The sequence below is a fragment of the Enterobacter sp. Bisph1 genome (genome assembly GCF_000814905.1).
Taxonomy (GTDB): domain Bacteria; phylum Pseudomonadota; class Gammaproteobacteria; order Enterobacterales; family Enterobacteriaceae; genus Kosakonia.
Genome location: NZ_JXAG01000050.1, coordinates 1 through 115,343, shown reverse-complemented (window position 1 = coordinate 115,343; position 115,343 = coordinate 1). Strand labels below are relative to the sequence as shown.

117 protein-coding genes, 3 pseudogenes and 1 other annotated feature (1 of these 121 running past the window's edge) are annotated in these 115,343 nt (G+C 52.9%); of the genes and pseudogenes, 55 read left to right on the top strand and 65 right to left on the bottom strand.

The features are described 5' to 3' along the window. The 3 genes from RW65_RS18225 to ppsA form a co-directional block, all read right to left on the bottom strand. Positions 1-1,269, bottom strand: the 5' portion of a protein-coding gene (locus RW65_RS18225; protein ID WP_039058224.1) for a glycoside hydrolase family 3 N-terminal domain-containing protein. It extends 1,104 nt beyond the left edge of the window; the window shows 1,269 of its 2,373 coding nt (coding positions 1-1,269); it begins with the start codon at positions 1,267-1,269; the stop codon falls past the left edge of the window. Next, positions 1,266-2,675: an MFS transporter gene (locus tag RW65_RS18220; RefSeq protein ID WP_039058223.1), complete on the bottom strand. Its 1,410-nt coding sequence runs from the start codon at positions 2,673-2,675 to the stop codon at positions 1,266-1,268. Before RW65_RS18220 ends, RW65_RS18225 begins: the two co-directional genes overlap by 4 nt. A gap of 218 nt (positions 2,676-2,893) precedes the next feature. Continuing rightward, the gene (gene ppsA, locus RW65_RS18215; protein WP_039058222.1) at positions 2,894-5,272 is read right to left on the bottom strand and encodes a phosphoenolpyruvate synthase; all 2,379 of its coding nucleotides are present in this window, start codon (positions 5,270-5,272) and stop codon (positions 2,894-2,896) included. A 331-nt stretch (positions 5,273-5,603) separates the two neighbouring features. Between ppsA and ppsR the strand changes: the two genes are divergently transcribed. The 3 genes from ppsR (at position 5,604) to hemP (ending at position 7,962) form a co-directional block, all read left to right on the top strand. Beyond that, positions 5,604-6,437, top strand: a complete 834-nt coding sequence (gene ppsR / locus RW65_RS18205) for a posphoenolpyruvate synthetase regulatory kinase/phosphorylase PpsR (protein WP_039058220.1) — start codon at positions 5,604-5,606, stop codon at positions 6,435-6,437. Positions 6,438-6,591: 154 nt separating this feature from the next. Next, on the top strand, positions 6,592-7,638 hold the full coding sequence (gene aroH, locus RW65_RS18200; protein ID WP_039058219.1) for a 3-deoxy-7-phosphoheptulonate synthase AroH: 1,047 nt from the start codon (positions 6,592-6,594) through the stop codon (positions 7,636-7,638). A gap of 141 nt (positions 7,639-7,779) precedes the next feature. Further along, on the top strand, positions 7,780-7,962 hold the full coding sequence (gene hemP / locus RW65_RS18195; RefSeq protein ID WP_156124029.1) for a hemin uptake protein HemP: 183 nt from the start codon (positions 7,780-7,782) through the stop codon (positions 7,960-7,962). Between the two features lie 7 nt (positions 7,963-7,969). Here hemP and selO read toward each other — a convergent pair whose 3' ends face one another. The 15 genes from selO to fumD all read right to left on the bottom strand — a co-directional run bounded on the left by selO (position 7,970) and on the right by fumD (position 21,342). Beyond that, the gene (selO, locus tag RW65_RS18190) at positions 7,970-9,412 is read right to left on the bottom strand and encodes a protein adenylyltransferase SelO (RefSeq protein WP_039058217.1); all 1,443 of its coding nucleotides are present in this window, start codon (positions 9,410-9,412) and stop codon (positions 7,970-7,972) included. A gap of 62 nt (positions 9,413-9,474) precedes the next feature. Then, positions 9,475-10,188 carry an EAL domain-containing protein gene (locus RW65_RS18185; protein ID WP_039058216.1) on the bottom strand — a complete coding sequence of 238 codons (714 nt, stop codon included), beginning with the start codon at positions 10,186-10,188 and terminating at the stop codon, positions 9,475-9,477. A gap of 254 nt (positions 10,189-10,442) precedes the next feature. Then, positions 10,443-10,907 (bottom strand): C40 family peptidase, encoded by a 465-nt coding sequence (locus RW65_RS18180; protein WP_039058215.1) that lies wholly within the window; start codon positions 10,905-10,907, stop codon positions 10,443-10,445. 77 nt (positions 10,908-10,984) lie between these two features. Beyond that, positions 10,985-11,734, bottom strand: a complete 750-nt coding sequence (btuD, locus tag RW65_RS18175; protein WP_039058214.1) for a vitamin B12 ABC transporter ATP-binding protein BtuD — start codon at positions 11,732-11,734, stop codon at positions 10,985-10,987. Further along, entirely contained in the window at positions 11,734-12,285 is a 552-nt protein-coding gene (locus RW65_RS18170; protein ID WP_039058212.1) for a glutathione peroxidase, read from the bottom strand. The genes btuD and RW65_RS18170 overlap by 1 nt, the downstream gene beginning before the upstream one ends. A gap of 34 nt (positions 12,286-12,319) precedes the next feature. After that, positions 12,320-13,300: a vitamin B12 ABC transporter permease BtuC gene (btuC, locus tag RW65_RS18165; RefSeq protein WP_039058211.1), complete on the bottom strand. Its 981-nt coding sequence runs from the start codon at positions 13,298-13,300 to the stop codon at positions 12,320-12,322. A 100-nt stretch (positions 13,301-13,400) separates the two neighbouring features. Next, positions 13,401-13,700 carry an integration host factor subunit alpha gene (gene ihfA, locus RW65_RS18160; protein WP_006820203.1) on the bottom strand — a complete coding sequence of 100 codons (300 nt, stop codon included), beginning with the start codon at positions 13,698-13,700 and terminating at the stop codon, positions 13,401-13,403. A 4-nt stretch (positions 13,701-13,704) separates the two neighbouring features. Beyond that, complete coding sequence (gene pheT, locus RW65_RS18155; RefSeq protein WP_039058210.1) at positions 13,705-16,092, bottom strand: phenylalanine--tRNA ligase subunit beta; 2,388 nt, start codon at positions 16,090-16,092, stop codon at positions 13,705-13,707. 14 nt (positions 16,093-16,106) lie between these two features. Next, positions 16,107-17,090, bottom strand: a complete 984-nt coding sequence (gene pheS, locus RW65_RS18150) for a phenylalanine--tRNA ligase subunit alpha (RefSeq protein WP_039058209.1) — start codon at positions 17,088-17,090, stop codon at positions 16,107-16,109. Positions 17,091-17,130: 40 nt separating this feature from the next. Then, positions 17,131-17,255: a sequence feature (Phe leader region), on the bottom strand. Beyond that, positions 17,206-17,250, bottom strand: a complete 45-nt coding sequence (gene pheM / locus RW65_RS22770) for a pheST operon leader peptide PheM (RefSeq protein ID WP_001386830.1) — start codon at positions 17,248-17,250, stop codon at positions 17,206-17,208. (Overlaps the previous feature by 45 nt.) A 120-nt stretch (positions 17,256-17,375) precedes the next feature. Continuing rightward, entirely contained in the window at positions 17,376-17,732 is a 357-nt protein-coding gene (gene rplT, locus RW65_RS18145) for a 50S ribosomal protein L20 (RefSeq protein ID WP_039058208.1), read from the bottom strand. Positions 17,733-17,781: 49 nt separating this feature from the next. Continuing rightward, entirely contained in the window at positions 17,782-17,979 is a 198-nt protein-coding gene (gene rpmI, locus RW65_RS18140) for a 50S ribosomal protein L35 (protein ID WP_001124225.1), read from the bottom strand. A 92-nt stretch (positions 17,980-18,071) separates the two neighbouring features. Further along, positions 18,072-18,614 (bottom strand): translation initiation factor IF-3, encoded by a 543-nt coding sequence (infC, locus tag RW65_RS18135; RefSeq protein WP_039058207.1) that lies wholly within the window; start codon positions 18,612-18,614, stop codon positions 18,072-18,074. 3 nt (positions 18,615-18,617) lie between these two features. Next, on the bottom strand, positions 18,618-20,546 hold the full coding sequence (gene thrS / locus RW65_RS18130; RefSeq protein WP_039058206.1) for a threonine--tRNA ligase: 1,929 nt from the start codon (positions 20,544-20,546) through the stop codon (positions 18,618-18,620). A 583-nt stretch (positions 20,547-21,129) separates the two neighbouring features. Beyond that, positions 21,130-21,342 (bottom strand): fumarate hydratase FumD, encoded by a 213-nt coding sequence (fumD, locus tag RW65_RS18125; protein WP_039058205.1) that lies wholly within the window; start codon positions 21,340-21,342, stop codon positions 21,130-21,132. 289 nt (positions 21,343-21,631) lie between these two features. On the opposite strand from fumD, the gene RW65_RS18120 reads away from it, so the two are divergent. Beyond that, a complete protein-coding gene (locus tag RW65_RS18120) occupies positions 21,632-23,077 on the top strand; it encodes a flagellin N-terminal helical domain-containing protein (RefSeq protein ID WP_039058387.1) in 1,446 nt (481 codons plus the stop codon). A gap of 153 nt (positions 23,078-23,230) precedes the next feature. Here RW65_RS18120 and RW65_RS18115 read toward each other — a convergent pair whose 3' ends face one another. After that, entirely contained in the window at positions 23,231-23,449 is a 219-nt protein-coding gene (locus RW65_RS18115) for a hypothetical protein (RefSeq protein WP_502685565.1), read from the bottom strand. A 257-nt stretch (positions 23,450-23,706) separates the two neighbouring features. Next, a complete protein-coding gene (locus RW65_RS18110) occupies positions 23,707-24,462 on the bottom strand; it encodes a DUF481 domain-containing protein (protein WP_039058204.1) in 756 nt (251 codons plus the stop codon). A gap of 290 nt (positions 24,463-24,752) precedes the next feature. Here RW65_RS18110 and pfkB point away from each other — a divergent pair, with 290 nt between their 5' ends. From pfkB to RW65_RS18095, 3 genes are all read left to right on the top strand, one after another. Continuing rightward, positions 24,753-25,685: a 6-phosphofructokinase II gene (gene pfkB / locus RW65_RS18105; RefSeq protein WP_039058203.1), complete on the top strand. Its 933-nt coding sequence runs from the start codon at positions 24,753-24,755 to the stop codon at positions 25,683-25,685. 109 nt (positions 25,686-25,794) lie between these two features. Continuing rightward, on the top strand, positions 25,795-26,085 hold the full coding sequence (gene ghoS / locus RW65_RS18100; protein ID WP_039058202.1) for a type V toxin-antitoxin system endoribonuclease antitoxin GhoS: 291 nt from the start codon (positions 25,795-25,797) through the stop codon (positions 26,083-26,085). A 104-nt stretch (positions 26,086-26,189) separates the two neighbouring features. Then, complete coding sequence (locus tag RW65_RS18095; protein WP_039058201.1) at positions 26,190-27,050, top strand: fructosamine kinase family protein; 861 nt, start codon at positions 26,190-26,192, stop codon at positions 27,048-27,050. 43 nt (positions 27,051-27,093) lie between these two features. Here RW65_RS18095 and RW65_RS18090 read toward each other — a convergent pair whose 3' ends face one another. After that, a complete protein-coding gene (locus RW65_RS18090) occupies positions 27,094-27,630 on the bottom strand; it encodes a YniB family protein (RefSeq protein ID WP_039058200.1) in 537 nt (178 codons plus the stop codon). 144 nt (positions 27,631-27,774) lie between these two features. Between RW65_RS18090 and hxpB the strand changes: the two genes are divergently transcribed. From hxpB to RW65_RS18070, 4 genes are all read left to right on the top strand, one after another. Beyond that, a complete protein-coding gene (gene hxpB / locus RW65_RS18085; protein WP_039058199.1) occupies positions 27,775-28,443 on the top strand; it encodes a hexitol phosphatase HxpB in 669 nt (222 codons plus the stop codon). Positions 28,444-28,588: 145 nt separating this feature from the next. Further along, on the top strand, positions 28,589-29,350 hold the full coding sequence (gene kduD, locus RW65_RS18080) for a 2-dehydro-3-deoxy-D-gluconate 5-dehydrogenase KduD (protein WP_039058198.1): 762 nt from the start codon (positions 28,589-28,591) through the stop codon (positions 29,348-29,350). 96 nt (positions 29,351-29,446) lie between these two features. Next, positions 29,447-30,037 carry a metal-dependent hydrolase gene (locus RW65_RS18075; protein ID WP_039058197.1) on the top strand — a complete coding sequence of 197 codons (591 nt, stop codon included), beginning with the start codon at positions 29,447-29,449 and terminating at the stop codon, positions 30,035-30,037. A 129-nt stretch (positions 30,038-30,166) separates the two neighbouring features. Continuing rightward, a complete protein-coding gene (locus tag RW65_RS18070) occupies positions 30,167-31,558 on the top strand; it encodes an L-cystine transporter (RefSeq protein WP_039058196.1) in 1,392 nt (463 codons plus the stop codon). A gap of 67 nt (positions 31,559-31,625) precedes the next feature. Here RW65_RS18070 and cedA read toward each other — a convergent pair whose 3' ends face one another. After that, positions 31,626-31,865 carry a cell division activator CedA gene (gene cedA / locus RW65_RS18065; protein WP_039058194.1) on the bottom strand — a complete coding sequence of 80 codons (240 nt, stop codon included), beginning with the start codon at positions 31,863-31,865 and terminating at the stop codon, positions 31,626-31,628. Between the two features lie 215 nt (positions 31,866-32,080). Here cedA and katE point away from each other — a divergent pair, with 215 nt between their 5' ends. Then, the gene (katE, locus tag RW65_RS18060) at positions 32,081-34,333 is read left to right on the top strand and encodes a catalase HPII (protein ID WP_039058193.1); all 2,253 of its coding nucleotides are present in this window, start codon (positions 32,081-32,083) and stop codon (positions 34,331-34,333) included. Positions 34,334-34,401: 68 nt separating this feature from the next. Here the strand turns inward: katE and osmE are convergent, their stop codons facing one another. Next, a complete protein-coding gene (gene osmE / locus RW65_RS18055) occupies positions 34,402-34,740 on the bottom strand; it encodes an osmotically-inducible lipoprotein OsmE (RefSeq protein ID WP_039058192.1) in 339 nt (112 codons plus the stop codon). 253 nt (positions 34,741-34,993) lie between these two features. On the opposite strand from osmE, the gene nadE reads away from it, so the two are divergent. Then, positions 34,994-35,824, top strand: a complete 831-nt coding sequence (nadE, locus tag RW65_RS18050; RefSeq protein ID WP_039058191.1) for an NAD(+) synthase — start codon at positions 34,994-34,996, stop codon at positions 35,822-35,824. Between the two features lie 82 nt (positions 35,825-35,906). Beyond that, on the top strand, positions 35,907-36,770 hold the full coding sequence (cho, locus tag RW65_RS18045; RefSeq protein WP_197058901.1) for an excinuclease Cho: 864 nt from the start codon (positions 35,907-35,909) through the stop codon (positions 36,768-36,770). Here cho and ves read toward each other — a convergent pair. From ves to astC, 7 genes are all read right to left on the bottom strand, one after another. After that, a complete protein-coding gene (ves, locus tag RW65_RS18040) occupies positions 36,767-37,324 on the bottom strand; it encodes an environmental stress-induced protein Ves (RefSeq protein WP_039058189.1) in 558 nt (185 codons plus the stop codon). The genes cho and ves overlap by 4 nt on opposite strands. Positions 37,325-37,632: 308 nt before the next feature. Beyond that, complete coding sequence (spy, locus tag RW65_RS18035) at positions 37,633-38,112, bottom strand: ATP-independent periplasmic protein-refolding chaperone Spy (protein WP_039058188.1); 480 nt, start codon at positions 38,110-38,112, stop codon at positions 37,633-37,635. 312 nt (positions 38,113-38,424) lie between these two features. Then, positions 38,425-39,390 (bottom strand): succinylglutamate desuccinylase, encoded by a 966-nt coding sequence (gene astE / locus RW65_RS18030; protein ID WP_039058186.1) that lies wholly within the window; start codon positions 39,388-39,390, stop codon positions 38,425-38,427. 11 nt (positions 39,391-39,401) lie between these two features. After that, complete coding sequence (gene astB, locus RW65_RS18025; protein ID WP_039058185.1) at positions 39,402-40,727, bottom strand: N-succinylarginine dihydrolase; 1,326 nt, start codon at positions 40,725-40,727, stop codon at positions 39,402-39,404. Beyond that, positions 40,724-42,202 carry a succinylglutamate-semialdehyde dehydrogenase gene (astD, locus tag RW65_RS18020; RefSeq protein ID WP_039058184.1) on the bottom strand — a complete coding sequence of 493 codons (1,479 nt, stop codon included), beginning with the start codon at positions 42,200-42,202 and terminating at the stop codon, positions 40,724-40,726. Before astD ends, astB begins: the two co-directional genes overlap by 4 nt. Further along, positions 42,199-43,248 carry an arginine N-succinyltransferase gene (gene astA, locus RW65_RS18015; protein WP_039058183.1) on the bottom strand — a complete coding sequence of 350 codons (1,050 nt, stop codon included), beginning with the start codon at positions 43,246-43,248 and terminating at the stop codon, positions 42,199-42,201. The genes astD and astA overlap by 4 nt, the downstream gene beginning before the upstream one ends. Continuing rightward, entirely contained in the window at positions 43,245-44,465 is a 1,221-nt protein-coding gene (gene astC, locus RW65_RS18010) for a succinylornithine/acetylornithine transaminase (RefSeq protein WP_039058182.1), read from the bottom strand. The genes astA and astC overlap by 4 nt, the downstream gene beginning before the upstream one ends. 431 nt (positions 44,466-44,896) lie before the next feature. Between astC and xthA the strand changes: the two genes are divergently transcribed. The 3 genes from xthA to RW65_RS17995 are packed head-to-tail and all read left to right on the top strand — an operon-like array spanning position 44,897 to position 46,986. Then, on the top strand, positions 44,897-45,703 hold the full coding sequence (gene xthA / locus RW65_RS18005; RefSeq protein WP_039058181.1) for an exodeoxyribonuclease III: 807 nt from the start codon (positions 44,897-44,899) through the stop codon (positions 45,701-45,703). A 22-nt stretch (positions 45,704-45,725) separates the two neighbouring features. Then, entirely contained in the window at positions 45,726-46,583 is an 858-nt protein-coding gene (locus RW65_RS18000; protein ID WP_231564409.1) for a sulfurtransferase, read from the top strand. Continuing rightward, a complete protein-coding gene (locus RW65_RS17995; RefSeq protein WP_039058179.1) occupies positions 46,561-46,986 on the top strand; it encodes a pyrimidine (deoxy)nucleoside triphosphate diphosphatase in 426 nt (141 codons plus the stop codon). Before RW65_RS18000 ends, RW65_RS17995 begins: the two co-directional genes overlap by 23 nt. On the opposite strand, the gene RW65_RS17990 is transcribed toward RW65_RS17995, so the two are convergent. Further along, the gene (locus RW65_RS17990; RefSeq protein WP_039058178.1) at positions 46,943-47,230 is read right to left on the bottom strand and encodes a YnjH family protein; all 288 of its coding nucleotides are present in this window, start codon (positions 47,228-47,230) and stop codon (positions 46,943-46,945) included. The genes RW65_RS17995 and RW65_RS17990 overlap by 44 nt on opposite strands. A 236-nt stretch (positions 47,231-47,466) precedes the next feature. On the opposite strand from RW65_RS17990, the gene gdhA reads away from it, so the two are divergent. Then, positions 47,467-48,810 carry an NADP-specific glutamate dehydrogenase gene (gdhA, locus tag RW65_RS17985; RefSeq protein WP_039058177.1) on the top strand — a complete coding sequence of 448 codons (1,344 nt, stop codon included), beginning with the start codon at positions 47,467-47,469 and terminating at the stop codon, positions 48,808-48,810. 29 nt (positions 48,811-48,839) lie between these two features. On the opposite strand, the gene RW65_RS17980 is transcribed toward gdhA, so the two are convergent. Next, positions 48,840-50,795: a DNA topoisomerase III gene (locus RW65_RS17980; RefSeq protein ID WP_039058176.1), complete on the bottom strand. Its 1,956-nt coding sequence runs from the start codon at positions 50,793-50,795 to the stop codon at positions 48,840-48,842. Between the two features lie 4 nt (positions 50,796-50,799). Next, entirely contained in the window at positions 50,800-51,843 is a 1,044-nt protein-coding gene (gene selD / locus RW65_RS17975; protein ID WP_039058175.1) for a selenide, water dikinase SelD, read from the bottom strand. 264 nt (positions 51,844-52,107) lie between these two features. Between selD and phoC the strand changes: the two genes are divergently transcribed. Then, on the top strand, positions 52,108-52,854 hold the full coding sequence (phoC, locus tag RW65_RS17970) for an acid phosphatase PhoC (RefSeq protein WP_039058174.1): 747 nt from the start codon (positions 52,108-52,110) through the stop codon (positions 52,852-52,854). 136 nt (positions 52,855-52,990) lie between these two features. Here the strand turns inward: phoC and RW65_RS17965 are convergent, their stop codons facing one another. After that, on the bottom strand, positions 52,991-53,542 hold the full coding sequence (locus tag RW65_RS17965; protein ID WP_039058172.1) for an NAD(P)H nitroreductase: 552 nt from the start codon (positions 53,540-53,542) through the stop codon (positions 52,991-52,993). A gap of 162 nt (positions 53,543-53,704) precedes the next feature. Here RW65_RS17965 and sppA point away from each other — a divergent pair, with 162 nt between their 5' ends. From sppA to pncA, 3 genes are all read left to right on the top strand, one after another. Continuing rightward, positions 53,705-55,558 carry a signal peptide peptidase SppA gene (gene sppA, locus RW65_RS17960; protein ID WP_039058171.1) on the top strand — a complete coding sequence of 618 codons (1,854 nt, stop codon included), beginning with the start codon at positions 53,705-53,707 and terminating at the stop codon, positions 55,556-55,558. 61 nt (positions 55,559-55,619) lie between these two features. Further along, positions 55,620-56,636, top strand: coding sequence for an asparaginase (gene ansA, locus RW65_RS17955; RefSeq protein WP_039058170.1), 1,017 nt, complete (start codon positions 55,620-55,622; stop codon positions 56,634-56,636). A gap of 10 nt (positions 56,637-56,646) precedes the next feature. After that, entirely contained in the window at positions 56,647-57,288 is a 642-nt protein-coding gene (gene pncA / locus RW65_RS17950; protein ID WP_039058169.1) for a bifunctional nicotinamidase/pyrazinamidase, read from the top strand. 39 nt (positions 57,289-57,327) lie between these two features. Here the strand turns inward: pncA and RW65_RS17945 are convergent, their stop codons facing one another. Further along, complete coding sequence (locus RW65_RS17945) at positions 57,328-57,603, bottom strand: YeaC family protein (RefSeq protein ID WP_039058168.1); 276 nt, start codon at positions 57,601-57,603, stop codon at positions 57,328-57,330. 38 nt (positions 57,604-57,641) lie between these two features. Then, positions 57,642-58,055, bottom strand: coding sequence for a peptide-methionine (R)-S-oxide reductase MsrB (gene msrB / locus RW65_RS17940; protein WP_039058167.1), 414 nt, complete (start codon positions 58,053-58,055; stop codon positions 57,642-57,644). Between the two features lie 342 nt (positions 58,056-58,397). On the opposite strand from msrB, the gene gapA reads away from it, so the two are divergent. Then, positions 58,398-59,393, top strand: a complete 996-nt coding sequence (gene gapA / locus RW65_RS17935; RefSeq protein ID WP_039058166.1) for a glyceraldehyde-3-phosphate dehydrogenase — start codon at positions 58,398-58,400, stop codon at positions 59,391-59,393. A gap of 75 nt (positions 59,394-59,468) precedes the next feature. Then, entirely contained in the window at positions 59,469-60,353 is an 885-nt protein-coding gene (locus RW65_RS17930) for a D-hexose-6-phosphate mutarotase (RefSeq protein ID WP_039058165.1), read from the top strand. Positions 60,354-60,388: 35 nt separating this feature from the next. Here RW65_RS17930 and RW65_RS17925 read toward each other — a convergent pair whose 3' ends face one another. Then, complete coding sequence (locus tag RW65_RS17925; RefSeq protein WP_039058164.1) at positions 60,389-61,246, bottom strand: aldo/keto reductase; 858 nt, start codon at positions 61,244-61,246, stop codon at positions 60,389-60,391. Between the two features lie 89 nt (positions 61,247-61,335). Further along, complete coding sequence (locus RW65_RS17920) at positions 61,336-62,082, bottom strand: MipA/OmpV family protein (protein ID WP_039058163.1); 747 nt, start codon at positions 62,080-62,082, stop codon at positions 61,336-61,338. Between the two features lie 348 nt (positions 62,083-62,430). On the opposite strand from RW65_RS17920, the gene RW65_RS17915 reads away from it, so the two are divergent. From RW65_RS17915 to RW65_RS17880, 9 genes are all read left to right on the top strand, one after another. Next, positions 62,431-63,567: a D-alanyl-lipoteichoic acid biosynthesis protein DltD gene (locus tag RW65_RS17915; RefSeq protein ID WP_039058162.1), complete on the top strand. Its 1,137-nt coding sequence runs from the start codon at positions 62,431-62,433 to the stop codon at positions 63,565-63,567. Beyond that, positions 63,564-63,686, top strand: coding sequence for a hypothetical protein (locus RW65_RS23180; RefSeq protein ID WP_286133953.1), 123 nt, complete (start codon positions 63,564-63,566; stop codon positions 63,684-63,686). Before RW65_RS17915 ends, RW65_RS23180 begins: the two co-directional genes overlap by 4 nt. 10 nt (positions 63,687-63,696) lie before the next feature. Then, positions 63,697-64,815 (top strand): MBOAT family O-acyltransferase, encoded by a 1,119-nt coding sequence (locus RW65_RS17910; protein WP_039058161.1) that lies wholly within the window; start codon positions 63,697-63,699, stop codon positions 64,813-64,815. Next, entirely contained in the window at positions 64,812-66,245 is a 1,434-nt protein-coding gene (locus RW65_RS17905) for an AMP-binding protein (protein WP_039058160.1), read from the top strand. Before RW65_RS17910 ends, RW65_RS17905 begins: the two co-directional genes overlap by 4 nt. A 15-nt stretch (positions 66,246-66,260) precedes the next feature. Continuing rightward, positions 66,261-66,482, top strand: a complete 222-nt coding sequence (locus RW65_RS17900) for an acyl carrier protein (protein ID WP_039058159.1) — start codon at positions 66,261-66,263, stop codon at positions 66,480-66,482. Positions 66,483-66,977: 495 nt separating this feature from the next. After that, positions 66,978-68,912: a protein kinase YeaG gene (gene yeaG / locus RW65_RS17895; protein ID WP_039058158.1), complete on the top strand. Its 1,935-nt coding sequence runs from the start codon at positions 66,978-66,980 to the stop codon at positions 68,910-68,912. Between the two features lie 63 nt (positions 68,913-68,975). Next, positions 68,976-70,256, top strand: coding sequence for a YeaH/YhbH family protein (locus RW65_RS17890; RefSeq protein WP_039058157.1), 1,281 nt, complete (start codon positions 68,976-68,978; stop codon positions 70,254-70,256). 387 nt (positions 70,257-70,643) lie between these two features. Further along, complete coding sequence (locus RW65_RS17885) at positions 70,644-71,141, top strand: YbaK/prolyl-tRNA synthetase associated domain-containing protein (protein WP_039058156.1); 498 nt, start codon at positions 70,644-70,646, stop codon at positions 71,139-71,141. 62 nt (positions 71,142-71,203) lie between these two features. After that, entirely contained in the window at positions 71,204-71,650 is a 447-nt protein-coding gene (locus RW65_RS17880) for a DUF441 domain-containing protein (RefSeq protein ID WP_039058155.1), read from the top strand. On the opposite strand, the gene RW65_RS17875 is transcribed toward RW65_RS17880, so the two are convergent. From RW65_RS17875 to RW65_RS17855, 5 genes are all read right to left on the bottom strand, one after another. Further along, on the bottom strand, positions 71,633-72,325 hold the full coding sequence (locus tag RW65_RS17875; RefSeq protein WP_039058154.1) for an amino acid ABC transporter permease: 693 nt from the start codon (positions 72,323-72,325) through the stop codon (positions 71,633-71,635). The genes RW65_RS17880 and RW65_RS17875 overlap by 18 nt on opposite strands. After that, positions 72,315-73,073 carry an amino acid ABC transporter permease gene (locus tag RW65_RS17870; RefSeq protein ID WP_039058153.1) on the bottom strand — a complete coding sequence of 253 codons (759 nt, stop codon included), beginning with the start codon at positions 73,071-73,073 and terminating at the stop codon, positions 72,315-72,317. Before RW65_RS17870 ends, RW65_RS17875 begins: the two co-directional genes overlap by 11 nt. Continuing rightward, a complete protein-coding gene (locus tag RW65_RS17865) occupies positions 73,073-73,894 on the bottom strand; it encodes an amino acid ABC transporter ATP-binding protein (protein WP_039058152.1) in 822 nt (273 codons plus the stop codon). Before RW65_RS17865 ends, RW65_RS17870 begins: the two co-directional genes overlap by 1 nt. Positions 73,895-73,896: 2 nt before the next feature. Next, positions 73,897-74,721: an ABC transporter substrate-binding protein gene (locus tag RW65_RS17860; RefSeq protein WP_039058151.1), complete on the bottom strand. Its 825-nt coding sequence runs from the start codon at positions 74,719-74,721 to the stop codon at positions 73,897-73,899. Positions 74,722-74,924: 203 nt separating this feature from the next. Beyond that, a complete protein-coding gene (locus RW65_RS17855; RefSeq protein ID WP_039058150.1) occupies positions 74,925-75,710 on the bottom strand; it encodes an AraC family transcriptional regulator in 786 nt (261 codons plus the stop codon). Positions 75,711-75,809: 99 nt separating this feature from the next. On the opposite strand from RW65_RS17855, the gene RW65_RS17850 reads away from it, so the two are divergent. Further along, positions 75,810-76,991, top strand: a complete 1,182-nt coding sequence (locus tag RW65_RS17850) for a CynX/NimT family MFS transporter (RefSeq protein WP_039058149.1) — start codon at positions 75,810-75,812, stop codon at positions 76,989-76,991. A 43-nt stretch (positions 76,992-77,034) separates the two neighbouring features. Here RW65_RS17850 and RW65_RS17845 read toward each other — a convergent pair whose 3' ends face one another. Further along, positions 77,035-77,742, bottom strand: coding sequence for a CTP synthase C-terminal region-related (seleno)protein (locus RW65_RS17845; RefSeq protein ID WP_039058148.1), 708 nt, complete (start codon positions 77,740-77,742; stop codon positions 77,035-77,037). A 153-nt stretch (positions 77,743-77,895) separates the two neighbouring features. On the opposite strand from RW65_RS17845, the gene RW65_RS17840 reads away from it, so the two are divergent. Next, positions 77,896-78,408, top strand: a complete 513-nt coding sequence (locus tag RW65_RS17840) for a 2-thiouracil desulfurase family protein (protein WP_039058147.1) — start codon at positions 77,896-77,898, stop codon at positions 78,406-78,408. Continuing rightward, the gene (locus RW65_RS17835; RefSeq protein ID WP_039058146.1) at positions 78,395-78,742 is read left to right on the top strand and encodes a DUF488 domain-containing protein; all 348 of its coding nucleotides are present in this window, start codon (positions 78,395-78,397) and stop codon (positions 78,740-78,742) included. Before RW65_RS17840 ends, RW65_RS17835 begins: the two co-directional genes overlap by 14 nt. Here the strand turns inward: RW65_RS17835 and RW65_RS17830 are convergent. Then, entirely contained in the window at positions 78,739-79,044 is a 306-nt protein-coding gene (locus tag RW65_RS17830; RefSeq protein WP_039058145.1) for a hypothetical protein, read from the bottom strand. The genes RW65_RS17835 and RW65_RS17830 overlap by 4 nt on opposite strands. Before the next feature lie 90 nt (positions 79,045-79,134). Continuing rightward, on the bottom strand, positions 79,135-79,368 hold the full coding sequence (locus tag RW65_RS17825; RefSeq protein ID WP_039058144.1) for a putative hemolysin: 234 nt from the start codon (positions 79,366-79,368) through the stop codon (positions 79,135-79,137). Positions 79,369-79,696: 328 nt separating this feature from the next. Here RW65_RS17825 and RW65_RS17820 point away from each other — a divergent pair, with 328 nt between their 5' ends. After that, complete coding sequence (locus RW65_RS17820; RefSeq protein WP_039058143.1) at positions 79,697-80,725, top strand: sensor domain-containing diguanylate cyclase; 1,029 nt, start codon at positions 79,697-79,699, stop codon at positions 80,723-80,725. Between the two features lie 269 nt (positions 80,726-80,994). Then, positions 80,995-82,821: a sensor domain-containing phosphodiesterase gene (locus RW65_RS17815; RefSeq protein ID WP_039058142.1), complete on the top strand. Its 1,827-nt coding sequence runs from the start codon at positions 80,995-80,997 to the stop codon at positions 82,819-82,821. Between the two features lie 453 nt (positions 82,822-83,274). Here the strand turns inward: RW65_RS17815 and RW65_RS17810 are convergent, their stop codons facing one another. Next, positions 83,275-83,529 (bottom strand): hypothetical protein, encoded by a 255-nt coding sequence (locus RW65_RS17810; RefSeq protein ID WP_039058141.1) that lies wholly within the window; start codon positions 83,527-83,529, stop codon positions 83,275-83,277. Positions 83,530-83,702: 173 nt separating this feature from the next. Further along, the gene (gene leuE, locus RW65_RS17805; protein ID WP_039058140.1) at positions 83,703-84,341 is read right to left on the bottom strand and encodes a leucine efflux protein LeuE; all 639 of its coding nucleotides are present in this window, start codon (positions 84,339-84,341) and stop codon (positions 83,703-83,705) included. A 172-nt stretch (positions 84,342-84,513) separates the two neighbouring features. Here leuE and RW65_RS17800 point away from each other — a divergent pair, with 172 nt between their 5' ends. Further along, a complete protein-coding gene (locus RW65_RS17800; RefSeq protein ID WP_039058139.1) occupies positions 84,514-84,753 on the top strand; it encodes a DinI family protein in 240 nt (79 codons plus the stop codon). 101 nt (positions 84,754-84,854) lie between these two features. Here the strand turns inward: RW65_RS17800 and RW65_RS17795 are convergent, their stop codons facing one another. Beyond that, positions 84,855-85,334, bottom strand: a complete 480-nt coding sequence (locus RW65_RS17795; RefSeq protein WP_039058138.1) for an anti-virulence regulator CigR family protein — start codon at positions 85,332-85,334, stop codon at positions 84,855-84,857. A gap of 1,122 nt (positions 85,335-86,456) precedes the next feature. Here RW65_RS17795 and RW65_RS17790 point away from each other — a divergent pair. Together RW65_RS17790 and RW65_RS17785 are read left to right on the top strand one after the other, a co-directional pair. Further along, positions 86,457-86,693, top strand: a complete 237-nt coding sequence (locus tag RW65_RS17790) for a hypothetical protein (protein WP_039058137.1) — start codon at positions 86,457-86,459, stop codon at positions 86,691-86,693. A 1-nt stretch (position 86,694) separates the two neighbouring features. Continuing rightward, complete coding sequence (locus RW65_RS17785) at positions 86,695-87,432, top strand: ankyrin repeat domain-containing protein (RefSeq protein WP_072037791.1); 738 nt, start codon at positions 86,695-86,697, stop codon at positions 87,430-87,432. A gap of 215 nt (positions 87,433-87,647) precedes the next feature. Here the strand turns inward: RW65_RS17785 and RW65_RS22230 are convergent. Next, a pseudogene (locus tag RW65_RS22230) lies at positions 87,648-87,827 on the bottom strand (transposase); the annotation flags it as partial. A 1,059-nt stretch (positions 87,828-88,886) separates the two neighbouring features. Here RW65_RS22230 and RW65_RS17775 point away from each other — a divergent pair. Continuing rightward, positions 88,887-90,215, top strand: coding sequence for a glycoside hydrolase family 28 protein (locus RW65_RS17775; RefSeq protein WP_052250341.1), 1,329 nt, complete (start codon positions 88,887-88,889; stop codon positions 90,213-90,215). Positions 90,216-90,631: 416 nt separating this feature from the next. Then, complete coding sequence (locus RW65_RS17770; RefSeq protein ID WP_039058136.1) at positions 90,632-91,027, top strand: hypothetical protein; 396 nt, start codon at positions 90,632-90,634, stop codon at positions 91,025-91,027. A gap of 42 nt (positions 91,028-91,069) precedes the next feature. Here RW65_RS17770 and RW65_RS17765 read toward each other — a convergent pair whose 3' ends face one another. The 10 genes and pseudogenes from RW65_RS17765 to icd form a co-directional block, all read right to left on the bottom strand. Next, positions 91,070-91,294 carry a hypothetical protein gene (locus RW65_RS17765; protein WP_039058135.1) on the bottom strand — a complete coding sequence of 75 codons (225 nt, stop codon included), beginning with the start codon at positions 91,292-91,294 and terminating at the stop codon, positions 91,070-91,072. A 527-nt stretch (positions 91,295-91,821) separates the two neighbouring features. Continuing rightward, positions 91,822-92,283 (bottom strand): DUF3828 domain-containing protein, encoded by a 462-nt coding sequence (locus RW65_RS17760; protein WP_231564408.1) that lies wholly within the window; start codon positions 92,281-92,283, stop codon positions 91,822-91,824. Next, the gene (locus RW65_RS17755; protein ID WP_039058382.1) at positions 92,280-92,648 is read right to left on the bottom strand and encodes an NlpC/P60 family protein; all 369 of its coding nucleotides are present in this window, start codon (positions 92,646-92,648) and stop codon (positions 92,280-92,282) included. The genes RW65_RS17760 and RW65_RS17755 overlap by 4 nt, the downstream gene beginning before the upstream one ends. Positions 92,649-92,923: 275 nt before the next feature. Beyond that, positions 92,924-93,195 (bottom strand): annotated as a pseudogene (gene tnpA, locus RW65_RS22225) (IS200/IS605 family transposase); the annotation flags it as partial. Positions 93,196-93,333: 138 nt separating this feature from the next. Then, entirely contained in the window at positions 93,334-93,573 is a 240-nt protein-coding gene (locus RW65_RS23175; RefSeq protein WP_052250340.1) for a phage holin, read from the bottom strand. 196 nt (positions 93,574-93,769) lie between these two features. Then, positions 93,770-94,429, bottom strand: a complete 660-nt coding sequence (locus RW65_RS17745; protein WP_197058907.1) for a hypothetical protein — start codon at positions 94,427-94,429, stop codon at positions 93,770-93,772. After that, positions 94,395-95,359 (bottom strand): annotated as a pseudogene (gene ssp4 / locus RW65_RS23265) (Ssp4 family T6SS effector). Before ssp4 ends, RW65_RS17745 begins: the two are co-directional and overlap by 35 nt. A 279-nt stretch (positions 95,360-95,638) precedes the next feature. After that, positions 95,639-95,935, bottom strand: coding sequence for a phage holin, lambda family (locus RW65_RS17735; protein WP_039058132.1), 297 nt, complete (start codon positions 95,933-95,935; stop codon positions 95,639-95,641). Between the two features lie 1,386 nt (positions 95,936-97,321). Further along, a complete protein-coding gene (locus tag RW65_RS23400; protein ID WP_082022465.1) occupies positions 97,322-97,717 on the bottom strand; it encodes a DNA-methyltransferase in 396 nt (131 codons plus the stop codon). A gap of 220 nt (positions 97,718-97,937) precedes the next feature. After that, positions 97,938-99,188 (bottom strand): NADP-dependent isocitrate dehydrogenase, encoded by a 1,251-nt coding sequence (icd, locus tag RW65_RS17720; protein WP_039058129.1) that lies wholly within the window; start codon positions 99,186-99,188, stop codon positions 97,938-97,940. Positions 99,189-99,375: 187 nt separating this feature from the next. Here icd and rluE point away from each other — a divergent pair, with 187 nt between their 5' ends. The 8 genes from rluE (at position 99,376) to RW65_RS17680 (ending at position 107,231) form a co-directional block, all read left to right on the top strand. Then, on the top strand, positions 99,376-100,023 hold the full coding sequence (gene rluE, locus RW65_RS17715) for a 23S rRNA pseudouridine(2457) synthase RluE (protein WP_039058380.1): 648 nt from the start codon (positions 99,376-99,378) through the stop codon (positions 100,021-100,023). A gap of 14 nt (positions 100,024-100,037) precedes the next feature. Beyond that, entirely contained in the window at positions 100,038-100,496 is a 459-nt protein-coding gene (locus RW65_RS17710; RefSeq protein ID WP_039058128.1) for an NUDIX hydrolase, read from the top strand. Positions 100,497-100,551: 55 nt separating this feature from the next. Next, positions 100,552-101,658 (top strand): tRNA 2-thiouridine(34) synthase MnmA, encoded by a 1,107-nt coding sequence (gene mnmA, locus RW65_RS17705; RefSeq protein WP_039058127.1) that lies wholly within the window; start codon positions 100,552-100,554, stop codon positions 101,656-101,658. 74 nt (positions 101,659-101,732) lie between these two features. Next, entirely contained in the window at positions 101,733-102,362 is a 630-nt protein-coding gene (hflD, locus tag RW65_RS17700) for a high frequency lysogenization protein HflD (protein WP_039058126.1), read from the top strand. Between the two features lie 19 nt (positions 102,363-102,381). After that, on the top strand, positions 102,382-103,752 hold the full coding sequence (purB, locus tag RW65_RS17695; protein ID WP_039058125.1) for an adenylosuccinate lyase: 1,371 nt from the start codon (positions 102,382-102,384) through the stop codon (positions 103,750-103,752). A gap of 135 nt (positions 103,753-103,887) precedes the next feature. Then, positions 103,888-104,562 carry a two-component system response regulator PhoP gene (gene phoP / locus RW65_RS17690; protein ID WP_039058124.1) on the top strand — a complete coding sequence of 225 codons (675 nt, stop codon included), beginning with the start codon at positions 103,888-103,890 and terminating at the stop codon, positions 104,560-104,562. Further along, positions 104,559-105,956 (top strand): two-component system sensor histidine kinase PhoQ, encoded by a 1,398-nt coding sequence (phoQ, locus tag RW65_RS17685; RefSeq protein WP_039058123.1) that lies wholly within the window; start codon positions 104,559-104,561, stop codon positions 105,954-105,956. Before phoP ends, phoQ begins: the two co-directional genes overlap by 4 nt. 153 nt (positions 105,957-106,109) lie before the next feature. Beyond that, on the top strand, positions 106,110-107,231 hold the full coding sequence (locus tag RW65_RS17680) for a ribosomal protein uL16 3-hydroxylase (RefSeq protein ID WP_039058122.1): 1,122 nt from the start codon (positions 106,110-106,112) through the stop codon (positions 107,229-107,231). 48 nt (positions 107,232-107,279) lie between these two features. On the opposite strand, the gene pepT is transcribed toward RW65_RS17680, so the two are convergent. Continuing rightward, on the bottom strand, positions 107,280-108,506 hold the full coding sequence (gene pepT / locus RW65_RS17675) for a peptidase T (RefSeq protein ID WP_039058121.1): 1,227 nt from the start codon (positions 108,504-108,506) through the stop codon (positions 107,280-107,282). Positions 108,507-108,756: 250 nt separating this feature from the next. Here pepT and potA point away from each other — a divergent pair, with 250 nt between their 5' ends. Then, a complete protein-coding gene (gene potA / locus RW65_RS17670; RefSeq protein ID WP_197058903.1) occupies positions 108,757-109,917 on the top strand; it encodes a spermidine/putrescine ABC transporter ATP-binding protein PotA in 1,161 nt (386 codons plus the stop codon). Beyond that, positions 109,901-110,764, top strand: a complete 864-nt coding sequence (gene potB, locus RW65_RS17665) for a spermidine/putrescine ABC transporter permease PotB (protein ID WP_039058119.1) — start codon at positions 109,901-109,903, stop codon at positions 110,762-110,764. The genes potA and potB overlap by 17 nt, the downstream gene beginning before the upstream one ends. A 91-nt stretch (positions 110,765-110,855) precedes the next feature. Here the strand turns inward: potB and RW65_RS17660 are convergent, their stop codons facing one another. Together RW65_RS17660 and RW65_RS17655 are read right to left on the bottom strand one after the other, a co-directional pair. Next, positions 110,856-111,341 (bottom strand): DUF3828 domain-containing protein, encoded by a 486-nt coding sequence (locus RW65_RS17660; RefSeq protein ID WP_231564406.1) that lies wholly within the window; start codon positions 111,339-111,341, stop codon positions 110,856-110,858. After that, positions 111,317-111,604, bottom strand: coding sequence for a hypothetical protein (locus tag RW65_RS17655; protein ID WP_231564412.1), 288 nt, complete (start codon positions 111,602-111,604; stop codon positions 111,317-111,319). Before RW65_RS17655 ends, RW65_RS17660 begins: the two co-directional genes overlap by 25 nt. 272 nt (positions 111,605-111,876) lie before the next feature. Between RW65_RS17655 and potC the strand changes: the two genes are divergently transcribed. Both potC and potD read left to right on the top strand, forming a co-directional pair. Beyond that, positions 111,877-112,674, top strand: a complete 798-nt coding sequence (gene potC, locus RW65_RS17650; protein WP_039058117.1) for a spermidine/putrescine ABC transporter permease PotC — start codon at positions 111,877-111,879, stop codon at positions 112,672-112,674. Positions 112,675-112,703: 29 nt separating this feature from the next. After that, positions 112,704-113,750 carry a spermidine/putrescine ABC transporter substrate-binding protein PotD gene (gene potD, locus RW65_RS17645; RefSeq protein ID WP_039058116.1) on the top strand — a complete coding sequence of 349 codons (1,047 nt, stop codon included), beginning with the start codon at positions 112,704-112,706 and terminating at the stop codon, positions 113,748-113,750. Between the two features lie 43 nt (positions 113,751-113,793). Here potD and cobB read toward each other — a convergent pair whose 3' ends face one another. After that, entirely contained in the window at positions 113,794-114,615 is an 822-nt protein-coding gene (gene cobB, locus RW65_RS17640) for a Sir2 family NAD+-dependent deacetylase (RefSeq protein ID WP_039058115.1), read from the bottom strand. A 14-nt stretch (positions 114,616-114,629) separates the two neighbouring features. Beyond that, positions 114,630-115,343, bottom strand: a 714-nt coding sequence (gene nagK / locus RW65_RS17635) for an N-acetylglucosamine kinase (RefSeq protein WP_039058114.1), incomplete at its 5' end; no start/stop codon positions are given.

The window sequence follows — 115,343 nt, the reverse complement described above, 5'->3', positions numbered from 1 at the left end:
GGCCAGCGGATCGTCGGCAGTCGGGCCAATCACCGCTACTTTCGGCGTTCCGCTCAGGGGTAAAATGCCGTTATTTTCCAGCAGCGTCATTGAGCGTGTCGCCACATCGCGCGCCACCTGCCGTGTTTCGCTGGACTGCAACTGAATCCCCTGCTCATCGACATAGGGCTGTTCAAATAACCCGAGACGAAATTTCACCGCTAAGACGCGAGCGACAATCTCGTCCACTTTGGACATTGCAATCAGCCCGCGCTCAACGGCCTCGGCCAAATGCCGTGCGCAGTCATCTTTTGGCAATTCAACATCGAGACCGGCATTAAAGGCAAGGGCTGCCGATTCTGCAGCATCGTGGGTGACGCCATGATGCTGATGCAGCAGGCTGACACCGCCGTAGTCCGCGACGATTATCCCGTCGAAGCCCCACTGTTCGCGCAGTACGGTAGTAAGCAGGAAGCTATCGCTGTGCCCCGGCTGGTTATCAATATCGTGATAGGCAGGCATCACGGAACCGGCTTTCGCCAGCTTGACCGCCATTTCGAACGGCAGCAAGAAGGTGTCGTTGAGCTCGCAAAAGCCCAGATGCACCGGCGCATGGTTGCGCGCGCCTTCGCTAAAGGAGTGACCCACGTAGTGTTTGAGGGTCGCCAGCATATCGCCCTTTTCGCCCTGCAAGCCGTTAACGTAAGCGCAGGCCATCACGCCCACCAGCCAGGGATCTTCGCCAAAGGTCTCTTCCGTGCGCCCCCAGCGGACGTCGCGTGAGACATCCAGCACCGGTGCCAGCCCCTGTTTGCAGCCCGTCGAACGTGCTTCTTGCCCAATATGGTGCGCAGCGCGCTGCACTAATTGCGGATCCCAGGTCGAGCCGTAGTTCAGCGAAGAGGGAAACAGCGTCGCATCTTTGCACAATAAGCCCACCAGGCACTCTTCATGGAACAGTGCCGGAATGCCGAGCCTCGTCTCTTCCACCAGCGTTTTTTGCAGCCGGTTAGCGGCCCGCACGCCGCTCTGCGCCGCCACAATATGCGTGCCCAGCGGACGCGTGATCTGCCCGACGCCGAGCTTTAACCGCTCTGTTAACGCGGCTTGTGCACTGACGCCGGCAAACTCATCGCTTAAATCGGTGCGCTCGCGGTGCTCGCCGTTTTCCGACAGCACCAGCCATAAGGCGTGCATTTGCGCGAATTTCTCTTCCGGCGTCATGCGCGCCAGTAAATCCGCTACGCGCTCGGCAACGGGACGGTTGGCGTCTTGATAAATGGCGGTCATCGGGTCACTCCTGTGTTAGTTAAATCCGGGGCGGTCTGCGGCGTAGGGGTAGCGTCCCTGTTATCGCGTTTGCGCATTAACTCTTGCGCGATAGTGTCGGCAAGCTGGCTATTGAGTTTGTAGCGGGTAAGCAACAGCACCATGCAGATAAACAGCAGGCAGGGGATCAGCGTAAACAGCGCGTTGATGGTGGTCAGTACCGTCGCGCTCTGCGCCATTTGATTCGGGGCATAATCCACCGCGCCCAGCACCCAGCCTACGGTTGCGCCGCCAAGTGCCAGACCAAATTTGATAGCAAACAATGCCGTAGAGAAGACCAGCCCGTCGAGGCGGCGCCCGCTGCGATGCTCTTCATAATCCACCACGTCAGAGAACATGGTCCATTGCAATGGCGTGGTCAGGTTCTGAATAAAGCTAAACACGATATTCAGTGTGAAAATAAGCCATACCTGTGAAGGTGGAATAATAAAAATCAGCGCGGCGAAGACCACAAAGGTAATAATCGTCCACTGATAGGCGCGTACCCGGTCAAATTTCCCCAGTAATCGTGCCGATAATAGGGCACCGCTTAAGGCGGCAATCATCCCGGAAACAATAAAGGTAAACACCATATCCGGGCGCTGTAATACATATTTCACGTAATACATGGTCGCGGAACCGCGCGTTACTACCGCCGTTAACAGCAAAATATTAAACACGAAGACGATGCGCCACTGGCTATTTGCCGCCAGCAGTTTCAGATCGCTCATTAGTGAACCGGTGCTGTCATTACGCGGCGTATAGCGTTCGCGGGTCATAAAAAAGCAGCCGAAGAATAGCGCAATTCCCAGCACGCCCATCATGCTCATGGCATAGAAATACCCCTTTTGATCGTTCCCCGCCCCGAGATGCGCCACCAGCGGCAGGGCAATAACGGTCACGATCAAGCCACCGATAAACGATAAACCGAAGCGCCAGGATTGCAGCGAATGGCGTTCGTGAGGATCCATCGTTAGCGCGCCGGGCATTGCACAGTACGGCACGTTAATCGCGGAGTAGATAAAACTGAGGATCGCATAGGTCACGCAGGCATAAATAATTTTTGCCGTCGCACCGACGTCCGGCACATAGAAGGTAATAATGCAGCTTACGCCGAACGGTATAGCAAACCACAACAGCCAGGGACGAAAACGCCCGTGACGCGTCTGCGTGCGATCTACCAGTGCGCCAATACAGGGATCGATAAACGCGTCAATCACGCGCACGGCTAAAAACATAGTGCCCATTATTGCGGCAGGTAATCCAAACACGTCGGTATAGAAGTAAGCGAGGAACAACGTGGCGGTTTGCCAGACCAGCGCGCTGGCCATATCGCCGAGGCCATAGCCTATTTTGTCTTTTGTACGCAGGACAGAGGAGATTGTCATTGTTATCAGCCTTGTGAGGTGAAAAAGATATTTCAACCTGGCGCGTCAAATTAACCGCGCGCCACTCACTACCGGCTCAAGTATTGAAAGAAGCTAACGAAGGGACAATTGCAATAATTACCAGGCTTTTTACGTTTTTTGGTTATTGTGATCGCCGCCGAGTTCACGGCGTAAATAAAAAAATCCCCGACTTTATGCCGGGGATTTTAGTTTCAGCGTTATTTTTTCAGTTCTGCGAGACTCAACCAGGTCTGCACAACCGTATCCGGATTAAGCGACAGACTGTCGATGCCCTCATCCATCAACCATGCGGCAAAGTCTTCGTGATCCGAAGGCCCCTGCCCGCAAATTCCGACATATTTGCCGTGCTTCTTCGCCGCGCGAATCGCCATCGACAGCAGCGCTTTCACCGCCTCATTACGCTCATCGAACAGCTCAGAGACAACGCCCGAGTCGCGATCGAGCCCCAGCGTCAGCTGGGTCATATCGTTAGAGCCAATAGAGAAACCATCGAAGTGCTCAAGGAACTGATCCGCCAGCAGCGCGTTGGACGGGATTTCGCACATCATTATGATTTTCAGCCCGTTCTCGCCGCGTTTCAGCCCCTGGCGTGCCAGCTCGTCGACGACCGCTTTCGCCTGGTCAACGGTACGCACGAACGGAATCATGATTTCCACGTTGGTCAGCCCCATTTCGTTGCGCACGCGTTTTACCGCTTCGCATTCGAGGGCAAAACAGTCGCGGAAGCTATCCGCTACGTAACGACCCGCGCCGCGGAAACCGAGCATCGGGTTCTCCTCTTCCGGCTCGTAGCGCTCGCCACCGACCAGATTGGCGTATTCGTTTGATTTAAAATCCGACAGACGCACGATAACCCGTTTTGGCCAGAATGCCGCGCCGAGGGTCGAAATACCTTCCGTCAGGCGACCGACATAAAATTCGGTCGGCGAATCGAAGCCTTTCATCATCTCGCGGATTTCGCCCTGCAGCTTCGCATCCTGATCCTCGAACTCGAGCAGCGCGCGCGGATGTACGCCGATCATACGGTTAATAATGAATTCCAGACGCGCAAGACCGACACCCTCATTGGGCAGGCAGGCAAAATCGAACGCGCGATCCGGGTTACCGACGTTCATCATGATTTTCAACGGCAGATCCGGCATGGTATCAACGCTGGAGCTTTTGACGCTGAAATCCAGCAAATCGGCATACACATAACCGGTATCGCCTTCGGCGCAGGAGACGGTCACGTTCTCGCCGGTTTTAATTCTGTCCGTCGCATCGCCGCAGCCCACTACCGCCGGAATACCTAACTCGCGGGCGATAATCGCCGCGTGACAGGTACGTCCGCCGCGGTTAGTGACAATCGCCGCCGCCTTTTTCATGATCGGTTCCCAGTCCGGGTCGGTCATATCGGTGACCAGCACATCGCCCGGCTCGATCAGGTTCATTTGGCTAATATCCTGAATCACTTTTACCGTACCGGCACCAATGCGATGCCCGATAGCGCGGCCTTCAGCAATAATGCGCCCCTGGGAATGAAGGGTGTAACGCTCCATGACCTGGCCACGGGAGCGCACGGTTTCCGGGCGCGCCTGGACGATAAACAGCTTGCCGGTATGGCCGTCTTTTGCCCATTCAATATCCATTGGACGACCATAATGTTTTTCAATCTGCACCGCCTGTTTCGCCAGCGCCTGCACCTCTTCATCCGTTAGCGAGAAGCGATCGCGATCGGCCTGCGGCACGTCTTCGATTTGCACCTGCTTGCCATGCTCCTGGGTCGGCGCATAGATCATGCGGATTTTCTTGGAGCCCATCGTACGGCGCACAATCGCCGGACGGTTCGCTTCCAGGGTCGGTTTATGCACATAGAATTCGTCGGGGTTAACCGCGCCCTGCACCACCATTTCCCCCAGGCCCCAGGCCGAGGTGATAAATACCACCTGATCAAAACCAGATTCGGTATCGATGGAGAACATCACGCCGGAAGAGGCAATGTCTGAGCGCACCATGCGCTGCACGCCTGCGGAGAGCGCGACGCCGCGATGATCGTAGCCCTGATGGACGCGATAGGAGATAGCACGATCGTTAAACAGCGAAGCAAAGACGTGCTTCACCGCCACCAGCACAGCGTCATATCCCTGGACGTTAAGGAAGGTTTCCTGCTGGCCGGCAAACGAGGCGTCGGGCATATCTTCCGCCGTTGCGGAAGAACGGACGGCAAACGACGCCTCGGCGTCGTCTTCGGAAAGTTTGGCATACGCTTCATGGATGGCTTTTTCCAGTTCAGGCTGGAAAGGCGTGTCAATAATCCACTGGCGGATTTGCGTACCGGCTTTCGCCAGTTCAGAGACATCGTCGATATCGGTTTTATCCAGTAACTCGTAAATACGCTGATTTAATCCGCTTTGTTCGAGAAACAGGTTAAACGCATCGGCGGTGGTCGCAAACCCATTCGGCACGGAAACGCCCACGCCGGACAGATTAGTAATCATTTCACCAAGGGAGGCATTTTTGCCCCCAACTCTGTCTACATCATTCATGCCGAGTTGGTCATACCAAAGCACCAGCGGAGACGAGCCATTGTTGGACATCGAAACAATCCTTTTGTGATATATGAATGGGTAAAAACGTCTGACTACGTTTTTTATCCTGGCATAATTAATTCCGATGAAAAAACGGTGAATCGTGTAAGCAAATACAAAGTGGAGATTTTCAGACAGATACCTGGCAATAAATCACGGGACGAAATTTCCCGTTTCGCTATGTCCTTATTCTTGGTGCAACAATTTAAAAAAGATATCCTTGCGTTCAGTAAAAATAAAAACACCATTTCATTTTAAAAATGAGAAAAAGGAGATACGCAGCCCGCCGGTTTTAATTTATGCTTTCATAGAATTACGCAGGTCATTCAGGATCAGTTAAATGGACAGTTCAGTCGATCGCCACGTCTTTTATATTTCCGATGGAACCGCTATCACCGCTGAAGTATTGGGCCATGCGGTGATGTCGCAGTTCCCGGTTGCGGTTAACAGCATTACCCTGCCGTTTGTCGAAACCGAGAGCCGGGCGCGGGCGGTAAAAGATCAAATAGACGCTATCTTTCAACAAACCGGTAATCGTCCGCTGGTGTTCTACTCGATTGTGCTACCGGAAATTCGCGCCATTATTTTGCAAAGCGAAGGCTTCTGCCAGGATATCGTACAGGCGCTGGTCGCCCCGCTGCAGCAGGAATTAAATCTTGATCCGACACCCATTGCCCATCGCACCCATGGGCTAAATCCTGGTAATTTAATCAAATATGATGCGCGTATTGCGGCAATTGATTACACCCTTGCCCATGATGACGGTATTTCGTTGCGCAATCTCGATCAGGCGCAGGTGATTTTACTCGGCGTTTCCCGCTGTGGTAAAACCCCAACCAGCCTCTATCTGGCGATGCAGTTTGGTATTCGCGCCGCCAATTATCCTTTTATTGCCGATGATATGGATAACCTTACCCTGCCCGCCGCGCTAAAACCGCTGCAGCACAAGTTATTTGGTCTGACCATTAACCCAGAACGTCTGGCGGCGATCCGCGAAGAGCGCCGGGAAAACAGCCGTTACGCCTCGCTACGCCAGTGCCGGATGGAAGTCGCAGAAGTCGAAGCCCTGTACCGCAAGAACCAAATTCCCTGCCTTAACAGTACTAACTACTCTGTTGAAGAGATTGCCACCAAGATGCTTGATATTATGGGGTTAAATCGTCGCATGTACTAATAAGCTAGTACATTGATGCAAGCTGCGCTATGATAGCGCACGGAACTGTGATGCGCTTAGCAACTCCTATTGAAATAAGCCGGGATTGGTTTAAGGTGTTGCGCATCACTTCCGGCATTCCTGCTGCTGAAGCCCCTAATTTTTGAGATTGTTGATGAACAAAACCGATGAACTTCGCACGGCGCGGATCAACAGCCTGGTGACCCCGGCTGAGCTTGCAGAGCGCTACCCTGTTAGCGCAGAGGTTGCGGCGCATGTGACCGCATCCCGTCGGCGAATAGAAAAAATTCTCAATGGTGAAGATCGCCGCCTGCTGGTGATTATTGGCCCCTGCTCTATTCACGATCTTGACGCAGCCATTGATTACGCACGCCGTTTGCAATTCTTACGCGATAAACATCAGGCGCAGCTTGAGATTGTAATGCGCACCTACTTTGAAAAACCGCGCACCGTTGTGGGCTGGAAAGGACTGATTTCTGACCCCGATTTGAACGGCAGCTCTCGCGTCAATCACGGGCTGGAGCTGGCACGCAATCTATTGTTACAGGTCAACGAACTGGGCGTTCCGACCGCCACCGAATTTCTCGATATGGTGATCGGCCAGTTTATTGCTGATCTTATCAGCTGGGGAGCGATTGGCGCGCGCACCACGGAAAGCCAGATCCACCGGGAAATGGCCTCGGCGCTCTCCTGCCCGGTTGGCTTTAAAAACGGTACCGACGGCAATACGCGCATCGCCGTTGACGCGATCCGCGCCTCACGCGCCAGCCATATGTTCCTCTCACCGGATAAAAACGGCCAGATGACCATTTATCAAACCAGCGGTAATCCCTATGGTCATATCATTATGCGCGGCGGGAAAAAACCGAACTATCATGCGCAGGATATTGCCAGCGCCTGCGATTCGCTGCGCGAGTTTGGTTTGCCGGAACAGCTGGTCGTTGATTTTAGCCATGGTAACTGCCAGAAACAGCATCGCCGCCAGCTAGATGTCTGTGATGATATCTGTGGGCAGATCCGTAACGGCTCGACGGCGATTGCCGGCGTGATGGCGGAAAGTTTCCTGTTGGAAGGCACACAAAAAATTGTCAGCGGCCAGCCGCTGGCGTACGGGCAATCGATAACCGACCCGTGCCTGTGCTGGGACGATAGCGTGCTGATGGTGGAGAAACTGGCGGCTGCGGTCGCTGCCCGCGGGTAATCCCTTTCCCTCCGGGTGCCCCGTTTCCTCCCCTTTTCCTGGGGGAAACGGGGAGATGTTTCCTCACTCGCTTGCGTCCTGCCGGCAGATTATTGATAATGATTATCATTGTTGATTCATTATTGAGCGGATATGTCGCCTATGGATAGCACGACTACAACCCCCGTCGCACCTCAGGAAAAAACTACTCAGATTAAACCTGCCGATCGCCGCATTCCCAGCCGTACATTGCTGGGCGATGAAGGACGCGTCGTTATTGAGCACAACGGTCAGCACTATCTTTTGCGCCAGACCCACGCCGGAAAGCTTATCCTCACCAAGTGAAGCCAAATTAGCTCGAACAGCTGACTTCCAGCCGTTTGCCCCAGTCCGGCGGACGGCTGACGTAATCGTCGCTGCGATCGCTAAACGGCTGTCGTAGCGCCTGATGTAACCGTTCCAGTTCGCTCGCATCCCCCTTTTCTGCTGCATCGATGGCGCGCTGCGCCAGCCAGTTTCGCAGCACCATTGCCGGGTTGACCTGCTGCATATGCCTTTGCCGCTGTGCGTCATCAACATTTTCCTGCATCAGCCGTGCCCGATACTGCGCAAACCACGTGTCAAAAGCGCCTCGGTCGATAAACTCATCGCGTAACGGCGAGGCAGCGCTTTGCTGTTCGGTCACGCTCAGCATACGGAAGGTGCGCGTATAGTCGCTGCCTTCCCGAGCCATTAATGCAAACAGCCCGTTCAGCAGTTCGTTATCACCTTGCTCAGGGGTAAAGAGCCCCAGTTTTCTGCGCATTAGCTGACCGTATTCCGTCAGGAGCAGGTGTTGATACTCATCCAGCGCGGCGTTAAGGCTTTCGACTGCGATAAAGGGCGACAAGGTTTGGGCCAGACGCTGGAGGTTCCAGAGGGCGACGGCAGGCTGATTGTCAAAGCTGTAGCGTCCCTGGTAATCCGAGTGGTTGCAGATATAGCCGGGCTGGTAATCATCAAGAAAACCGAACGGACCGTAATCGAGGGTCAAACCGAGAATGGACATATTATCGGTATTCATTACCCCGTGGGCGAAGCCGACCGCCTGCCAGCGGGCAATCAGTTGCGCCGTGCGCCGAACAACTTCGCGGAACCAGGCGACATACTTGTCACCCTCATCGTGCAGTGCCGGCCAGTGATGACGAATAACAAAATCCGCCAGCGTCTGCGCTTTTTGCGGCTCGCGCCGGTAGTAAAAGTGTTCGAAATGGCCGAAGCGGACGTGACTTTCAGCAATGCGCATCAGCATCGCGCCTTGCTCCTGGGTTTCGCGCATTACCGGGGTATCGCTGGTGACAATGCTTAATGCACGCGAGGTGGGGATGCCCAAATAATGCATCGCTTCTGAGGCCAGGCTTTCACGGATGGTGGAGCGCAGCACCGCCCGACCATCGCCCATCCGCGAGTAAGGCGTTAGCCCTGCGCCTTTCAGGTGCCAGTCACGTGTTGTGCCATCAGGGAGTTGCTGTTCGCCGAGCAGGATGCCGCGCCCATCGCCGAGCTGTCCGGCCCAGACGCCAAACTGGTGGCCGCTGTAAACCTGCGCCAAAGGCGACATGCCGGGCAGCAGCGTTTCGCCGCCCCAGACGCCCGCGCCCGATGCCGGGTGAAAAAGTTCATCCGCTACGCCAAGGGTTTGCGCTAACGGTTCATTGCGCCACAGTAGACGCGCATTACGCAGCGGCGTTGGCGAAAGTGCGGTGTAAAAATCTGGCAATTCATCGCGCCAGTGCGTGGTAAAAGACAGGGTCATAGGTCCTCCTGCTTTTAGTGTAGTGCTATCGCTTGTGTTTAAACACCGGACAAAAGCAGGGGCTATGGCTGTACGAGGGAAGTTAATTGCTCTACGGTCACCGGCGGCCATAAGGTGCCTTGCATGGCGCTGAAAGGAAAAACCGACGCTCTTTTCAGCGCCTGATCATCGTCGATGCCGGCAATCATTAATGAATCGCAGTAGGGTTCAATTTGCGAAACAATGACGCGAATAAAGGGTTCAAATGATGGCGAGGCGAGCCGCTGCTGAACAAAGTTTTTATCTAAAATAATGCGTTTAAACAGACCATCAAAAATGGCTTTGGTCGAGGCGGTGCCAGCGCCAAAATTCGCCAGCACAATTGCATATTGTTTCGCCAATAGAAACAAAGAAGGATTGTCTTTTCCTTTATTTAAATCTGGAAAGTTCTCATTTATTGAAAACTCTAAAAAAGGAAATTTCCGAATTTTTGCCGCCAGCGCTTCGTTCGACAAAAGCGCCTCGGCAATTGCCGGAGAAATATTAATCCAGGCCGTTAATTGATGCTGGAGAAAAAAGAGCTGGCAAGTTTCAAGAAGCGCCAGTTGCTCGTCAAAAAGGGTAAAAATTTCTGAAAATGAAAGGCGCGGGACGACCAACTCAGTGGGAATGCGAACATTGCTGTCGTTTCCTACAAAGTTAACGGTAATTTCCAGACCCTGTAGCAATCCGTTACTTTTTCTCGCAGGCAGTAATAGAAGCTCAGAGCGGAATGTGTCATCCAGATTTATTAGCATTGCGCCCGCCCCGCAATAAGCGTGATAACCGGCATTGTTAAACACTGGCAAAGAGATTTCAAATAAATTGATTTAAATAAGAATAACTTTAGTTTTTCACGGTTTATTTTTTGTTTCTCCTTTACTGTTTGCGCCTTCTTTTACACATTCATTGCTCTTTGCATCCCAATGTACACAAATCTTAATTAATACAAACGCGTTAATTTAGTGGAAATATCCTGGTTTAGTAAAAAAGCCCTTGCGGGCTTTTTCATTCAGATACGGCGCGCCTGCCAGAAATTTTTGCGCCAGTAGACATTATCAAGAGAGGAGCGCATTACGCCGCGGCTGGTTGAGGCATGGATAAACTCGTTATCGGTATCATAAATCCCGACATGCAGACCGCTGTCACCGGAACCGGTTTTAAAGAAAACGAGGTCGCCGGGAAGTAAATCATCTTTATCAATACGCGTGCCGATTTCCGCCTGCTGCTTCGTGTCCCGCGGCAGCTGCAACGAAAACTTGTCGCGAAAGGTCATCATCACAAAACCGGAACAGTCCACGCCGTTACGGCTCATCCCGCCATAACGATAGGGTGTACCGCGCCACTGGCTAAGCTGGTCGTTAAGACCGGCTATAACGGTTATCGAATCTGACAGCCTTGGGTTAGGCGGCGGCGCGCGATGGGAGCTACATCCTGCAAGGAATAACGCCGCTGCCAGCAAAAACCAGATACGCATTCTGGATCAAGCCTCTTTCTTTTTTTTGTCGGAGTAATCTAACGTGGGAATTAGAGATGTGGCAAGTCACGTTTTCGTCACGTCGCGGGGATCAAAACGCGATGCCCCTCAATATCGAGCTGACGAAATGGCAAACCGTAAGCGGTCGCCAGCAGCGAAGGCGTGAGCACCTCGTCCTGGCGCCCACTCATTATCAATTTACCATGGCTTAACAGCCACACCTGCTGGGCATGACGCAACGTATGGTTAAGGTCATGGCTACTCATCACCACGCTGATACCGGCCGAAACCAGCTCGTTTAATAAGCGGTCCAGCGCCGCCTGCTGCGCGACATCGAGGCTGTTCATCGGCTCATCCAGCAGTAACATCTGCCCCGCAGGATTACCGCCGGGGTGAATCTGTAATATCACCGCCGCTAAACGGACCCGCTGCCACTCCCCGCCCGAAAGCTGATTGACCGCGCGCCCGAGCTTATCCCTCAGACCGAGCTTGCCCGCGATTTCAGCCATAAGCGCAGTCTGCGCAGGATGGTGCTGATGCAACGACAGGTAGTGCCAGACGGGCATAGCAAACGGCGGACTCTGCTGTTGGGCAAGATAAGCACGGTGCTGCGCCAGTTGCGCGGCGGGCCACTGCTCAAGCGCACGTGCGTTTAACAGTACCGTGCCGGTTCCGCCGGTTAACCCGGCCATACGCGCCAGCAGCGTGCTTTTACCCGCGCCATTCGGCCCGACCAGATGCAGCATTTGCGCAGGCCCAACGGAGGCCGTTATTGGCCCCAGCCTTGCCGATTCCGCCACCTCCTGAAGTTGCAGCAGCGTCGACACTATTTTGCCAGCGCCTGTTTTACTGCCTCGACCAGCAGCGGATCTTCCGGCGTCATATCCGGCGAGAAGCGCTGGATCACGCTGCCATCACGCCCGATGAGGAATTTTTCGAAATTCCACAGAATATCGCCCGGCTCTTTTGGCGCGCGGCCTTTGCTTGCCATGCGCTCATAGAAACCGCTGTCCTGCGGCGCAATCGCCTCGGGGGCGGCGGCAACCAGTTTTGCATACAGCGGATGGCGCGCTTCACCGTTGACGTCAACCTTGCTGAACATTGGGAACGTCACGCCGTAGGTCGTGCTGCAGAAGGTTTTAATCTCCTCTTCGGAGCCAGGCTCCTGGCCAAGAAACTGGTTGCAGGGAAAACCCAGTACGGTGAACCCTTCGCTTTCCAGCTGTTGTTGCATCTTTTCCAGCTGTTCGTACTGCGGCGTCAGTCCACATTTGGAGGCGACGTTCACCACCAGCAGCACCTTGCCAAGGTAGTTCGCAAGGGTGGTTTCTTCACCGTCGATGGTTTTAACGGCTGTATTCAAAATATCCTGTTGCATAGCGTCCCCTTAATGAATGTTATGGTTTTTAGGCTTAGCGCCCGGCTCTCAATAATAGCCAGATAAATACCGGCGCGCCCAGCGTAGAAGTAACAACGCCGATGGGCAGTTCAGCAGCGCTGAGGGCAAGACGCGCGATCACATCAGCGAACAGCAACGCAACCGCGCCCGCCAGCGCGCAGCCCGGCAGCAGCGCCCGGTGATCCGTCAGCCCACACAGGCGCAGAATATGCGGAATCACCAGGCCGATAAAACCAATGGCACCCGCCAGGGCAACGCTGACGCCCACCAGCCAGCCGGTCGTTACCACCAGGACATTTCGCCATAACCACATCGGTAACCCCAACTGACGCGCGGAAATCTCTCCCAGCGCCAACATATTCAGCGGCTGAGACTGGAAACACGTCCAGATAATCACCGGCACCAGCGCCGCCATTAGCCAGCTTTGCTGCCAGTCCACGCCGCCAAAGCCGCCCATCATCCAGTACATCAACTGGCGCAGATCGAAAGAAGAAGAGAAATAGACCGCCCACGTCATTAACGCGGTGCAGATGATGCCCAGCGCAACGCCGGCCAGCAGTAAACGACTGGTTGAGATATGGCGGCGTGCAAACCGCAGCAGGATAAGCGTCACCACCAGCGCCCCAGCAATGGCACAGACACCCAGCGACCAGCCAGGCAGCGCGCCGCCGCCCAACAAGACAGCCGCGATTAAACCCACGCCCGCGCCGCTGGAGACGCCAAGCAGCCCCGGCTCCGCTAACGGGTTTTCAAACAGTGCCTGCATTACTGCACCGCACAGCGCCAGCGAGGCCCCAACCAGCATGACCGCCAGCGTGCGCGGCAAACGTATTTGCCAGACAAACAGGTCACCCTCCGGGGTAAACCAGGCGGCAGGTGAAATCCAGCGCTCGCCCGCGCACAGGCTCAACAGCAGCGTGATGAATAACAGCAGCAGCAGACCGCCAAGCCAGCGGCGATGACGTTGCTGTTGAAGATGAACGAATGCCTGCATGTTTTCCGTTTTAGCTGTCAGCAAAAGTGCTGATTTTAAAAGTGATGCTGAAAACTGAAAAGAAAAAAGGCCGCTGCGCGGCCTTTTTAGTTAGTTCATATCATTCAGCTTTGGGCGAAGCGTTTTCAACGCGGCTTTTTAACTTCTGGCCGGGTCTGAAGGTCACCACGCGCCGTGCTGTAATGGGAATATCTTCGCCCGTTTTTGGGTTACGGCCCGGACGTTGATTTTTGTCACGCAAATCGAAATTGCCAAAGCCGGAGAGTTTAACCTGCTCACCGTTTTCCAAAGCACGACGGATCTCTTCGAAAAACAGCTCTACCAGCTCTTTTGCGTCCCGCTTGCTAAGCCCGAGCTTATCAAACAGATATTCTGACATTTCAGCTTTTGTAAGCGCCATAGGTTCAATCCCTCAATGATGCCTGGAATCGCTCTTTTAATGCCTCTACACATCTGGCAACGGTAGCGGCAATCTCCTCTTCTTCGAGTGTACGGCTGGTATCCTGAAGGATCAGGCTAATGGCAAGGCTCTTATACCCTTCCGCTACACCCTTACCGCGGTACACGTCAAATAAGTTTACGCCAACTACCTGATTTACGCCAACTTTCTTACATTCGCCCAAAACATCTGCTGCAGGCACATTTTCAGCAACCACCACAGCGATATCACGACGGTTCGCCGGGAAGCGCGAAATCTCCTGGGCTTGAGGAACCACGCGGTCTGCGAGGGCGTTCCACTCCAGTTCGAACACCACTGTGCGACCATTAAGATCAAGCTTACGTTCCAGCTCAGGATGAATCACCCCAACAAAACCAATCCGCTTATCTTTCAGATAAATCGCCGCAGATTGCCCTGGATGCAGCGCGGGATTGGTTTCTGCGCGGAACGTAATGGCGGACAGTTTGCCCGTCAGTTCCAGCACGCTCTCCAGATCGCCTTTCAGATCGAAGAAATCGACGCTGCCTTTTGCCTGGTCCCAGTGCTCTTCTGCGCGGTTGCCGCAAATCGCCCCTGCCAGCATCACATCCTGACGAATACCCAGGTTGGCTTGTGTATCAGGAACAAAGCGCAGCCCGGTTTCGAAGATACGCACGCGGCTCTGCTGACGGTTCTGGTTGTAGACAATGGTGCCGAGCAAACCGGTCCACAGAGAGAGGCGCATCGCCGACATTTCACTGGAGATCGGGCTTGGCAGAATCAGCGCTTCTTCGCCGGGATGAATCAACTGCTGCAGTTTCGGGTCGACAAAGCTGTAAGTAATAACTTCCTGGTAGCCTTTATCGTTAAGCAGGGTTTTCACCCGCTTCATCGACAGATTCGCTTCACGGTGCTCGCCCATAATCAGGCCAGCCTGCACCGGTTCATCAGGGATATTGTTGTAGCCGTAAATACGCGCCACTTCTTCGACCAGATCCTCTTCGATCTCCATGTCGAAACGCCAGCTCGGCGCAACGGCCAGCCACTCATCTTCACCAACGGTCACTTCACAACCCAGGCGCTGCAGGATATCAGTCACCTGCTCATCGGCAATGTGATGGCCAATCAGACGATCCAGCTTGCTGCGACGCAGACGGATAGAGGCGCGTTTCGGCAGCGTGGCGTCGTGAGTCACATCGATAACCGGACCGGCTTCACCGCCGCAGATATCGAGCAGCAGGCGCGTAGCGCGCTCCATCGCTTTGTACTGCAGCTCCGGATCGACGCCGCGTTCATAGCGGTGGGAAGCATCCGTGTGCAGACCGTGGCGACGCGCACGACCGGTAATGGAGAGCGGATTAAAGAAGGCACATTCCAGCAGCACGTTCTGCGTTTCGCCGTTGACGCCCGAGTGTTCGCCGCCAAAAATGCCGCCCATCGCCAGCGCTTTGTTATGATCGGCGATGACCAACGTATCGGCGTTGAGTTTGGCTTCGCTGCCATCGAGCAGGACCAGCGTTTCGCCCTCTTTCGCCATCCGTACCACAATGCCGCCATCGAGGCGATCGCGGTCAAAGGCATGCATCGGCTGACCCAGCTCCAACAGCACATAGTTGGTGACGTCTACCACGGCATCAATCGAACGGATGCCGCAACGGCGCAGCTTCTCTCTCATCCACAGCGGCGTCGGTGCTTTGACATTAATGCCTTTCACCACGCGCCCCAGATAGCGCGGGCACGCTTCTACGGCTTCGACGGTAATCGGTAACGTGTCGTTGATGGTTGCCGTAACCGGTGCGATTTCCGGCGCGGTAAGGGGCGATTTATTGAGCACCGCCACGTCGCGCGCTACGCCGATGATACCGAGGCAATCGGCGCGGTTAGGCGTTACGCTGATTTCGATGGTGTTATCATCAAGTTTCAGGTATTCGCGAATATCAGTACCGATTGGTGCATCCGCCGGCAGTTCGATAATACCGCTGTGATCCTCAGAAATGCCCAATTCGGAGAAGGAGCACAGCATGCCTTCGGACGGTTCACCGCGTAATTTTGCCGCTTTAATTTTGAAATCACCCGGCAGGACGGCGCCTACGGTGGCGACAGCAACTTTCAGCCCGAGGCGGCAGTTTGGCGCGCCGCAGACGATATCCAGCAGACGCTCGCCGCCAACATTGACTTTTGTTACCCGCAGCTTGTCGGCGTTCGGGTGCTGTGCGCACTCCATCACTTCGCCAACCACCACGCCATGAAACGCGCCGGCAACGGGTTCAACGCCGTCGACTTCCAGACCCGCCATGGTGATTTGCCCTGACAGCGCTTCGCTATCAATGGCCGGATTAACCCATTCGCGTAACCACAGTTCACTGAATTTCATTGTTTCGCCTGCCCTTATTTAAACTGTTTGAGGAAACGCAAATCGTTTTCGAAGAACGCGCGCAAATCCGTCACGCCGTAACGCAGCATTGTCAGGCGCTCCATACCCATACCAAACGCGAAGCCGGAGTAAACTTCCGGATCGATGCCCACATTACGCAACACGTTCGGGTGCACCATCCCGCAGCCCAGCACTTCCAGCCACTTGCCGTTTTTACCCATTACATCCACTTCTGCAGAGGGTTCGGTAAACGGGAAATAGGACGGGCGGAAACGGATCTGCAAATCTTCCTCAAAGAAATTACGCAGGAAATCGTGCAGCGTCCCTTTCAGGTTGGTAAAGCTAATATTTTTATCGACGATCAGCCCTTCCATTTGATGGAACATTGGCGTGTGCGTCTGATCGTAGTCGTTACGGTATACGCGGCCCGGCGCGATAATACGGATCGGCGGCTGCTGATTTTCCATGGTACGGATTTGCACGCCAGAGGTTTGGGTGCGCAGCAGACGGGTGGCGTCAAACCAGAAGGTGTCATGATCGGCGCGCGCCGGGTGGTGGCCCGGAATATTCAGCGCGTCGAAGTTATGATAATCGTCTTCGATTTCCGGCCCGGTGGCGACGGTAAAACCCAGCTCACCGAAGAAATTTTCGATCCGGTCGATGGTGCGGGTCACCGGGTGCAAACCGCCGTTTTCGATGCGACGGCCCGGTAGAGAGACGTCGATGGTTTCCGCGGCCAAACGCTCATTCAATGCGGCATTTTCAAGATCCGCTTTGCGCGTATTCAGTGCCTGTTGCACTTGTTCTTTGGCTTCGTTGATCACCGCGCCCGCAGCCGGGCGCTCTTCTGGCGGCAGCTCACGCAGGGTGGTCATCTGAAGGGTCAGGTGCCCTTTCTTGCCCAGATATTCGACGCGTACGTTGTCCAGCGCGGCGACATCTGATGCATCGTTAATGGCTGCCTTCGCACTGGCAACCAGCTCTGCGAGATGTGACATGGTTTTCCTCGTTATATGACGATATTTACAAACGGCAGATACAAAAAAAGCCTCCACAAGGGAGGCTTTCTGGCGCTGTTTTCCGTTTCTTCTTTCACGCGCTAGCCTCCTGGATTCAGGTGCTAAAGTAAAAAAAGAAGCGGAAAATAGCAGCATTCATGCTTGCGTTACCTTGAACTGGGTAAGTGGCGTTGATGTGTTATTGAAAACGCATCACGGCAAAATGTCAATGTATTGATGAAGTTAAAAGCAAAAGAGGGAGCAAAGCTCCCTCTCCTAACCGGCTTACGCCAGAGCTGCTTTCGCGGTTTCAACCAGGGCAGAGAATGCCACTTTGTCGAATACTGCGATGTCAGCCAGGATCTTACGGTCGATTTCAACAGAGGCTTTTTTCAGGCCGTTGATGAATTTGCTGTAAGAAATACCGTTCTGACGTGCTGCTGCGTTGATACGTGCAATCCACAGCTGACGGAACTGACGCTTTTTCTGACGACGGTCACGATAAGCGTACTGACCAGCTTTGATAACAGCCTGGAAGGCAACACGGTAAACGCGTGAACGCGCGCCGTAGTAACCTTTAGCTTGTTTCAAAATTTTCTTATGTCGTGCACGTGCAATCACACCACGTTTTACGCGAGCCATATGCTCTCTCCTGTATCTATATTCTTAAAAAAGTTTAAAGGTTAACGACTTATGCGTACGGCAGGCACGCGATTACCAGGCCCAGATCGCCTTTGGAAACCATGGCTTTCGGACGCAGGTGACGTTTACGCTTGGTAGCTTTTTTAGTCAGAATATGACGCAGGTTAGCGTGCTTGTGCTTAAAACCACCTTTACCGGTTTTTTTGAAGCGCTTAGCAGCACCGCGTACGGTCTTAATTTTTGGCATTTTTTAACTTCCACTTCGCATTGTTAATAAACGAAACAAAGGCGAACTAAACCTGCGAGCTTGTGGCCCACAGGTTTAATTACTTGATGGCCTTACTGTTTCTTCTTCGGAGCAAGCACCATAATCATCTGGCGGCCTTCGATCTTCGTTGGGAAGGATTCGACTACTGCCAGTTCATTCAGATCTTCTTTCACGCGGTTAAGCACTTCCATACCGATCTGTTGGTGAGCCATCTCACGACCGCGGAAACGCAGTGTGATCTTGGCCTTGTCGCCCTCTTCGAGAAAGCGAATCAGGCTGCGGAGTTTTACCTGATAGTCGCCTTCATCTGTACCAGGTCGGAATTTAATTTCCTTAACCTGAATAACTTTTTGCTTCTTCTTCTGTTCCTTAGAAGATTTGCTCTTTTCATAGAGGAACTTGCCGTAATCCATTATACGGCAAACGGGCGGCTCGGCGTTAGGGCTAATTTCGACTAAATCAACCCCGGCTTCTTCAGCTTTTTCCAGAGCTTCTCTGAGACTCACAATACCAAGCTGCTCGCCTTCCAAACCTGTTAAGCGAACTTCCGTGGCGCGAATCTCGCCATTGATACGATTGGGACGCGCCGTTTGAACTCGTTTTCCGCCTTTAATACCTTATTCCTCCAGTTGTTGAAGACTGCGGCTGCGAATTTCTTGTTGCAGCTTCTCGATAACTTTATTTACGTCAAGGCTACCCAGGTCTTTACCGCGACGGGTACGCACGGCCACTTTGCCGGCTTCAACCTCTTTGTCACCGCAAACCAGCATATAAGGGACACGACGTAAAGTGTGCTCGCGGATTTTAAAGCCAATCTTCTCGTTTCTCAAGTCTGCTTTTACACGAATGCCCGCATTTTGTAGTTTACGCGTCAATTCGTTAACGTAATCAGCCTGTGAATCAGTGATGTTCATCACAACTACCTGCACCGGCGCAAGCCAGGTCGGGAAGAAGCCGGCGAACTCTTCGGTCAGGATGCCGATAAAGCGCTCCAGTGAACCAAGAATCGCCCGGTGAATCATTACCGGCACTTGACGCTCGTTGCTTTCGCCCACATAAGAGGCGTTCAGACGAGACGGCAAAGAGAAGTCCAACTGGACAGTACCGCACTGCCATGCACGATCGAGGCAGTCATACAGTGTAAATTCAATTTTCGGACCGTAGAACGCGCCTTCACCCAGTTGATACTCGAACGGGATGTTATTCTCTTCCAGCGCTACAGCCAGGTCCGCCTCAGCACGATCCCACATCTCGTCGCTACCGATACGTTTTTCCGGACGAGTTGAGAGTTTGACGACGATCTTCTCAAAGCCAAACGTGCTGTACATATCGTAGACCAAACGAATACAAGCATTCACTTCGTCACGCACCTGCTCTTCTGTACAGAAGATGTGCGCGTCATCCTGAGTGAAGCCACGTACGCGCATCAAGCCATGCAGCGCGCCCGAGGGCTCGTTACGATGGCAGCTACCGAACTCCGCCATACGCAGCGGCAGATCGCGGTAGGATTTTAAACCTTGATTAAAGATCTGGACGTGACCCGGACAGTTCATCGGTTTGATGCAGTATTCACGGTTCTCTGAAGAGGTGGTAAACATCGCATCTTTGTAGTTGTCCCAGTGGCCGGTTTTTTCCCACAGCACACGGTCCATCATGAACGGGCCTTTCACTTCCTGATACTGATACTCTTTCAGTTTCGAACGTACGAAGGTTTCCAGCTCACGGAAGATAGTCCAGCCATCGTTATGCCAGAATACCATACCCGGCGCTTCTTCCTGCATATGATACAGGTCGAGCTGTTTACCGATTTTACGGTGGTCGCGTTTTGCCGCTTCTTCCAGACGTTGCAGATACGCATTCAGCGCTTTTTTATCCGCCCACGCGGTACCATAAATACGCTGCAGCATTTTGTTATTGCTGTCGCCGCGCCAGTAGGCACCCGCTGTTTTCATCAGTTTGAAATGATGGCAGAAACGCATATTCGGCACGTGCGGACCGCGGCACATGTCGACATATTCCTGGTGATGATACAAGCCTGGCTTGTCATCATGCGCAATATTTTCATCAAGGATGGAAACTTTATAGCTTTCGCCGCGTTGAGCGAATGTCTCACGCGCTTCGTGCCAGCTAACCTTCTTCTTGATGACATCGTAGTTCGTTTCGGCGAGCTCATGCATACGTTTTTCGAGCGCGTCGATATCTTCCTGGGTCAGCGTATGGTCAAGATCAACGTCATAGTAGAAGCCGTTATCGATAACCGGACCGATTGCCATTTTGGTGTGGGGCCACAATTGTTTAATCGCATGGCCTAACAGATGCGCACAGGAGTGGCGAATGATGTCCAGACCGTCATCATCTTTCGCGGTGATAATGGCAAGGTTGGCATCGCTTTCAATCACATCAGAAGCATCAACCAGTTCACCGTTGACGCGGCCAGCGATACAGGCTTTCGCCAGTCCCGGACCGATATCAAGCGCAACATCCATTGGGCTTACGGCGTGGTCGTAATGGCGTTGGCTGCCATCAGGAAGAGTAATTACAGGCATTTCATTTCCTTAATTTGCAGTGGTGCCCCACACGAAAGAGCACATACAAAATCCGAGATCAAAGATATAACAGCCGCGACGGTAAGTTTTCTCGCTTCACTCTGCGGAATCTGTATAGCATAGAGATTTTCTCTACCAGGTACCCTTACCTGCCGCTGTTAAGTACCCGGCAATAGTACACATTTGCGCGGGTGGTTGGAAGGATTAGTGTGATGCAGGTCAATCGCGCGGCCTTTTAACAGCGGCAATAAATTCAAATTGAAAAGGTGTTTTAAAAGCAAATATTTCATCTAAGGATAATCTGATTTTTAACCCTTTGATTGACACTGGGGGGTATCCCGACTTCTATATGACTACCCCTTAGCTTCTAACCTACTGATTAAAAATGGTAATTGTTTCTATATTGGTCATTGTCGCACTCATTGCGATTATTGTTTTTTCTTTTTACAAACATCACAGCATGAAGTCTTCCCGTGCCCTTCCCGGCCGGTACAGGAAACGGCATTAAGGCGATTGCCACATTTAGCAGTTGTCCTTTTGAAAGGCGCGCAGCGCGTGCCTTTTTCCCCCTCTACTTTTCATGTCAAGCTTGATAGCCCAGCGCGCGAATCACCGTTTCCATCGCTTCTTGCGTTAACTCAGAGCGCTTAATTTTGCTGTTCGCCAGCATGGTTCTGACCACCCCAGCGATAACAATATGCTTCGGTTCTTGCCCCAGGTCGCGCATTTCAAGCACCACTTTTCCAACTACCCGGCACATCTCTTCATATAACGCTTCATCTTTGGTGTTCCCCATATTGCCTCCGGTAGTGATGTTCAAGCCATGACGTTGAGTCTTACAGCAGGTGGTGATAGTGGCCAATGTCCAAAAAAATAGATTGCGCATAGTGTTACGGTGGCAACAGGCTGATGCTATCGCATCTTGCTACACAGCGCACAGAGGTTAAACAGAAGCCGTCGTTTATCGCCGCTGTCTTTTCAGTCACTTGCACAAAGTTAAATTGCCCCACCAATTTACCTTAAAGTTAATCACTCAGTTTGCCGATGAATAATTCATTAGTGGTTTGAATGAATTAATGACGGTAATGCAAGCAATCAATCATAATGAGTTTGCCGGGCTGAACCTGACGACTCAGAAAATTACGACCTTATCCCTACAGGAGTCCATTGCGCGCCTTTCATCGGGGCTGCGCATTAACGGCGCGAAGGACGATGCGGCCGGGCAGGCTATCTCAAACCGCATGCGCTCTAATGCCAATGCGGACAGCGTCGTGTCGCGCGGTCTTGATGATGCTATTAGTATGGCGCAAACCGCTGATGGTAATCTCAACACGGTTAGCGAATTACTAATCCGTGCCAAAAGCCTGGCGATTCAGGCAGGCAACAGTACGTTGTCCGACAACGATCGGGTGAGTATTCAGAACGAATATCAATCTATTCTTAACAATATTCAGTCCATTTCTGAGGGAACCGAAATTTTTGGCAGCTATCCGCTGGCGAGCGACTCGCCGGATCTGCCGCCGGTGCTGATTGGCGGCGTTCCGCCTTTAAACGTCAAATTTCCGGTTCAGGGCACCAATTATTCCTTTACCTCCGGCATCGTCTCGCTGGCCTATATTCCGGCCGGTGCTACCAATATCTCGATTACCATTGACTCACTGGGGCTTGATGACGATATCCAGCTCTTCACTCGCGATGGTAAACACCTGACCGGCACGCCAATCAACGGTACTAACACGGATTATACGTGGAAAAGTCGCGGTATCACCGATGCGGCAAAAGCCAACAGTCGCGTTCTGACCGCCGCTAACGGCTTCAAGAGCGGCGCAACCTACGATGATACCTTGTTAAATGAGGGCGGTGCGGCGTGGGCGCTAAATGGTAGCAAGACGATGAACTATAACGGGATGAATATTGCCTATAGTGGTGATGGCGACCGTTACGAACCTGGCAGAGCCTTTAATGACGGCAGTAATGGTTCGGTTCGTCTTGAACGCGTGACGATAGATAAAGTGACAGAGGATTTAGTGGTAATGGTGCTCGGTAGCGGCTCTTTCACCAGCAATCTGACCTGGGGTACGCTGCCGAAACCCACTATTGCCCCGCCGCAACCGCCGAAGCAGAGTCGGCCGTGGGAAGTCGTCACCAGCGCCAATGTGGGAGATGAGATTCAATCAGTCAGCATGCCCACGACGCCTGCGGATATAAAATCCCTCGGGCTGAATAACACTAGCCTCTATACCAAAGCCTCGACGGACACGGCAATGGTCGCGCTGGATAACGCGCTGGATAAAGTTAGCGCTTATCGTGGGCAGTACGGTGCGTATATCAACCGTTTCGAATCAAATAAAGCGGTACTGGGGCAGCAAAACGTCGCCACCCAGGCGGCGAAAAGCCGAATTGAGGATGCGGATTATGCACTGGAAGCCAGCAAAATGGCTAAGGCGCAAATACTTCAGCAGGGACAGGAAGCCGTACTTAAAGCGGCTAACCAATCAGCAGAAAATATTCTCACCCTTCTGCGTGGTTAACGCTGAATTCTCACGAAAAAAAGCGTTGTATATTCCACGCACATCCGGGCAATAAAATAAATACTTACCGTCCTGCTTTCCGACAGCCACAAATAAAAAAACCGGTACGTCATCATCCGGCTTTTTTCAGGTTAATGAATTAACCGAACTATTTTAGTTCCACTCACCGGCCACCAGCGTATGCGCATTAAATGCAGCGGCATTTGAGCCTTCTGTGGTTTGCGCCACCGGCACGCGATTGGAGCCCGCTTCAATGTTGGTAATATTGGTGTGAGTCTGGCTGGCAGTGGTGGCAGTTTGAGCCGCGAATACGCCAAAAGAGAGTGTTGAAAGCACGACGGCGGTCGCAGCGGTTTTGATATTTTTCATCATTGAGTTCTCATTCTAAATAACAACATAACTGGCTGGGCGTTTTTTTTGCCCGTGTTGTTAGTTTAGATCTGGATCACACTTTTGCACAGTCAATTTATTTATCCATTCGTGTCAAATAAACTGAATATGTAACGCAAAGAGTAATTGTGAGGAAATAATGAAGGGGAAAAAGGACTTAAATTAAACCGCTTTTAGCGCCCATGAAATAGCACAAAATAACAAATAAAATAATGGGCCGGTATTCCCGGCCCATCAAATTACATTTTATAACCAATCGTTACCGCCGTTTTGCGATCGGTATGATTGGGCGCGCTTGACGGCGGCTCGGAGTTCCAGGTTACGTTATAGGCAACCTTCAGAGCGAAGTGGGCATTAATTGCCACGTTCAGCGCTGTTTCTGAATTAACGGTTGTATCATTCGCACCAAATACAGAAACACCCTGGGTGAATTTGGTGTTATCGGTCATCTGCCAGGCATACATGCCGGAAGCATAGCCGAGGGCGGTGGTTTCCGTATCGTCATTGGTGAACTTGTCGTAACGCACACCCGGACCGAATTCAAAGCGTAGGCTGTGAACCGGACCATTCAGGAACTGATGACCGTAACCTGCGGTCAGCACATCACGCGCGTGATAGCCGTTATAGCGGTCGGTTAACCAGCTCGCCTGACTAAACAGATAGTCGTAATCCGTCATGTTATAACGACTACGGCCACCGGCAGCGTATTTTTCAGACGAACGTACATCGTTAGACGATGTATTGCTGGCGTTGCCCCACAGTGACCATGCCGTCGTATCGCCGTACCAGGTCAGCGTAGAGTCAGCGGTCAAAGAGGAGCTCTTAGTGTTACCGGCCTGGGACAGATAACCACCGTTTAAAGTACCTTCAAACGGCGATTTAGCTGAAGAGGGATCATCCATGACAGTAAAAACGGCATCGTCTGCAAAAGCGTGCATTGATACAAACACACCCGCAGCCACCATAAGCACGGGTACTGTCTTCAAAAGCTTCATTTATTTAGAGTCCGAACAGCAATAAAAGAGACCATCACGATCCCGGAAACTTTCATCAAGAGCAATGATGTATGGCCCTGTGAAAGGAAACAAATTATAAAAAGCCCGCTTAAACATATCAATGTAAAGTTATCTGATTTTTTGAATAAGAGAGTTCCCAAAACTATTAAACGGTTATTAACCTCAGCGTATATTAACGCCATATTAATCGGAAAATCATACTGTTATTTACTTTCCCTAACGCGTAATTGGTGCCAGGCTTACTGCAACCTGAGTAAAAGGAGGTCATCATGGCTGCTGTATATACCCTTACGTTGGCACCTTCCCTGGATAGCGCGACATTGACGCCGCACATCTATCCTGAAGGTAAATTACGCTGTAGCGCACCCATTTTTGAACCAGGCGGCGGCGGTATTAATGTGGCGCGAGCCATTGCCCATCTTGGTGGCAAAGCGACGGCAATATTTCCGGCTGGCGGTGCCACGGGCGATCATCTTACTGCCTTATTGTACGATGAGCATGTACCGACTATTACCGTCGCCACCCACGACTGGACGCGGCAAAACCTGCATGTTCACGTCGAATCCAGCGGCGAGCAGTATCGCTTTGTCATGCCGGGTGCGGCACTGAATGAAGAGGAATTTCATCAGCTCGAAGAGAAAGTGCTGGCGATAGAAGCCGGGGCAATTCTGGTGATAAGCGGCAGCCTGCCGCCTGGCGTCGAGGTCAGTAAGCTGGTGCAGCTACTGCAAGCGGCCCAACAACAGGGCATTCGCTGTATCGTTGATAGCTCCGGCGAGGCGCTGACCGCCGCGCTTTCAATCGGCAATATCGAACTGGTAAAACCCAATCAGAAGGAGTTAAGCGCGCTGGTTGGAAGAGAGCTCACGCAGCCTGATGATGTGCGTAAAGCCGCTCAGGAGTTAATCTCCAGCGGCAAAGCGCTGCGCGTGGTTGTCTCGCTGGGGCCACAGGGCGCACTGGGTGTCGATGCCAATAGCTGCGTGCAGGTGGTGCCGCCCCCGATGAAAAGTCAAAGCACCGTCGGCGCGGGCGATAGTATGGTGGGCGCAATGACCCTCAAGTTATCTCAGGGTGCGGCTTTTGATGACATGGTACGCTTCGGTGTCGCTGCCGGTAGCGCAGCCACCATCAATCACGGCACCCGGCTGTGTGCGCGGGAAGATACCCAGAAGATTTACGATTATTTGCGCCAGGTCTGATACAGGCCCCGTTAGTAAACAGGGGAAATACCGAAAATCTTATACGGCAGTCGACCAGAGTTGCCTGCCGTTGTCGTTATAAAACGTCAATATAACAATGAGGTGCAAGATGGGCAGCGATAGCATCACCCGCTACATAGTCGAAGTAAAATTTCACGATCAAACCCTGACCGACATCAACGAAATTAATAACCACTTTACACGTGCTGGTTTTCTGCTCACCATGGCGGACGATAACGGCAACGTGCACGATCTTGGCACCAACACTTTCGGGTTTATTAGCGCATTAAGTGAACAGGATGTTCATGCGCTGGCCAGCGGCCTTGCTGAAAGCGCGGTCGATGAAGAGACGGAGGTTACGGTCACGACCTGGGAGACGTTCCAGCAACAGGAACATTAAATGCTAAACCGCCGTTCTCTATATGGGCTGTGCGTTAAGTCGAATTTTTCAACAGCTGTAGTGCGCTAACCTTATGATCTGGCTGATTACATGGGAGAAACATCATGTGGCAAGCGATACGTGGTCTGTTAAGCGAACAACTGGGTGAAGGCGAAATTGAGCAACGAGATGAGCTTCCCGGCGGCGAAATTCATGCCGCCTGGCGCATACGTTACGCCGGGCGCGATCTGTTTGTAAAATGTGATGAACGCGCCATGCTGCCTATCTTTACTGCCGAAGCCGATCAGCTGGCGTTACTGGCACGCAGTAATACGGTGCGGGTGCCGGAGGTTTTGGCCCTCGGCAGCGATCGTGATTACAGCTTTCTGGTCCTTGAATATCTCCCCGCCCGTCCGCTGGATGGGCACAGCGCATTTTTGCTCGGTCAACAGCTGGCGCGCCTGCACCAGTGGAGCGATCAGCCGCAGTTTGGTCTCGACTTCGATAATGATCTCTCCACCACGCCACAGCCCAATGCCTGGCAACGCCGCTGGTCGACGTTTTTTGCCGAGCAGCGCATTGGCTGGCAGTTAGAACTGGCGGCGGAAAGGGGGCTGGAGTTCGGCAACATTGATGTCATCGTCGAACATGTTCAGCAGCGCCTGAGTTCTCACCAGCCGCAACCTTCGTTATTACATGGCGATCTGTGGTCTGCCAATTGTGCCCTTGGGCCAGATGGCCCCTTTATTTACGATCCGGCGTGTTACTGGGGCGACCGGGAGTGCGATTTGGCGATGTTGCCGCTCCACCCGGATCAGCCGCCGCAGATTTACGACGGTTATCAAAACATCTCCCCGCTTCCTGCAGATTTCCTCGACCGTCAGCCACTTTACCAGCTCTACACCCTGTTTAACCGGGCGATTCTGTTCGGCGGTGAACATCTGGTGAATGCGCAAAAAGCGCTGGATCGCGAGCTGGCAACATAGGCGCAATTATCAGGCCCGGGGCGCAACGCCGCGGGCATGTCCCTTACAGGAAGCCGAGCAGTGAAAAGAAGAAGTAGCCAGCGATAATAATGATCACCGGCAGGACATACAGCGGAAAAATTTGTACAAAAATGGTATGGCGCGGGACCACAATCCGCTCTTCAATCTGTTGGCGCGTTAGCCCCTCCGCCCCTCTGGCGTTCTCAAGGATCAGTTGGTTTTCTACCCCTTCACGCAGAAAGCGCGCCTGCCGACTCATCCGCGCGCCGGATGCCTGCAGCGCCAGCCCGATAAAGATCAGCGCAAAAATAACCCAGAAGACAATGTTCATGCTGTGGTGGAAATCGGGCGTCGGTGAGTTGTACCAAAAGAGATTCAGGAAAGGCGTATTGAAGCGCATCATCTCAATGATGACATGGGCGAAATCAAGCATCACGGCATTGATGCCGGGCTGTTTATCGCTATGATCGTACATAAATTTGAGTACGGAAATGATAGTCGAAATGACGGCCGGAATAAAAATTACCCAACCCAGAACGCGTTTCAATATGGCGATGCGTCCAGCTTGTTGATACGTCATGGCTTCCCCTTGTAAGTGACGCACTGTTTGGGCATTAGTCTACCTGCTGATATCGCTTTTCGCCTGATCTTTAAAGGCAGTATGATGAAAGCTTAGCCATAATTTGCTTTTTACCCTGCACTATTCCGACAACAGAGAGGTGTTATGTCTGCCCCGCGACAAATTCTTGCTGCCATTTTTGATATGGATGGATTACTTATTGACTCAGAGCCGCTCTGGGATCGCGCTGAACTGGAGGTCATAGCAAGCCTGGGGGTTGATATTACCCGCCGCAACGAGTTACCCGATACCCTTGGTCTGCGCATCGATATGGTGGTGGATCTGTGGTACGCGCAGCAGCCCTGGAATGGCCCGAGCCGCCAGGAAGTTACCGACCGCATCATCCAGCGCGCCATCTCGCTGGTGGAAGAACAACGCCCCCTGCTCCCCGGCGTGCATGACGCGATAGCCCTGTGTAAAAACAACGGGCTGGCGATTGGGCTGGCGTCGGCATCGCCACTGCATATGCTGGAAAAAGTGCTGACCATGTTTGATCTGCGCGACAGCTTCGACGTGCTGGCGTCAGCGGAAAACCTGCCCTATAGCAAGCCGCATCCGCAGGTCTATCTGGACTGCGCGGCAAAACTGGGTGTTGACCCGCTCACCTGTGTGGCGCTGGAAGATTCGGTCAATGGCATGATCGCCAGCAAAGCCGCACGCATGCGCTCCATCGTTGTACCGGATGCCGAGCATCGTGAAGATCCGCGCTACGTGCTGGCTAACGTAAAACTCGACAGTCTGCAGCGGCTCACCCTTGCCCATCTTATTGGCTAAATATGCCGTGGGGTGATGGAAAATCACCCCGCCTTCATATTTTTGAAACATCATTTCATTTTTATTTGAATTTTATCTTTCCCCCTTCTATCCTGATCCTCAGGCACAGATACCGACCACAATAACGTAAAACGCCGGAGTGAATATGATACTGGAAGCCTTCAAGCTTACGGGCAATGTGGCCCTTATTACCGGGTGCGATACCGGTCTGGGACAGGGGATGGCATTGGGGCTTGCAGAAGCGGGCTGCGATATTATCGGCGTGGGTCGCAAAGTGCCGCAGGAAACCGCCGCGCGCGTGCAGGCTTTAGGCCGTCGATTCCATGCTATTCAGGCGGACCTTCGCCACCAGCATGGCCTGCAGGATGTGGTGAATGAAGCCGTCTCGACCTTCGGTCAGATCAATATTTTGTTAAATAATGCAGGGACTATCCGTCGCTGCGACGCGATTGATTTCAGCGAGCAGGATTGGGATGACGTGATGAACCTCAATCTGAAAACCGTGTTCTTTCTCTCGCAGGCGGTGGCCAAGCAGTTTATTGCCCAGGGTAACGGCGGAAAAATTATCAACATAGCCTCAATGCTCTCTTACCAGGGCGGTATCCGCGTCCCGTCTTACACGGCCTCGAAGAGCGGCGTGATGGGGTTAACCCGTCTGCTGGCCAACGAATGGGCAGCGCACCGGATTAATGTCAATGCCATCGCGCCGGGCTATATGGCGACCAATAACACGCAGCAGCTGCGGGATGATGCGCAACGCAGCCAGGACATTATTGAAAGAATCCCGGCCGGCCGCTGGGGAACGCCGGAGGATTTAAAAGGAGCTGCGGTGTTCCTCTCGTCAAAAGCCGCGGATTATATTAATGGGTATACCCTTGCCGTCGACGGTGGCTGGCTGGCTCGATAGTTGTTAAAAATGTGACATACAGTTACACCGTCACCTCTTCCGCCTACTGTACAAACATCCTATACTGTATGCATCGACAGTTGAGTGAGTTTGATCATGACGGCGGAAGGACACCTGCTTTTTTCTATTGCCTGTGCGGTGTTTTCCAAAAACGCTGAGTTAACGCCTGTGCTCGCGCAGGGAGACTGGTGGCATATCGTTCCTTCCGCTATTTTGACCTGCCTGCTGCCGGATATCGATCATCCGAAATCCTTTCTTGGGCAACGCCTGAAGTGGATCTCAAAACCTGTCGCCCGCGCCTTCGGCCATCGAGGATTTACCCATAGCCTGCTGGCGGTGTTTCTGGCGCTGACGCTGTTCTATTTAAAAGTGCCGGAGAGCTGGATTGTACCTGCTGACGCACTGCAAGGAATGGTGGTCGGTTATCTGAGCCATATCCTGGCAGATATGCTGACGCCTGCGGGCGTTCCTCTGCTCTGGCCGTGCCGCTGGCGCTTTCGCTTGCCGGTACTGGCCCCGCAAAAAGGCAATCAGCTGGAGCGTGTGTTATGCATGGCGCTATTTACCTACGCCGTCTGGATGCCGCAAACGTTGCCCGAAAATGGTGCCGTACGCTGGTCGTCACAGATAATCACTTCGCTGCAAAATCAGTTCAATCGCTTTATTCATCAACAAACTGAACATTAAAACAGCGGATATATCACATTTGGAATAACGCATTCCATTTGGATATAAGCCGGTTTCCGCACTTCTGATAACCTTGCGCAACAGAAGCGGTCTTTAAAGCCGCCCCAATAATGCTATCAGGAGATCGGAATGAATATTCCATTAATTGCCAACGTTGTGGTGTTCGTGGCGCTGCTACTGCTGCTGGCGCAGACGCGTCACAAGCAGTGGAGCCTGGCAAAAAAAGTGCTGGTCGGTTTAGGCCTCGGTGTGGTCTTTGGCCTGGCATTGCAGGCTATTTATGGCTCTGATAACCCGGTACTGAAAGACTCTATCCAGTGGTTCAACGTGGTGGGCAACGGTTATGTGCAGCTGCTGCAAATGATCGTCATGCCGCTGGTGTTCGCCTCGATTTTAAGCGCGGTTGCACGCCTGCATAACGCCTCGCAGCTGGGTAAAATCAGCATTCTCACTATCGGTACGCTGCTGTTCACCACGCTGATTGCCGCGCTGGTAGGGGTGCTGGTGACCAACCTGTTCGGTTTGACGGCGGAAGGCCTGGTGCAAGGCAGCGCAGAAACCGCGCGCCTGAATGCCATCCAGAGTAACTATGTCGGTAAAGTTGCCGATCTGAGCGTACCGCAACTGCTGCTCTCCTTTGTGCCGAAAAACCCGTTTGCCGACCTGACCGGTGCAAACCCTACGTCTATCATCAGCATCGTTATTTTTGCCGCTTTCCTCGGTGTTGCGGCACTTAAACTGCTGAAGGATGATGCGCCGAAAGGTCAGCGTGTCCTCACCGCTATCGATACGCTGCAAAGCTGGGTGATGAAACTGGTACGTCTGGTGATGCAGTTGACGCCGTACGGCGTGCTGGCGCTGATGACCAAAGTGGTTGCCGGTTCAAACATTCAGGACATCATTAAGCTGGGCAGCTTCGTTATCGCCTCTTACCTGGGCCTCGGTATTATGTTCGTGGTGCACGGTCTGTTGCTTGGCGTTAACGGCGTTAGCCCGCTGAAATTCTTCCGCAAAGTATGGCCGGTGCTGACCTTTGCTTTTACCAGCCGCTCCAGCGCCGCCTCTATTCCGCTGAACGTGGAAGCGCAAACCCGTCGTTTGGGCGTGCCGGAATCCATCGCCAGCTTCTCGGCCTCCTTTGGCGCCACCATTGGGCAGAACGGCTGCGCCGGTCTCTATCCGGCGATGCTGGCGGTGATGGTTGCACCTACGGTAGGCATTAATCCGCTGGATCCGCTGTGGATTGCTACTCTGGTCGGGATTGTCACCGTCAGCTCCGCCGGTGTGGCGGGTGTCGGCGGCGGCGCGACGTTTGCAGCCCTTATCGTCCTGCCGGCAATGAGCCTGCCGGTGACGCTGGTGGCGCTGCTTATTTCCGTAGAACCGCTGATTGATATGGGCCGAACCGCACTGAACGTCAGCGGCTCAATGACGGCGGGCACGCTCACCAGCCAGTGGCTGAAACAGACCGATAAAAGCGTGCTGGAAAGCGAAGACAACGCCGAACTGGCGCATCGTTAATCCCACCGGGGCACATTTCCCCGGCTGATAAACGCTAAGACCGCCTGACTGATGCAGGCGGTTTTTTTTACTCTTCTATTTCGCCTTCCTGACGTACCTGCATCGCCCAGCGTTGGGCTGCCTCCGGGACGCTAAACACCGGCGAGCGGCGAAACTTTTCGCCCATCAATACAAACGCCACATATTTGCCACGCAACATCCAGACGTCACGATAGCCATCCACTTTCAGGGCATGATCGGGGGGAGCCGGTTCAACACGCGGGACATAATTGATAATGACTCGGTTCTGTTGACGAAAAGGTTTCATAAGCGATGCGTTCTACAAACAAATTCTACAAACATGAAAGACCTATCATAGCCGATTGTGACCTTCTGCGTCGCGCCCACGACGACTTTCTCTTTCTTGCCACGCCGATTCACGCTGCCAATTCACCCGGTCAACGCAGCAGGTTGTTCTATAGTTAGAAGGGTTTTATGGAAACCTCGACCCTTATTCTGCTATGGAAACAGGAGACGCGTTCAATGTCGCATAATGAGAAAGATCCCCACCACGCACCGGTTCATGATGCCAGTGAATCCCGTCCCGGACTCGATTCCCTCGCGCCAGAAGACAATTCCCACCGCCCTTCTCCGCGCCCTTCAGAGCCGGGCGAGCAGCCAACGGCACCCGGCAGCATGAAAGCACCGGATACCTCCAATGATAAACTGAATTCGCTAGAGCCTTTTCGTAAGGGCGGTGAAAATTTCCCCCTTACCACCAATCAGGGCGTGCGCATCGCCGATGATCAAAACTCGCTCCGGGCGGGAAAGCGCGGCCCTACGCTGCTGGAAGATTTTATCCTGCGGGAAAAAATCACCCACTTCGACCATGAACGCATCCCTGAGCGCATCGTGCATGCTCGCGGTTCGGCGGCCCACGGTTATTTCCAACCCTATCGCAGCCTGAGCGACATTACCAAAGCGGATTTCCTCTCGGATGCCGATAAAATCACCCCGGTGTTTGTCCGTTTCTCTACGGTTCAGGGCGGCGCGGGTTCGGCGGACACCGTTCGCGATATTCGCGGTTTCGCCACCAAGTTTTATACCGAAGAGGGCATCTTCGATCTGGTCGGCAACAACACGCCGGTGTTTTTTATCCAGGATGCGCATAAATTCCCCGACTTTGTCCACGCGGTAAAACCCGAGCCGCATTGGGCGATTCCGCAAGGCCAAAGCGCTCACGACACCTTCTGGGACTATGTTTCGTTACAGCCCGAGACGTTACACAACGTGATGTGGGCGATGTCCGATCGCGGTATTCCGCGTAGCTACCGCACCATGGAAGGCTTTGGTATTCATACTTTCCGCTTGATCAACGCCGAAGGTAAAGCGACCTTTGTTCGCTTTCACTGGAAGCCGCTGGCGGGTAAAGCCTCGCTGGTGTGGGATGAGTCGCAAAAACTTACCGGGCGCGATCCTGATTTCCACCGTCGCGAATTGTGGGAAGCCATCGAAGCCGGCGATTTCCCGGAGTATGAACTGGGTTTACAACTGATCCCGGAAGAAGATGAATTTAAATTTGATTTCGACCTGTTGGATCCGACCAAGCTGATCCCGGAAGAGCTGGTGCCCGTGCAACGCGTCGGCAAAATGGTGCTCAACCGCAATCCGGATAACTTTTTTGCCGAAAACGAACAGGCCGCGTTCCATCCAGGACATATCGTGCCGGGGCTGGATTTTACCAACGACCCGCTGCTGCAAGGGCGTCTCTTCTCCTATACGGATACGCAAATTAGCCGTCTTGGCGGGCCGAATTTCCATGAAATTCCCATCAACCGTCCAACCTGCCCGTACCATAATTTTCAGCGCGACGGCATGCACCGCATGGAGATCGACACCAATCCAGCCAACTACGAGCCTAACTCCATCAATGACAACTGGCCGCGCGAAACCCCACCAGGTCCAAAACGCGGCGGTTTCGAAAGTTACCAGGAGCGTATTGAAGGCGAAAAAATTCGTGAGCGCAGCCCTTCATTCGGCGAGTATTACGCCCATCCGCGCCTCTTCTGGCTAAGCCAGACACCGTTTGAACAGCGTCATATCATTGATGCTTTTAGCTTCGAGTTGAGCAAAGTGGCGCGCGCCTATATTCGCGAGCGTGTGGTCGATCATCTGGCCCATATTGATATTCATCTGGCGCAGGCGGTGGCGAAAAACCTTGGTTTCGCACTCAGCGATGACCAGCTCAATATCGCCCCGCCGCCGGCTGTGAACGGCGTGCAAAAAGATCCGTCGTTGAGCCTGTATGCGATTCCTGACGGCGATGTAAAAGGCCGCGTAGTGGCAATTTTACTGCATGACAACGTGAACGCATCAGATGTGCTTAACCTGCTGCAAGGGCTAAAAGCCAAAGGCGTGCACAGCAAATTGCTCTATACGCGCATGGGTACAGTGACCGCTGACGATGGCTCGGAATTGCCGATTGCTGCCACCTTCGCTGGCTCGCCTTCGCTAACAGTCGATGGAGTGATTGTTCCCGGTGGTGATATCAGCGACATCCTGCAAAATGGCGATGCCAAATATTATCTGCTGGAAGCCTATAAGCACCTGAAAATCATCGCTTTCGCTGGCGAGGCGCGTCAGTTCAAGCCCCTTCTTAACGTTGACTCACAAGGCGAAGAGGGCATTGTCGAGGCGGACAGCGCCTCAACGACGTTTGTTGATGACTTTATTACCCATCTCGCGGCGCACCGCGTGTGGTCGCGCATCCCCAAAATTGACACTATTCCGGCTTGACCGGTTTTTGGGCGATAAAAAACCGGCCAGATAATCTGGCCGGTTTTTTTGCTCAGGCGTAGAGAAAATTACTGCTTAGCTTGCGGGTCGGTATCGTACTCGGCACAGGTCTGGTAGCCCGAGTTCATTACACGGCCGGTTTCGTCCAGCGCAACGAAATAGGTTTCGGCTTTGCCATCACGTTGACCCAGAATATAGGTCTGGCAAGTCCCGCGCGCGTGGATCATCGTCACTTCTGAAGAAGGACGACCCGCCATCTGCATTACCTGCTGACGGGTCATGCCTTTTTTCACATCTTTCACTACCGGCTGGCTAACCTGATCTTTAGCGCGATCGTAAGCCGTACAACCAGCCAGCATTGTCATTACTGCTGCAGCGCCCAGAATTCCTGCGATGTTCTTATTCATATTCCATCCTCTTTTGTATCCGCTTGTCTATCAGCGTGTTATCTAAGCCTGGAATATAAAAATGCATTTTTCCACTAACGGCAAGCAATCACATAACTTTCGGAAAAATCTAATGAAAGTGCCAATCGAGGCTAAAACGCCGTAAATTGCACCACTCAAATTTGTGATCCTTGTCGTTTTACTGCCAACGGGGTAATTTGGCCCTATTATCTAATAACACCCTGCAAAGCAGGACAACACAACGGAGGGGTAAATGACTCTGCAACAAGAGATTATTCAAGCGTTAGGGGTAAAACCCGCAGTCAACGCCGAAGAAGAAGTTCGCCGCAGCGTGGATTTTCTGAAAACCTATCTTAAAACCTATCCATTTTTGCAAACATTAGTGCTGGGCATCAGCGGCGGCCAGGATTCTACGCTGGCGGGCAAAATCAGTCAGACGGCCATCAGCGAATTGCGCCAGGAGACGGGCAACGAGGCGTATCAATTTATCGCCGTGCGCCTGCCCTATGGTAAACAGGCGGATGAGCAAGATTGCCAGGATGCCATTGCGTTTATCCAGCCGGATCGCGTATTAACCGTCAATATTAAAGCCTCGGTTCTGGCGAGCGAGCAGGCCCTGCGCGATACTGGCATTGAGCTGAGCGATTTCGTCCGCGGTAATGAAAAAGCGCGTGAGCGTATGAAAGCGCAATACAGTATCGCGGGCATGACCAAAGGGGTGGTGGTTGGTACCGATCACGCCGCGGAAGCCGTGACCGGCTTTTACACCAAATATGGCGATGGCGGCACCGACCTGAACCCGCTTTTCCGCCTCAACAAACGTCAGGGTAAACAGCTGCTGGCGTATCTGGGCTGCCCGGAGCATTTGTATAAAAAAGCACCGACGGCGGATCTGGAAGACGATCGCCCTTCCCTGCCGGACGAAGCCGCGTTGGGTGTAACCTACGAAAATATCGATGATTATCTGGAAGGGAAACCGCTGGATCCGGCTATCGGCAAAATTATTGAAGGGTGGTATCTGAAAACGGAACACAAACGTCGCCCACCGATCACGGTTTTCGACGACTTCTGGAAACAGAAATAATCTGCAGGCGGCGCACGCCGCCTCTTTTTTAGCCGCTTAGAGACTGATACACTGTATAGGTAAACAGTATCAGGAGCTTTTTGTGGTCAGGCGTCAATCAGCCCCGCGTCTTGAATTTGAAGCGGCGGCAATTTATGAATATCCGGAACATCTTCGTCCGTGGCTGGAAGCAATGCCGAAACAGCCCGGCGTCTATATTTTTCATGGCGAAAGCGAAGCAATGCCGCTGTATATCGGTAAAAGCGTCAATATCCGCAGCCGCGTGCTATCACATTTGCGTACGCCCGATGAAGCAGCCATGTTACGCCAGTCCCGGCGCATCACCTGGATCTGTACCGCCGGCGAAATCGGCGCGCTACTGCTGGAAGCGCGGCTAATCAAAGAGCAACAGCCGCTGTTTAACAAGCGCCTGCGTCGCAATCGACAGCTCTGCTCGCTGCACATCGGGAGCGATAAACCGCAGGTGGTGTATGCCAAAGAGATCGATTTCTCTGCGTCACCTAATCTGTATGGCCTGTTTGCCAACCGCCGCGCCGCCTTACAAGCGTTACAGACCGTCGCCGATGAGCAAAAGCTGTGTTACGGCCTGCTGGGGCTGGAGTCACTCAGCAAGGGCCGTCCCTGCTTTCGTTCCGCGCTGCAACGCTGCGCTGGCGCGTGCTGTGGCAGAGAGACGCGGGAAGAACACGATGCACGTTTCCTTGCCGCGATGGCGCGCCTGCAGCTGGTCTGCTGGCCGTGGCGCGGTCCGATAGGGCTTAAAGAGAGCACGGAAACCATGACCCAGTATCACGTTATTCATAACTGGTTGTGGTTAGGCTCGGTTGATAAGCCCGCCGATGCAACGCAACTGCTGCGTTTACCTGCGGGTTTCGATCATGATGGCTATAAAATTCTTTGCAAGCCGCTACTTTCGGGTGACTACGAGATAGTCGACCTGAATTAATGGCCGCCAAGCCAGGTGATTTCACTGAACAGCAGCTGCCCTTCGGATTTCAGCAACCGCAGGGTTTGCCGCCCGTCCTGCCAGTAAGCGCCCTGATCGGCGGTTAACAGCTTATCGCCCAGCTGCCACGCGCCGCTGAGTATAAAAATCACTCCACCGCGTGTGCCAATGGTGGTAAAGGTGCGATCGGCGATACGCACATTGGCCCGGCAGCGATCGCGCCGGGTCAGGACGTTAAAATCCATCGACATTTGCCCGTCGGAAAGCTCCGCCCGCACCGGTTGCTCGCCAGCGAAGGTAAAAGGCTGGTGGCGTTTCAGGGTATGGCAAAAATCGCTGCCACCGTGCAGCGTCACTTCACCGCCTTCAATCAGAGTGATCACCCGATCCACGCCGGGGAACTGGGGAAAATCCCCGTTACTCGCCAGCGAAGCAATACTGGCTCGCCAGTTAAAATCGCGCGTGGCCGGTGGAAAACAACAAATCTCGCGCGTTTCGCCCGCCCCGTTACGCCAAAGGTTTACCGCCATTTTACGGATATCAAAAAATTCCATCGTCACTCCTGCCTGGCGCAGAATTTAACTGCGCCGCTGCTTCTTTTGGACAGCGTAGATCATCATTCTTGTTTATTTCGCTGCATAGAGGTTATCGGCAACCGGGATGATTTGCCTTAGACCACAGCGCAATCAGAGATGTAAAAAAGTATAAGTTTCAGACAAGTAACCGCGCCACAAAATCGGCTCAACGAGAATACCCTGACCGTAGCGGCTGGCAAGAGGCAAACATGAAAAAACCGCCGGTTCTGCCCATCACTTACTGCGTGCAATGGGCAAAACCGGCGGTCTTGATAGGGGATGCTGAATTATTCAGCAGAGGCAGGAGCCATTTTACCTTCTGATGCCGGACGTTCTGTCAGACGCTTCTCAAAATTAGCATTGAACTGCTTTTTCTGTTCCGGGGTAAGAATGTTGTAAATCTTATTCTGCGCTTCCATATGTTTCAGCATGCGCTCTTTATGCTGCTGCTGCATTTTATCGATTTGCGCTTCGGCTTTCGCGCGGTCAAAACTGTCGCTGGTGATGATATCGTGCATCGCGCGCCGCTCTTCAACCGGCGGACGTTTCATCTCACTACGCTGGCTTTGCATGATTTCGCGGACCTGTTTCTTCTGCGCATCCGTCAGATTAAGATCTTTGAACATCATATCGTGCGGGCCTTTACCTTTGTGATGCATCATCGGTTTCGCATCGGCAGGTGCAGCGGCGGTATCGTCGGCATGGGCCAGGCCAGCAGCGCCGAAAGCCAGGGTAGAGGCAACAAACAGAGCGGTCAATTTACGCATAATTTTATTCCTTACTTCGGTTTTACTTACGGCGGTTGCCGTGTTGACGCTATTCACTTTACTGCCTTAATCGTCAACTAATCAGAGCGACAGTAAAACAATGAAAGTGTAAAAACTGATTTTACGGCAAATATGAAGGAAATAAGGATAAACGATGGAGAGTGGAAAAATAAATATTCAATATGCTGATAAAAAAGGAATTACGAACAAGAATAAAGCAACGGAATTTATTAATAAAGCCCATTCCAGGATTATTCTGTAAATTATCACTCACAGGCATAAAATAAGCCCTGAATTAACAGGGCGGAGTAATTAATTCATTTTTTCGAGCATCAATCCGGCGCGTAAACCAACGGCAACGTTCGGATTGGGAAACAGGACATACTCCTGCTCGTGCTGCACCACATACCGCTCACCGCGGTCTTCCGCCAGCAATGTACCCGCGCAAAAGGGCGTAAAGTTAAGCGTATCGGCCCCCATATGCAGTTTGAACATCTCACTGTGGCGCGTCAGCTGCTGGACGACGCGATAGCGCAGCGGCCTGGTTTCCGTATCCGGCGCGGGCTCACCGGCCAGTAAGGCTGCCAGCGCCCAGGCGGTACGCTGAAACTGGCTCAGGTCGTTTTCGCCGAACGGTAACGCTTTGCCAAGCTCCAGCGTGCAGGCCAGCGCATTAAAATGTTGGCAGCTAAAGTGTGTAAAGGTGCCGCCCGGAGACTGATGAAAAACCAGCGCCTCCAGACCGGCAGCGCCCAGCCACTCGAGAAATGGCTCATCCCAGGGTTCGGTTCGTTGGGGCAGCACCCCAAAGCGAAGATGGTGCGAGCCGCGAATCGCCGTATGCAAATCAAGATGCCAGCGCACTTCATCGCCTTCGGCAAAGAAATGGGTTACCGCCCGTTCAAGCTGGGCGGCGCGCACGGTTTCATCGTTTGGCGGCAGCGTTTGCCAGCGACCGCCAAACATCCGATTGAGATCGTTATGTAAGAAGCGTTTGTTTTGCGCCAGCGCCTGCGGATTACCGAGCACCACTAACAGCCGCCAGCTCAGCGGTTGTACGCCAGAAAAGAGATTTTTTAGCAGCAGATCCAGCATCTCAACCGGCGCGGTTTCATTACCGTGGATAGCGCAAGAGATAACCAGCGATCGGCCTGTGGCCTGCGACGGGATAAGCTCCAGAATGCCCTGCTCATGCCACAGCCAGTGAATACCGCCCGACTCGCCTGACGTTTTACGCGGGATATCGCCCGCAAGCGTGGCAGCAAGAAAGTTCTCCATAAAACCTCCCGTTAACGCTGGAAGGGATACACCGATCCCAGATTCAGCAACTGTGTTAATCGGTCCAGCGCTTCACGCCCTTCGCGTAGCAGCTGCGGATCGGCTAAATCCGCCTGCGTCAGCCGATCGCGATAGTAGCGATCGACCCACTCATTGAGAGTAGCAAACAGGCTGTCATTCATCATTACCGCCGGATTGACGGCCTGCTGCTCGGCCGCAGTCAGCACAACGCGCAAGCGCAGACAAGCCGGGCCGCCGCCGTTGGCCATGCTTTCACGCAGATCGAACACCTTCAGTTCGCTAATGGGATTATCCTGCGCCAGCAGAGTATTTAAATAGCGCCATACGCCCGCATGTTGCTGCGACTCCTGCGGCAGCACCAGCATCATACTGCCATCGTCACGGCTCAATAACTGGCTGTTAAACAGATAGGTTGCCACCGCGTCGCTAACGGAAACCGCCTGCTGCGGTACCTGCAGCGCCATAAATCCCGGCACTTTTTCCTGTAGCTGCGCCAGCAGCGTCGGCTGGTCGGCAAAGGCCAGTTCGTGACAAAACAGGACCTGACGGTTTGAGACGGCAATCACATCATTATGAAACACACCCAGATCAATAACATCCGGGTTTTGCCGGGCGAAAACAGCCTGTTCCGCACGCAGTTGGTTAATGCGCGCCACCGCCTGGCTGGCTTCTAAAGTCTGGCGCGCCGGATAGCGTGCCGGGGCGTCATGGCTGGCATATTCCCGACCGTAAACGAACAGTTGCACGCCCGGTTCGCCATAATCGCCGCCAAAGCGGTTGTGGTTCGCCGCCCCTTCATCACCAAACATGGCGACCTGCGGCAGCGCCGGATGCACGGCAAATGCCGTTTCATCACGAAAAATAGCGCGCAGCAGCGCTTCCGTGCTGGGTGCTTCTATCGCCCGGTGAAATTTGTTGTTCAGATTGGCGACGGTAAAATGCACTTTGTTATCCAGTGCATCCGCCGAAGGACAAACGGTGGCGGCATTGGCCACCCACATTGCCGACGCCGAGCTGGCGGCGGAGAGGATCTGCGGCGCCTGTGAAGCCGCTTTTTCCACCACCTGTTCATCGCTGCCGCTAAAACCGAGCTGGCGTAAGACCGCGATATTGGGGCGCTCCTGCGGCGGGATCACCCCCTGCGGGAAACCGGCATCCGCCAGGGCTTTCATTTTCAGCAGCCCCTGCTTCGCCGCCAGTTTCGGGTTGGAGACGCGAAAGCGGTGTTTGGTCGATGCTTCATTACCGAAAGAGAGTCCGGCGTAATGATGGGTTAACCCAACCAGCCCGTCGAAATTGACCTCGCGCGCTTTCATGGCTGCTCCTCGCGGGAAAAATCCAGTCCCGGGCTGAGGGTCGACGGCAACGTTATTGTCGAAGACTCCAGGCTTGCCATCGGCCAGGCGCAATAATCTGCCGCATACCACGCGCTGGCGCGATGGTTGCCCGATGCGCCGACACCGCCAAAGGGCGCAGTACTGGCCGCGCCGGTCAACGGTTTATTCCAGTTAACGATCCCGGCGCGCGCTTCCAGCAAAAGCTGGTCGAATTGCTCTCTGCTGGGCGAAATCAGCCCACAGGCCAGCCCATAGCGCGTGTCGTTCGCCATGCGAATAGCCTCGTCAAAGCTGTCATATCGCCAGACACACAGCAGAGGACCGAATACCTCTTCATCGGGCACGTCCGCCACGCCCGTCATTTCAATAATGCCCGGCGTCAGTAACGAGGCGCCTTCGGCCAGCAAGCGCGGAGCCAGTAATGTTTTACCACCGCGCGCTTCATGAGCCTGCCAGGCCTGGTAAACGTGCTGAGCCGCCTGGGGCGAAATCAGGCCGCCAAGAAACGAAGCGGGTTCAGCATCCCACGCCTGCGGAACCAGACGTGAACTCACTTCCACCAGCCGCGCCAGAAAAGCATCACCGGCGGGCGTGCGTTTCACCAGCAAGCGACGTGCGCAGGTACAGCGCTGTCCGGCGGTAACAAATGCGGATTGGATCGCCAGATGCACGGCGGCATCAATATCGTCGGGATCTTCAACAATCAGCGGGTTATTACCGCCCATCTCGAGAGCGAGTATTTTTTCCGGCTGCCCGGCAAGCTGGCGATGGAGTTGATACCCCGTATTGGCGCTGCCGGTAAACAGCAAACCGTCCAGTCCCGCTAAGGCGCTCAATGCCTGGCCGGTTTCGCGACCGCCCTGCACTAAATTAAGCACCCCGGCAGGCAGCCCGGCTTGTTCCCACAGTTTCACGACCGCTTCACCGCTCCACGGCGTTAATTCACTGGGTTTAAAGATCAGCGTGTTACCCGCCAGCAGCGCCGGAATAATATGACCGTTCGGCAGGTGGCCCGGAAAGTTATAGGGTCCGAAAACCGCCAGCACGCCGTGGGGACGATGGCGCAGGCTCGCCGCGCCGTCCGCCATCTCCGTATGCTGCTCTCCGGTACGCGCATGATAGGCTTTAACAGAAATCGCGGCTTTGTTGATCATCGCCGTCACTTCTGTCGCCGCTTCCCAGCGCGGCTTACCTGTTTCACGGGCAATGATGTCCGTTAGCGCGGCTTTGTTGGCCTCCAGCAGCCCGGCAAATTTTTCAATAATGGCCTGGCGCGCACTAAAACCCTGGCGCGCCCAGTGCGGAAAAGCGGCGCGCGCGGCCTGATACGCCTGGGTTACCTGCTCACTATCGGCATCGAAACCTTGCCACAGGGTTTCGTGACTTACCGGGTTGGTTTTGCGGCGGCGTTCGCCCTGCCCCGTGACCCAATCGCCATTAATCCATAAACTCATCGTGATCTCTCCTCAGCGCTTTTCTCTTCGGCGCACAGGCGCACCAGCCGTACGGTATCCCCGGCCTGACATTTCAGCGCATCCAGTTCGGCCGCCGTTAACAGCAACCGTTCAGTGTTAGGATCGGCCTTGATAAGCATGGTGCGAAAATGTTGGTAATTCTCATTCGACACCATACACGCTGGCCATTCCCCGGGCGCGCGCTGCCCTTCGCCGACGGACACCAGCCGGCTTTTACGAATCGCCCGTACGCGGTCAATATCGCACTCCAGTGTCGGGCCACCGTCGAAAATATCCACGTAGTTGCGATAGCGAAAACCCTCTTTTTCCAACACAGCGCGCGCCGGTGCCGTATGTGGGTGCACCTCGCCAATCACCGCCTGCGCTTCTTCAGACAAGAAATGGGTATAAATCGGATGCTTGGGCATCAGTTCCGCAATAAAGGCTTTCTGCCCGGTACCGCACAGATGGTCTGCCTGGCTGAACTCCATGGAGAAGAAGCGCTTGCCCACGCTCTCCCAGAATGGTGAGTAACCGTGCTCGTCGATGACGCCGCGCATTTCCGCCACCACTTTTTCATTGAAGCGGTCGCGAAATGCCGCCATAAACATAAAGCGAGATTTTGATAACAGATAGCCGTTGCCCTCTTTACGCCAGGCGGGATCGAGAAACAGCGAGCACAGCTCGCTGCTACCGGTGTGATCGTTACTGAGAAACAGCGTCGGCAGCGCGTTATAGACATTCAGTTCTTTCGACGCGTGCACCTGGGTTCCCACGCGGTAGTTATACCAGGGATCGTTAAGGCCAACCGCCACTTCGATGGCGCAAATGCCCGCTACTTCGCCACTTTGCGTATCTTCCAGCACAAAGACATAGCCCTGCTCGCCCTTCGGCAGTTCACCCAGCCAGGTGAGCCGCGAGCGTTCAATGCGCGCCGCAAGGGTCGCTTCATCAACGGGCAACGACGTCAGGCCGCGGCCGGTTTTGCTGGCGAGGCGTAGCAGCGCCGGTAAATCGCCTGCGACGATAGGACGGATCACCATCATACTTTTTTCTCCGTAACCAGGTGTTCACAGGCGCGGGCGAAGCGTTCCAGCCCGCTGCGGATCTCTTCTTCACTGATATTCAGCGCCGGTGCAAAACGCAGCACATTCCCCCCGGCAATCAGCACCATCGCCCCTTCTGTCGCCGCCAGCAGCGATAGTTGCTTGGCTTTTCCTGCATGCTCCGCCACTAATTGGCAGCCAATCAGCAGGCCTAAGCCACGGATCTCGCTAAACAGCTGATAGCGTTCATTGATCGCCGTAAGCTGCTCGGTGAACCACTGGTGGCGCTGTTTGACCCCGTTCAGGGTTTCGCGGGTATTAACGATATCAAGTAACGCCCCGGCCACCGCGCCCGCCAGTGGGTTGCCGCCGTAGGTGGTGCCATGGGTGCCAACATTCATCACTTTACCGAACTGCTCGGTGGTTAACATCGCGCCAATCGGGAAACCGCCGCCGAGCGCTTTCGCGGTGGTAAGCGCATCCGGCGTCACGCCGTAATGCATATAGGCATACAGCTCGCCGGTGCGACCGACGCCGGTTTGCACTTCATCAAAAATCAGCAGCGCGTTATGGCGGGTACAGAGTTCGCGCAGCCCCTGTAAAAATGCCTGGCTGGCGGGCACGACGCCGCCTTCGCCCTGCATCGGCTCAACAATTACCGCGCAGGTATCATCATTAATTAACGCGCTGGCGGAGGCGAGATCGTTAAACTGGGCATGCTGAATCTGCGGCGGCAACGGTGCGAAGTCTTGCGAATAGGCTGGCTGTCCGCCCGCGCTGACGGTAAACAGGGTGCGGCCGTGGAACGCATTTTTGAAAGCGACAATGCCGCTTTTTTGCGGCCCGTAAGTATCATGGGCATATTTGCGCGCCAGTTTCAGCGCCGCTTCGTTCGCTTCTGCCCCGGAGTTACAAAAGAAGATGCGATCGGCAAAGGTGGCATCAATCAGGCGTTTCGCCAGTTTCAACGCCGGCTCGTTGGTGTAACCGTTGCCGGTATGCCAGAACTTCGCCGCCTGCTCGTTTAATGCATTGCGCAACACAGGATGTGCGTGCCCCAGCGCATTTACCGCGATACCGCCAGCAAAGTCGATATACTCTTTTCCCTGCTGATCCCACAGGCGGGAACCTTCACCGCGTACCGGAATAAAAGGCGCTGGCGCGTAGACAGGCAACATCCATTGATCAAAGTTTTCACGCGTAATTGACTGAGACATAGCAACCTCTTCCGGTAAATAAATGGTTGACGAAATGTTAATAAAATGAGTGTTTTCGCTGTTAATGTAGATTGCAGGGTTCGTGCCAGCCAGCGATAAAAATGCATAGGCGGCTCCACAGGACGTAATTTCAATGACTTAAAGCCCGTCGCTATGCATTTAATTTGCATAAAAAGTGAATATATTGCGCATGGGAGTGGAGGACAGGCAGGATTTCGCGCCTGTTTATGCAATTAGAAATATTAATTGTGGAATTGTGATCATAAGCGTAATTAATAATGCAACGATGCTCTTTTTTGGCGCAACGCGCACCATAGCGGTGCTGGCGGCGCGTTTGTAGCCACTGAACGGGGCGAGCGTAATAAGTGGCGGTTGCAAAATGTAAATTCTGCTAACCTATGCATCATTCACTCTGCTTAATGGCTGCGACTATGAAATTCGTCTCTTTTAATATCAATGGCCTGCGTGCCCGCCCCCATCAACTGCAGGCTCTGGTCGAGCAACATCAACCAGACGTTATCGGCCTGCAGGAGACCAAAGTCCACGACGATATGTTCCCGCTTGAGGATGTCGCTCGCCTTGGCTACAACGTTTTTTATCATGGCCAGAAAGGCCATTACGGCGTGGCGCTGCTCACGAAAGAGACGCCGGTTTCCGTGCGTCGCGGCTTCCCGAATGATGATGAAGAGGCGCAGCGCCGGATTATCATGGCAGAGCTGCCCTCTCCTATCGGCGACATTACGGTGATCAATGGCTATTTTCCGCAGGGCGAAAGCCGCGACCATCCGCTGAAATTCCCGGCAAAAGAGAAGTTCTACCAGGATTTGCAAAACTATCTGGACACCGAGCTGGATAAATCGAAGCCGGTACTGATCATGGGCGATATGAATATTAGCCCGACGGATCTCGATATTGGTATTGGCGAAGAGAGCCGCAAGCGCTGGCTGCGTACGGGAAAATGCTCCTTCCTGCCGGAAGAGCGCGAGTGGATGGAGCGCCTGAAAGGCTGGGGGCTGGTGGATACCTTCCGCGCAGCCAACCCGCAACTTACGGATCGTTTCTCGTGGTTTGATTACCGCTCACGAGGCTTTGACGACAACCGTGGCCTGCGTATCGATCTGCTGCTGGCAAGCCAGCCGCTGGCGGAGCGCTGCAGCGAAACCGGGATCGATTACGAGATTCGCAGTATGGAAAAACCCTCCGACCACGCGCCGGTGTGGGCAAAATTTACGCTCTGAATCGATGCAACACTCGCCGTGGGTGACTGCACATTGGCTGGCGGCATTGCAGCAAAACCGCCCGCTTAGCGCCGCACCCGCCGGTGAGTGGCGGCTGGTGGAAGTGGGCTTTAACGCCAAAGAGAGCTGGCGCGCCGGGCATATCCCCGGCGCGGATTATATGGATACCGGCGAAGTAGAAAGCCCGCCGCTGTGGAATGTCATCTCGCCACAACCGTTGCGCCATACCCTGCTGAAACATGGGCTGCGAGCCGATACCACGGTTATCCTTTATGGCCGGGGAAATTACGCTCCCGAGCGGTTGGGACAGATTTTGTTATACGCCGGGGTGAAGGATGTACGCTTACTGGACGGCGGTTGGCAGAGCTGGCTGCGTGCCGGAATGGCGCAGGAGAAAGGCAATGCGTCGTCTGTCGTGGCTGCCAAAAATTTCGGCACGCCTGTTCCGGCGCAGGCCGATTTTTTGCTCGATATTGAGCAAACCAGCCAGATGCGTGCACTGCCGGAAACGGTGCTGGTTAGCATTCGCAGCTGGCTTGAATACAATGGTATAGCCAGCGGATACGACTATCTCACGCCGGGGGATATTCCCGGCGCGCGGTGGGGAATGGCTGAGGGTGACAGCCAGTATATCGCCAATTTTCATCACCCTGATGGCACGGTGCGCGCTCCTGCGGAAATCGCTGCCCTCTGGCATCAACAGCAGATAAGCGGCGACCAGCGGATTATTTTTTATTGCGGTACCGGTTGGCGCGCGTCGTTTGCCTTTTTTATTGCCCGCTCCCTCGGCTGGCCGAATATCGCCGTGTATGATGGCGGCTGGCTCGAATGGAGCCAGCACTTTTGTGGAAATACCAATGACCCAGCTGAAAACCCTTGATGTCGTGGCGGCCATTATTGAGCGCGACGGCCACATTTTACTGGCGCAGCGCCCGGTACATGCCGATCAGGCCGGGCTGTGGGAGTTCGCCGGTGGCAAGGTGGAAGCGGGAGAAACACAGCCTCAGGCGCTAGCGCGCGAATTACGCGAAGAGTTAGGTATTGACGCTGTTCCAGGTGGCTATATTGCCAGCCATCAACGTGAAGTCTCCGGCAGGCTGATTCACCTGCATGCCTGGCATGTCGTGGATTTTAGCGGTGAACCGCTGCGCCACTATCACAGTAACCTGCTGTGGTGCTTACCCGCCGACGCGCTGCAACTGTCGCTGGCGCCGGCGGATATCCCTCTGCTGGAAGCGTTTATGGCTTCACGCGCCGCCATACCAGCGGGTTCGTCGAGATAACTTTCTCGTCGCGCTGGCACTGTAATAATATCCCCTCGGTTTTGATTACCGCCCCTTCGCTGTAGCGTTGATTGTCGTACACGCAGCACTGCATACAGGGCTGTGGGTTCTGGTTTTGCCCACCGCTGCTGAACACTTCCGGCGGTACATTCACCTGAATATCGGGCGAGGGTGAACGTTCTGCCAGCGCGCTGCCTGACGCTGTCAGTAACAACGCGGCGGCCAGCCACTTCATTCGAGCCATAACCACTCCTGTTTAATTGACTCCACTTATTACTATAACGGATCTACTGGTCAGGACTTTAGTTTGCCGGTTCATCATTTTTTGTGATGACACGACAACAATGATGAATTTGCCTGCTGCGGCGGCGTTTTATCTTGCGGCAGGCCGCATTGTGGATGTTATAGTCGGAAAGCGCCTATTTTTTGCGCATTTTCAACACTATAAACCCACCGCACCACTAAGAGACGCTTATATCTATGGATCAGACTCACTCTCTTGCTTCATTCCTCCATTATGTCGAACAACGCGATCCGCACCAGCCGGAGTTCGCCCAGGCCGTTCGCGAAGTGATGACCACCCTGTGGCCATTCCTTGATGCGAATCCGCGCTACCGCCAGATGTCGCTCCTTGAGCGGCTGGTTGAACCGGAACGGGTCATTCAGTTTCGCGTTGCCTGGGTTGATGACCGTAATCAGGTACAGGTTAACCGCGCATGGCGGGTGCAGTTCAGCTCGGCCATCGGTCCGTATAAAGGCGGCATGCGTTTTCACCCGTCGGTCAATCTGTCGATCCTTAAATTCCTCGGCTTCGAACAGACCTTCAAAAATGCCCTCACAACCCTGCCGATGGGCGGTGGCAAAGGCGGCAGCGATTTCGATCCGAAAGGGAAAAGCGAGGGCGAAGTGATGCGCTTTTGCCAGGCGTTGATCGGCGAGCTCTATCGCCATCTAGGCGCGGATACGGATATCCCGGCGGGCGATATCGGCGTTGGCGCACGAGAAGTGGGCTTTATGGCCGGGATGATGAAAAAACTGTCCAACAATACCGCCTGCGTGTTCACCGGCAAAGGTCTCTCTTTCGGCGGCAGCCTGATCCGTCCAGAAGCCACCGGCTACGGTTTGGTCTATTTCACCGATGCGATGCTTAAGCGACACCATCTTGGTTTTGAAGGGATGCGCGTTGCCGTTTCCGGCTCCGGCAACGTGGCGCAGTACGCGATTGAAAAAGCGATGGCCCTCGGCGCACGGGTGATAACCGCCTCTGATTCCGGCGGAACCGTGGTGGATGAAGCCGGGTTTAACAACGAAAAGCTCGCGCGTCTGTGCGCTATCAAAGCCAGCCGCGACGGTCGTCTTGCGGATTATGCGCAGGAATTTGGCCTTACCTGGCTCGAAGGCCAACAACCGTGGTCAGTCCCCGTCGATATCGCGCTGCCCTGCGCCACGCAAAACGAACTGGATAGCGGCGCGGCGCGGGTGTTGATCGCCAACGGCGTGAAAGCGGTAGCGGAAGGTGCCAACATGCCCACCACCATTGAGGCCACGGAACTGTTGCTTGATGCGGGCGTGCTGTTTGCGCCGGGAAAAGCCGCCAACGCGGGCGGCGTGGCGACCTCCGGGCTGGAGATGGCGCAAAATGCCGCACGTATGGGCTGGAAAGCAGAAGAAGTCGATACTCGCCTGCAGCACATTATGCTCGATATTCACCAGGCCTGCGTCGCGTACGGCGGTGAAGAGAAACAGACGCACTATGTGCGCGGGGCCAACATTGCCGGATTCGTTAAAGTTGCCGATGCGATGCTGGCGCAGGGCGTCATTTAATCTCAGGAGCCGGATAACACCGCGCGGCGTTATCCGGCATCGGAAGCCGCCTCGCCGCCGCTCTTATTCGCAGGGGGGCGTTTTTTAGCTCGCGCTTTCGTAAAAGGCTTTTTCTTCTCCGCGCCAGGCGCGACCAGCCCACGAAACTGACGCACGGGCGTATTGCGTGCCTGGTGGATCAGCTCATGGAGCGTGGTAACCAGCGGCTGCATAAAGTCCTGATAGCGACACTCTTTTTCACTAATCTGCGTAAGCACTGATTCCCAATGGGCGGTCATATCCGGGCGCGCCGCCATCTCCGGCAGCGAGTGGATCAGCGCCCGGCCCGGCTCAGTAGAGTGAATATAGCGCCCTTTCTTCACCAGGAAGCTGCGTTTAAACAGCAGTTCAATAATCCCGGCACGCGTCGCTTCGGTGCCGAGCCCGTCGGTGGCACGAAGAATTTTTTTCAGCTCTTTATCCTGCACAAAGCGCGCGATCCCGGTCATCGCCGATAGCAATGTGGCGTCGGTAAAGTGACGCGGCGGCTGCGTCTGGCGCGCGACAACTTCGCCTTTCTCGCACAGCAGTTCATCCCCTTTTGCCACCACCGGCAGCGGCGTGCCATCGTTCTCCTCATCGCGCTCTTTCGCGCCAAGCAGGGTTCGCCAGCCAGCCTCCGCCAGAAAACGCGCTTTAGCGATAAACTTGCCGTTAGCGATATCGAGATCGATTTGGCATTTGCGAAACACCGCATCCGGGCAGAACTGCATCAGATACTGGCGGGCAATCAGGCTGTAGACGTTGGCTTCGTTGTCGTTAAGGGAAACTTTCGATGCGCGCGCTGTGGGAATAATGGCGTGGTGGGCATCGACTTTTTTATCGTCCCAGCAACGGTTGCGCGTATCCGGATTGACCACCGGCTGCGGCAGCAGATCCGGCGCATGCTGACCAATTGCGTTCAGTACCGCATGCCGACCAGCAAAGTGCTCTTCCGGGAGATAGCGGCTGTCGGAACGCGGATAGGTAATCAATTTGTGGGTTTCGTACAGGCGCTGACAAATATCGAGCACATTTTGCGCGCTAAGCCCGTAGCGTTTTGCCGCCTCAATTTGCAATGTCGAGAGGGAAAACGGCAGCGGCGCAGGTTCTGAGTCCCGTTTATCGTTATACGCGGTAACCAGCGCGGGCTGGCCGTTAATGCGGTTTACCACATGCTCCGCCAGCGGGCGATGCAGCAAGCGTCCCTCTTCATCCTGATACGGCTCGCAGGCTTCGCTCGGCTGCCACAGGGCGGTAAAACGCTCTCCGGCAGGGGTAATGATATGCGCCTTCACCTCAAAGAAATCTTTGGCGACAAAGTTTTCGATCTCTTCATCACGACGTACCACCAGCCCCAGCACCGGCGTTTGTACGCGCCCAACCGACAGCACCCCCTGATAACCGGCGTTGCGCCCCAACAGGGTGTAAGCGCGGGTCATATTAATGCCGTACAGCCAGTCGGCGCGTGCGCGGGCCAGCGCCGAGACACACAGCGGAATAAACTCGCTGTTGGCACGTAGCCGCTCAAGCGCCCGTTCAACGGCCTGCGGGTTGAGATCGTTAATCAGGCAACGCTGCACCTGCTGGCGCTTTTCAGGTGGCAGTTGCAGGTAATCGATCACTTCATCAACCAGCAGTTGCCCTTCGCGATCCGGGTCACCGGCGTGGACTACCTGCTCGGCATCAGCGAGCAGGCGTTTGATGACGTTGATCTGTTTCAGCACCGATGGACGGGGCTGCAGCTGCCACTTTTCCGGCACAATCGGCAGATCCGCCAGATTCCAGCGCGCGTAGCGGCTGTCGTAAGCATCCGGCTGCGCCTGCTCCAGCAGGTGACCGATACACCATGTCACCACCTGACCATTACCGCACTCAATATAGCCGTCGCCTTTGCGATGGGGCTTCGGGAGCACATCGGCAATGGCACGCGCCAGACTGGGCTTTTCGGCAATAAATAAGCGCATCGACTTAACGGATCTCGATCATCGGACGACCGCCGCGGGCGCTAACCAACTCACCGATGGCGCTAAGCTCAATACCGTATTCCGCCGCCGTCGCTTTCACTGTCTCTTCCGCACCCGGCACTACCGCCAACAGCAAGCCGCCGGAAGTTTGCGGATCGCACAGCAGATCGCGCACTGCGGTCGGCATATCGCCCATCAGATGGCCATAGCTGGCGAAGTTACGCTGGGTACCGCCGGGTACCGCGCCCTGGGCGATATACGCTTCGACGCCCGGCAGTTTCGGTACATCCTGATACCACACTTGTGCCTGTACGCCTGCGCCCTGACACATTTCGCTGAGGTGGCCGAGCAGGCCAAAGCCAGTTACATCGGTCATCGCTTTCACCCCTTCGATAGCGGCAAAGGCAGCACCGGCGCTGTTCATGCGGCACATCACTTCCGTCGCCAGACCGACATGTTCGGGCTTCAGCAGGGATTTTTTCTCTGCCGTGGTCAACACGCCAATGCCCAAAGGTTTGGTGAGGAACAGTTTGCAACCCGCCTGCGCGGTGCTGTTTTTCTTCACCCGCTCGGTGGGTACCACGCCGGTCACGGCAAGGCCAAAAATCGGTTCCGGCGCGTCGATGGAGTGGCCTCCCGCCAGCGCAATGCCCGCCTGCTGGCAGGCGAATCGCCCACCCTCAATCACCTCACGGGCAATTTCCGGTGCCAGTTTATCCAACGGCCAGCCGAGAATAGCTATCGCCATAATCGGTTTTCCGCCCATAGCGAAAACGTCGCTAATGGCGTTGGTCGCCGCAATACGGCCAAAATCGAAGGGATTATCGACAATCGGCATAAAAAAGTCGGTGGTGCTGATAACGCAGGTGCCGTTACCCAGATCGTAAACGGCGGCGTCATCACGCGTTTCATTGCCAACAAGCAGGTTCGGGTCGAGAAACTTCGCCTGCTCGCTATGCAGGATAGTATCCAGCACTTTAGGGGAAATTTTACAACCGCAACCGGCTCCGTGGCTGTATTGCGTTAAACGAATAGCTTGCTCGCTCATGGACATCTCCTGTCATTGCAATCGCGCTATGGTAGCGCCCAATGGCTTAGCTGGTAAGTCTGGTACGCTTAATTCGCGCATTATTGCTCATTAAGCAAACGAAACAGCCATCACCGTTGATAATTTTTTAGCCATTCACATCATCTCAATCGATACATCGACCATTTTGCGAGTGACCGCACCGTTCTTTGCGCGTTTTTGTGACAGAAATATGACAATCGCCACTGAAGGCTATAGAGGCTATTTCGCCGAAAGGAACCGATAATGAAAAAAAATATTATTGCATTTTGTGTTGCCAGCTTACTCTCCACCAGCGCTTTTGCGCTCGTCCCGTCGGGAAATGACGCTTCGACCAAACCCGATCTCTATTACCTGAAAAATGCCCAGGCTATCGACAGTCTGGCGCTGTTACCGCCGCCGCCGGAAGTGGGCAGCATCGCCTTTTTAAACGACCAGGCAATGTATGAACAAGGCCGCATGCTACGCGATACCGAACGTGGCAAACTGGCAGCGGAAGACGCGAACCTGAGCAGCGGCGGCGTGGCAAACGCCTTCTCTGCTGCCTTTGGCGCGCCGATCACCGAACAAGACGCGCCGCAGCTGCACAAACTGTTAACCAATATGATTGAAGATGCCGGCGATCTGGCGACGCGCGGCGCGAAGCAAAAATATATGCGTATTCGCCCGTTTGCCTTCTATGGCGTGCCAACCTGCAATACCGCCGAGCAGGATAAACTGGCGAAAAACGGCTCTTACCCATCCGGCCATACCTCTATCGGTTGGGCTACAGCGCTGGTGCTGGCAGAGATCAACCCGCAGCGCCAGGATCAGATCCTCAAACGCGGATACGATCTGGGGCAAAGCCGGGTGATCTGCGGTTACCACTGGCAGAGCGATGTGGATGCGGCGCGCATTGTCGGATCCGCCGTGGTTGCCACGCTGCACACTAATCCGGCTTTCCAGCAGCAGTTGCAGAAAGCGAAAGAGGAATTTGCCGCCAGCCATAAGTAATGCCACTGAGATAATGTGCGCCCCGACCGGGGCGCACAACGTAGGGTTTGATTGCGATTCTGCTCCCTCAGAGAAGAGGAAACAGCTACACGGGTAGCGCGTGCGGGCTATGGCCGCCGCTCGCCGTGTGTCTTGATTAAAAACGCGTCACGAACGGCGCGGTGTCCGCAACGGTAACGGTGGTGGAAGCTTTTAACTGCGGCGTGCCGAGATAGAGAAAACCGACGATCCGATCCAATTCGCGACAGCCAAATGCCTGACGTACCACCGGGCTATCCGTCAGCGGGCCGGTGCGCCAGATACCGTTAAACCCTTGCGCCAGCGCCGCCATCTGCATCGCCATCACCGCACAACCCGCCGAGAGCAACTGCTCCCACTGCGGCACTTTATGATGCTCTTCGCATTTTGCCACCACGGCGATAATCATCGGTGCACGAAACGGCGAGGTGCGCGCTTTTTCAATGGCTTTTTCTTCTTCGCCTGCGGCTATCGCGCCCTGCTCCAGCGCCTGGCTGAAGCGCTCGCGCCCTTCGCCTTCAATAACAAAAAAATGCCATGGCTGAAGCGTACCGTGGTCCGGCGCGCGCATACCGGCGCGCAAAATATTCTCCAGTTGTTCTCCTGCCGGGGCCGGTTCTGCCAGCCGGGATGCGCTGCGACGATTGACGAGCAGTTCAAGTGCGTCCATTAGTTAAACTCCTGTAGTGAAAATTGTTCCTAAAATTAACACGCGCATAGAAATTGTTACAGCGCCGCAGGCGATTCCTGCTGACAAGAGGCGGCGGGGTAATTAGGATAACCACACTTTGCCGCTCGGGCAGCGGTGGTCGTTAACTAGCAGGGAGAATACATGCGAACCCTTGGGCGTTTTATTGCCGGTTTTTTTAAGTGGAGCTGGCGATTGCTGAACTTTTTCCGCAATCTGGTGCTGAACCTTTTCTTTATTCTGCTGGTGCTGGTTGTCGCCGGGGTCTGGATACAGATGAGCGATGGCAAAGCCAGTCATGAGAGCCGCGGCGCGTTACTGCTGGATATTTCCGGTGTGGTGGTGGATAAAACTTCCGCCAGCGGTCGCCTGGGCGCGCTGGGTCGCCAGTTGTTCGGGGCCAGTTCCGATCGCCTGCAGGAAAACTCACTGTTCGATATCGTCGATACTATTCGCCAGGCGCAGCATGACCGGAACATCACCGGGATTGTGATGGATCTGAAAAACTTTGCCGGTGCCGACCAACCGTCGATGCAGTATATCGGTAAAGCGCTGCGCGAATTCCGCGACAGCGGCAAACCGGTATATGCCGTTGGCGATAACTACAGCCAGGGGCAATATTATCTGGCAAGCTTCGCCAATAAGATCTGGCTCTCGCCGCAGGGCGTGGTCGATCTGCACGGTTTTGCCACCAATGGCCTTTACTACAAAACCCTGCTCGATAAGCTGAAAGTCACCACCCATGTCTTCCGCGTCGGCACCTATAAATCTGCGGTAGAACCGTTTATTCGCGATGATATGTCTGATGCCGCGCGCGAAGCGGATAGCCGCTGGATCAATGAGCTGTGGCAGAACTATCTCAATACCGTGGCGGCGAATCGCCAAATAACTGCCCAGCAAGTGTTCCCCGGTGCCCAGGCGATGCTTGATGGCCTGCGTAAGGCCGATGGCGACACGGCGAAATATGCGCTGGATAACAAGCTGGTGGATGAACTGGGCAGCGCAGCCGAGGCGGAAAAAGCCATGGTTAAACAGTTTGGCTGGAGCGCCGAGGAGAAGAACTTCCGCGCGGTCAGTTTCTATGATTACCAGACTAAACGACCCAGCGATGTTGGCGATACCGTGGCGGTTATCTTCGCCAACGGCGCGATCATGGACGGCGATGAAACGCCGGGTAATGTTGGCGGTGATACCACTGCGGGACAGATCCGCGACGCGCGTCTTGATCCTAAAGTGAAAGCCATTGTGCTACGCGTCAACAGCCCTGGCGGTAGCGTCAGCGCCTCGGAAGTGATTCGTTCTGAACTGGCGGCCGCGCGCGCGGCGGGTAAACCGGTGGTGGTATCGATGGGCGGCATGGCGGCGTCCGGCGGTTACTGGATCTCCACCCCGGCGAACTATATTGTCGCCAACGCCAGCACCCTGACGGGTTCTATTGGTATCTTCGGCGTTATCAACACGCTGGAGAACAGCCTGGATAGCATTGGTGTGCATACCGATGGCGTGGCGACGTCACCGCTGGCGGATGTCAGCATGACCAAAGCGCTACCCAACGAAGTGTCGCAGATGATGCAGCTCAGCATTGAGAACGGCTACAAACGCTTTATTACGCTGGTGGCGAAATCACGCAACAGTACGCCTGAACAGGTGGATAAAATTGCTCAGGGCCACGTCTGGACCGGCCAGGACGCGAAAAGTAACGGGCTGGTTGATGCGCTGGGCGATTTTGATGACGCGCTGGCGAAAGCGGCGGAGCTGGCGAAACTTAAGCAGTGGCATGTGGATTACTACGAAGAAGAACCAAGCTTCTTCGATCGGGTACTCGACAGTATGTCCGGTTCGGTAAGCGCCATGCTGCCTAAAGCGTTACAGGCCTACCTGCCTGCACCGCTGGCGAAGGCGGCACAGGAAGTAAAAGCCGAAACCGATAAACTGGCGGTGTTTAACGATCCACAAAATCGCTATGCGCTCTGTTTGAACTGCGCCAATATCCGCTAAAATGCGTTTAATACGTCCCCTCCGCCGGAGGGGATTTTTTTGATTAAGCCAGACTATAACTATGCAAAAAAAATCCATTTACGTTGCCTACACTGGCGGGACTATCGGTATGCAACGCTCCGAACACGGCTATGTGCCCGTTTCTGGCCACCTCCAGCGCCAGCTGGCGCTAATGCCGGAGTTTCATCGCCCGGAAATGCCTGACTTCACTATTCATGAATATGCGCCGTTGATGGACTCCTCCGATATGACGCCGGAAGACTGGCAGCATATCGCCGACGATATCCAGGCCCATTACGACGAGTATGACGGCTTTGTCATTTTGCACGGCACCGATACGATGGCTTACACTGCCTCGGCACTGTCGTTTATGCTGGAAAACCTCGGCAAGCCGGTAATTGTGACAGGGTCACAAATTCCCCTCGCAGAACTGCGTTCCGACGGACAAATCAACCTGCTTAATGCGCTGTACGTCGCGGCCAATTTCCCGATTAACGAAGTCACCTTATTCTTCAATAATCGCCTCTATCGCGGTAACCGGACCACCAAAGCGCACGCCGACGGTTTCGACGCCTTCGCTTCGCCTAACCTTGCGCCGCTGCTGGAAGCGGGGATCCATATTCGCCGCCTCGGCACACCGCCTGCGCCCAGTACCGTTGGCGAACTGGTGGTGCATCCGATAACTCCGCAGCCGATTGGCGTGGTGACAATTTATCCGGGTATCTCTGCCGATGTGGTGCGTAACTTTCTGCTTCAGCCGGTGAAGGCACTTATCCTGCGCTCCTACGGCGTGGGGAATGCGCCGCAAAACGGCGAGTTCCTCAAAGCGCTAGAGGAAGCCAGCGCGCGCGGTATTGTGGTGGTCAACCTGACGCAATGTATGTCCGGCAAAGTGAATATGGGCGGCTACGCCACCGGCAATGCCCTCGCCCACGCGGGGGTGATTGGCGGTGCGGATATGACGGTGGAAGCGACCCTGACTAAACTTCACTATCTGTTAAGCCAGGATCTGGACGCCAGCACCATTCGTCAGACCATGACGCAGAACCTGCGCGGTGAACTGACCCCAGATGAATAAGGAGACGTTTATGACGCAGCGTGCCCTGCTGTTGGTCGATATTCAAAACGATTTTTGCGCTGGTGGCGCGCTGGCTGTGGCGGAAGGCGACAGTACCGTGGATATCGCCAACGCAATGATAACCTGGTGTAAAACCCGCGGCGACGCCGTGGTGGCAAGCCAGGACTGGCATCCGTTACATCACGGCAGTTTCGCCAGCCAGCATAATGTTGAACCCTTTAGCACAGGCGAACTGGCGGGTTTACCGCAAACCTTTTGGCCCGATCACTGTGTACAAGATAGCGAAGGCGCAGCGCTGCACCCATTGCTCAATCAGCGCGCCATTGACGCGGTGTTTCACAAGGGTGAGAACCCGCAGATTGATAGCTACAGCGCCTTTTTCGACAACGGCCAACGCCAGCAAACGGCGCTGCACGGCTGGTTACAACAGCACGGCATTCGCGAACTGGTGGTGCTGGGTTTAGCCACCGATTACTGCGTGAAATTTACCGTGCTGGATGCGCTGACGCTGGGCTACGACGTAAATGTCATTACCGATGGCTGTCGCGGCGTCAACCTGACTGCGCAGGACAGCCCGCAGGCGTTTATGGATATGGCCGCTGCGGGTGCCACGCTCTATACGCTGGCGGACTGGCAAGAGACCCATGCCTGAGAATATTGCCGGATGGCGCAACGCCTCCGGCAACAAACTTTAAGATTTGAAGGTGGCAATCGGCTTGGGTGAAATACCAAACTCTTCTTTCAACTGCTGCTTACTTTTCATCACCATCTGCCCGTTGGTATCGATGGTCATATGCTGCGCCTGGGTATTATTGCGTGCCTGCCAGAGCATCACTAATTGCAGGCTGTTCTCTTTTTGCTCCGGCGTCAGCGCAACGCCATCCGGCCACTTACCTGTTTCAACGGCGGTCGCCAGCCGCTGGTAAATCTCCGGCGTCATACTGTTAACGATTTGATCGAGATTCATCTGGCATAACTCCGTGGAATAATAGCTGAATCGTTTTTTCAACCGCGCGTCTGGTCGCCATTTTCGTCGTCCGTAAAGGCCAGCGAAGCCGAGTTAACGCAGTAACGCTCGCCGGTGGGCTGCGGGCCATCGGGGAATACATGGCCTAAATGCGCATCGCATTTTCCACAGCGAATTTCAATCCGCTGCATGCCATGGGAGTAATCATTGATATAACGAATAGAATCCTCGCTGAGGGGCTCAAAAAAGCTCGGCCAGCCGCAGCCGGAATCATATTTCGTTTGTGAATTGAACAGCGGCGCGTCGCACACCAGGCAGTGGTACACCCCGTCACGTTTATTATGCAGTAAACGGCCAGTATACGGCGGTTCGGTGCCGTGATTTTGCGTTACGTAAAACTGCATTTCGGTCAATGTGTTTTTCAGGTCATCTTCTGAAGAATGATTCGCCATTTGCTTAGGCCTCACGGTAAAAACTCGACAACGTTTATCGCTGATTCTAACAAAACATTAACACTGCGGTGTTAACTTTTGTTCTAAACTTGTTTGTTGCGGTTAAGCAGCCGGGGAATTGTGAGTAATCTCACATTTTTATCCTGACTGACCTTTAAAATTCCGGGTGGCGCCCTTATATGGGAGCATGCTCATAGGAAGAGTGAGGCGAGTCAGTCGAACAAAGGTTCTGCGGAGGATTGATTTGTCGCAATGATTGACACGATTCCGCTTGACGCTGCGTAAGGTTTTTGTAATTTTACAGCCAACCTTTTATTCACTAACAAATAGCTGGTGGAATATATGACTATCAAAGTAGGTATCAACGGTTTTGGCCGTATCGGTCGCATTGTTTTCCGTGCTGCTCAGGAACGTTCTGACATCGAAATCGTTGGTATCAACGATCTGTTGGACGCTGAATACATGGCGTACATGCTGAAGTATGACTCCACTCACGGTCGTTTCAACGGTACCGTAGAAGTGAAAGACGGCCACCTGGTTGTTAACGGCAAAACCATCCGTGTTACTGCTGAGAAAGACCCGGCTAACCTGAAATGGAACGAAATCGGTGTTGACGTTGTTGCTGAAGCTACCGGTATCTTCCTGACCGACGAAACTGCTCGTAAGCACATCACTGCTGGCGCGAAAAAAGTGGTTCTGACTGGTCCGTCTAAAGACAATACCCCGATGTTCGTGCGTGGCGCTAACTTCGAAACTTATGCTGGCCAGGACATCGTTTCTAACGCATCCTGCACCACCAACTGCCTGGCTCCGCTGGCTAAAGTTATCAACGACAACTTCGGCATCGTTGAAGGTCTGATGACTACCGTTCACGCGACCACCGCTACTCAGAAAACCGTTGACGGCCCGTCTCACAAAGACTGGCGCGGCGGCCGCGGCGCAGCTCAGAACATCATCCCGTCCTCTACCGGCGCTGCTAAAGCAGTAGGTAAAGTACTGCCGGAACTGAACGGCAAACTGACCGGTATGGCGTTCCGCGTTCCGACTCCGAACGTATCCGTTGTTGACCTGACCGTTCGTCTGGAAAAAGCAGCGTCCTACGAAGAAATCAAGAAAGCCATCAAAGCCGCTTCTGAAGGCGCGATGAAAGGCGTTCTGGGTTACACCGAAGACGACGTTGTATCTACCGATTTCAACGGCGAAATCTGCACTTCCGTGTTTGATGCCAAAGCCGGTATCGCACTGAACGACAACTTCGTGAAACTGGTTTCCTGGTACGACAACGAAACTGGCTACTCCAACAAAGTTCTGGATCTGATCGCTCACATCTCCAAATAAGTTGAGATGATAAGCTTTCCTGAAAGAGCGACTTCGGTCGCTCTTTTTTTGTTTTGAAGACAGAGGATTGCGTTAATGATTAACAAAATTTTTGCACTTCCAGTAGTCGAAGACATTACCCCTACGCTCTCGCGCCGCACGCTGGACGAGCTGGAACTCATCGTCGTCGATCATCCGCAGGTTAAAGGCTCCTTCGCCTTACAGGGCGCGCATCTGCTCTCCTGGAAACCGCAGGGTGAAGAAGAAGTATTGTGGCTGAGCGGCAATACCCCGTTTAAAGACGGCGTAGCCCTGCGCGGCGGCGTGCCGGTCTGCTGGCCGTGGTTTGGCCCGGCAAAACAGCAAGGTCTGCCGGCGCACGGCTTCGCGCGTAATCTGCCGTGGACCCTGAAAGCCCACAATGAAGACGCCAATGGCGTAGTGCTGACCTTTGAGCTGCAGAGCAGCGATGCGTCGCGCCAGTACTGGCCGCACGATTTCACGCTGTATGCCCGTTACAAGCTCGGTGCAACCTGTGAAATGGAACTGGAAGCCCACGGCGAGTTTGAAACTACCTCAGCGCTGCATACCTATTTCAACGTCGGTGATATCGACGCCGTTAAAGTGAGTGGCCTGGGCGATCGCTTTATCGACAAAGTGAACGACGCGAAAGAAGATGTGCTGGCCGACGGCGTACAAACCTTCCCGGATCGCACCGACCGCGTTTATCTGAACGCAGAAGCCTGCAGCCTGATCCACGATAGCGCCCTGAACCGCACTATCGAAGTCATCCACAGCCATAACGCCAACGTGGTGGCCTGGAACCCGGGTCCGGCGCTCTCCGCCAGCATGACCGACATGCCGGATGACGGTTACAAAACCTTTGTGTGTGTGGAAGCGGTCAACGCGACCGTGCCGCAAAAAACCACCGAAGAGAAACCGTCCCGCCTGGCGCAGACTATCCGCGTAGTGAAACGCTGATCCTGCACACCCTCTCGCAAGAGAGGGTGATTTTCTTACACCACATCGAGCGGCGTTTTACGCCCCGGTGCCGGAAAGGCGCTATCCAGCCGTGCCAGCTCATCACTACCAAGGGTTATCTTCAGTGCTGCAGCGTTTTCCTGCACATGGGCCACGCTGGACGCTTTTGGAATAGCGATCACGCCCTGATGGCTGATCACCCACGCCAGTAAAATCTGTGCGGCGCTTGCGCCATGGACCCCAGCAATTTCGCGCACCGTACTGTTTTCCAGCAATCCGTCACGCAGACGCCCGGCCTGCGCCAGCGGGCAATAGGCCATCACGGGCAAGCCGCGTTGCTGACACCACGGCAGCAGATCGTATTCTATGCCGCGCGATCCCAGATGGTAGAGCACCTGATTCGCCGCACACGCTTCGCCACCCGCCACGCCCATCAGTTCCTGCATATCACTGTAATCAAGGTTAGATACGCCCCAGCGGCGGATTTTACCCTGCTGGATCAGCGTCTCCATCACCTCAACGGTTTGTGCCAGGGAGAAATTGCCGCGCCAGTGCAGCAAGTAGAGATCCAGCGCATCAGTTTTCAGGCGGCGCAGGCTGGCCTCGCACGCCGCAATGGCTTTCTCGCCCCCGGCATTCCACGGATAGACTTTAGAGACCAGAAAGACCTTATCGCGCTGGCCGCCCTGTAAGGCTTCGCCTACCACCTCTTCCGCGCCGCCGTCGGCGTACATTTCTGCCGTATCAATCAGCGTCAGTCCCAGATCGATACCCGCACGTAGGGCGTCCACCTCTTGCGGGCGCAGCCGCGCATTTTCGCCCATATACCAGGTACCCTGGCCAATCGCCGGTTGTGCAAGCTTATCTGTAAAAACAACGTGGTTGTCTGTCATGTTCTCCTCCTGCTTAACCTTCTACCGTAAAACAAAACAGGGCCAATGGCCCTGTTTGTATGCATAGAAAGTTTTATTCAACTGCACAATCAGAAACGATAGGTGATGCCCGTTGAGAGCAATCCGCCCCAGGATTTGTCCACCATCGGGCTGTCTTTAACTTCATCTGACAGATGGGTATAACGCCCGGTGCCGTATACGGTCCAGCTGTCCGTCAGACGGTAGCTAACGGTCAGTTCCAGATAGGGGTTCCAGCTGTTATCCGCTTCGTAGCTTTTCAACCCGCTGCGGCGCGCTTCGGAACGGGATACGCCGTAGTAGTAATCATTCAGGTTGGCGCTGGCCCACTCCACACCAATACCCGGCGTTAAGCTCAATGCACCGCGATTGTAGTTATACAACCAGCCGACATCCCCCAGCAAACCGTTGCTGTTATCCAGCACATCGCCAGAAAGTGCGGCACGCAGGAAACCGTAGTCGGTATTATGGATCCACGAGAGCCCGGCCATCATGGTGGTTCTGCGTTTATCAAGCTGGCGCAACTGATTATTGTCGCTGTCTTTCGGTTTAAATTCCCAGGGTAAGTAGAACGCTGTTACAGAGAGCTGATCCGCGGCGTCATTCCACAAATAATACCCGCCACCGATGCCGCGAAACCAGAAATTGTCACTCTCATAAGTGATAACAGGAATCGGCATGACAAGGTTATCATACTGTTTATACGGGGATTCAACGGCACCAACACCCGCACCCAGTGTAAAAGTATTTTCTGCATTCGCCGTAAAAGCGCAGGCTGCAGTCAGCACGCCCAGTGCCACACGTTTGATATTGGTCACAATTCTTACTTTCCTGTAGTCAAATAATTGGCGCAAGAAGTTTAGCTGCACCCGGCATCCTGCCCAAAGATTTTTACCGAACAATTACAAAAATGTATCCTTTGTCCTAACGCGCACAACCTCACCCGATCCACTGCCTGGCGGGCAATCCGTGATGGCGGTAAAAAAGCGCGACAACGGTTACGGGTTTATGGGTGATGAATTACGCGCTGTACATACCGTTACACAGCAACGCTCATCATCTTCCCCGCGGCTGGTATATAGTGTCGCGGAGACAGAGATATTTTTCCTCTGTGATTAAAAATAACAATTTTTAAACAACGAACACTTAGATAGTTTTACTTATTAATGAAAATCAAAAATACTTTCTGCCTACATTTGCTCATGGCGCTGCTCGCCGTTGGGTTCCTTTGCGCCCATCCGCTGGCGACGAGCTCTGCTCCGCCGCTGACTTTCCTGCCGCTGATAAAAGCGCTGGACGGCACGCAAAAAGAACAGACGGAAAAGATCGCCGCTATTTCCCACGCGTTAAAGGGTAATGCCATTTTTTTCATCGGTGCGTCGGAAGTCGCCACCTCTGAAGATGAACCTTACGCTGTATATAATTACCTGAATAATGATTTACATCGCAATGTTGTGGCTTTTGGCGACAGCTTTGATGATAGCGTGACGCAATTTCTTCTGCTGTCGCGTTTTAAAAACGATCTTAACGAAAACAGTAAAGTTGTTTTGCTGCTGGCACCCGACAGTTTTTATTTTACCGGCGTACCACCGGCTATTTTCGCCAACAATTTCCCGTCAGCCATATTTAATCCATTAATGCAGGACGAGAGCACCCGCCCTTACCTGGTTAACTATTTACAGCATATTAATAAAAAAGAGACCAGCCATTTAACATTCGAACAAATGAAAATTTCTGGTTGGAATGTTGATAATATTTGGCAGGAAGTGAGTTATGAATTTGCTAATTTCTGCACGCTGGTGAAAAAAGACTGGCTGGCGATGCTGCAGATTGTCCCGTCAGCACAGCGCGCCTGGCCTGTGCAACCCGCCGTGGCGATCGCCCCGGACTGGGATCGGGAATTAGCCCACGCCCGCGAACTGAACGAGGCGCGTCATGAAAGCGCTGACACATTATGGATGGATAAATCCGTCTATGAACCGGGTGAAAAGCCGGAAGTTTGGGATGCGTCTCCCGTTGTACCCCACCAGATGAAAGCGTTTCGCGCCACGATTCAGTTGCTGAAAGAGCGCCACGTTCAGGTGGCAGTCATTGTTGATGCGATTAACCGTCGGGCGGTGCAAAACCCCGAACTGGTGCAGGCTGCTGTGACGCAAGCCACGGCCATTTTAGACGAAAATCAGATCCCCTATCTGGATATGTATTCCATGCCTTATCAGAACGGCTGGAACTGGGATCGCCTGCATCCGACGGATCTGGCATGGGTGCCGATGGACCGCTTTATCGTGGAGAATTTTAAATGATGAAACACGCTATCCGCTTGTTTTTCCTTTATCTCTTGCTGGCGGTCACCATTATCGCCTGGTCATCGGTTGATGAGAGCATGAACTTAAAAGTGCACTTTGAATATCAAAAGTTCTGAGGAATGAATGATGTACAGCTCCGGAACCTTTTTCTTCTTTCTCTTTTCCTCAGCGCTGCTGTTTGCGCTGGTTAACCGCGTCCTGCGCTACCGGTTAACGTACTTATCCGCTTTTTCTGTGCTGGCGGCGTTTGGCTGGGGATATATTTTTCAGGGCGACTATATTGTCCCCGTTGCGGTATTCCTTAGTTTTTATCTGATCGTCAATCTAAAAGAGAAAGGCTGGTTAAAAACCTGGCAGGCGGTGAGTTTAACTCTGCTGCCGCTATTTGCGGTCAAATTGCATCTGAATAATCACTGGGGCATGATTGGTTTATCGTTTATGACCTTCCGCGCCATTGATGTTCTGCTCTACCGCAATAAAAAAGACGGCCACGCCTTTTTGCACTACTTCTGCTACCTGTTTATGCCGTTTATTATCCTCGCCGGTCCGATGTATCGCTGGCGCACATGGATGACGGACATCAATAAACCGGTCTTTGCCCTGACCCGCGAACAATTTCTTGTCGCGACCGAGCAAATTGTTACCGGCATTGTGCAGAAGTTTTTATTTGCCATGCTAATCGACAATCTGGTTATTCAAGACTGGAGCCATCGCCCTTTTACCTTCAGCGTGGGCGTCGTGATGTCGCTGGCCTATAGCGCCTATCTCTATTTTGATTTTGCCGGTTACAGCAATATGGCCATCGGTGCCGCCCGCTTATTTGGCTTGAATGTTCCGGCGAACTTCAATATGCCGTGGCTGGCTAAAAACCCGCAGGATTTCTGGCGTCGCTTCCACATTAGCCTCTCTGAGTGGCTGCGCGATGTGGTGTTTATGCCAATTTATATGAATTTAATGAAGCTCGACTTTTTCCGCCAAAACAAAACTCTGGCGCAGAATATCGGTATCTTCTGCACGCTGTTTTGTATGGGGGCATGGAACGGGCTCGAAAGGCATTATGTGATTAGCGGAGCGCTGTTTGGTGCCATCTCCGTTGTTCACAATATGCTGCTGTGGACAGCGAAACGTACTCCAACGCTGCACCACTGGTTGCAATACCCGGTCGTTACCTTTTTGGGCCGCCTGTTAACGCTGGCAAGCGCTGCGGCATCCCTTTACATTTTTAGCGGAATGTCACCTCTATGAACCTTCACTCCGATCTTCAGGCGCTGCAGGATTTCCTGCGTGCGGCATTACTCGATCCCGCCCGTCCACATCAGTTAGCGATAAGCGGCAGCGATGAAGCGCTGAGCTGGCAACAGCTTGGCGGCGCGGTAACGGACTGGGCGCAGCGCTATCAGCGTTGCCAGGCCCCATCCGGGACGCCGGTGGTGCTTTACGGCCACCAGCAGGCGGAATTCGCCGTGGCGATTTACAGCTGCCTGCTGAACAATATTCCCTATATTCCGGTGGATTGTATCTATCCGCAGGAGCGACTGAAGGAGATTTGCCATCTCGCCAGCGCACCCTATTACTACGACGTGGCGAGCCGGCAATTTGTCGCCACCGGCGAAGTCGGCCAGCCGCTTGCGGAGCAGGATCTGGCCTATATCATGTTCACTTCCGGCAGTACCGGCAAACCGAAAGGGGTGCAGATTGGCCGTGAAAGCGTATGGCATTTTATGCAGTGGGTCCGCGAGGATTTCGCCCTGCCCGAGGTGCCAGTACTGATGAACCACGCGGTTTTCAGTTTTGACCTGTCGCTGATTCCGCTGCTGGCGAACCTCGCCACCGGCGGACATATTGTGCTGAATGCCAAAGAGGATATCGCGGCGGAAAACTGGCTCGACCGTTTAAAAAATAACGACGTATCGGTCTGGGTATCAACCCCCTCTTTCGCCTATCAAAAGCTGCTGTCGCCGCAGTTTAATAGCGACTATCTCCCGGCCCTTGGCGTGTTTGTCTTTATCGGCGAGGTGCTCAATAAGGCGCTGGTTAAGCAATTGCGCCGCCGTTTCCCGCAGGCCAAAATTCTCAACTCCTATGGCCCGACGGAGGCGACTATCGCCACCACGGTGGTTGAAATCACCGACGCTATCCTGAATAGCCAAAACGACCTGCTGCCGATTGGCACCATGATGCCGGAATCGCACATGGAGATAACCGCCGAAGGTGAGATGATCATCTGGGGTAAAAATGTGATGCGCGGCTATCTTGGGCTGCCGCAGGAGAATGCGCAGAAACTGCTGCGCCGCGAAGGCGAAACCTGGCGCGGATACAAAACCGGCGATCTCGGCTATCAGGACGGGCTGCTCTATTGCCAGGGCCGCAACGACAGCCAGATTAAACTCAACGGTTACCGGATTGAGATCAATGAGATTGAAAACCGTCTGCTGGCAATGTCCGGCATTCGCGAAGCGGTGGTGCTGCCGTTGATGAAAGCGGGCGGCGGCGTGCTGCGTATCGCCGCGTTCTGCGTGACCAATCTCGCGCCTGACGCGATTAAACACTCTCTTTCGCAGGTGGTGCCATCCTATATGGTGCCGTCACAAATCATTATCCAGGAAGCTTTGCCGCTGAACCCGAACGGCAAAATCGACCGTAAACTGCTGGACAGCCACGCCCGCAGTCACTGATTAGAGGTAAAAACGATGGAAAACGAAATTCTCGCGATGTTTGAAAAGATTCTCTCCCGCAAAGTCGGCTTCCATGATGAGCTGATCGAGTCCGATATTCTTGACTCGATTCTGGCGGTGGATATGGTGCTGGAAGTGCAGGACGTATACGGCTGTATGATCCCGCCGACGGAAGTCGCCAGCGTGCTGAAAACACCGGCCCATTTAGCGCAATACATTGAAGAAAACCGCGGCTAAGGTTGCGGCGCTAGCTATCGACAGGCTCCGGCGTTATTGCCGGGGCTTTTTTTTGCCCTCAGCACTGCGTCTAAAAAAACGCCCGTTTGTCATCAGAGTTTCACACAGCACGGGTAGTTATGGTGTCCGTCAGCCTTTCATGTTGATGAAGTGACCATCACAACGTCACTTTTTCTATACTTGCGATTCCGCACATCCTGTAAAAATTTCCCAATAATCACCCGGCGCGCAATGTTGGCATTTTCCAACATGGAACCCCCTTCTTTCTTATAAAAAATCTACATAACCGCATATAGACGGGTTTTTAATCTAAATAGAGGGCAGAAAAGGCCCTGTCGCCTGCAGAATCGTCTTTCAGCATAACTTGATCAAAGCCCGATACACGCTCATAACAAATAGAACGGTGCATATTTTTTATCCCGTTGGTTTGCGACGCTAAAAGTGGAAAAACTGTTAGCTGTACTGTTCCCACAGATTACGAAAGGACGGCATGCCATGAATATATTCGATCACTATCGCCAGCGTTATGAAGCTGCCAAGGACGAAGAGTTCACTCTGCAGGAGTTTCTTGCCATCTGTAAGCAAGATCGCAGTGCCTATGCTAACGCCGCTGAAAGGCTGCTGATGGCTATAGGGGAACCTGTGATGGTAGACACTGCCCAGGAGCCACGGCTTTCCCGTCTCTTTTCTAACCGAGTCATTGGACGCTACCCGGCGTTTGAGGAGTTCTATGGGATGGAAGAGGCGATTGAGCAAATCGTCTCCTACCTCAAGCACGCGGCGCAGGGTCTGGAAGAGAAGAAACAGATCCTCTATCTGCTTGGCCCGGTAGGCGGCGGTAAATCGTCGCTGGCAGAACGTTTAAAATCCTTAATGCAGCGGGTACCGATCTATGTGCTGAGCGCCAACGGCGAACGCAGCCCGGTTAACGACCATCCGTTGTGCCTGTTTAACCCGCAGGAAGATGCGCAGATCCTGGAAAAGGAATACAGCGTACCCCGCCGCTATCTCGGCACAATTATGTCGCCGTGGGCCGCTAAACGCCTGCACGATTTCGGCGGCGATATCAGCAAATTCCGCGTGGTAAAAGTCTGGCCGTCGATTCTCGAACAGATTGCGATTGCCAAAACGGAACCGGGCGATGAGAACAACCAGGACATTTCGGCGCTGGTGGGTAAAGTGGATATCCGCAAACTGGAAAACCACGCGCAAAACGATCCCGACGCCTACGGCTACTCCGGTGCGCTATGCCGGGCAAACCAGGGGGTGATGGAGTTCGTTGAAATGTTTAAAGCGCCGATTAAGGTGCTGCACCCGCTGCTGACCGCAACACAGGAAGGCAACTATAACGGTACCGAGGGGATTTCTGCCCTGCCGTTTAACGGCATTATCCTCGCCCACTCGAACGAATCTGAATGGGTGCAGTTCCGTAATAACAAAAACAATGAAGCGTTCCTTGACCGTGTCTATATCGTCAAAGTGCCTTATTGCCTGCGTATCTCGGAAGAGATCAAGATTTACGAAAAACTGCTCAATCACAGTGAACTTTCCCATGCGCCCTGCGCGCCTGGCACTCTCGAAACCCTGGCGCGCTTCTCGATTCTCTCGCGTTTGAAAGAGCCGGAAAACTCCAGCGTCTACTCGAAAATGCGCGTCTACGACGGCGAAAGCCTGAAAGACACCGATCCAAAAGCCAAGTCCTATCAGGAATACCGCGACTATGCCGGTGTCGACGAAGGCATGAACGGCTTGTCCACGCGTTTCGCCTTTAAGATCCTCTCGCGGGTATTTAACTTCGACCATGTGGAAGTGGCGGCAAACCCGGTACATCTCTTTTACGTGCTGGAACAGCAAATTGAACGTGAGCAGTTCCCGCAGGAGCAGGCAGAACGTTACCTTGAGTTCCTTAAAGGCTACCTGATCCCGAAATATGCCGAATTTATTGGTAAAGAGATCCAGACGGCGTATCTCGAATCCTACTCCGAATATGGGCAGAACATTTTCGACCGTTATGTCACCTATGCGGATTTCTGGATCCAGGATCAGGAGTACCGCGATCCCGATACCGGTCAGCTGTTTGACCGCGAATCCCTGAACGCGGAGCTGGAGAAAATTGAGAAGCCTGCCGGGATCAGCAACCCGAAAGACTTCCGTAATGAAATCGTCAACTTCGTGCTGCGTGCCCGCGCTAATAACAACGGCCGTAACCCGAACTGGACCAGCTACGAAAAACTGCGCACGGTTATCGAGAAAAAAATGTTCTCGAATACCGAAGAGCTGCTGCCGGTGATTTCGTTTAACGCCAAAACCTCCACCGACGAGCAGAAAAAACACGATGATTTTGTCGATCGTATGATGGAGAAAGGCTACACCCGCAAGCAGGTTCGCCTGTTGTGCGAATGGTATCTGCGTGTACGTAAATCATCATAACAAGCGATAAGCCGCGCCCGGCGCGGCTTATCGCTAAGTTGGCATACGCAGCGGGAGGGAACTATGACCTGGTTCATTGACCGGCGTTTGAACGGTAAAAATAAAAGCACGGTTAACCGCCAGCGATTTTTACGCCGTTATAAAGCGCAAATTAAGCAGTCGATCTCCGAAGCCATCAACAAGCGTTCGGTGACCGATGTGGAGAATGGCGAGTCTGTCTCCATCCCCACGGAAGATATCAGCGAACCGATGTTCCATCAGGGGCGCGGCGGCCATCGCCATCGCGTACATCCGGGAAACGACCATTTTGTGCAGAACGACCGTATCGAGCGCCCGCAAGGCGGCGGTGGCGGCGGAGGCAGCGGCCAGGGTGAAGCCAGCCCTGACGGCGAAGGCCAGGATGAGTTTGTTTTCCAGATTTCCAAAGATGAGTATCTCGATCTGCTGTTTGAGGATCTGGCCCTGCCTAACCTGAAGAAAAATCAGCAGCGGCAGATGAATGAATATAAAACCCACCGTGCGGGTTATACCGCCAACGGTGTACCGGCAAATATCAGCGTGGTGCGTTCGTTACAGAACTCACTGGCCAGGCGCACCGCGATGACGGCTGGTAAACGTCGTGAACTGCGCGAACTGGAGAGCAGCCTCGAAACGGTAGCAAACAGCGAACCGGCGCAGCTGCTTGAAGAGGAGCGTTTACGCAAAGAGATAGCCGAGCTGCGCGCCAAAATCGAGCGCGTGCCGTTTATCGACACCTTTGATTTACGTTACAAAAACTACGAGAAACGCCCGGAGCCTTCCAGCCAGGCGGTGATGTTCTGCCTGATGGACGTATCGGGTTCCATGGATCAGGCCACCAAGGATATGGCCAAGCGTTTTTATATTCTGCTCTATCTGTTCCTGAGCCGGACCTATAAAAACGTCGACGTGGTATATATCCGCCACCATACGCAGGCGAAAGAGGTCGATGAACATGAGTTCTTCTACTCGCAGGAAACCGGCGGCACCATTGTTTCCAGCGCCTTAAAACTGATGGATGAAGTGGTGAAAGATCGTTACGACCCGGCGCAGTGGAATATCTACGCCGCCCAGGCCTCGGACGGTGATAACTGGGCGGATGATTCGCCGCTGTGTCACGAGATTCTGGCGAAGAAAATTTTGCCGGTGGTGCGTTACTACAGCTATATCGAAATCACCCGCCGCGCCCATCAAACGCTGTGGCGCGAGTATGAACATCTGCAAACGATGTTTGATAACTTTGCCATTCAGCATATTCGCGATCAGGAGGATATTTACCCGGTGTTCCGCGAACTTTTTCACAAACAATCCGCATCGAATAACTAACCTCACGCAGTCGGAAACCCGTTTTCCGGCTGCGCTTTCCGTCTATTTCCCTCTAATCCATCGCCATAGCCGGGTAAAAGGACGAATTGCCGTACAAAATAGCGGCTATTTGACCCCTTGCGCGCACACAGCTATGGCATAGTAACCCTATCGAAGCATTTGTGGCACGGCGAGCGCGGAATGCGTTTGCGTCGGTGCTGTTACGCTCAGATATGACACTGAGCGGGTAGCGTAAAGCTACCGTGAGTAAAAAATTAACAGTACACACAAAAAAGCGTTGTTTGTAGTGCTTGTTTCTCTTCGCCGCCCCTTCAGGGCGGCTTTTTTATTTTCATCTCCCGGCGCGTGAATTATTCTTTATCTTCAACGCGATCCCAGGGAGTCAACATGTCTGAAATAGCCAGCCGTAACGTCCACCAGCATTTAGTAAGCCTGCTTGAACAACAGCAGGCGCGCTTTCGCGTGGTTGAACATGAGGCCGTCGGCAAATGTGAAGCCGTGAGTGAAATTCGCGGTACGGCGCTGGGCCAGGGGGCTAAAGCGCTGCTGTGTAAAATCAAAGGTAACGGCGTGAAAATGCATGTACTGGCCATCCTCGCTGCAGATTTACAGGCCGATCTCGCACGCTTAGCGCAGCATTTCGGCGGCAGCAAAGCCTCCCTCGCCAGCCCCGCAGAAGTCGATGCGCTGACCGCCTGCGTGTTTGGTGCAATTCCGCCATTCAGCTTTCACCCGGATTTGCACCTGGTCGCCGACCCGCTGCTGTTTCAGCGCTTTGACGATATCGCTTTCAATGCCGGTCTGCTTGAGAAGTCGGTTATCATGAACACGCAGGATTATCTGCGCATTGCTCAACCTGAGCTGGTGGATTTTCGCCGCGAATAACCCAGCGATAAGCAGCCGCAGCGCGTAGCATACACGGACCCACTTTTGGCAAGGAGCTTAAGATGTTTGATACCACGCTGTTTATTTTGCTGGCGCTGGTGGCGCTGGGTTTTGCCAGCCATAACACCACCGTCGCCATCTCGATAATGGTGCTGATCATGATTCGCGTCACGCCGCTTAACACCTTTTTCCCGTGGATTGAGAAACAGGGGCTGACGATTGGCATTATTATCCTGACCATTGGCGTCATGGCACCGATCGCCAGCGGCTCGCTGCCGCCGTCTACCCTGCTGCACTCATTTGTGAACTGGAAATCCCTGGTGGCGATTGTGGTGGGCATTTTTGTCTCGTGGCTCGGCGGTCGCGGCGTGACCTTGATGAGTTCACAACCCTCACTGGTGGCGGGATTACTGGTGGGTACGGTGCTCGGCGTGGCCCTGTTCCGGGGCGTTCCGGTCGGGCCACTGATTGCGGCGGGATTAGTGTCGTTGTTAATTGGTCGGCAGTGAGTGACTTCGCTGCCACTGGTTAACCGTAAGCTCCAGCAGGCTACACAGCAGGTAATAGACCAGCCCGGTAAAGACAAACAGCGCCACCGGATACACCTGCACACGGTTATTCACCTGGCCTGCGACGGTAGTTAGCTCCGGCACGTTAACGATAAACGCCAGCGACGTATCTTTTAGCAGTGCGATGAGTAAACCGATATACGATGGCAGCGCGTTGCGTAACGCCTGCGGTAGCAGCACCAGCCGTAGAATCTGTGCGCTGGCAAACCCGCTGCTGAGGGCCGCTTCGTATTGCCCCTTCGGCAACGCTTCCAGCGCCGCGAGGGTTGAATACATCACCGCCGCCGAGGTAAACCACGCCAGCGCCAGCGTTACGGTCAGCGCACCCGGCAGATCCGCCCCCGTCAGCAACGGCAACAGAAACCACAGCCAGAAAATGACGAAGATCAGCGGAATACCGCGGATCAGCTCCGCCCATAAAAACAGCAGCCGCCGCGGCCAGCCGCGCAAACGCCAGGCACAACAGGCCAGCAGTACACCGCCGGGAAAGGCCAGCACCGCCGCGCCGAGCGTCATCAGTAACGAGAGCAGTACGCCGCCGGGTTCACCCTGTGCCGCTCGCCCCCACAGCAAATAGTCGAGATTATCCGTAATGACGGTGAGATTAGCGATCATGGCGAAGCTCCGCAGTACGCCGCAGCGCCCGCCAGTGGCGCGGCAGATTAAACAGTAGGCTCATTACCAGCCCCAGCAGCAAATAGAGTGCGCTGCCGACAGCAAACGCTTCCAGCGCATGGGCGTTAAAGCTCTCTATCTGCCGGGTCTGATAGGTTAACTCTCCCAGACCAATGCCGGTCGCCAGCGAAGAGAGCTTCATCAGATTCAAGTATTGCCCCACCACCGGCTGCCATGCGTTCTGCAACCCCTGCGGCAACAATACCCAACGAAACAGCGCCTGCGGGCTAAAGCCCTGAGCCAGCGCGGCTTCCGTTTGCCCGCGCGGTACGGCAGCGAGACCCGCCTGAATCTCTTCTACCAGAAACGCAGCGGTAAACAGCCCCAGTGCCCACGCCGAGGAGAGAAACTCCGGGGTAAACCACCAGACATCGCCCGGCAGGATACTAAAAGCGTGATCGTCATTGACGTAGAGACGAAAACTCTGCGGCAGTACGTTCCAGGCGGCGAAATACCAGAACAGCAACTGCACCAGCAGCGGCGTATTGCGAAACAGTGATACCCATGTCGCCACCAGCCCGCGGCCTGCTTTACCGCCGGTCTGGCGCAGTGCCAGCAGCAGCACCGTCAGCAAGGTTGCCAGTAGCGCCCCGGCAACCGTCACCCAAACAGTGGTCAGGAAACCCGAAAGTATCCATTGTGCAGGCTGCCCGCTCAGCACTCCCGCCCAGTCGAGATGCAACGCCATTACAGCTCCTTGTTATCCGCATGCAGCGGATTGAGCACTTTCTGTAAAAAGCGCTGCGCCCGCGGGTGCTGCGGCGCCGAGAAAAACTGCGCTGGCGCGGCCTGCTCAAGAATTTCACCGCCATCAATAAAAATCACCCGGTCGGCAATTTCACGCGCAAACTGCATTTCGTGCGTCACCACCATCAGCGTAATACCGCTGTGCGCCAGGGATTTCATCACCTGCAATACTTCACCGATCATCTCTGGATCGAGGGCAGAAGTAGGCTCGTCGAACAAGATAATATGCGGATCGGCCGCCAGGGTGCGGGCAATCGCCACCCGCTGCTGCTGGCCGCCCGACAGCTGCGCCGGGTAGTGATAGGCTTTATCCTGCAGCCCAACGCGCGCCAGCAATGCCAGCGCCGTGGCCTGCGCTTCGTCAGCGCTTTTACCATGAATGCGCCGTAAGGCCAGCGTAATGTTATCCAGCGCGTTGAGGTGGGCATACAGGTTAAATTGCTGGAAGACGAAGCCTACATGCTGGCGCAACGCGCGCAACCCGCGACCTTTCAGCGTGCTGGTGGGCTGGCCGTCAACATAGATTTCCCCCCCGCTTAAGGTTTCGAGCTGATTAACCAAACGAATAAGCGTCGATTTACCGGAACCGGACGGCCCGCACACCGCCAGTACTTCTCCGGCGGCAACCTCTAAATCAATGGATTTCAAGACGACATTATCGCCGTAGCGTTTGCTCGCCTGACGAAACACAATGGTGCCTTTCGCCACGGGCGATACCTCCGTGGCATCCGCCACGGAGGAAGAGAAAAGACCTGCCAGCATTGTTACTTCGCTTCTATGGTAAAGCTGCGTGGAGCGGGGGTTTTGGTTTGCGGACCAAACCAGGTAGCGTAGATTTTCGCCGCCTCGCCGTTCTTCTCAAGGTTTACCAGCTCCTGATTGACCGCGTTGAGCAACGCCGTTTCGCCCTTACCGACGCCAACGCCGATCTCCTCTTTTGACAGCAGATCCGGCAGAATTTTGAACTGCGCTTTATCCGGTGCCTCCGCCAGCAACCCGGCCAGAATAGTGCTGTCCTGGGTGATCGCCTGCACGTTGCCGTTACGCAGAGCGGTCAGCGCCAGCGGGATGTCGTCGTAGGCCATCACCCGCGACTGCGGGAAACGCTGGTGTAAAGCCTGCTCGCCGGTAGTGCCTTTCACCGCGCCGATACGCGCTTTGCTGTAGGCATCCAGCTTATCGGGTGATTTAGCGGCGACGAGGAACTGCTGGCCGGTCACAAAATACGGCGTGGAGAAGTCAATCACCTGCGCGCGTTCCGGCGTGATGGTGATATCCGCGACAATCAGATCCACTTTGCCCGACTGCAGCAGCGGAATACGGTTCGCCGGGTTGGTGGCCACCAGCTGCAGTTTTACGCCCAGGCTTTTGGCCAGCGCTTTGGCAAAATCGACATCATAGCCGACGATATCATGGGTTTTGGCATCGATAGCGCCGAACGGCGGGTTGGCGTCGAAAGTCGCCACTTTAACCACGCCTGCGGCTTTGATATCTGCCAGTTTGTCTGCGTGTGCGGAGAAAGAGAGCGCTGAAAGCAGCGCCAGTGCGCTAAGCGTAGCGATTTTTTTTGTCTGTAATGAGCTTGCCATGCTAATCCTTGAACCCTGTTATGGTGTTGATTTAGCGCTAAAGTCACACAAGCTCACCCAGCCGACAAATATCAAAAAGTGCATTGATTAGCTAAAAAAGTTATTAAAATCCTTCATCCCATATGAATCACTTATCATTAAGCCTGCGGCACGATAAATATGCCTCACCTGAATAAAAACTACGCGCCGGCAAGCAGAATATTTTACGCCTCGCCCAGCCCCGTCATATAACGCCCCGGCGTCTGCCCCAGCCCTTTTTTAAACATGGTGATAAAAGCAGTTGTTGAGTCATAGCCCAGCGCCTGGGCAATCTGCTGCACCGGCTGGCCCTCAATTAATAACCGTAGCGCGAGAATAAGCTGCATCTGATGCCGCCAGCGGCGAAAACTGAGTCCCGTCTCTTTCACTACCAGCCGCGCCAGGTTGCGCTCGCTCATGGCGAACAGCTGCGCCCAGTGCGCCAGGGTTTGTCGCTCGGCGGGATTATTCTCCATCGTCGTTATCATCTGGCGGATTTTCGGGTGCGCAGAAACCGGTAACTGCAGGTGCATTTGCGGCTGCGCCGGCAGTTCATCAAACAGCACCTGCACCAGCCGTTGGCCGGCCGGTTCACGCCGCTGGGCGGGCGTGCGCGTGGCTAATGTCAGGATTAACTCGCGCACCAGCGCTGATATTTTGAGCGTGCAGCAGTGCTCTGGCATCACCACCGACCAGGGTTCAATAAACAGAAAACAGAGCTGAGCATCCGCCGTCGCGCAGTTGCTGTGCGCGACTTCGCCCGGAAGCCACATTGCATGATGTGGCGGCACCATCCAGCGGGCATGTTCCACTTCGCAGGTGATAGCGCCTTTCAGTGCCAGAATAAGCTGCCCTTTGCGGTGGTGATGAACGGGAATACGCTGCTCACCCTCTTTGACGGTGACACTAAACGCCACTGCCGCATCCTGCTGGCTGTCGGGATCAAAACCGCCTAAGCCAAGTCCGTGCATAAAGTTGTCCGAATTTAGCGATAAAGTGTCATTTTAGCTTGATTAAAACAGCGAGAAAAAGCGTTATCGTAGCGCTCTGTTCGTAACCCAGAGAATACAATGACCTTTAGCCTTCCCTCTCGCGGCAAACAGAGCGTTCTGCTGATTGCCGGGATCCTGATGATCGCCACCACGCTTCGCGTTACCTTTACCGCAGCGGCACCGCTGCTGGATGCCATTCGCGCGGAGTATGGTTTAACCACCGCGCAAACCGGCATGCTCACCACGCTACCGCTGCTGGCCTTTGCGCTGATATCGCCGCTCGCCGCCGGTGTAGCGCGCCGTTTCGGTATGGAACGTAGCCTGTTTGCCGCCATGGTACTGATTTGCCTTGGCATCGCCTTGCGTTCCCTGCCCTCGGCGCTGCTGCTGTTTGTCGGTACCGCGATCATTGGCTGCGGCATCGCCCTTGGCAACGTGCTGCTGCCGGGAATATTAAAACGTGACTTCGCCCAACATGTCGCCAAACTGACCGGCGCTTACTCCCTGACGATGGGCGTAGCGGCGGCCCTCGGCTCGGCGGCAGTGGTTCCGCTGGCGCAGCATGGCGCGGGCTGGCATGGCGCGCTGTTGATGCTGATGGTCTTCCCCCTGGTGGCATTAGCCTTGTGGCTCCCCAGATTGCGCGCAGAAGCACCCGTCGCGCTGAGTAGCTCCGGCGCGCTGCATAACCGTGGGATTTGGCGCTCAGGGCTGGCCTGGCAGGTGACGCTGTATCTGGGGATTAACTCATTAATCTATTACATCGTTATTGGCTGGCTGCCGTCGATTCTGATTGCACACGGTTTCACAGATGCGCAGGCGGGCTCAGTGCACGGTATGTTGCAGCTGGCGACCGCCGTACCCGGGCTGCTGGTGCCGCTGATTCTGCCACGGTTGAAAGACCAGCGCGGTATCGCTGTTGTCACCGCAATGTTTTGCGCGGTGGGTTCGTTAGGGCTGTGGCTCTCTCCGGCGCAGGCGGCGCTGTGGACGCTGGTTTATGGCTTTGGCTCCGGCGCCACCATGATCCTGGGTCTGACGTTTATCGGCCTGCGTGCCTGCTCCGCGCACCAGGCCGCTGCGCTCTCGGGGATGGCGCAATCCGTCGGCTATTTGCTGGCTGCGTGTGGGCCGCCGCTGATGGGGAAAGTTCACGACGCCAGCGGTGACTGGCAGCTGCCGCTGCTGGCGTGCGTGCTTTTATCACTGGTGATGGCAGTGTTCGGCGCATTTGCCGGGCGCGATCGCGAGATCCGCTAGAGCGGGTGCGTGCCCGTCGCGTTCTGCCCCTGCCACGCTGATCTTATTCACAAGCCGCGCGCAGCATCGCCTGCACCAGCGGTACCGGACGCCCGGCAAGCGCCGCGCGTTCGTGCTGGAACAGGGTGGCGACAAAAAACGGGTGCGTCACCAGTTCCACGGCGCGGATATCGCCCTCTTCATCCCAGCCGGTGACGCGCAAATCGCCACTCTCCAGCTCACGGGCAAACGCCTCATTAACGCCAAAGCTGCAGCGGTAAGCTTCTTCAATTTCCTCGCGGCCATAAGCACGGGCTATCAAGGTGTTGGGGCGCAGTTCGATAGCGCCGCTCTGATCCACCAGCGCGCAGGCCAGCGGCGAAATAACCATTCGACCGCTGGTTTCCGTCTCCGCGTGGGCCGCATCGCTCCAGCCCAGCACATTACGGGCATATTCAATCATCGCATGCTGGAAGCCGCCGCAGGTGCCGAGAAAGGGGATCGCGGTTTCACGGGCGTATTTAATGGCGATAAATGCGCCACTGGCGTTTTTATAAGGGCTTCCCGGCACCACCCAAATGGCGTCGTAGCCCACCAGATCTTCATCACTGTTAATTTCGCTGGTGTGCAGCCAGTCGTAATCGGCGGTAATCTCCAGCACGGCGGCGGCATCATCAATCGCCAGCGGAATAGCCTGATGCGCCACAATGTCATGACTGTAATCACCGACCAGAGCGATGCGTAACGTTTTTTTCGGGGGAATATGCTGCATGGAAGTGTCCTTATGCCGGGGCAAATAACGAGTAACATAAGGAACATCACCTTAGCTGTCTTTTAATGTAATCACAACAACTTAAAATTAGCGGCTATACATCACCAGTGTTTATGAAAAAATAGCTTTTCGGTCATAAAAACGGCAAATCTTATGCAGCAGAGCAACCTTCTCGTCAGCGCCTGCCTGATGGGTTTAAAAGTGCGCTACAACGGCAGTGAGAAAACTGCGCTGCAGGGGCTATTAGCGCGCTGGCAGCAGGAAAACCGTTTGATTATTCACTGCCCGGAACTGGCGGCCGGGCTGCCGGTGCCGCGAAAAGCGGCGGAGATTGTCGCCGGTGCCGGTGCGGATGTATTACGCGAGCAGGCACGGATTATCGAAAACGACGGACGGGATGTTACCGCACACTATCAATTAGCCGCGTGGCTGGCGCTTAGGGCCGCGCAGGAAAATGGCTGTCGCGCCGCCCTGCTTACCGATGGCAGCCCCACCTGCGGTAGCCAGTTTATCTATAACGGCACCTTTAGCGGTACGCGGCGCGAAGGGATGGGCGTGGCCGCCGCGCTGCTTGAAGCGCACGGTATTCGCGTATTTTCCGATCGGCAATTACCGGCGCTGTTGGCCTGGCTCGAAGAGACGGAGCGTGAAAATGATTCACTGTAAACGGGTCTATGATCCTGCAACCGCGGAAGATGGCTACCGGGTACTGGTCGACAGGCTGTGGCCGCGCGGCATCAAGAAAAGCGAGCTGGCCTGCGATGAGTGGAACAAAACCCTCGCCCCTTCAACCGCGTTGCGCAAAGCCTTCCACGGCGAAGCCGTTGATTTCGCCGCATTCAGCGAACGCTACCGTGATGAGCTTGCCACCCAGCAAGCGGAAGGCCGGGCGCTGGCGGCACGCGGCAAAACCGGCACCGTCACGCTGCTGTATGCGGCAAAAGACACGCAGCACAACCACGCACGGGTGCTGGCTGAGTGGCTGGGTACGCTGGGTTAGTCCAGGACGCGTTCGAGAACGTCCTGCGGCTCGATGTCCGGCTGAAGCGGCATCAGATGTTCTGCGCGCACAAAAGCAAAACCGCGCTGACCATCAAAGGCGGTCACATCGCCGGTCACCAGCCATAATGCGCGGCTGGCGCTGCGCGGCATTTCGGTGACCACGCCGTTTACCGGATTAAGAAAACGCTCGCCGGGCTGGCATAGCCCGAAAAGCTCAACGGATTTACCAATATTACTGCGGCCATTGGCGGTTTGGGCGCCGATAATTAGAGCCGGGCTGCCCGGACGTAGCTGGAACATACTTCTCTCATGCGCTCCCGCGCCAGGTTAAATTAGGATAATTCTGAGTGCGAAGTGTACCCTGGCAAACCCGTTATTGTCACTCTCCCCTTAGGGGTGATCGCGCCGCCAAAGGGCCCATTCATCGATCGTTTCTCCGCCGGGCAATTTGCACTCCGTACGAACGCCCTGCGGGCTTTGTACCGGTACGCGCTCGCCGCCCCGTTGCTGGCAGTAAATGGCCGCCGGGTTCGCCATACCGATTTGCGGATGACGGGAAGGTTCAGGTTTTGCCGCAGAACAGGCCGCGAGAACCACAGGAAATGCCAGTAACCAGTAACGCATCATTTTTCCTTAGTGAAGGGTTGAACGCCCAGCAACCATAGCGCTGTGCAGGCGTTATCTCCATGATTTCTCCATTCTAACTGCACTTTTCCTCGATATAGTTTCCCTGTTCTCACCCATGACCAGAGAACATCATTCCGTAATCAATGCGTTTTTGCCCCGCTTCATCAACGGGGCTTTTTTTTGCTCCCTGCCCCTTTTTCACCTCAGCGTTCCCCGTGCCAGGATATTCAAATAAGGTTTTTCATGATTTAATGTCGCGCAGTCTAAATTTTCAGCTTTAATGTCCATGAATAAGCATGACCTGGACACAGGAGTAAACTAAGTAATGTCCGATTACATTCTCGCGCGCGTTTCTGAAACGCTGTCGAAAGAGCAATCCCTTGAAGGTCTGGTGCGACAGTTGCTGGAGATGCTTGAAACAGTAACCGACATGGAATCGACTTACTTAACAAAAATCAGTGACGATTTTCGCCTGCAACACATCCTCTATTCCCGTAACACCAAACAACTTGCTATCCCGGAAGGCTTTTCCGTCCCGTGGGGCGATAGCCTGTGTAAACGTGCGCTCGACGATAACTGCATGTTCAGCAATGAAGTTGCCAAACGCTGGCAGGATTGCGAAGCCGCACAGGCGCTGGGTATCACCACCTATTTAAGCACCCCGGTGCATCTGACGGACGGCTCGTTGTACGGAACCCTGTGTGCCGCCAGCAATGCGAAAAAGAATCTTAGCGTACGGGGACAACAAGTGCTGGGCCTGTTTGCTGGCTTAATCGCGCAGTTTATTGAAAAGGAGTTTCTCCTCAATCAGCTGCGTGAAGCCAACGTTGCGCTGGTTGCCCACTCCTATACCGATGCGCTGACGGGCTTACCCAATCGCCGGGCCATTTTTGAGAACCTGGCAGCGATGTTTGCCCTCGCCCGTCACCGGAAAACCCATGTGATTATCGCGTTTATCGATTTGGATAATTTCAAAGGAATTAACGATCAGTTAGGCCACGAAGCCGGCGACAAATTTCTCATTGAAGTTGGCAAGCGGCTGCTTATGGGACGCGAAAAAGGGGATATTGTCGGCCGTCTTGGCGGCGATGAGTTTTTAATCGCCTCTCCGGGCGCACCGTTGACGCAGCCGCAGGTCAGCTCGCTGCTGTCGTTGCAAAGCAGTATCGACGCACGCATTACCGGCAATTATCAGCTCGGGAAACACGCGATTTTCTATCCCGGTGCCAGCATCGGCGTGATTGAAATTAACCCGGAGCACTTTGATGCTGACGCCGCATTACATGCGGCAGATGAAGCAATGTACCAGGTGAAAAAGAATAAAGTAAAAAAACCCTTTATTCCTCTCAATTAAGCGCATCGGCAGCCGTCGGGGGCTTGAGAAAAATCTTATTTTCCTCTATTTCTAATACCGTTTATTTCTGGCGATTTTCGCCAGCGAAGGAGTTTTCGTGAGAAAGACAACCATCATTATGCTTATCGTGGCAATTATCGTCGTGGCCGGAACCCAATTTGGCTGGTGGTAAACCCGCGAGGAATTTTTATTAGCCGGATGCTTGCAGCGCATGATGGAGTCATCTGAACAGAACCCCATAGTCTCATTGATTTGGGCAGGAGCTGGCTATGTTCACTGGTCTCAAAAAAAGCGAAAGCACTCGGCTAGCCGCGCTGGAATTGCTCAGTAAAGAGGATGATTCCCGCGATGCAGCGCTGGCCGAATTTGCGCGTCTGGCATCTGAAGTGATGGGCGTTGAGGGCTGTTTTATCACAACGTTTGATGATATTTACCAATATATCAAATATGTTAAAAACGTACCGATAGAGCATGTCAAAATTCGTATTGAACACACCATGTGCCAATATTCGCTGCAGAGTTGCCAGACCGTTATTAGTTCGGATACCCGCCTTGATGATCGTTTTAATCAGCAACCGCTGGTGAAAAACGGCAATATTGTTTTTTATGCTTCAGCGCCGATGATAAATAAAGAGGGTACGGTGCTCGGCACGTTATGCGTAAGCCATCCTGAAACCTGTACGCCTACCTCACGGCAGATAACTAATTTCCAGCGCGTTGCCGCCCTCGCCACCGTATACCTTGAATCCTGTTACACCCACGGTCTGATTGATGCCCTGACGGGTTTGCCGAATCGCCCGTTTTTACAAAAGGAGATGGAGCGTCTGACGCGGGAGAAAGCGAGCGGTAGCTACGCATTAATGATTTTTGACTGCCTTGATATGCATCGCGCCTATGAGTTATCCCGCTATTTGGGCGTGGAAGCGCTGGAAAAGATGCTGCGCAGCTTCGGGTCGCTGCTGCGCCAGCGCTTAAGGCTGAAAGATGAGACCACGCTGTATGCATTTACCACCGGCCGATATGCGGTGCTGGTGGAGACAAATTATGCGCTAACGCTGGCAAAACGGGCGGAAAAACTGCCCGGTATTAAGGCCACAGTTACCGGTGACATAGATATCAATCTGACGGTACATGCAGGTTACGTGAAGTTTTCTCCCGCCGAAGACAGCGTGCCGGAGATCGTACGCCAGGGTATTAGTGCATTGCATGAAGCGATGCGCGAGAAAATTCGCGTCCTGCAGTTCAACCCGATCCTCGATCACAAGCGTAATAGAGATTTTAAGCTGCTGTACGATCTCAGCGAGGCGATTAAAGCGGCCGACCAGCTCCATCTGGTTTACCAACCGAAAATATCCCTGTGCAGCGGGAAAACCGAGGGCGTGGAAGCGCTGTTGCGCTGGACGCATCCCCAGCTCGGCCCGGTTTCACCGGCGGTGATTGTAGCGCTGGCGGAAAAAACGACCCTGATGTCCGACCTGACGCAGTGGGTAATCAGATCGGTAATTGCACAGCTGAAACAGTGGAAACAGCAAGGAATCCAGTTGCCGGTGTCGATTAACGTGACAGTGAGTGATTTTTCCCATCCTGGCTTTGCCGACGAGCTGGAAAATACGGTACTGGCGGCCGGTCTGTTTACCTCGGATATTCATATTGAGTGTCTGGAAACCGAGAAAGTGCTGGAAAGCGACACGGCGCTGGAAGAGCTCGATCGGCTCAGACTGCACGGTTTTACTATTTTGCTCGATGACTTCGGCGCAGGTTATAGCAATATCAGTTATTTGCGTCGCATCCCCATTGATGTGATCAAACTTGATCGCTCGCTGGTAAGCCAGGTGACTACCGACACCGGCAGCCGAATTATTGCCCGCAACGTCATTATGATGCTTAAAGAACTGCATTATGTGGTGCTGGCCGAAGGGATCGAGGATATTGAAACCGCGCGCATGCTGGAAGAGTACGGCTGCGACGAAGCGCAGGGATATCTCTTCTCGCACCCCCTCGCCCCGGAAGAGATTGCCAACTGGCTGGCGGACAGCAGGCCGTTTCGTCTGCTGGCGAGAAGCAATAATGAACAACAGCCGCAATATGACGCTTAGGGCCGGCCAGCGCCAGCGCCTGGCTGCACGAAAAAATATAATGTTTGTGGAAGGCAGAATGGCGTTTTTAACCGGCTGGCAAGCGCATTCCTCGCTGTCAATCAGTAAGGGTGATGAATTAATAACCTGATCATAAATTTTATGAATCTATTAACGGAAAAATTTGCGTTTGTACACTTTTCGCCCGCAGGGTATAAAGTGCGCAAGTGACGGATATACGATTTAATAAAGTTAAACTTTTTCGCTGGCAGTTTTGGTGTCGAAACTGCCATCTTTTATTGCAGACACGCTTCCCCCTCAGAGACAAATTCCGCTTCAAGCTATTCCTTCTTTTCCTGGTTGTGTTCACCCTGTTTGTTTAGCGCGTGCAAGGGCCTGAAAGGCAAAGCCAGTAATAAGAGACGGTATACGTAAGCTCACCTTATTACGGGCGAGCCACGTAGAGAGAGGGGTTTAATGCGTGCCGAGGATCTGACTGATGGCATCCTGTTCTGAAAGCCCAATGGCCGTTATCAGAACCTCCATCGATACATCTTGCGTATGATTAAACAGCGTTGCGTCACTGCTGGTCTGCAAAGCGCCGGAGACGATATCGCCCCTTTCGACATCGTAATCTCCCTGCAGACTGGCGATAGCAAACGCTCCGTTTTCGTCGCGAATAACAATAAAACCATTGCGGTGTTCGTGATGAACGACAGTACCTTTCATAAGAAAAATCCTTGCGCGGGTGGTCAGTTCAGATTAGCTGAATCCAAAGCGAGCGGAAACGTTCATCGCTTTATTTAGTGAAGCAGAGAACAGTTCCGCGATAGCTTTCTGACTGCGCGCTAACGGTTTCGCCCGTAGGAAAAGTAAATGGGCCTCTTACCTGCATAAACGCTTCAGGATTGCAGCGTTGCCAACCGCGCGGCGAAGCCGACAAAAACCAGCCCCAGCAGTGAATTACCCAACCGGGTGAGCTTTTTCTTGGTTCTGACCCACTGAGTTAGATACGAGCCGGAAACGATCAAAAAGCTAAAATAGCAAACGCTAATTAGCTCGAGCGTGCTGGCGAGAATAAAGAATGACATTCCGGGCCGGGCGTAGGCAATGTCAATAAACTGCACGAAGAAGGAGACATAAAAGAGGATCGCTTTTGGATTAGTCAGGCTTAATATCAGTGCACGTTTGAAAATATCCCCTTTGTGCACCTCATCCTCGCCCTCCTGCTTCGCCCCGCGTTTCAGCGTGCTGTAAACCATTTTTATGCCGAGGTAGAGCAGATATAACGCGCCAAGATAGCGCACAATATTAAACAGCAGCGGCGTGGTTTTAATCAGCGTGGCGACGCCCGCATAGGCTAAAAACATTAATAGCGCATCGCCAAGAAAAACAGCGCTGGCGGCAACATAGCCATTTTTAACACCATGCGCAACGCTGGTTTTTAACACAAAGAAGGTATTCGGCCCCGGCAGTAAAATGATGAAAATCGCGCCAATAAAATAGGACCAGTAACTCAAAACGCCATATTCCGCAAACACAACCACTCCATAACAACCGCTTCGACAATAAGTGGCCGCAACATTAGCATACGGCGCCCGATTGATGCAGGCAAAAAATCTCTACGTAACAGTTGCTTGCATTCTCCCCTTGAATACTGGCTTTTCATCCAGTATAAGTACTGGACGAAAAAACAGTAAAAAGGGCTTCCTTGTGTTTGTTGAACTGGTTTATGACAAGCGTAACGTTGCGGGATTACCCGGCGCGAATGAGATTATCCTGGCTGAACTGACTAAGCGCGTACACCGCATTTTTCCCGATGCCGCTGTACGGGTTAAGCCGATGCAGGCCAACGGCCTGAACAGCGATGCCAGTAAAAGCGATCGCGAAAAGCTCAACCGTATGCTTGAAGAGATGTTTGAAGAAGCCGATATGTGGCTGGTGCAGGAATAACTTGCGCTACGCAGTAGCGCGAAGAAGCGGGGCTTGAAGGAAGGGTTGTGCCCTCTGATTACCCCGCTTTGCACAGTGATTACGTTGAAAACGCCTCGCTGTTAGTCAAAAACCCCATTGATAATCGCCGTGACAATCGCGGTGCTTAGCGCAACCAGCACCAGATCCTGACCGACGATACGCCATTCATAGCCGGGATAATAAGGCAACTGACCCAGCATCGATGCGGGTACCGCTTTTTTGGCGATGCCCGGCGGTAACGGTTTGCCACGGGCAAGGTTTTTTGCAATCCCCGGCGGCAGCGATTGATAGCCCGTCAGGCCGTAATTTACCGCCAGAGAACGGGCGCGCGAGACGCTAATATCCGATTCGACATGCTCCGGTTTGCCGTAATTTTTACCCTTACCCTGCGTATCAGAAGAGAAGTTATTTCCCTTATTGCCATGATTCCCACTGTTACCGTGGTTACCGCTGTTGCCGTTGCCATTACCGTTACCGGGATTGGCCAGTACCGGCGCGGAAAGGACCGAGAGTGAAACCACCGCCGCCAGAGCAGCATTAAGAGTGCGACGCGTAAACATGAGGTTGATACCTTTCGAGTAGACACGGTATAAGCATATCTTGTAATAAAACTCCTCACCATCTTGCCGAGCCTGATTTTTGAATCATCGCGAGACTAAAAGAGGCGCTATCGACTGCCATATTTGTATAATTCATCACCTGAATGCCTTATTCGTGATAATCGAGTTAATAAAAACCAATTTTTTCAATAAGTTAATGTATCCATTTCTGCAGCAACCTGATCTACGGTCTCGGATTAGTCACTATGTATCAGCAGTTAATACTATCGCTTTTTCAATAATGTTATTTTTATATAATTTATTAATAAACCAGCTACGTTATGGTTGTTCTGATTTATACCGCATTGATTGTTAGCGATTCTTTTTCATTTATTAATTATCATCTCCCTCTCCATTTAGACTATTATCTTTCGTCAGATTGAAGCAGCAAGCGCTAAAAACAGGGATGAAATTTGCGATTGAATCGCCCTATCCTTAAGGAACCATTGGCTTATTCAAGTGCTTATTAATTCAATTTTTTGTAGCTGCGAGTAAGTTTTCAGATGCTAATGCACCAACAATTTTTTACCAATTAAATTTATCGGACAATAATTAAACGAGTTAATGAGTTTTTCTTTGCCTTTATGACAAACTATCTGGAGCTGTTTATGGGCATCAGCAGAATACTTTTGGCATCTTTACTGTAAATCTCTGCAAAAATTTATATACTCTATATCGAAACGGGTAGGAATTTGTTAGCAGTTAGACTTCCACTATCCTATAGGTTAGTCATTCCTGTTCAGGAGAGCAAATGCATAACGGCGTGTCCCGGGAGTCGGTAACATGACAAGTTACATGTCACTAACTTACATTCTTGAAGAAAAAGTCGCTCCGTTGCGGTTTTCATTTATTATTCATCCGCAACTTGCAGTGCAGAGAATCAGAACGATGCCTCCATCTTCGTTGAGCTCTATGTTTAGCCGTCAGGACACACACGTTTCGCTCACGTAATGGTGCCAATCCCAATCAAGTAGGTCGCGATATACGTACTGTAGCTACAGTTGATCTTGAGCGTGGCGCTATGGTGGCAATTGATGACAGCTTCCGTTTTCTGAAATATCCGCCTATAGAGTTAATGGGGAGATGCTTACTACGATTCAAGAAGTTAGTATTAAAGATCTAATGGATGCGAATTTTGACACATCCTTTTTTGCACTGAAAGCGGGAGTTTCAAATATGTTCCCTGATGCCATAGGTAAACCTACCGGTCTCGCAGGGGGTACAGGAAATATGCTTGATAAACACGGTATGACACAGGTAATTGAATGTATCGAAGCACAAAAGGATGAGGATATTGGAATCATTAAAGACAGGATATAGTATGAAAAAAATCATATTCACAATAGTGTTCTCTTTTCTGTTTGTACTATTATCGGCGTGCAATGATATGAAAAAAATAGACCCTGAAAAACATTTCTCTGGTCCACAGCTAGTTTTAGCAAAGGCTATCCAAACGGCAGATCGTGAGTCCGTTCTCCACCTTTCAAAAAAAACCGATTTGAACTCACCAGGAAAGGAACAACTAACACTGCTATTTTTTGCTCTAAACGAAGCGATGTACAATAATAATCCAACCAATCGACTAGATATCATCACCGAACTTGTTCGCGCAGGAGCAGATCCTCAGCAAGCACAACCGAACATGCCGGGAACACCCGCTCAAATGATGGCGATGGGTGATAAAGACATATGGTTAAAAGCCATGCTCGATGGCGGGCTTGATCCTAATTCTCGAGATAAGCTTCTCAATGTTCCTCTTATTTATTCAGCGTTAAGTTCAAAAAATACTGACACGCTTGCACTTTTAATCGAGCGGGGTGCCGACGTAAATACGCGAGATACTTTAGGTAATACGCCCCTTGTTGACGCTTTTTTTAAAGCAGATTTGGATAAAGTTAATTTTCTGCTGGAACATGGAGCGAACCCTAATCTGGTAAATAAGCAAGGACGTGACTTTAAGCAGATAGTTGACAAGCATCTGTTGCAAATTAAACAAGATACAGATTACTACAAAAACGTCTTAAAACTTAAAGAGAAAGTAAATAATTTACCCAAATGAGAGGCTGGCAGGACCCAAATATATTGCATTGGGTCCTGCAGCGTGAGATAAATCCCTCGGAATTCTTTTTTCTTTTAATCATATACCTTTGTAATAACGTCTTTGCACCCACATATCTGAGCAAGAAACGTATAATACTATGTTCATGATACCTTAACCTTTTTAGATGAGTGACGAAAAAAAATGTGGCCTCCCTATATTAGATACAACGATCAGTCAGTAATGTTGGTTTGTCGCTTCACTTCAGACACTTCAATGCTGCCACAGTTCTTACGCAAGGTGTAGAAGATCGCATCGGAGATAGCGTACTTGCGGCAAAATTCGCGGGCAGAAACCCCAGCTTCACCTTCACGTAGGATAATAATGATATGTTCCTCGGATAAACGCTTTTTTATGGCGATGTCCTCATATGACTAGTTTAGGCATTATGAACATCGGCGTGTATTAATCAACGGGGGCAGACCAGCAGTGTTGAGTAGAACACGTAAATATGAACTTGATACTCTGCAGATAAACACTGGTTATAAATTTGTGTTGTGTTTAAAGTTTGGACCCTATCGCGAACTCTTTTTTCCAGAACATAAAATGCTTAACCCACTAACAGGTGGGCAAGAACATGGGTTAAAGCTTAATCGCGTCGAAAACGTTTCCTGGTTAAGAACTATTGCTGCTGCAGGGCTATTTGTTTTCGTGAAATAAGGTTGAATAAATTGAAGGCGATTATCTTTGTACACATAACGGTATTAAGACATTTAATGCTGATTGCGTTAAAAATCACCCCCAAAACGGAACCAATAAGATCGTAAAGCCCGCCTTCAGCACTCGTTATGCAGGAAATAAGTACATATAAGAAGAAAACGACCGCGATAAGCGCAGTAAACCACACCACACTGAAGAAAGTCCTCAGATTGACATGCGCATAAAAACGAGCGCTTAGCATGATTAGTGTTTGATTATCTGCTGTTTTCAAGCATGCAACTCAGTAAGAAAACCCCATTAGTTAACCCGCAAATTATTAGCTGACTCACATTTTTTGACGATTGAGTGCTCTATGATTCTGAGCCTTTATGGTGTTTAGGGGTACGAAGACTCACGTTAATGGTTTTCGACGCTGTTGCCAAAATTTCAGTGACATATAATTTTCTGATGTGTTGCCAGCAGGTAAATGGAACGCCTTAAGGACAGCAAAATAGTGGCGACAAAACGTGGGAAGCGTGCGGAACAGAACGTGTTCACGCTGTCATATACGGTGAAAAGCAGCTTAACGGGCCACGAATGTCTATGCCGCAGAATTTAAACGCGGAGCGGAGTAAGCAATCCATCGGAACGACCAATCAATGGTTCGCCTCATTGGCGAGATATGTTCCTTTCAGATATGACTCATTCAACTCTCTAACGGCCCACGACCCGCACCATGAAGTTTTTGAGTATAAGACGAATGACAATGAGGCCTTATGAATAAATCTATACTGGCGTTGATATGCTGTGGCGCCGTTTCATCCTTTATAGCGCAGGCTGCGCCAACTTCCTGTACTCCTGAAACCTTTGGTGGTAAAGGCGATGGCAGAACCCTCAATACCCATGCTATCCAGCAAGCGATTCAGCAATGCAGCGAACGCGGCGGCGGCACGGTAACGTTATCCTCGGGCGTATGGCTCAGCGGCCCGCTGCAGCTTAAAAACAACATCACACTGCAGATCGATAAAGGCGCAACACTGAAAGCCAGCAATCAGGAAGGCAAGTTTTTGCAGGCTTTTATTGGCCAGCCGGCACGCGCGAACGAAGCATTCATTTTTGCCAGTGACGTACACAATATAGCGATAACCGGCGGTGGTACGCTGGATGGTGACGGTGAAAACACCTGGTGGCCAGAGGCGATGAAAATCCGCGCTGAATTACGCAGCGGCAATACCAAAGCGTTTACCGATCGTTTCCCTGGCATTCCGCTGGCAAACGGCGCGCCTCGCCCGTGGTTTGTTGAATTCAATAATGTTACCGATGGCAAGCTCGAACAAATACACCTGACTAACTCACCAATGTGGAATATCGTTATCCGCAACAGCGCCAATATTAAAGTGCACGAAGTCAGTATTAATAATCCGACCACCTCGCCAAATACTGATGGCCTGGATATTGTCTCGTCGCGCAATGTGACGATCTCAAAGATGGATATCCAAACGGGGGATGACAACATTGCCATTAAATCTGGTCTGGTACCGGGAACGGCTGCGCCATCAAAAGATATCATCGTGCGTGATTCGATCATGCGGGACGGTCACGGCATTTCGGTCGGCAGCGAGACCGCCAATGGCATTGGCCGCGTGACAATCAGAAATGTCACATTCATCAATACTGAAAACGGCGTGCGTATTAAATCCGCACGGGATCGTGGAAACACCATCGGTCCGCTGGTTGCGGATCGCTTGACGATGACGAATGTCGCGACGCCGATTCTGGTGACCAATAGCTATAGCGGTCAGTCCGGAGCCAAAGGCAACACGCTTATTTCCGCGCTGGATAACGCGGAGGTAACGGCTACAACGCCTAAAATCAGCGGCGTCAATATTTCACATCTAACGGCCACCAACGCGGAGCACGCTATGGTCTTTAGCGGTTTGCCGGAATCTACGGTGCAAAATGTCTCACTTAGCCATATCGATATCGAAGCAAAATATGGCGTGCAGGCACGCTATGTGAACGGGAAAGGGACTGAGGTACAGATCAAAACCCAGCAAGGCCCCGTACTGGAACAAGGCCCGCAAACTGCTTTGAAATTTAACTGACGGCTAGCCTGGGGTGTGTGTCACTCCGGGCGTTTTGACCTCAACTCTGAATATATTTGTCGAACCATTCACCAGAACACAGCTGTACTGAAAACCTGGATATCTACCTGCTCAGAACACAGATTTAAGCACAACAAATAACAGACCGCTGGCTGAACATTACCGCGAATGCTCCTATGAATATCGGGATAATCGGCCCCCGGAAGCATACCTGCTGATAGCCGAAAGCCCGGAAATTTTAATAAGTGCGGGGGAAAACAAACAAGACTATTTGCAAAATAACTTTCACCCTCGTTTTGCGTAGTATTACCGTTATTAAAAATTAATGGGTTGACCATTATATTTTATTAATTGAAAACGTATCCTATGTCTACACAATCCATTCCTCTTCGAGTAACAAAAAGGATTCATTAGATATGTTAAAGAATTTTGTTTTTGGCGCAGCCCTGATTTTTGTCACCACAACCGTTAATGCCGGATGCTGGATTGTTGAAAATCTTAGTGGTACAGGTTCCAGTCAGTATAATCAGTATGAGTTCAAAAAAGATGGTTATGCCGGGAAAACGTTTGTTATTAATATTGATAAACATAGCCCATCCGTTACCGATAGTATCATGACCTATACCGTTATCAGCCCTACCTCAATGGTAGGAACTTATGCTACCGATCTGGGCCTTACTATTCAAACCTGGCAAGTTTCTACTGATGGCACAAAAGCGTTTATGACTATCAACAGGTCAAACTCCAGTAACGTTTTACAGGACGCAGTTGGAGCATTTGTTGGTGATATTAAAGGTAAATGCACCATTTAGATGAGACACATGCAAATGCGCCCTGTGATGAAGGTGGTACAGCTAGCAACAATTTTCAGCTAACCAATCCGCCGCAGCGCGCAGTTGTTTAATGGCCTCGTTTTTCGCCAATTTTTCTAACTCAACAAGCTTTGCTTCATGCTGGTAAGGCAACTTCAGATACAAAGACACGTTTTCACCACCCGAATCGGGATCGGTATATATCGTCACTTCTGTATAGACAGCATTTCCCTTTACACGTGTGAAATTGCCGATTTCTATTTCCATAGCTCACTCTAGTAAGATGCATTGAATCATAATTATACATCAATGTAGCTGCTCGTCTTGATGACCATATTACCGGATAATTATCGCTGAGGTTTGGCTCGGCAATGAAGTGCAGTCCCCATTCTTATTCCACCCGCTTCCGTCATTTCTGCGGTCTCAAGCCATTCATCTTTACTGGCTATTACAGTAGTCGTTTGCACAGGAGGCCACGCAAAGTTAATTACGGGCGCTGCGTTAGCACCCTGCGAAAAAAAACCGGGGCAGCTATCGCTATCTATACCGCTGTGCCACTTGCCTATGTAACGCTTGCAGTACGCAAAAAGGCTATTTCAGGGATGGGGCAGACCTGGAAGATACGCTCATCGTCGCTATCGGAGCCGCAGCGATCTTCTTCGCAATGCGCCCAAATCGCAATTAAATGCACCATGACGTGGGTTCGGCAGGCTGGTGCGCATCCTTGCAGCTAAATCATGCGCTGTAATTTTGCCCGTGTCGCCACGGGCTTTTTGACCGGATAAGGCAAGATTTCAATTGAGTTTTTGCTCAATATGGTTTCCGGCATCAATAACTCGCCAAATTTTCCATTCGCCCTCTTCCTGCCGGGTCCAGACCTGCAAGTGCTTATATTTATTATCCTGTATCCCCAACCAGACATCCAGTTTCATACTCTGCCCATCACGATGCGCAGGTGATACTTTCATACGGGGTATCCACGCAGGATCATAGTCCTGAGCATAGATAAAATAATCTGCCTCAAGTAGCTCTTGCTCAGGCATTTCATAAATAGCGGCTATCCGTGCCAGGAGTTTTTTTGACACCCACTTATGCATTTTATCCATTTTGATAATGTCACCGGAGGACGTATTATCGTACTCATGTAAATAAAATGAATAAAAATCAGTCATGCTTTTCTGAATATCAGTCTCAGTATTTGCACTGGCAAAAGGGAAATAAATAGCCAGTAACAACGTAAGCAGGTAACGCATCATTTTTTCCTGTAAATTACATAAGGAGGACGGAGTTGCCGGTATTTCGGCCCCGGATACATATCTCGTTGTTTGAAATCAGAATACCATGTTTTACCATCGTACATCGTCATATGACCGATTCCGTTACCCCCTTTGTAAGGCTGGATAATCGCAACATCGCCCTTTTCTGGAGATGTTGACTGTGGCAGTGCAACGAACCCGGCTTTTAATAAAGAGTCACCATAATCCTTAGCATAATCTGTCCGGATAAGATTGATGCCTCCCGCCGCTATGGCTCTCCTCGTAAATTTTGCACAGTCAGAATGTGATTGCGGGAGGACATGTTTCACTATGTAATCAGCCGCCGCATCTTTATCCCACCCCATAAAAATCCCTCTGAAAACAACAAGTTTGAATGTAATGCAAAGCGCTGCAATGCTACATGACTTTAAAGGACGGCGAATAAGAGTAATCTTATTTTCACCCCTTCGTCGTAATAGCTGCCTGGCCCCATTGGGCTGAGGTGTCACGTTATCGGATTTCTCAATCACAACGCCCTGTCGCTTAGCGCAGTGCTGGCAGAGACTTGGCATTGTGGTGTTCGGCACTCCGTTTATTTTCATCTTCCTTTTACGCAAATTGGCCTTCAGCTGAGCAACTTTTTACTGCCATAGTGGCCGCCCAATAACTTCTTTCTTATGCGTGGGAAACGAGTGTAGATCCTGATTGCGCTGGGGCCTTTCAGACGCCCTATCAGGGTTGATATCGAGATTGCCGGGGGGACGATTACTTCAAGGTGTACATGATCAGGCTGAACATTTAGCTCCAGAACCTCATAATCCTTTATTCCGCAGAGAATGTTTATTGTCCTGTAAAGTTCTCGCCCAACTTATCTTTCAGGATCCAGAAGCGGTACTTTTGTGTCCAGACGATATGATATTTATAACGCTAATAGACATGTGATGAACACCTGTAAAGTCCAATGTCGATTTGTCTCTTTTTACTTGTGGTGAGTAAGAAGAGATAAGCCAGCATGAGCATTTTTAAGGCTTTAGTTTACGGGATCAATCATCACCTCCCAATGAGATGGTTTAGAGGAGACAAATAAACGGGAACCCGCCGGCCCCGCTCTTGTTTAACCCAGAAATAGTAGTGTTTTCCTTCAACGTGTTGCCGGATGCTCGCAAGAACACCTATAGCAGCCCATTGTAAGGGCGATACTTTATCGAGTAGCTGGAGCACCCAATACCCTCCATTTGCTCCAGCAAAGCCGTAGCTCACACCGGTTGTTAGTTTGTCCATTCGATACATGCTCTCACCTTCGAAGCTGTCGGGGTGCTGTGCGTAAAAGGGGTTCAGGCCTTCGGGCTACATTGGCAAAGGAGTCATCTGAGGGTGATTCCCGGGGCCTGAAAATGAAAAAACCGCCGATATTTTGGCGGGTTTTGTTGTTGCGAAGATTTAACTTAATCGCGGATGTTTTTGGTTGATAAAACTTAAAGTATTTCTACCGTTTCGTTGCCGTCAGCGTTTGCTTCCCACGTTTAGACAACTCGCGCAATATACGATTATGTAACCCAACCGCCGTAGACTTCACGAACCAGGGACTGTTCAGGCATGTAATGCTAAGCGCAATAAAAATCAAACCCAGGACAGATCCAACTAAATCCCCGATATTTCTATCACTGCCAGTCAGCATAAGGGTATAAGCTGATATAAAATATATAACAGCAACCAATGCTACGAGCAATATCACAGCCACATGCCATTTCAGCGCAAAGAAATTACCGCGGGCGATAAGGAACATTAATGGCATAAAGAACACACAAAATGTAAGACCGCAAAAGACCGTGCCAACGATTGAATAATGCTCAGGCCAGCCCAGCCATTCAGAGATCGAGTCCCACAGATAGCCCTGAGAGATAGCAAAGCAAAAAACTGCAAAAATACCGCTAAAAGTCAGTGGCAGAACAATTTTGTACCATTCAGCAAAAATATCTATATCAGCGATCAGACGATTTTTCAGTGATTCAAGCCCATGTATGTCATTCGTCTTAATTTCTTTTGCAACTACCGTAGTAAGTGCAAAGCATTTTTTGAGATTATTTAGCATTGCAGGTTCAATTACTTCCTTAAATTGAAAATGATTGTATGAGACCAAATACATACTGCCCGGACTTCTGCACATTTTGTGGATTTCTTAGCGTTCCAGAAAACGCACTCCCGGTAAACGCAGAAGAGTCGGTAACAGTCTTCATTAATTCGTACTGAAGCGATTTTTGTAATGCTTCTGCAGGGTAGCGTGTGGGATATGCCCCAGCTCTTATAAGAGCTTTAACACCTTCATTGGATATACCTGGATTCTTTGCGCGAATTATTTCAATCGTTATCCGTTTACGTTCAGGTCTACTTAAACCTTTGAGCCATTCAATGGCCTTTAAAGAGGATGAGCTTTTCATCATCCGATATATCTCTACTGTCTTGGTTAACCCGGCACCGGCACCAGCAAGGGAAATGATATCCAGAGCTGTTACCGTCGCCGTATACCATCCCTGAGAATCCAGCCAGGCAACATCATCTTCATTCCCATTATGAATGTAAATTAAACGTCCCGCACCAATAAAGCATTGAGCGCCGGTTGCTAAGCTACCAGCTATCATTACACCAGCAATATACCCGGTTGCCGCGGCTGTAAAAGGTATAAAGAAAGTGGACGTCATGGCAAGAACCGCCGTTGCGACCATAGCCCCGCATGACATCGCTGTTGAAGTAATTTCTGTCGCCAGAGAAGGTGCCTGATCGCCTTTGCTGTCGCCTATGTCGCACTCTGCGGTGAAGTATTGCTGACCTTCGTAACGATAATATGAGTTACAGTACTTTGAGCCGGGTTAGCAATTCGTCGGGACGGCCTGACCAGCCACTGGTTCAGGCCATTAGAGTAAATAATGCCAGCCTGGTTGAAGTCCCGCCTGCAATCCAGTTGTTTCGCCAGAGCATGTAAATCGAAATCAACAGGACCTGGCCCACCCCACGTTTGCGGTCTGTTAAACGAAGGAAGGTTGTCTGCTGAATTCCGTCCTGACAAATAGTCTGACATTACTTAACTCCTTTTGGATCCCTGTCGGCTTGGTAAACAAGAGTAATGTGCCCTACTATCAAAAAAAATCAGGATTAGTTCTTAATAAAAGATTTGCAACAAAAGATCATGAACACAGGCACAGAATAAACTATCTAGCTCATAGTGCTGGCTTTGTCCATGAAATGAAAAACAGAACGGGTTATTCATCAGTCCTGGTAAACTGTTGCTTTATTTCTGATACAGTCTGGTTGAATCGTTCGTCTTCGAGCTCTACCCCAATCCCTCTTCTACCGAGTGCTATATTGCTGCCTTTATCGTTGAGCCTGAGCCCATAAAGAAATCTGTCCCAACATAGCCAATAAATACGCTGGCTATGTACGTCAGATTTTTAGCCATGCCGAATAAGTCCAGCAGGTCACGTGCGAACCAGGCAATCATCGCGCACATGGTCGCATCAATTAGCGTTTTCACAATCGGGCCACCGTTATAGCGCCCCCGTAGATGCGCCATAGCGAACGCCAGCATTGCGCCAATACACAGCTTTTTTGCATGCAGTAATGCAGCGATGAAATCTTCTTTGTAGGGCATTTTCATAGTCTCTCACCTCGCGTTATTTGCGGGTGCTGTGTGCATGGGATGATGTGGGCTTCAGTTTTTTTGAATAAGCTTTTGAATTTAGGGGCGAAGATGGATGTGGCAACGCAATTGCGAAAGCTGTAAATTAATCACACTAAGTATCAGGGTAAAATTTTCTACTAAGGATCGCTTAATGAAAAATTCAGGTACGCAGCATTATTGGCGCTGAGCTTTAATGCTTTAGCAAGTTACGAAAACTGTAACATCGTAAATGGCAAAATCACTTCCTGCGATGGCGCGGGGCAGTCCGCTTCAGTTCCAGTGCTCAAGGATGGCGTCTATTACAATTGCAAAATCCTTAATGGTGGCGTTTTCAGCTGTGACGGCTGGTATGAGGATTCAGCGCAAGTAAAAACAAGCGATGGGGATTATGAAGAATGCAATATTGTAAATGGCAGAGTTTTCAGCTGTAACACATGGTCTCAAGGTAGTGTCGTCGTTGAACCATAACTCTCTATAAATTATAGACTATCTACCTGACAGGCGCTTGGTGAAGTGACCTACTTCCCGTTTCTTAAATGCTGCAATTGCGTAGCTTTGCCATAAACGCCCCCCAACTAAGATTCATCTTAAATGACGATGGTAAACTCAGGCCTAAAATGCTCTGCGCGCAGTGCAAACAATACTCTGGCATTTCACAACTGGAAGTTAAAAATGAAGATTCACATTGTAACTCTGATAGCTTGCGCAATTTTACTTCAAGGATGTTCAGCTTTTGACAAACATCATGGTGTTAATTGGGGTGATGGAACATGCCCGGCCCCGACTGCGAGCGAAATTGATAAAGGTCACCTCAAGATTGAGGATGGCAAAACTCTCAAATGCCAGATCAGACCTTACGTCAGTAACATGGCTTGCCAGGGTATAACTGACAAAGTCAATACAGATGGGGTGATATGCCAGAATGGCGTGGGGGCAAACATATTATTCATCTTCGACAGCAACGGCGTGCTAAAAAGTCATAAAAGGCTCTAATCAGCTGAGCTTGCAGGATACCCCATATGACAATCCTTCATCCTTTATAGGATGAAGGAGTTTTAACTTAAGCACCCCTAACGCACATGCACCCCAATCCTGCCCTGTTCTGACAACTCATCTCGATTCTGTCTTTGCGTGTCGACACCTCGCGTTTTCTTAATACCTGCCGCTCACGCTTGTCGTTTGGTAATTGTGTGTAACAGTTAAATCTCCTCACTGTGGCTCCTACCCACACCATGAGATAGCTCAGGGTTGAGCGCGTCGAGAAGATAAAAATAGCTGAAAAGACCCGCATTATTCCTTTTGCTCTTATTTAGAAGACATTTTTTCATTATCAAGCCCACCCGCAGATGAGAGCCTGGATGACTACTTGCGGCATCGCTCAATCTTCATATGACCATGGCGAATGCGACGTTTTACTTCGCCGTTCATTAGAAGAACGCGCCCATTATCATCACATACGATATCCACCACCTCACCTAAGTTGTCGTCGGCGGTCTGACAGCGTTTGACTTCTTCACCGTTGATTTCGATATCTGCGGCAAGGCGATGACCGCAAAACAAGTAAATGCTTCCCGCTGGTTTGAGGACTCTCCAGAACTGCGCCAGGCATCCATCGAGCCACTTTAAATAATCTTCGTCCCCCTTCCACTGATTGTCCCAGCCGTTCGGCTTAACCTTGAAATATGGTGGGTCAGTAACTATCAGATCAATATAGTTATCAGGAAGGGTTACGATGTTATGCAGGCAGTCAGCATTGATTAAATCAACATTGTTTAAATTTACAGTATTCTTCTTAAATCAGTCAGCGGGACTCTGATAGGCTCATTATGCTTTTGCGCTAAAGCAGTTGGCCGTGGTTCGCTTGTGACCTATACCATGAGCGAATGGCTGGTTAAGTGCTACAACACCCACCAGCCGCCCATTTCCATAAAAAACGGGAACCCTTCGGCTCCCGTTCTTATTCAATCCACGAAACGGATTACATGTTCGCGATAATCGCGTCGCCAAACTCTGAGCATTTCAGCAGCTTAGCGCCTTCCATCAGACGTTCGAAGTCATAGGTCACGGTTTTCGCGTTAATCGCACCGCTCATGCCTTTCACGATCAGATCGGCCGCTTCAGTCCAGCCCATATGCCGCAGCATCATCTCCGCAGAGAGGATAACCGAACCCGGGTTTACTTTATCCTGACCGGCGTATTTCGGTGCGGTGCCGTGAGTGGCTTCGAACAGCGCACATTCGTCGCCGATATTCGCGCCAGGGGCAATACCGATACCGCCAACCTGCGCCGCCAGGGCGTCAGAAATATAGTCACCGTTAAGGTTCATACAGGCGATAACATCGTATTCAGCCGGGCGCAGCAGGATCTGTTGCAGGAACGCATCGGCAATCACATCTTTAATGATGATCTCTTTACCGGTTTTCGGGTTCTTGATTTTCTGCCACGGACCGCCATCGATCAGCTCGCCGCCGAACTCTTCGCGTGCCAGCTGGTAGCCCCAGTCTTTGAACGCGCCTTCGGTGAACTTCATGATGTTGCCTTTGTGCACCAGCGTAACGGAATCGCGATCGTTAGTGATGGCGTATTCAATCGCGGCGCGCACCAGACGCTTAGTGCCCTCTTCCGAGCACGGCTTAATGCCGATGCCGCAATGTTCCGGGAAGCGAATTTTCTTCACGCCCATCTCTTCGCGCAGGAATTTAATCACTTTTTCAGCGTCGGCAGAGTCGGCTTTCCACTCAATACCGGCATAAATATCTTCTGAGTTCTCACGGAAGATGACCATGTCGGTCAGCTCAGGGTGTTTTACCGGGCTCGGCGTGCCTTCGTAGTAACGGACCGGACGCAGGCAGATATAAAGATCCAGCTCCTGGCGCAGGGCAACGTTCAGAGAACGAATACCGCCGCCAACGGGCGTTGTCAGGGGGCCTTTAATCGCAACGCGGTAATCGCGAATCAGATCAAGGGTTTCCGGCGGCAGCCAAACGTCCTGGCCGTAAACATGGGTAGATTTCTCACCGGTATAAATTTCCATCCAGGAAATTTTACGCTCGCCCTTATAGGCTTTCTCCACAGCGGCATCCACCACTTTCAGCATCGCCGGAGTCACGTCCACACCGATTCCGTCACCTTCAATAAAAGGGATAATCGGGTTATTTGGCACGTCGAGCTTGCCATTTTGCAGGGTGATTTTCTTACCTTCCGCCGGAACAACTACTTTGCTTTCCATTCACCTCTCCTTCGAGCGCTTCTGGTTGTTTGCTCGCTGACATCTATGCCGGGGCGCTCAGACTGCGTCCGCTCACCGGTTACGTGAATCACACAGAGCAAACCGTTTATTGTTAATGAATTGTAATGAGCCCGAACATACTAACCGATAGTCCGGCTCCATGAAAGGCAATCATGATTCAGTTATAATGCGGCAATTGATAACCACTGAAAATACCATGAATAAAACTTCTGAAAGAAATCACCGCCTTAAGCGATTCAGCTCACGGCAAGCCACCAGTAAGAAGGTACAAGCCGGGGCAAAGCGGGTGATTTTGTTTAATAAACCCTACGATGTTTTGCCACAATTCACTGACGAAGCCGGGCGCAATACGCTGAAAGATTTTATTCCTGTGCAGGGCGTTTACGCCGCCGGTCGTCTCGATCGCGACAGCGAAGGGCTGCTGGTCCTGACCAATGACGGCGCGCTGCAGGCGAACCTGACGCAGCCTGGCAAACGCACCGGCAAAATTTACTACGTGCAGGTTGAAGGCGAACCGACCGTTGAAGCGATTGAAGCGTTGCGTAACGGCGTAACGCTTAACGATGGTCCGACACTGGCGGCGGGGGTTGAGCGCGTAGCGGAGCCTGAATGGTTGTGGCCGCGCAATCCGCCCATTCGCGAGCGCAAAGCGATTCCGACCGCCTGGCTGAAAATCACCCTTTATGAAGGCCGTAATCGCCAGGTGCGACGCATGACGGCGCATGTCGGCTTCCCTACTCTGCGTCTCATCCGCTACGCTATGGGCAACTACACGCTGGATAATCTCGCAAATGGCGAATGGCGTGACGCTTAATCAGGGAGGCGGTAATGTTTAAACCCCATGTCACCGTGGCTTGCGTGGTGCACGCGCAGGGTAAATTTTTGGTTGTTGAAGAGACTATTCGCGGCAAAGCGCTGTGGAACCAGCCCGCAGGCCATCTTGAAGCGGACGAAACCCTGTTGCAGGCGGCAAAACGTGAGCTGTGGGAAGAGACCGGCATTCGCGCCGAACCGCAGCATTTTATCCGTATGCACCAGTGGCTGGCACCGGATAACACGCCATTTTTACGTTTCCTGTTTGCCGTAGAACTTAACGAAATGTGCGCCACCGAACCCCATGACAGCGATATCGACTGCTGCCATTGGGTGACGGCTGAAGAGATTCTGAACGCGCCAAACCTGCGTTCGCCGCTGGTGGCTGAGAGTATCCGCTGCTACCAGAGCGGCAAGCGGCTGCCGCTGGAGACCATTGCGGAATTTAACTGGCCATTTACAGGGGATGCCTGAGGCGCAAGCCCGTGATAGAATACGCCGCCCTGAAGTTCTAAGTCGTGAGTATTCTATGTCTGATAGCCCAAAAAAAGTGATCGTCGGCATGTCCGGCGGTGTCGACTCTTCCGTTTCCGCTTACCTGTTGCAACAACAGGGTTATAAGGTGGAAGGCCTGTTCATGAAGAACTGGGAAGAGGATGACGGCGAGGAATACTGCACCGCCGCGGCGGATCTTGCCGATGCGCAGGCCGTGTGCGACAAGCTTGGCATTGAGCTTCACACCGTCAATTTTGCCGCAGAATACTGGGACAACGTGTTCGAACACTTCCTGGCGGAATATAAAGCCGGACGCACGCCAAACCCGGATATTTTGTGCAACAAAGAGATTAAATTTAAAGCCTTCCTTGAGTTCGCCGCCGAAGATCTGGGTGCCGACTACATTGCGACCGGCCACTATGTACGCCGCGCCGACGTCGACGGCAAAAGCCGCCTGCTGCGCGGCCTGGATGGCAATAAAGATCAGAGCTACTTTCTCTACACCCTCGGCCATGAGCAGATTGCCCAAAGCCTCTTCCCCGTCGGCGAGCTGGAAAAGCCGCAGGTGCGTAAAATCGCCGAAGAGCTGGGTCTGATTACCGCGAAGAAAAAAGACTCTACCGGTATCTGTTTTATTGGCGAGCGCAAATTCCGCGAATTCCTCGGCCGCTATTTGCCCGCACAGCCCGGTAAGATCCTCACCGTCGACGGTGAAGAGATCGGCGAGCACCAGGGGCTGATGTATCACACCCTGGGTCAGCGCAAAGGGTTGGGGATCGGCGGCACCAAAGAGGGCAGCGAAGATCCGTGGTATGTCGTCGATAAAGATGTTGAAAACAATATTCTGATTGTCGCCCAGGGTCACGATCATCCACGTCTGATGTCGGTGGGACTTATCGCTCAGCAACTGCACTGGGTCGATCGCCAGCCGATCAAAGGCACGCTGCGCTGTACGGTAAAAACCCGCTACCGCCAGCAAGATATTCCCTGTACCGTGACCGCGCTGGACGATGACCGCATTGAGGTGCGTTTCGATGAGCCGGTTGCCGCCGTTACGCCGGGGCAATCTGCCGTCTTCTACCTCGATGAGGTGTGTCTCGGCGGCGGTATTATTGAACAGCGCCTGCCGCTGCCCCTGTAATAAAAACGAATTGCACAATCGGAACGGCCTACGCCCGCAGCGTTGATGCATAGCGGGCAGATAAAGGAGTAAGTGTGGCGAAGAACTATTACGATATTACCCTGGCGCTGGCGGGCATTTGTCAGTCGTCTCGCCTGGTGCAACAGCTGGCGCATCAGGGGCACTGTGACGCTGACGCGCTGCATGTTTCATTAAATAGCGTAATTGACCTGAACCCGGACTCAACATTAGGCGTCTTTGGCGGCAGCGAAACCAATCTGCGCACCGGTCTGGAGACGCTGCTCGGCGTGCTTAACGCCAGCAACCGGCAGGGGCTGAACGGCGAACTCACCCGTTACACCCTCAGCATGATGGTGCTGGAGCGCAAGCTTGCCGCCAGCAAAGGCGCGATGGCGACCCTCGGCGATCGCATCAGCGGTTTACAGCGCCAGCTGGAGCACTTCGATCTGCAATCGGAAACGCTGCTGAGCGCGATGGCGGCTATCTATGTCGACGTTGTCAGCCCGCTGGGGCCACGTATTCAGGTCACCGGCTCGCCAGCCGTGCTGCAAAGTCCGCAGGTGCAGGCAAAAGTTCGCGCGACGCTGCTGGCGGGTATCCGCGCTGCGGTGCTCTGGCACCAGGTTGGCGGCGGTCGTCTGCAGTTAATGTTTTCCCGAAATCGCCTGTCGACGCAGGCCAAACAAATTCTCGCTCATTGTTAACCTCCCGGAGTTGTGACTTATGGAATTATCCTCCCTGACCGCCGTTTCCCCTGTCGATGGACGCTACGGCGATAAAGTCAACGCGCTGCGCGGGATCTTCAGCGAATTTGGTTTGCTGAAATTTCGCGTGCAGGTTGAAGTGCGCTGGCTGCAAAAACTGGCGTCTCACGCGGCGATCAAGGAAGTTCCTGCTTTTGCTGCCGACGCAAACGGTTACCTCGATAAAATCGTCGAAGACTTCAATGAAGAAGACGCTGCGCGCATTAAAACCATCGAACGCACCACCAATCACGATGTGAAAGCGGTGGAATATTTTCTTAAAGAGAAAGTCGCAGCGATCCCGGAATTACACGCCGTGTCGGAGTTTATTCACTTCGCCTGCACTTCCGAAGATATCAATAACCTCTCCCATGCGCTGATGCTGAAAACCGCGCGCGACGACGTTATCCTGCCGTACTGGCGCAAGCTTATCGACGCGGTAAAAGATCTGGCTCTGCAGTATCGCGATATCCCGCTGCTCTCGCGCACCCATGGTCAGCCGGCAACGCCGTCGACGATGGGTAAAGAGATGGCCAACGTCGCCTATCGTATGGAGCGCCAGTTCCGTCAGCTTAATCAGGTTGAAATTCTCGGCAAAATCAACGGCGCGGTGGGTAACTATAACGCCCATATCGCCGCCTACCCGGAAGTCGACTGGCATCAGTTCAGCGAAGAGTTTGTCACCGCGCTGGGCATTCAGTGGAACCCGTACACCACGCAGATTGAGCCCCATGACTATATTGCCGAGCTGTTTGACTGCATGGCGCGTTTTAACACCATTCTGATCGATTTCGACCGTGATGTTTGGGGCTACGTGGCGCTGAACCATTTCAAACAGAAAACCATTGCCGGTGAGATTGGTTCGTCCACCATGCCGCATAAAGTCAACCCGATTGATTTTGAAAACTCCGAAGGTAACCTCGGCCTGTCTAACGCCGTCCTGCAGCACCTGGCCAGTAAACTGCCGGTTTCCCGTTGGCAGCGCGATCTGACCGACTCCACCGTGCTGCGTAACCTCGGCGTTGGCGTTGGCTATGCGCTGATCGCCTACCAGTCGACACTGAAGGGCGTGAGTAAACTGGAAGTCAATCGCGATCGCCTGCTCGACGAACTGGATCATAACTGGGAAGTGCTGGCGGAGCCGATCCAGACGGTTATGCGTCGCTACGGCATCGAAAAGCCGTACGAAAAATTGAAAGAGCTGACCCGTGGTAAACGCGTCGACGCAGAAGGTATGAAGCAGTTTATCGATAGCCTGGCGCTGCCGGAACACGAAAAAGAGCGCCTGAAAGCGATGACGCCGGCGAACTATATTGGCCGCGCTATCACCATGGTTGATGAACTGAAATAATCCCCCTCGCCTTTAAGACTCTCTTTCCACCGTGAAAGAGAGTCTCTTTCCTCACCGGTTTAATAAATGTTTATCCCCTGAGCACCACAATCAGCGTTAAACTATTTGTATCAAAAAATATGGAGAGTTCTGACGATGCGTATCCTCGTTGTGGAAGATAATGCTCTGTTGCGCCACCATTTAAAAGTTCAGTTGCAGGAGTCAGGACACCAGGTAGACGCCGCAGAAGATGCACGGGAAGCGGATTACTTTTTGAACGAGCATCTGCCGGATATCGCCATCGTCGATCTCGGCCTGCCGGATGAAGATGGTCTGTCATTGATTCGCCGCTGGCGCAGCCATGACGTCACGCTGCCGGTGCTGGTGCTGACCGCCCGTGAAGACTGGCAGGATAAAGTCGAAGTGCTCAGCGCCGGTGCCGACGACTATGTCACCAAACCGTTCCACATTGAAGAAGTGGTGGCGCGGATCCAGGCGCTGATGCGGCGTAACAGCGGTCTGGCATCACAGCTTATCTCGATGCCGCCGTTCCAGGTCGATCTCTCGCGCCGTGAACTCTCTATTCACGATGAAGTGGTAAAGCTTACCGCCTTTGAATACACCATTATGGAGACGCTGATCCGCAACAGCGGCAAAGTGGTGAGCAAAGATTCGTTAATGCTGCAGCTTTATCCCGACGCCGAGCTGCGCGAGAGCCACACCATTGACGTGTTGATGGGACGGTTACGGAAAAAGATCCAGGCGCTCTATCCGGCGGATGTGATTACCACCGTGCGCGGTCAGGGCTACCTGTTCGAATTAACAAAATGAGACGCCTGTTGCGCCATCTGATGCCGCTCTCTCTACGGGTTCGCTTTCTCCTCGCGACGGCCGCCGTAGTGATGGTGCTGTCCCTCGCTTACGGAATGGTGGCGCTGGTGGGTTACAGCGTCAGTTTTGATAAAACCACCTTCCGGTTGCTGCGCGGTGAAAGCAACCTGTTCTATACCCTGGCACGCTGGGATAACGATAAACTCAGCGTTAACCTGCCGGATAATCTCAATCTGCAAAGCCCGACGGTGGCGTTGATCTACGACCAAAACGGGCAGTTGATTTGGTCGCAGAAAAAGGTGCCCTGGCTGGAGAGGCTGATTGCGCCCCAATGGCTAACCGCCAACGGTTTTCATGAAATAGAAGCCGATGTCGATTACAGCAGTACGCTGGTGAGAAATGACCACTCGGTCGCGGTCAATATCTATCCGGCGACGGAGCGCATGCCACAGCTGACGATTGTCGTGGTCGATACCATCCCTATCGAGCTTAAACGCTCCTATATGGTCTGGAGCTGGTTCATTTACGTGCTCGCCGCCAATTTGTTGTTAGTGATCCCGCTGTTGTGGCTGGCGGCGTGGTGGAGTTTGCGCCCTATTGAAGATTTGGCCCGCGAAGTGCGCGAGCTGGAAGAGCACCATCGTGAGCAGCTCAATCCGGAAACCACCCGCGAGCTCACCAGCCTCGTTCGCAACCTTAATCGGCTATTAAAAAGCGAGCGCGAACGTTATGACAAATACCGCACCACCCTCACTGATCTCACCCACAGCCTGAAAACACCGTTAGCGGTGCTGCAAAGTACGTTGCGATCCTTGCGCTGCGAGAAAATGAGCGTCACTGCCGCCGAGCCGGTGATGCTGGAGCAGATCAGCCGTATTTCCCAGCAGATTGGCTACTATCTGCATCGGGCAACCATGCGCGGCACCAGCGGATTACTGAGCCGCGAACTGCATCCGGTCGCGCCATTACTCGATAGCCTGACCTCGGCGTTAAACAAAGTCTATCAGCGTAAAGGGGTCAACATTAGCCTCGATATTTCACCTGAAATTAGCTTTGTCGGCGAGAAAAATGACTTTATGGAAGTCATGGGCAACTTGCTGGATAACGCCTGCAAATATTGTCTGGAATTTGTCGAAGTCTCCGCCCGCCAGACCGACGAAACGCTGCATATTTTTGTTGAGGACGACGGCCCGGGGATCCCGGCGGCGAAACGCGAAATTATCTTCGATCGCGGCCAGCGCGCCGATACCTTGCGGCCGGGCCAGGGCGTTGGGCTTGCCGTGGCACGCGAGATTGTCGATCAGTACGACGGTCAGATCCTGACGGATGAAAGTTTACTCGGCGGGGCAAAAATGGAAGTGATTTTTGGTCGCCAGCATATCAGCCAGCAATGATTACTCTCCCGTAGCAAAGGCGGGTACGAAAGAACAAAAAGGAGCCAATGTTGCTCCTTTTTACTTTTCTGTCACATCGTTACGCAGACAAAACGCCCGTGCAGCATTACTATGATCTTTTGTTTAACCCCTCATAACACGCCGGAAACGCATATGGAATATCACGTAGAGATAAACTGGCCAGACTTTATTCAACGCTACTGGCAAAAACGCCCGGTAGTGATAAAGCGTGGAATTAAGAATTTTGTCGACCCGATAAGCCCGGATGAGCTGGCGGGGCTGGCAATGGAAAATGAAGTGGACAGCCGCCTGGTCAGCCATTTTGAAGGTAAATGGCAGGTGGGTCACGGTCCGTTCGAAAGCTACGATCACCTCGGTGAAAATAACTGGTCGCTGCTGGTGCAGGCCGTTAACCACTGGCATCAGCCCGCTGCGGCGTTAATGCGTCCGTTCCGTGCCCTGCCCGACTGGCGTACCGACGATTTGATGATTTCGTTTTCCGTGCCCGGCGGCGGCGTGGGCCCGCATCTCGATCAGTACGATGTGTTTATTATTCAGGGCACCGGCCGCCGCCGCTGGCGCGTTGGCGAAAAAACAACGCTGAAGCAGCATTGTCCGCATCCGGATCTGCTGCAGGTTGATCCCTTTGAGGCCATTATCGATGAGGAGATGGAGCCGGGCGATATCCTTTATATTCCACCGGGATTCCCTCATGAAGGCTACTCGCTGGAAAATTCATTAAACTACTCGGTGGGCTTCCGCGCGCCAAGCGGCCGGGAGCTTATTAGCGGCTTTGCCGATTATGTTTTGCAGCGCGAACTCGGCAGCCAACGCTATAGCGATCCGGAGGTGCAGCTGCGCGATCATCCGGCGGACATTCTGCCGCACGAGCTGGATAAACTACGGGAAATGATGCTCGGGTTAATTAATCAACCGGAGCAGTTTAAGGAGTGGATGGGCGAGTTTATTTCCCAGTCGCGCCATGAGCTGGATGTCGCGCCGCCGGAGCCGCCTTACCAGCCGGATGAAATTTACGATGCGCTGCAGCAGGGCGATAAGCTGGTGCGTCTTGGCGGTCTGCGCGTATTGCGAATTGGTGAGGACATTTATGCCAATGGCGAGCGCATCAACTCCCCGCACCGCCCGGCGCTGGAAGCGCTGGCCAGCCATATTGAGCTGACAGGTGAACATCTCGGCGACGCGCTGGAAGATCCCTCCTTCCTCGCGATGCTCGCTGCGCTGGTGAACAGTGGTTACTGGTTCTTCGAAGATTAACCGAGGTTTCGCCCGGCGGCGCTTGCCGTCGGGCGAAATAAAGAAAGTTTACTCGCCCTTAGCGGTAAGTTCCGCAATGCGCACGATTACCTGCACCGCTTTTTCCATCCCTTGCAGCGTCACAAACTCATGTTTGCCGTGGTAGTTATAACCGCCGGTAAACAGGTTCGGGCACGGTAGTCCCATAAAGGAAAGCTGTGCGCCGTCGGTGCCGCCGCGAATCGGTTTAAGATCCGGCTCGATGTCACAATCACGCATCGCCTGCTGCGCTACTTCGAGGATATGCGGGAACTCAATAACCTTTTCACGCATATTGTAGTAGCTGTCCTCGATCGCCAGTTCGATATAGCAATCCGGGTGCAGCCCTTTGCCGACTTTTTTGGCGATCTCCATCATCTTACGTTTACGCGCTTCGAAGTTTTTCCGATCGAAATCACGAATGATGTAGTGCATCTCGGCGCGTTCAACGCTGCCTTTGATACTGGTGAGGTGGTAGAAACCCGCGTAACCATCGGTCTGCTCCGGGCTCTCCTCTTCCGGTACCAACGCATGAATTTTGCTGGCCAGCGTCAGGGCATTAACCATCACCCCTTTCGCGGTGCCGGGATGGACATTGTTACCCACAATTTTGATATTGACCGACGCGGCATTGAAGTTCTCAAACTCCAGTTCGCCCACGCCGCCGCCATCAACGGTATAGGCCCATTTCGCGCCGAATTTTTCCACTTCGAAATGTTTTGCCCCTTTACCGACTTCTTCATCCGGGGTAAAGGCGACGCAAATATCGCCGTGGGGAATGTTGTTCTTCTTGAGTACCGCCAGCGCCGTCATGATCTCCGCGACGCCCGCTTTATCGTCCGCGCCGAGGAGAGTTTTACCGTCGGTTGTGATCAGCGTCTGGCCCAGCATTTGGTGCAGAACCGGGAACATCACCGGCGAGAGGATCTCATCGCCGACGCCCAGCGCTATGTCGCCGCCGCGATAGTTTTCAAGGATCTGCGGATTCACATTCTTACCGCTGCAATCCGGCGAGGTGTCGACATGGGAGATAAAACCAATCGCCGGAACGGGTTTTTGCACATTCGACGGCAGCTTCGCCATCACCGTGCCCTTCTCGCTTAGGGTGACATCCGTAAGCCCCATCTCTTCGAGCTGGTCTTGAAGTAAACGCAGGAGCTTCCATTGTCCGTCCGTGCTTGGCACCTGGCGAACGCCCGGCTTAGATTGAGTGTCCAGAGAAACGTACTGTAAAAAACGCTCTAATAATTTATCCATGAAGCCCCCCAACAAAATGTCTCAACATTATCAGTAAGGGTGAAAAGACAAATATTGCGTCAGGTCACTTTTACCCCGTAAACGAGAATATTTTCAAAATTGCGTCAAGCTGCGTAAGTCTGGCGTGGAAAGTGGCGGCTTGCCTCACGCAACGCGAACAACAATTGGCGATCTTTTAGGTTTGCCGTAGAATGCCAGCCCTTATATTGTGCACAACCCTCAAGGTGGTTCATCACAAACCCCGCATCGGATAAGGCTTTTCGATGCGCAGACACGGGACAGAGTAGAAAAATTGAACACACAATCGCGTTCGCGTTCACCGCTGGTGGAACTGGCTGGTATTCGCAAAAGCTTTGATGGCAAAAATGTCATTTCTGATTTTAGCCTCACCATCAATAATGGCGAATTTCTGACGCTGCTGGGCCCTTCCGGCTGCGGAAAAACCACCGTTTTACGCCTGATCGCCGGGCTGGAAAATGTCGATGAGGGTCATATCCAGCTGGATGCCCAGGATATTACTCGCGTTGCGGCAGAACACCGCCATGTGAACACCGTCTTTCAAAGTTACGCCCTCTTCCCGCATATGACCGTGTTTGAAAACGTAGCTTTTGGCCTGCGGATGCAAAAGACCCCGGCGCAGGAGATTGCCCCGCGCGTTACCGACGCGCTGCGCATGGTGCAGCTTGACGAGTTCGCGCAGCGAAAACCGCACCAGCTTTCCGGCGGGCAACAACAGCGCGTCGCGATCGCACGCGCGGTGGTCAATAAACCGCGCTTACTGATGCTGGATGAGTCACTCTCGGCCCTTGATTATAAGCTACGTAAGCAGATGCAAAACGAGCTCAAAGCGCTGCAGCGTAAGCTCGGTATCACCTTTGTCTTTGTCACCCATGATCAGGAAGAAGCGCTGACCATGTCAGACAGAATTGTGGTGATGCGCGACGGGCGTATCGAGCAGGACGGCACGCCGCGCGAAATCTATGAAGAGCCAAAAAATCTGTTTGTTGCCAGCTTTATTGGTGAAATCAATATTTTTAACGCCACGGTGATTGAGCGCCTCGACGATAGCCGGGTGCGGGCTAATGTCGAAGGGCGCGAATGCAATATTTATGTCAACTTCGCGGTGGAGAAAGGCCAGCAATTGAATGTGCTGCTGCGCCCGGAAGATCTGCGCGTGGAAGAGATCAACGACATTGCCGAAACCGAAGGGCTAATTGGTTATGTGCGCGAGCGTAACTATAAAGGGATGACGCTGGAATCGATGGTCGAGCTGGAAAACGGCAAGATGGTGATGGTCAGCGAATTCTTTAATGAGGACGATCCGGATTTTGACCACTCGCTGGATCAAAAAATGGCTATCACCTGGGTTGAAAGCTGGGAGGTCGTACTGGCTGATGAAGAGAACCAGTAAATTCCAGAAGGTGGTGATCGCCACTATCGTCGGTTGGCTTGTGCTGTTTGTTTTTCTGCCCAACCTGATGATCATCGCCACCAGCTTTTTGACCCGCGATGACGCCAGCTTCGTTAAGCTGGTCTTTACGCTGGATAACTACGCGCGCCTGCTCGATCCGCTCTATTTCAACGTGCTGCTGCACTCGCTGAATATGGCGGTCATCGCCACGCTGGCCTGTCTGGCGCTGGGCTATCCTTTCGCCTGGTTTCTGGCAAAACTGCCGGCAAAGGTGCGTCCGCTGCTGCTGTTTTTGCTGATTGTCCCCTTCTGGACCAATTCGCTGATCCGCATTTACGGGCTGAAAATCTTTCTCAGCACTAAAGGCTATCTCAACGAGTTTCTGCTGTGGCTGGGGGTTATCGACACGCCGCTGCGCATTATGTTTACGCCGAGCGCGGTGATTATCGGGCTGGTCTATATTCTGCTGCCGTTTATGGTGATGCCGCTGTATTCGAGTATTGAAAAGCTCGATAAACCGCTGCTAGAAGCGGCAAGAGATCTCGGTGCCAGTAAACTCCAGACCTTCCTGCGCATCATTATTCCCCTGACCATGCCGGGGATTGTTGCCGGCTGCCTGTTGGTAATGCTGCCGGCAATGGGGCTGTTCTACGTATCCGATTTAATGGGCGGTGCAAAAAACCTGCTGATCGGTAACGTGATTAAGAGCCAGTTTTTAAATATCCGCGACTGGCCGTTCGGTTCGGCTACCAGCATTACGCTGACTATCGTGATGGGACTGATGCTGCTGGTGTACTGGCGCGCGGCGCGGATGCTGAATAAAAAGCCGACAGATTTAGACGAATAACCGCGCATTATGTCATTCGGGCATGCGCTTTCCTCTTCGGTAAGCGCATGCCATCGACTTTATTGTCTAAGCTGGTGAAGGCGCTGGGTGATTAATTGAGTTTCTGCTCATAGTTATCTCCCGCGTCAATAACGCGAAAAATCTTCCAGCCGCCATTCTCGTTACGTGTCCATACCTGAAGATGAGCATTCTCGTTCCCCTTCAGCCCAAGCCAGACATCCAGTTTCATGCTCCCTTTATCAGGGTAAGCGGGGGAAACTTTTATCTGCTTCTCCCATTCAGGGAAAATGTCCTGAGCGTAGGTAAAATAATCAGCCATCAGCAGCTCTTGTTCCGGCATATGATAAATTTCGTCCATACGCTTAAGTAATTTCGCCGATACCCATCTATTCATTTGCTCAAGCTTGATGATGTTTGGCGGCGAAGCGTCACTGTTTAACTGATGCAGATAAAATGTATAGAATTGGGTGACATTTTTCTGAATATCCGTTTCCGTGTTGGCACAGGCGAAAGGGAGGTAAGCCGCCAAAAGTAATGAAAAAAGAAGTCGCATTATTTCTTCCTGTAAATTATCCACGATGGATGAAGTCTTCTATAGCCCGGCCCGGGATACATATCACGTTGTTTAAAATCTGAATACCATGTTTTACCATCAAACATCGTCATATGACCTATTCCGTTGCCTCCGGCATACGGCTGGATAATGGCAACATCCCCTTTTTCGGGCTGTGCCGTCTGGGGTAATGCAACGAACCCTGCTTTTAGCAACGAGTCACCGTAATCCTTGGCAAATTTAGTCGATATCAGGGTGATACCTCCAGCCTCGCTACCTCTCCGCATATCGGCCTGGAACACTTACTTCCAAGAAACCCCTACGATAATCTATCGTTATAGCGACAGTAATGATTAAAAATCGGTAAATTTCCTCATTCATCGCGGCCTTTTTTTTCGGCAGACAAAACTTTTGTTGTAAAATGCGCGGCCTCAAGCAACTGTCGACGAACGGACGGTGCGATGAAATATTGTGGAGAGGTTTTGGCAAGAGCAGAGAAAGTGATGTATTTCAACTCATTAAAACAAACTAACCTACTGATGAATAGGCTGGAACTCGAATGATCGGTCGACTGCTGCGCGGCGGCTTTATGACCGCCATTTACGCTTATCTCTATATCCCGATCATCATCCTGATCGTCAACTCCTTTAATAGCTCGCGTTTTGGCATCAACTGGCAGGGATTTTCCACCCAGTGGTATCGCCTGTTAATGAACAACGATAGCCTGCTGCAGGCGGCGCAGCACTCGTTAACCATGGCGGTGCTGTCGGCGACGTTTGCTACGCTGATTGGCTCACTGACCGCCGTGGCGCTCTATCGTTACCGTTTTCGCGGCAAACCATTTGTCAGCGGCATGCTGTTTGTGGTGATGATGTCGCCGGATATCGTGATGGCCATCTCCTTGCTGGTGCTGTTTATGCTGCTCGGCGTTCATCTCGGCTTCTGGTCGCTGCTCTTTTCCCATATCACCTTCTGCCTGCCATTTGTGGTGGTAACGGTATTCTCCCGTCTGAAAGGCTTCGATGTGCGTATGCTGGAAGCGGCGAAGGATCTGGGAGCCAGCGAGATGACTATTTTACGCAAAATCATTCTGCCGCTGGCGCTACCGGCAGTGGCCGCGGGCTGGCTGCTGAGCTTTACCCTGTCGATGGATGATGTGGTGGTTTCATCGTTCGTTACCGGGCCGGGGTATGAAATCCTGCCGCTAAAAATTTACTCGATGGTGAAAGTGGGCGTGTCGCCGGAAGTCAACGCGCTGGCTACCATTCTGTTACTGCTTTCGCTGGTGCTGGTAATTGCCAGCCAGCTTATTGCCCGGGATACCACGAAATCCCGACGCAGCAAAAACTTTGCCTGAATATCAGGCTCAACTCAGGGGACGTTTGAATGAAAAACTGGTCACGCCACCTGCTCGCGGCGGGCGCACTTGCCTTCGGCATGAGCGCCGCCCACGCCGACGACACTAAAACACTCTATTTCTATAACTGGACCGAATATGTTCCGCCGGGGCTGCTGGAGCAGTTCACCAAAGAGACGGGCATCAAGGTTATCTATTCGACCTATGAATCGAATGAAACCATGTACGCCAAGCTCAAAACCTATAAACAAGGGGCTTATGACCTGGTGGTGCCGTCAACCTACTTTGTCGACAAGATGCGCAAAGAGGGCATGATCCAGAAGATCGATAAAACGAAGCTGAGCAATTTCGCCAATCTCGATCCGCAAATGCTCAACAAGCCTTTCGATCCCAATAACGACTACTCGATTCCCTACATCTGGGGCGCGACGGCAATTGGCGTGAACAGCGAAGCCATCGATGCGAAAAGCGTCACCAGCTGGGCCGATCTGTGGAAACCGGAGTATAAAAGCAGCCTGCTGTTAACGGATGATGCGCGCGAAGTGTTCCAGATAGCGCTGCGCAAACTCGGTTATTCCGGCAATACCACCGATGCGAAAGAGATCGAAGCGGCTTATAAAGAGCTGCAAAAACTGATGCCAAACGTGGCGGCGTTCAACTCGGATAACCCGGCGAACCCCTATATGGAAGGCGAAGTGAATCTTGGTATGGTGTGGAACGGGTCCGCCTTTGTGGCGCGCCAGGCGGGAACGCCGCTTGAGGTAGTGTGGCCGAAAGAAGGCGGCATTTTCTGGATGGACAGTTTAGCGATCCCTGCCAACGCGAAAAATGTCGACGGCGCGCTAAAGCTGATCAACTTCCTGCTGCGCCCGGAGATTGCCAAACAGGTCGCCGAAACTATTGGTTATCCAACGCCCAACCTGGCGGCGCGGAAACTGCTGAAACCGGAAGTGGCGAATGATAAATCCCTCTACCCGGATGCGGAAATTGTTGATAAAGGCGAATGGCAAAACGATGTCGGCAGCGCCAGCGCGCTGTATGAAGAGTATTATCAGAAGTTAAAAGCTGGCCGTTAAATCACCGCTTGTCGACCGGGTCGCGTGCCCGGTCGACAACCCGCTAAAGCCCTTTCAGCAGTTTTTCGACATACTCCGGCACCACATCGCTTGCCAGCCCATAATGTTTCTCGGCAAACTCGCTGCCGACCTGGCTTGGTTCGAGGTTCAGCTCTACGGTGTGCGCACCCTGCAGCTTCGCTTCATGGACAAAACCGGCGGCCGGGTAAACATGACCGGAGGTGCCGATGGCGATAAACACATCCGCCATCGCCAGCGCGCTGTAAATGTCATCCATCCCCAGCGGCATTTCACCGAACCACACCACATGCGGACGCAGCGGCGCGGGAAACTGGCAGCAGTGACATTTATCATCGTCATTCACATCGCCGGTCCATTCCAGCACCTGTCCGCTTTGCGAACAGCGCACTTTTAGCAGTTCGCCATGCATATGAATGATATTTTTGTTGCCCGCGCGCTCATGCAGGTTATCGATGTTTTGCGTGATCAGCAAAAACCTGTCCCCCAGCGCCTGCTCCAGCGCCGCCAGCGCCTGATGCGCGGCATTGGGTACGATCTCCGGCTGCTGCAGCTGCCTGCGCCGATCGTTATAGAAGGTTTGCACCAGCTGCGGATTACGGGCGAAACCTTCCGGCGTCGCCACATCTTCAACGTGATGCTCTTCCCACAGCCCGTCCGCGGCGCGGAAGGTGCGAATGCCGGACTCAGCGGAAATGCCCGCTCCCGTCAAAACAACGACTCTTGGTTTTTCCATTACGTCTGACACCATTATGTCTCTGAAAAAAATACGCTGGCGTAAGCGCTCGCGCAGACGGCGTTTGTTACGGCGAAAACGACTGAGACGATGTGAACGTCGCGATTGCATGGCATCCTCTCAGATTAGTCAGTGAGATGAAGAAAGGCCGCACCGCGCATGCCGCCCGCATCGCCGTGGCGAGCGCGTTCGATACGCGGCACATCGCCCGCCGGTAACAGATGCGGTGCGATACGCGCCGGCAACATCTGCGTCAGGGGGCTGAAATTCGATAAGCCGCCGCCAATCACCAGCAGGTCAGGATCGACAATCGTCAAAATATTGCCCAGACAGACCGCCAGCAGATCGACATAGCGCTCAACATGCGCCAGCGCTTTCGCATCACCTTGTTCCCAACGCGCGATGATTTCCGGCGCTGACAAGGTTTGATGATAGAAGTGACGGTATAACCACGCAAAACCGCGACCGGAAAGATAGTTTTCAATACAGCCGATTTTACCGCAGCCGCAGCGGGTCAGGGGGAAATCAAAGCCCATTAGCCCCAGCGCATCCACCGGCAGACGAATATGACCAAATTCGCCAGTGATAAAACGCCTGCCGGCAATGGATCTGCCGTTGACCACCAGCCCGCCGCCGACGCCGGTGCCGAGGATTAAACCCATCACCAGCGGATACTGGCGGAACTCGTCATCCCAGGCTTCGGAGAGGGTAAAACAATTAGCGTCGTTGTCGATGCGCACATCACGTTCGAGCATCGCGCTGAGATCGGCGCGCAGCGTACGACCGCTGGCGGCAGGGAGATTCGCGGCATACAGCGTGCCGTCGGCGGTTTCAGGCAT

Coding starts and splice junctions, on each gene's coding strand:
- RW65_RS17910 (WP_039058161.1), top strand. CDS start 63,697: ATGTACAGCTCCGGAACCTTTTTCTTCTTTCTCTTTTCCTCAGCGCTG.
- cobB (WP_039058115.1), bottom strand. CDS start 114,615: ATGCAATCGCGACGTTCACATCGTCTCAGTCGTTTTCGCCGTAACAAA.
- phoC (WP_039058174.1), top strand. CDS start 52,108: ATGAAAAAAAATATTATTGCATTTTGTGTTGCCAGCTTACTCTCCACC.
- pncA (WP_039058169.1), top strand. CDS start 56,647: ATGACGCAGCGTGCCCTGCTGTTGGTCGATATTCAAAACGATTTTTGC.
- RW65_RS17680 (WP_039058122.1), top strand. CDS start 106,110: ATGGAATATCACGTAGAGATAAACTGGCCAGACTTTATTCAACGCTAC.
- ghoS (WP_039058202.1), top strand. CDS start 25,795: ATGGGCAGCGATAGCATCACCCGCTACATAGTCGAAGTAAAATTTCAC.
- RW65_RS18095 (WP_039058201.1), top strand. CDS start 26,190: ATGTGGCAAGCGATACGTGGTCTGTTAAGCGAACAACTGGGTGAAGGC.
- RW65_RS18185 (WP_039058216.1), bottom strand. CDS start 10,188: ATGCTAATAAATCTGGATGACACATTCCGCTCTGAGCTTCTATTACTG.
- yeaG (WP_039058158.1), top strand. CDS start 66,978: ATGAATATATTCGATCACTATCGCCAGCGTTATGAAGCTGCCAAGGAC.
- kduD (WP_039058198.1), top strand. CDS start 28,589: ATGATACTGGAAGCCTTCAAGCTTACGGGCAATGTGGCCCTTATTACC.
- RW65_RS17840 (WP_039058147.1), top strand. CDS start 77,896: ATGCAGCAGAGCAACCTTCTCGTCAGCGCCTGCCTGATGGGTTTAAAA.
- astD (WP_039058184.1), bottom strand. CDS start 42,202: ATGAGTTTATGGATTAATGGCGATTGGGTCACGGGGCAGGGCGAACGC.
- katE (WP_039058193.1), top strand. CDS start 32,081: ATGTCGCATAATGAGAAAGATCCCCACCACGCACCGGTTCATGATGCC.
- RW65_RS17765 (WP_039058135.1), bottom strand. CDS start 91,294: ATGGAAATAGAAATCGGCAATTTCACACGTGTAAAGGGAAATGCTGTC.
- potD (WP_039058116.1), top strand. CDS start 112,704: ATGAAAAACTGGTCACGCCACCTGCTCGCGGCGGGCGCACTTGCCTTC.
- thrS (WP_039058206.1), bottom strand. CDS start 20,546: ATGCCTGTAATTACTCTTCCTGATGGCAGCCAACGCCATTACGACCAC.
- rpmI (WP_001124225.1), bottom strand. CDS start 17,979: ATGCCAAAAATTAAGACCGTACGCGGTGCTGCTAAGCGCTTCAAAAAA.
- nadE (WP_039058191.1), top strand. CDS start 34,994: ATGACTCTGCAACAAGAGATTATTCAAGCGTTAGGGGTAAAACCCGCA.
- ppsA (WP_039058222.1), bottom strand. CDS start 5,272: ATGTCCAACAATGGCTCGTCTCCGCTGGTGCTTTGGTATGACCAACTC.
- ihfA (WP_006820203.1), bottom strand. CDS start 13,700: ATGGCGCTTACAAAAGCTGAAATGTCAGAATATCTGTTTGATAAGCTC.
- RW65_RS18090 (WP_039058200.1), bottom strand. CDS start 27,630: ATGACGTATCAACAAGCTGGACGCATCGCCATATTGAAACGCGTTCTG.
- RW65_RS17790 (WP_039058137.1), top strand. CDS start 86,457: ATGCTTACTACGATTCAAGAAGTTAGTATTAAAGATCTAATGGATGCG.
- gdhA (WP_039058177.1), top strand. CDS start 47,467: ATGGATCAGACTCACTCTCTTGCTTCATTCCTCCATTATGTCGAACAA.
- RW65_RS17880 (WP_039058155.1), top strand. CDS start 71,204: ATGTTTGATACCACGCTGTTTATTTTGCTGGCGCTGGTGGCGCTGGGT.
- fumD (WP_039058205.1), bottom strand. CDS start 21,342: ATGGGGAACACCAAAGATGAAGCGTTATATGAAGAGATGTGCCGGGTA.
- RW65_RS17945 (WP_039058168.1), bottom strand. CDS start 57,603: ATGAATCTCGATCAAATCGTTAACAGTATGACGCCGGAGATTTACCAG.
- RW65_RS17900 (WP_039058159.1), top strand. CDS start 66,261: ATGGAAAACGAAATTCTCGCGATGTTTGAAAAGATTCTCTCCCGCAAA.
- astC (WP_039058182.1), bottom strand. CDS start 44,465: ATGTCTCAGTCAATTACGCGTGAAAACTTTGATCAATGGATGTTGCCT.
- astB (WP_039058185.1), bottom strand. CDS start 40,727: ATGAAAGCGCGCGAGGTCAATTTCGACGGGCTGGTTGGGTTAACCCAT.
- RW65_RS17865 (WP_039058152.1), bottom strand. CDS start 73,894: ATGCTGGCAGGTCTTTTCTCTTCCTCCGTGGCGGATGCCACGGAGGTA.
- hemP (WP_156124029.1), top strand. CDS start 7,780: ATGGATAGCACGACTACAACCCCCGTCGCACCTCAGGAAAAAACTACT.
- RW65_RS17785 (WP_072037791.1), top strand. CDS start 86,695: ATGAAAAAAATCATATTCACAATAGTGTTCTCTTTTCTGTTTGTACTA.
- xthA (WP_039058181.1), top strand. CDS start 44,897: ATGAAATTCGTCTCTTTTAATATCAATGGCCTGCGTGCCCGCCCCCAT.
- RW65_RS17815 (WP_039058142.1), top strand. CDS start 80,995: ATGTTCACTGGTCTCAAAAAAAGCGAAAGCACTCGGCTAGCCGCGCTG.
- btuC (WP_039058211.1), bottom strand. CDS start 13,300: ATGCAGGCATTCGTTCATCTTCAACAGCAACGTCATCGCCGCTGGCTT.
- aroH (WP_039058219.1), top strand. CDS start 6,592: ATGAACAAAACCGATGAACTTCGCACGGCGCGGATCAACAGCCTGGTG.
- rplT (WP_039058208.1), bottom strand. CDS start 17,732: ATGGCTCGCGTAAAACGTGGTGTGATTGCACGTGCACGACATAAGAAA.
- RW65_RS18220 (WP_039058223.1), bottom strand. CDS start 2,675: ATGACAATCTCCTCTGTCCTGCGTACAAAAGACAAAATAGGCTATGGC.
- pheT (WP_039058210.1), bottom strand. CDS start 16,092: ATGAAATTCAGTGAACTGTGGTTACGCGAATGGGTTAATCCGGCCATT.
- RW65_RS17760 (WP_231564408.1), bottom strand. CDS start 92,283: ATGATGCGTTACCTGCTTACGTTGTTACTGGCTATTTATTTCCCTTTT.
- potC (WP_039058117.1), top strand. CDS start 111,877: ATGATCGGTCGACTGCTGCGCGGCGGCTTTATGACCGCCATTTACGCT.
- RW65_RS17980 (WP_039058176.1), bottom strand. CDS start 50,795: ATGCGCTTATTTATTGCCGAAAAGCCCAGTCTGGCGCGTGCCATTGCC.
- ppsR (WP_039058220.1), top strand. CDS start 5,604: ATGGACAGTTCAGTCGATCGCCACGTCTTTTATATTTCCGATGGAACC.
- phoP (WP_039058124.1), top strand. CDS start 103,888: ATGCGTATCCTCGTTGTGGAAGATAATGCTCTGTTGCGCCACCATTTA.
- ansA (WP_039058170.1), top strand. CDS start 55,620: ATGCAAAAAAAATCCATTTACGTTGCCTACACTGGCGGGACTATCGGT.
- potB (WP_039058119.1), top strand. CDS start 109,901: ATGAAGAGAACCAGTAAATTCCAGAAGGTGGTGATCGCCACTATCGTC.
- RW65_RS17930 (WP_039058165.1), top strand. CDS start 59,469: ATGATTAACAAAATTTTTGCACTTCCAGTAGTCGAAGACATTACCCCT.
- RW65_RS18115 (WP_502685565.1), bottom strand. CDS start 23,449: ATGATGAAAAATATCAAAACCGCTGCGACCGCCGTCGTGCTTTCAACA.
- RW65_RS17875 (WP_039058154.1), bottom strand. CDS start 72,325: ATGATCGCTAATCTCACCGTCATTACGGATAATCTCGACTATTTGCTG.
- phoQ (WP_039058123.1), top strand. CDS start 104,559: ATGAGACGCCTGTTGCGCCATCTGATGCCGCTCTCTCTACGGGTTCGC.
- pheS (WP_039058209.1), bottom strand. CDS start 17,090: ATGTCACATCTCGCAGAGCTGGTTGCCAGTGCGAAGGCAGCCATTAAC.
- RW65_RS17710 (WP_039058128.1), top strand. CDS start 100,038: ATGTTTAAACCCCATGTCACCGTGGCTTGCGTGGTGCACGCGCAGGGT.
- RW65_RS17885 (WP_039058156.1), top strand. CDS start 70,644: ATGTCTGAAATAGCCAGCCGTAACGTCCACCAGCATTTAGTAAGCCTG.
- gapA (WP_039058166.1), top strand. CDS start 58,398: ATGACTATCAAAGTAGGTATCAACGGTTTTGGCCGTATCGGTCGCATT.
- RW65_RS18180 (WP_039058215.1), bottom strand. CDS start 10,907: ATGCGTATCTGGTTTTTGCTGGCAGCGGCGTTATTCCTTGCAGGATGT.
- ves (WP_039058189.1), bottom strand. CDS start 37,324: ATGGAATTTTTTGATATCCGTAAAATGGCGGTAAACCTTTGGCGTAAC.
- purB (WP_039058125.1), top strand. CDS start 102,382: ATGGAATTATCCTCCCTGACCGCCGTTTCCCCTGTCGATGGACGCTAC.
- RW65_RS23175 (WP_052250340.1), bottom strand. CDS start 93,573: ATGTATCGAATGGACAAACTAACAACCGGTGTGAGCTACGGCTTTGCT.
- msrB (WP_039058167.1), bottom strand. CDS start 58,055: ATGGCGAATCATTCTTCAGAAGATGACCTGAAAAACACATTGACCGAA.
- RW65_RS18120 (WP_039058387.1), top strand. CDS start 21,632: ATGCAAGCAATCAATCATAATGAGTTTGCCGGGCTGAACCTGACGACT.
- RW65_RS17905 (WP_039058160.1), top strand. CDS start 64,812: ATGAACCTTCACTCCGATCTTCAGGCGCTGCAGGATTTCCTGCGTGCG.
- selD (WP_039058175.1), bottom strand. CDS start 51,843: ATGAGCGAGCAAGCTATTCGTTTAACGCAATACAGCCACGGAGCCGGT.
- RW65_RS17855 (WP_039058150.1), bottom strand. CDS start 75,710: ATGCACGGACTTGGCTTAGGCGGTTTTGATCCCGACAGCCAGCAGGAT.
- RW65_RS17745 (WP_197058907.1), bottom strand. CDS start 94,429: ATGTATTTGGTCTCATACAATCATTTTCAATTTAAGGAAGTAATTGAA.
- selO (WP_039058217.1), bottom strand. CDS start 9,412: ATGACCCTGTCTTTTACCACGCACTGGCGCGATGAATTGCCAGATTTT.
- RW65_RS17735 (WP_039058132.1), bottom strand. CDS start 95,935: ATGAAAATGCCCTACAAAGAAGATTTCATCGCTGCATTACTGCATGCA.
- RW65_RS17915 (WP_039058162.1), top strand. CDS start 62,431: ATGAAAATCAAAAATACTTTCTGCCTACATTTGCTCATGGCGCTGCTC.
- spy (WP_039058188.1), bottom strand. CDS start 38,112: ATGCGTAAATTGACCGCTCTGTTTGTTGCCTCTACCCTGGCTTTCGGC.
- RW65_RS17870 (WP_039058153.1), bottom strand. CDS start 73,073: ATGGCGTTGCATCTCGACTGGGCGGGAGTGCTGAGCGGGCAGCCTGCA.
- RW65_RS17755 (WP_039058382.1), bottom strand. CDS start 92,648: ATGGGGTGGGATAAAGATGCGGCGGCTGATTACATAGTGAAACATGTC.
- sppA (WP_039058171.1), top strand. CDS start 53,705: ATGCGAACCCTTGGGCGTTTTATTGCCGGTTTTTTTAAGTGGAGCTGG.
- RW65_RS18110 (WP_039058204.1), bottom strand. CDS start 24,462: ATGAAGCTTTTGAAGACAGTACCCGTGCTTATGGTGGCTGCGGGTGTG.
- rluE (WP_039058380.1), top strand. CDS start 99,376: ATGCGGCAATTGATAACCACTGAAAATACCATGAATAAAACTTCTGAA.
- RW65_RS17890 (WP_039058157.1), top strand. CDS start 68,976: ATGACCTGGTTCATTGACCGGCGTTTGAACGGTAAAAATAAAAGCACG.
- astE (WP_039058186.1), bottom strand. CDS start 39,390: ATGGAGAACTTTCTTGCTGCCACGCTTGCGGGCGATATCCCGCGTAAA.
- pfkB (WP_039058203.1), top strand. CDS start 24,753: ATGGCTGCTGTATATACCCTTACGTTGGCACCTTCCCTGGATAGCGCG.
- RW65_RS17825 (WP_039058144.1), bottom strand. CDS start 79,368: ATGCGTTACTGGTTACTGGCATTTCCTGTGGTTCTCGCGGCCTGTTCT.
- RW65_RS17835 (WP_039058146.1), top strand. CDS start 78,395: ATGATTCACTGTAAACGGGTCTATGATCCTGCAACCGCGGAAGATGGC.
- RW65_RS18075 (WP_039058197.1), top strand. CDS start 29,447: ATGACGGCGGAAGGACACCTGCTTTTTTCTATTGCCTGTGCGGTGTTT.
- RW65_RS17965 (WP_039058172.1), bottom strand. CDS start 53,542: ATGGACGCACTTGAACTGCTCGTCAATCGTCGCAGCGCATCCCGGCTG.
- RW65_RS17810 (WP_039058141.1), bottom strand. CDS start 83,529: ATGAAAGGTACTGTCGTTCATCACGAACACCGCAATGGTTTTATTGTT.
- RW65_RS17655 (WP_231564412.1), bottom strand. CDS start 111,604: ATGCGGAGAGGTAGCGAGGCTGGAGGTATCACCCTGATATCGACTAAA.
- RW65_RS17995 (WP_039058179.1), top strand. CDS start 46,561: ATGACCCAGCTGAAAACCCTTGATGTCGTGGCGGCCATTATTGAGCGC.
- cedA (WP_039058194.1), bottom strand. CDS start 31,865: ATGAAACCTTTTCGTCAACAGAACCGAGTCATTATCAATTATGTCCCG.
- RW65_RS17795 (WP_039058138.1), bottom strand. CDS start 85,334: ATGTTTACGCGTCGCACTCTTAATGCTGCTCTGGCGGCGGTGGTTTCA.
- mnmA (WP_039058127.1), top strand. CDS start 100,552: ATGTCTGATAGCCCAAAAAAAGTGATCGTCGGCATGTCCGGCGGTGTC.
- icd (WP_039058129.1), bottom strand. CDS start 99,188: ATGGAAAGCAAAGTAGTTGTTCCGGCGGAAGGTAAGAAAATCACCCTG.
- RW65_RS23180 (WP_286133953.1), top strand. CDS start 63,564: ATGATGAAACACGCTATCCGCTTGTTTTTCCTTTATCTCTTGCTGGCG.
- RW65_RS17775 (WP_052250341.1), top strand. CDS start 88,887: ATGAATAAATCTATACTGGCGTTGATATGCTGTGGCGCCGTTTCATCC.
- pepT (WP_039058121.1), bottom strand. CDS start 108,506: ATGGATAAATTATTAGAGCGTTTTTTACAGTACGTTTCTCTGGACACT.
- RW65_RS17830 (WP_039058145.1), bottom strand. CDS start 79,044: ATGTTCCAGCTACGTCCGGGCAGCCCGGCTCTAATTATCGGCGCCCAA.
- RW65_RS17990 (WP_039058178.1), bottom strand. CDS start 47,230: ATGGCTCGAATGAAGTGGCTGGCCGCCGCGTTGTTACTGACAGCGTCA.
- RW65_RS17925 (WP_039058164.1), bottom strand. CDS start 61,246: ATGACAGACAACCACGTTGTTTTTACAGATAAGCTTGCACAACCGGCG.
- RW65_RS17845 (WP_039058148.1), bottom strand. CDS start 77,742: ATGCAGCATATTCCCCCGAAAAAAACGTTACGCATCGCTCTGGTCGGT.
- RW65_RS17770 (WP_039058136.1), top strand. CDS start 90,632: ATGTTAAAGAATTTTGTTTTTGGCGCAGCCCTGATTTTTGTCACCACA.
- RW65_RS17820 (WP_039058143.1), top strand. CDS start 79,697: ATGTCCGATTACATTCTCGCGCGCGTTTCTGAAACGCTGTCGAAAGAG.
- RW65_RS18170 (WP_039058212.1), bottom strand. CDS start 12,285: ATGCAACAGGATATTTTGAATACAGCCGTTAAAACCATCGACGGTGAA.
- RW65_RS17860 (WP_039058151.1), bottom strand. CDS start 74,721: ATGGCAAGCTCATTACAGACAAAAAAAATCGCTACGCTTAGCGCACTG.
- osmE (WP_039058192.1), bottom strand. CDS start 34,740: ATGAATAAGAACATCGCAGGAATTCTGGGCGCTGCAGCAGTAATGACA.
- RW65_RS17850 (WP_039058149.1), top strand. CDS start 75,810: ATGACCTTTAGCCTTCCCTCTCGCGGCAAACAGAGCGTTCTGCTGATT.
- astA (WP_039058183.1), bottom strand. CDS start 43,248: ATGATGGTGATCCGTCCTATCGTCGCAGGCGATTTACCGGCGCTGCTA.
- RW65_RS18070 (WP_039058196.1), top strand. CDS start 30,167: ATGAATATTCCATTAATTGCCAACGTTGTGGTGTTCGTGGCGCTGCTA.
- hxpB (WP_039058199.1), top strand. CDS start 27,775: ATGTCTGCCCCGCGACAAATTCTTGCTGCCATTTTTGATATGGATGGA.